104 protein-coding genes (2 of these 104 only partly in view) are annotated in these 115343 nt (G+C 36.7%); 41 read left to right on the top strand and 63 right to left on the bottom strand.

The window, feature by feature from the left end; all coding sequences use genetic code 11:
- The 4 genes from ACB104_RS08815 to ACB104_RS08800 all read right to left on the bottom strand — a co-directional run.
- On the bottom strand, positions 1 to 1527 hold the 5' portion of the coding sequence (locus tag ACB104_RS08815) for an alpha/beta hydrolase-fold protein (protein WP_370477987.1). Its footprint begins 204 nt before the window's first position; the window shows 1527 of its 1731 coding nt (coding positions 1-1527); its start codon is at positions 1525 to 1527; its stop codon lies off the left edge, out of view.
- A 71-nt stretch (positions 1528 to 1598) separates the two neighbouring features.
- Entirely contained in the window at positions 1599 to 2483 is an 885-nt protein-coding gene (gene folD / locus ACB104_RS08810) for a bifunctional methylenetetrahydrofolate dehydrogenase/methenyltetrahydrofolate cyclohydrolase FolD (RefSeq protein ID WP_370477985.1), read from the bottom strand.
- A gap of 59 nt (positions 2484 to 2542) precedes the next feature.
- Positions 2543 to 3871 carry a signal recognition particle protein gene (gene ffh / locus ACB104_RS08805; protein WP_370477983.1) on the bottom strand — a complete coding sequence of 443 codons (1329 nt, stop codon included), beginning with the start codon at positions 3869 to 3871 and terminating at the stop codon, positions 2543 to 2545.
- Between the two features lie 172 nt (positions 3872 to 4043).
- Positions 4044 to 5795, bottom strand: coding sequence for a hypothetical protein (locus ACB104_RS08800; protein WP_370477982.1), 1752 nt, complete (start codon positions 5793 to 5795; stop codon positions 4044 to 4046).
- Positions 5796 to 5909: 114 nt separating this feature from the next.
- Between ACB104_RS08800 and ACB104_RS08795 the strand changes: the two genes are divergently transcribed.
- The 4 genes from ACB104_RS08795 to ACB104_RS08780 all read left to right on the top strand — a co-directional run bounded on the left by ACB104_RS08795 (position 5910) and on the right by ACB104_RS08780 (position 10567).
- Entirely contained in the window at positions 5910 to 6425 is a 516-nt protein-coding gene (locus ACB104_RS08795) for an RNA polymerase sigma factor (RefSeq protein ID WP_370477980.1), read from the top strand.
- A 3-nt stretch (positions 6426 to 6428) separates the two neighbouring features.
- Positions 6429 to 7223 (top strand): cation efflux transmembrane domain-containing protein, encoded by a 795-nt coding sequence (locus ACB104_RS08790; protein WP_370477978.1) that lies wholly within the window; start codon positions 6429 to 6431, stop codon positions 7221 to 7223.
- Positions 7224 to 7308: 85 nt separating this feature from the next.
- Positions 7309 to 8220 carry a FecR family protein gene (locus ACB104_RS08785; RefSeq protein WP_370477977.1) on the top strand — a complete coding sequence of 304 codons (912 nt, stop codon included), beginning with the start codon at positions 7309 to 7311 and terminating at the stop codon, positions 8218 to 8220.
- Between the two features lie 37 nt (positions 8221 to 8257).
- Positions 8258 to 10567: a TonB-dependent receptor plug domain-containing protein gene (locus ACB104_RS08780; RefSeq protein WP_370477975.1), complete on the top strand. Its 2310-nt coding sequence runs from the start codon at positions 8258 to 8260 to the stop codon at positions 10565 to 10567.
- A gap of 44 nt (positions 10568 to 10611) precedes the next feature.
- On the opposite strand, the gene argS is transcribed toward ACB104_RS08780, so the two are convergent.
- Entirely contained in the window at positions 10612 to 12402 is a 1791-nt protein-coding gene (gene argS / locus ACB104_RS08775; protein ID WP_370477973.1) for an arginine--tRNA ligase, read from the bottom strand.
- Positions 12403 to 12940: 538 nt separating this feature from the next.
- Between argS and ACB104_RS08770 the strand changes: the two genes are divergently transcribed.
- Positions 12941 to 15013, top strand: a complete 2073-nt coding sequence (locus ACB104_RS08770) for a tetratricopeptide repeat-containing sensor histidine kinase (protein WP_370477972.1) — start codon at positions 12941 to 12943, stop codon at positions 15011 to 15013.
- A 6-nt stretch (positions 15014 to 15019) separates the two neighbouring features.
- Here ACB104_RS08770 and ctlX read toward each other — a convergent pair whose 3' ends face one another.
- The gene (ctlX, locus tag ACB104_RS08765) at positions 15020 to 15955 is read right to left on the bottom strand and encodes a citrulline utilization hydrolase CtlX (RefSeq protein WP_370477970.1); all 936 of its coding nucleotides are present in this window, start codon (positions 15953 to 15955) and stop codon (positions 15020 to 15022) included.
- Positions 15956 to 16088: 133 nt separating this feature from the next.
- On the opposite strand from ctlX, the gene ACB104_RS08760 reads away from it, so the two are divergent.
- Positions 16089 to 17039, top strand: a complete 951-nt coding sequence (locus ACB104_RS08760) for an NmrA/HSCARG family protein (protein WP_370477968.1) — start codon at positions 16089 to 16091, stop codon at positions 17037 to 17039.
- Positions 17040 to 17063: 24 nt separating this feature from the next.
- Here ACB104_RS08760 and ACB104_RS08755 read toward each other — a convergent pair whose 3' ends face one another.
- The 36 genes from ACB104_RS08755 to rpsL form a co-directional block, all read right to left on the bottom strand.
- On the bottom strand, positions 17064 to 17978 hold the full coding sequence (locus ACB104_RS08755; RefSeq protein ID WP_370477967.1) for a dimethylarginine dimethylaminohydrolase family protein: 915 nt from the start codon (positions 17976 to 17978) through the stop codon (positions 17064 to 17066).
- Between the two features lie 67 nt (positions 17979 to 18045).
- Complete coding sequence (locus ACB104_RS08750; protein ID WP_370477965.1) at positions 18046 to 19335, bottom strand: citrate synthase; 1290 nt, start codon at positions 19333 to 19335, stop codon at positions 18046 to 18048.
- A gap of 172 nt (positions 19336 to 19507) precedes the next feature.
- On the bottom strand, positions 19508 to 20800 hold the full coding sequence (eno, locus tag ACB104_RS08745) for a phosphopyruvate hydratase (protein WP_370477963.1): 1293 nt from the start codon (positions 20798 to 20800) through the stop codon (positions 19508 to 19510).
- Positions 20801 to 20933: 133 nt separating this feature from the next.
- Positions 20934 to 22064: a glutamine-hydrolyzing carbamoyl-phosphate synthase small subunit gene (gene carA / locus ACB104_RS08740; RefSeq protein WP_370477962.1), complete on the bottom strand. Its 1131-nt coding sequence runs from the start codon at positions 22062 to 22064 to the stop codon at positions 20934 to 20936.
- Between the two features lie 84 nt (positions 22065 to 22148).
- Entirely contained in the window at positions 22149 to 22619 is a 471-nt protein-coding gene (rplQ, locus tag ACB104_RS08735) for a 50S ribosomal protein L17 (RefSeq protein ID WP_370477960.1), read from the bottom strand.
- 73 nt (positions 22620 to 22692) lie between these two features.
- On the bottom strand, positions 22693 to 23685 hold the full coding sequence (locus ACB104_RS08730; protein ID WP_370477958.1) for a DNA-directed RNA polymerase subunit alpha: 993 nt from the start codon (positions 23683 to 23685) through the stop codon (positions 22693 to 22695).
- A 99-nt stretch (positions 23686 to 23784) separates the two neighbouring features.
- Positions 23785 to 24390 (bottom strand): 30S ribosomal protein S4, encoded by a 606-nt coding sequence (rpsD, locus tag ACB104_RS08725; RefSeq protein WP_370477957.1) that lies wholly within the window; start codon positions 24388 to 24390, stop codon positions 23785 to 23787.
- Positions 24391 to 24562: 172 nt separating this feature from the next.
- A complete protein-coding gene (rpsK, locus tag ACB104_RS08720) occupies positions 24563 to 24946 on the bottom strand; it encodes a 30S ribosomal protein S11 (RefSeq protein ID WP_370477955.1) in 384 nt (127 codons plus the stop codon).
- A gap of 106 nt (positions 24947 to 25052) precedes the next feature.
- The gene (gene rpsM / locus ACB104_RS08715) at positions 25053 to 25427 is read right to left on the bottom strand and encodes a 30S ribosomal protein S13 (RefSeq protein WP_370477953.1); all 375 of its coding nucleotides are present in this window, start codon (positions 25425 to 25427) and stop codon (positions 25053 to 25055) included.
- A 2-nt stretch (positions 25428 to 25429) separates the two neighbouring features.
- Positions 25430 to 25546, bottom strand: coding sequence for a type B 50S ribosomal protein L36 (ykgO, locus tag ACB104_RS08710; protein WP_013305171.1), 117 nt, complete (start codon positions 25544 to 25546; stop codon positions 25430 to 25432).
- Positions 25547 to 25551: 5 nt separating this feature from the next.
- Positions 25552 to 25767 carry a translation initiation factor IF-1 gene (gene infA / locus ACB104_RS08705; protein WP_007094967.1) on the bottom strand — a complete coding sequence of 72 codons (216 nt, stop codon included), beginning with the start codon at positions 25765 to 25767 and terminating at the stop codon, positions 25552 to 25554.
- Positions 25768 to 25778: 11 nt separating this feature from the next.
- A complete protein-coding gene (gene secY / locus ACB104_RS08700) occupies positions 25779 to 27131 on the bottom strand; it encodes a preprotein translocase subunit SecY (protein WP_370477951.1) in 1353 nt (450 codons plus the stop codon).
- A 15-nt stretch (positions 27132 to 27146) separates the two neighbouring features.
- Positions 27147 to 27599 (bottom strand): 50S ribosomal protein L15, encoded by a 453-nt coding sequence (rplO, locus tag ACB104_RS08695; protein WP_370477949.1) that lies wholly within the window; start codon positions 27597 to 27599, stop codon positions 27147 to 27149.
- Between the two features lie 16 nt (positions 27600 to 27615).
- Complete coding sequence (rpmD, locus tag ACB104_RS08690) at positions 27616 to 27795, bottom strand: 50S ribosomal protein L30 (protein WP_370477948.1); 180 nt, start codon at positions 27793 to 27795, stop codon at positions 27616 to 27618.
- Positions 27796 to 27806: 11 nt separating this feature from the next.
- Entirely contained in the window at positions 27807 to 28331 is a 525-nt protein-coding gene (rpsE, locus tag ACB104_RS08685; protein WP_370477946.1) for a 30S ribosomal protein S5, read from the bottom strand.
- 6 nt (positions 28332 to 28337) lie between these two features.
- Positions 28338 to 28694: a 50S ribosomal protein L18 gene (gene rplR, locus ACB104_RS08680; RefSeq protein WP_370477945.1), complete on the bottom strand. Its 357-nt coding sequence runs from the start codon at positions 28692 to 28694 to the stop codon at positions 28338 to 28340.
- 10 nt (positions 28695 to 28704) lie between these two features.
- Positions 28705 to 29247 carry a 50S ribosomal protein L6 gene (gene rplF, locus ACB104_RS08675; RefSeq protein WP_370477943.1) on the bottom strand — a complete coding sequence of 181 codons (543 nt, stop codon included), beginning with the start codon at positions 29245 to 29247 and terminating at the stop codon, positions 28705 to 28707.
- A gap of 18 nt (positions 29248 to 29265) precedes the next feature.
- Complete coding sequence (gene rpsH, locus ACB104_RS08670; RefSeq protein ID WP_370477941.1) at positions 29266 to 29664, bottom strand: 30S ribosomal protein S8; 399 nt, start codon at positions 29662 to 29664, stop codon at positions 29266 to 29268.
- Positions 29665 to 29733: 69 nt separating this feature from the next.
- Positions 29734 to 30003 (bottom strand): 30S ribosomal protein S14, encoded by a 270-nt coding sequence (gene rpsN, locus ACB104_RS08665; RefSeq protein ID WP_370477940.1) that lies wholly within the window; start codon positions 30001 to 30003, stop codon positions 29734 to 29736.
- 3 nt (positions 30004 to 30006) lie between these two features.
- A complete protein-coding gene (gene rplE / locus ACB104_RS08660; RefSeq protein WP_370477938.1) occupies positions 30007 to 30558 on the bottom strand; it encodes a 50S ribosomal protein L5 in 552 nt (183 codons plus the stop codon).
- Positions 30559 to 30560: 2 nt separating this feature from the next.
- Positions 30561 to 30872: a 50S ribosomal protein L24 gene (gene rplX, locus ACB104_RS08655; RefSeq protein ID WP_370477937.1), complete on the bottom strand. Its 312-nt coding sequence runs from the start codon at positions 30870 to 30872 to the stop codon at positions 30561 to 30563.
- A gap of 15 nt (positions 30873 to 30887) precedes the next feature.
- Positions 30888 to 31256: a 50S ribosomal protein L14 gene (gene rplN, locus ACB104_RS08650; protein ID WP_027138502.1), complete on the bottom strand. Its 369-nt coding sequence runs from the start codon at positions 31254 to 31256 to the stop codon at positions 30888 to 30890.
- Between the two features lie 2 nt (positions 31257 to 31258).
- Positions 31259 to 31516 carry a 30S ribosomal protein S17 gene (rpsQ, locus tag ACB104_RS08645; protein WP_042245209.1) on the bottom strand — a complete coding sequence of 86 codons (258 nt, stop codon included), beginning with the start codon at positions 31514 to 31516 and terminating at the stop codon, positions 31259 to 31261.
- A 12-nt stretch (positions 31517 to 31528) separates the two neighbouring features.
- Entirely contained in the window at positions 31529 to 31720 is a 192-nt protein-coding gene (rpmC, locus tag ACB104_RS08640; protein ID WP_370477935.1) for a 50S ribosomal protein L29, read from the bottom strand.
- A gap of 13 nt (positions 31721 to 31733) precedes the next feature.
- Complete coding sequence (rplP, locus tag ACB104_RS08635; RefSeq protein WP_370477933.1) at positions 31734 to 32153, bottom strand: 50S ribosomal protein L16; 420 nt, start codon at positions 32151 to 32153, stop codon at positions 31734 to 31736.
- Between the two features lie 21 nt (positions 32154 to 32174).
- Complete coding sequence (rpsC, locus tag ACB104_RS08630; RefSeq protein ID WP_370477932.1) at positions 32175 to 32891, bottom strand: 30S ribosomal protein S3; 717 nt, start codon at positions 32889 to 32891, stop codon at positions 32175 to 32177.
- A gap of 7 nt (positions 32892 to 32898) precedes the next feature.
- Positions 32899 to 33306, bottom strand: coding sequence for a 50S ribosomal protein L22 (gene rplV / locus ACB104_RS08625; RefSeq protein WP_370477930.1), 408 nt, complete (start codon positions 33304 to 33306; stop codon positions 32899 to 32901).
- 6 nt (positions 33307 to 33312) lie between these two features.
- Entirely contained in the window at positions 33313 to 33591 is a 279-nt protein-coding gene (rpsS, locus tag ACB104_RS08620) for a 30S ribosomal protein S19 (RefSeq protein ID WP_027880209.1), read from the bottom strand.
- Between the two features lie 3 nt (positions 33592 to 33594).
- Positions 33595 to 34422: a 50S ribosomal protein L2 gene (gene rplB / locus ACB104_RS08615; RefSeq protein ID WP_370477928.1), complete on the bottom strand. Its 828-nt coding sequence runs from the start codon at positions 34420 to 34422 to the stop codon at positions 33595 to 33597.
- 10 nt (positions 34423 to 34432) lie between these two features.
- Complete coding sequence (gene rplW / locus ACB104_RS08610; protein ID WP_370477926.1) at positions 34433 to 34723, bottom strand: 50S ribosomal protein L23; 291 nt, start codon at positions 34721 to 34723, stop codon at positions 34433 to 34435.
- Between the two features lie 7 nt (positions 34724 to 34730).
- Positions 34731 to 35360, bottom strand: a complete 630-nt coding sequence (gene rplD / locus ACB104_RS08605; RefSeq protein ID WP_370477924.1) for a 50S ribosomal protein L4 — start codon at positions 35358 to 35360, stop codon at positions 34731 to 34733.
- Positions 35360 to 35977, bottom strand: coding sequence for a 50S ribosomal protein L3 (rplC, locus tag ACB104_RS08600; RefSeq protein WP_370477922.1), 618 nt, complete (start codon positions 35975 to 35977; stop codon positions 35360 to 35362). Before rplC ends, rplD begins: the two co-directional genes overlap by 1 nt.
- 137 nt (positions 35978 to 36114) lie before the next feature.
- Complete coding sequence (rpsJ, locus tag ACB104_RS08595; protein WP_019386266.1) at positions 36115 to 36420, bottom strand: 30S ribosomal protein S10; 306 nt, start codon at positions 36418 to 36420, stop codon at positions 36115 to 36117.
- Between the two features lie 11 nt (positions 36421 to 36431).
- Positions 36432 to 38558 (bottom strand): elongation factor G, encoded by a 2127-nt coding sequence (fusA, locus tag ACB104_RS08590; RefSeq protein ID WP_370477920.1) that lies wholly within the window; start codon positions 38556 to 38558, stop codon positions 36432 to 36434.
- Between the two features lie 6 nt (positions 38559 to 38564).
- Positions 38565 to 39041: a 30S ribosomal protein S7 gene (gene rpsG / locus ACB104_RS08585; RefSeq protein WP_370477918.1), complete on the bottom strand. Its 477-nt coding sequence runs from the start codon at positions 39039 to 39041 to the stop codon at positions 38565 to 38567.
- 21 nt (positions 39042 to 39062) lie between these two features.
- Positions 39063 to 39437: a 30S ribosomal protein S12 gene (gene rpsL / locus ACB104_RS08580; protein WP_053975748.1), complete on the bottom strand. Its 375-nt coding sequence runs from the start codon at positions 39435 to 39437 to the stop codon at positions 39063 to 39065.
- 260 nt (positions 39438 to 39697) lie between these two features.
- Between rpsL and ACB104_RS08575 the strand changes: the two genes are divergently transcribed.
- The 6 genes from ACB104_RS08575 (at position 39698) to rlmB (ending at position 49152) form a co-directional block, all read left to right on the top strand.
- Entirely contained in the window at positions 39698 to 41308 is a 1611-nt protein-coding gene (locus tag ACB104_RS08575; protein ID WP_370477916.1) for a POTRA domain-containing protein, read from the top strand.
- A gap of 287 nt (positions 41309 to 41595) precedes the next feature.
- Positions 41596 to 44727, top strand: a complete 3132-nt coding sequence (locus tag ACB104_RS08570) for a SusC/RagA family TonB-linked outer membrane protein (RefSeq protein WP_370477914.1) — start codon at positions 41596 to 41598, stop codon at positions 44725 to 44727.
- A gap of 11 nt (positions 44728 to 44738) precedes the next feature.
- On the top strand, positions 44739 to 46460 hold the full coding sequence (locus ACB104_RS08565; RefSeq protein WP_370477912.1) for a SusD/RagB family nutrient-binding outer membrane lipoprotein: 1722 nt from the start codon (positions 44739 to 44741) through the stop codon (positions 46458 to 46460).
- Positions 46461 to 46472: 12 nt separating this feature from the next.
- Positions 46473 to 47414, top strand: coding sequence for a hypothetical protein (locus tag ACB104_RS08560; protein WP_370477910.1), 942 nt, complete (start codon positions 46473 to 46475; stop codon positions 47412 to 47414).
- Between the two features lie 24 nt (positions 47415 to 47438).
- Positions 47439 to 48350: a hypothetical protein gene (locus ACB104_RS08555; RefSeq protein ID WP_370477908.1), complete on the top strand. Its 912-nt coding sequence runs from the start codon at positions 47439 to 47441 to the stop codon at positions 48348 to 48350.
- Positions 48351 to 48414: 64 nt separating this feature from the next.
- The gene (rlmB, locus tag ACB104_RS08550; RefSeq protein WP_370477906.1) at positions 48415 to 49152 is read left to right on the top strand and encodes a 23S rRNA (guanosine(2251)-2'-O)-methyltransferase RlmB; all 738 of its coding nucleotides are present in this window, start codon (positions 48415 to 48417) and stop codon (positions 49150 to 49152) included.
- Positions 49153 to 49157: 5 nt separating this feature from the next.
- Here the strand turns inward: rlmB and ACB104_RS08545 are convergent, their stop codons facing one another.
- Entirely contained in the window at positions 49158 to 49895 is a 738-nt protein-coding gene (locus tag ACB104_RS08545) for a rhomboid family intramembrane serine protease (protein WP_370477904.1), read from the bottom strand.
- A 152-nt stretch (positions 49896 to 50047) separates the two neighbouring features.
- Between ACB104_RS08545 and ACB104_RS08540 the strand changes: the two genes are divergently transcribed.
- The 3 genes from ACB104_RS08540 (at position 50048) to ACB104_RS08530 (ending at position 52933) form a co-directional block, all read left to right on the top strand.
- A complete protein-coding gene (locus ACB104_RS08540; RefSeq protein ID WP_370477902.1) occupies positions 50048 to 51331 on the top strand; it encodes a replication-associated recombination protein A in 1284 nt (427 codons plus the stop codon).
- Between the two features lie 227 nt (positions 51332 to 51558).
- Positions 51559 to 52080, top strand: a complete 522-nt coding sequence (locus tag ACB104_RS08535; protein ID WP_370477901.1) for a DUF4136 domain-containing protein — start codon at positions 51559 to 51561, stop codon at positions 52078 to 52080.
- Positions 52081 to 52207: 127 nt separating this feature from the next.
- A complete protein-coding gene (locus ACB104_RS08530) occupies positions 52208 to 52933 on the top strand; it encodes an SDR family oxidoreductase (RefSeq protein WP_370477899.1) in 726 nt (241 codons plus the stop codon).
- Here ACB104_RS08530 and ACB104_RS08525 read toward each other — a convergent pair whose 3' ends face one another.
- The 3 genes from ACB104_RS08525 to ACB104_RS08515 form a co-directional block, all read right to left on the bottom strand.
- The gene (locus tag ACB104_RS08525) at positions 52934 to 54322 is read right to left on the bottom strand and encodes a M64 family metallopeptidase (protein WP_370477897.1); all 1389 of its coding nucleotides are present in this window, start codon (positions 54320 to 54322) and stop codon (positions 52934 to 52936) included.
- 2 nt (positions 54323 to 54324) lie between these two features.
- A complete protein-coding gene (locus ACB104_RS08520; protein ID WP_370477895.1) occupies positions 54325 to 54849 on the bottom strand; it encodes a hypothetical protein in 525 nt (174 codons plus the stop codon).
- Positions 54850 to 54919: 70 nt separating this feature from the next.
- Entirely contained in the window at positions 54920 to 61003 is a 6084-nt protein-coding gene (locus ACB104_RS08515; RefSeq protein WP_370477893.1) for an alpha-2-macroglobulin family protein, read from the bottom strand.
- A gap of 191 nt (positions 61004 to 61194) precedes the next feature.
- On the opposite strand from ACB104_RS08515, the gene ACB104_RS08510 reads away from it, so the two are divergent.
- Positions 61195 to 61929 carry a tetratricopeptide repeat protein gene (locus ACB104_RS08510; protein WP_370477891.1) on the top strand — a complete coding sequence of 245 codons (735 nt, stop codon included), beginning with the start codon at positions 61195 to 61197 and terminating at the stop codon, positions 61927 to 61929.
- A gap of 70 nt (positions 61930 to 61999) precedes the next feature.
- Positions 62000 to 63355 carry a UDP-N-acetylmuramate--L-alanine ligase gene (locus ACB104_RS08505; RefSeq protein WP_370477890.1) on the top strand — a complete coding sequence of 452 codons (1356 nt, stop codon included), beginning with the start codon at positions 62000 to 62002 and terminating at the stop codon, positions 63353 to 63355.
- Between the two features lie 73 nt (positions 63356 to 63428).
- On the opposite strand, the gene ACB104_RS08500 is transcribed toward ACB104_RS08505, so the two are convergent.
- Positions 63429 to 64316 carry a dienelactone hydrolase family protein gene (locus tag ACB104_RS08500; RefSeq protein ID WP_370477888.1) on the bottom strand — a complete coding sequence of 296 codons (888 nt, stop codon included), beginning with the start codon at positions 64314 to 64316 and terminating at the stop codon, positions 63429 to 63431.
- A 50-nt stretch (positions 64317 to 64366) separates the two neighbouring features.
- On the opposite strand from ACB104_RS08500, the gene radC reads away from it, so the two are divergent.
- The 4 genes from radC (at position 64367) to ACB104_RS08480 (ending at position 68093) form a co-directional block, all read left to right on the top strand.
- Positions 64367 to 65065 carry a RadC family protein gene (radC, locus tag ACB104_RS08495; RefSeq protein WP_370477887.1) on the top strand — a complete coding sequence of 233 codons (699 nt, stop codon included), beginning with the start codon at positions 64367 to 64369 and terminating at the stop codon, positions 65063 to 65065.
- Between the two features lie 115 nt (positions 65066 to 65180).
- Positions 65181 to 66482, top strand: coding sequence for a polysaccharide deacetylase family protein (locus ACB104_RS08490; RefSeq protein ID WP_370477885.1), 1302 nt, complete (start codon positions 65181 to 65183; stop codon positions 66480 to 66482).
- On the top strand, positions 66472 to 67161 hold the full coding sequence (locus ACB104_RS08485) for a YjjG family noncanonical pyrimidine nucleotidase (protein WP_370477884.1): 690 nt from the start codon (positions 66472 to 66474) through the stop codon (positions 67159 to 67161). The genes ACB104_RS08490 and ACB104_RS08485 overlap by 11 nt, the downstream gene beginning before the upstream one ends.
- Positions 67162 to 67304: 143 nt before the next feature.
- Positions 67305 to 68093: a hypothetical protein gene (locus ACB104_RS08480; RefSeq protein WP_370477882.1), complete on the top strand. Its 789-nt coding sequence runs from the start codon at positions 67305 to 67307 to the stop codon at positions 68091 to 68093.
- A gap of 128 nt (positions 68094 to 68221) precedes the next feature.
- Here ACB104_RS08480 and obgE read toward each other — a convergent pair whose 3' ends face one another.
- Both obgE and ACB104_RS08470 read right to left on the bottom strand, forming a co-directional pair.
- Positions 68222 to 69220: a GTPase ObgE gene (gene obgE, locus ACB104_RS08475; protein ID WP_370477880.1), complete on the bottom strand. Its 999-nt coding sequence runs from the start codon at positions 69218 to 69220 to the stop codon at positions 68222 to 68224.
- A 74-nt stretch (positions 69221 to 69294) separates the two neighbouring features.
- Positions 69295 to 70404: an adenylate kinase gene (locus tag ACB104_RS08470; RefSeq protein WP_370477879.1), complete on the bottom strand. Its 1110-nt coding sequence runs from the start codon at positions 70402 to 70404 to the stop codon at positions 69295 to 69297.
- A 140-nt stretch (positions 70405 to 70544) separates the two neighbouring features.
- Between ACB104_RS08470 and ACB104_RS08465 the strand changes: the two genes are divergently transcribed.
- The 3 genes from ACB104_RS08465 to ACB104_RS08455 all read left to right on the top strand — a co-directional run bounded on the left by ACB104_RS08465 (position 70545) and on the right by ACB104_RS08455 (position 74380).
- Positions 70545 to 71699 carry a 5-(carboxyamino)imidazole ribonucleotide synthase gene (locus ACB104_RS08465; RefSeq protein WP_370477877.1) on the top strand — a complete coding sequence of 385 codons (1155 nt, stop codon included), beginning with the start codon at positions 70545 to 70547 and terminating at the stop codon, positions 71697 to 71699.
- 2 nt (positions 71700 to 71701) lie between these two features.
- Complete coding sequence (gene purE, locus ACB104_RS08460; protein ID WP_370477875.1) at positions 71702 to 72184, top strand: 5-(carboxyamino)imidazole ribonucleotide mutase; 483 nt, start codon at positions 71702 to 71704, stop codon at positions 72182 to 72184.
- Positions 72185 to 72331: 147 nt separating this feature from the next.
- The gene (locus ACB104_RS08455; RefSeq protein ID WP_370477874.1) at positions 72332 to 74380 is read left to right on the top strand and encodes a M3 family metallopeptidase; all 2049 of its coding nucleotides are present in this window, start codon (positions 72332 to 72334) and stop codon (positions 74378 to 74380) included.
- Positions 74381 to 74406: 26 nt separating this feature from the next.
- Here ACB104_RS08455 and ACB104_RS08450 read toward each other — a convergent pair whose 3' ends face one another.
- Positions 74407 to 75339 (bottom strand): aldo/keto reductase, encoded by a 933-nt coding sequence (locus tag ACB104_RS08450; protein ID WP_370477872.1) that lies wholly within the window; start codon positions 75337 to 75339, stop codon positions 74407 to 74409.
- Positions 75340 to 75508: 169 nt separating this feature from the next.
- Between ACB104_RS08450 and ACB104_RS08445 the strand changes: the two genes are divergently transcribed.
- On the top strand, positions 75509 to 76063 hold the full coding sequence (locus tag ACB104_RS08445; RefSeq protein WP_370477871.1) for a sigma-70 family RNA polymerase sigma factor: 555 nt from the start codon (positions 75509 to 75511) through the stop codon (positions 76061 to 76063).
- Between the two features lie 2 nt (positions 76064 to 76065).
- The gene (locus ACB104_RS08440) at positions 76066 to 76329 is read left to right on the top strand and encodes a hypothetical protein (RefSeq protein WP_370477869.1); all 264 of its coding nucleotides are present in this window, start codon (positions 76066 to 76068) and stop codon (positions 76327 to 76329) included.
- Here the strand turns inward: ACB104_RS08440 and ACB104_RS08435 are convergent.
- Positions 76326 to 76883, bottom strand: a complete 558-nt coding sequence (locus ACB104_RS08435; RefSeq protein WP_370477868.1) for a UbiA prenyltransferase family protein — start codon at positions 76881 to 76883, stop codon at positions 76326 to 76328. The two genes, ACB104_RS08440 and ACB104_RS08435, sit on opposite strands and share 4 nt — an antisense overlap.
- Before the next feature lie 400 nt (positions 76884 to 77283).
- On the opposite strand from ACB104_RS08435, the gene gcvP reads away from it, so the two are divergent.
- From gcvP to ACB104_RS08375, 12 genes are all read left to right on the top strand, one after another.
- Positions 77284 to 80133 (top strand): aminomethyl-transferring glycine dehydrogenase, encoded by a 2850-nt coding sequence (gcvP, locus tag ACB104_RS08430; protein WP_370477866.1) that lies wholly within the window; start codon positions 77284 to 77286, stop codon positions 80131 to 80133.
- A gap of 99 nt (positions 80134 to 80232) precedes the next feature.
- A complete protein-coding gene (locus ACB104_RS08425) occupies positions 80233 to 81291 on the top strand; it encodes a 3-oxoacyl-ACP synthase III family protein (protein WP_370477865.1) in 1059 nt (352 codons plus the stop codon).
- 8 nt (positions 81292 to 81299) lie between these two features.
- Positions 81300 to 81818, top strand: a complete 519-nt coding sequence (locus ACB104_RS08420) for a class I SAM-dependent methyltransferase (RefSeq protein WP_370477864.1) — start codon at positions 81300 to 81302, stop codon at positions 81816 to 81818.
- A gap of 71 nt (positions 81819 to 81889) precedes the next feature.
- Entirely contained in the window at positions 81890 to 83071 is a 1182-nt protein-coding gene (locus tag ACB104_RS08415; protein WP_370477863.1) for a glycosyltransferase, read from the top strand.
- A gap of 128 nt (positions 83072 to 83199) precedes the next feature.
- Complete coding sequence (locus tag ACB104_RS08410) at positions 83200 to 83787, top strand: acyltransferase (RefSeq protein WP_370477862.1); 588 nt, start codon at positions 83200 to 83202, stop codon at positions 83785 to 83787.
- The gene (locus ACB104_RS08405) at positions 83784 to 84752 is read left to right on the top strand and encodes a Gfo/Idh/MocA family oxidoreductase (RefSeq protein ID WP_370477860.1); all 969 of its coding nucleotides are present in this window, start codon (positions 83784 to 83786) and stop codon (positions 84750 to 84752) included. Before ACB104_RS08410 ends, ACB104_RS08405 begins: the two co-directional genes overlap by 4 nt.
- A gap of 45 nt (positions 84753 to 84797) precedes the next feature.
- The gene (locus tag ACB104_RS08400) at positions 84798 to 85880 is read left to right on the top strand and encodes a hypothetical protein (protein WP_370477859.1); all 1083 of its coding nucleotides are present in this window, start codon (positions 84798 to 84800) and stop codon (positions 85878 to 85880) included.
- A gap of 244 nt (positions 85881 to 86124) precedes the next feature.
- Positions 86125 to 88332, top strand: coding sequence for a rhamnogalacturonan lyase family protein (locus ACB104_RS08395; protein ID WP_370477858.1), 2208 nt, complete (start codon positions 86125 to 86127; stop codon positions 88330 to 88332).
- 30 nt (positions 88333 to 88362) lie between these two features.
- Entirely contained in the window at positions 88363 to 90708 is a 2346-nt protein-coding gene (locus tag ACB104_RS08390) for an alpha-L-rhamnosidase-related protein (RefSeq protein WP_370477856.1), read from the top strand.
- Positions 90709 to 90790: 82 nt separating this feature from the next.
- The gene (locus ACB104_RS08385; protein ID WP_370477855.1) at positions 90791 to 92407 is read left to right on the top strand and encodes an alpha-L-fucosidase; all 1617 of its coding nucleotides are present in this window, start codon (positions 90791 to 90793) and stop codon (positions 92405 to 92407) included.
- A 178-nt stretch (positions 92408 to 92585) separates the two neighbouring features.
- Positions 92586 to 95393 carry a LamG-like jellyroll fold domain-containing protein gene (locus ACB104_RS08380; protein WP_370477853.1) on the top strand — a complete coding sequence of 936 codons (2808 nt, stop codon included), beginning with the start codon at positions 92586 to 92588 and terminating at the stop codon, positions 95391 to 95393.
- A gap of 44 nt (positions 95394 to 95437) precedes the next feature.
- Positions 95438 to 98731 carry a DUF6055 domain-containing protein gene (locus ACB104_RS08375; RefSeq protein ID WP_370477851.1) on the top strand — a complete coding sequence of 1098 codons (3294 nt, stop codon included), beginning with the start codon at positions 95438 to 95440 and terminating at the stop codon, positions 98729 to 98731.
- Positions 98732 to 98962: 231 nt separating this feature from the next.
- Here ACB104_RS08375 and ACB104_RS08370 read toward each other — a convergent pair whose 3' ends face one another.
- Positions 98963 to 101422 (bottom strand): T9SS type A sorting domain-containing protein, encoded by a 2460-nt coding sequence (locus tag ACB104_RS08370; protein WP_370477850.1) that lies wholly within the window; start codon positions 101420 to 101422, stop codon positions 98963 to 98965.
- 396 nt (positions 101423 to 101818) lie between these two features.
- A complete protein-coding gene (pafA, locus tag ACB104_RS08365) occupies positions 101819 to 103492 on the bottom strand; it encodes an alkaline phosphatase PafA (RefSeq protein WP_370477849.1) in 1674 nt (557 codons plus the stop codon).
- A 106-nt stretch (positions 103493 to 103598) separates the two neighbouring features.
- Here pafA and ACB104_RS08360 point away from each other — a divergent pair, with 106 nt between their 5' ends.
- The gene (locus tag ACB104_RS08360; RefSeq protein ID WP_370477848.1) at positions 103599 to 104336 is read left to right on the top strand and encodes an MlaE family ABC transporter permease; all 738 of its coding nucleotides are present in this window, start codon (positions 103599 to 103601) and stop codon (positions 104334 to 104336) included.
- Positions 104336 to 105103: an ABC transporter ATP-binding protein gene (locus ACB104_RS08355; protein ID WP_370477846.1), complete on the top strand. Its 768-nt coding sequence runs from the start codon at positions 104336 to 104338 to the stop codon at positions 105101 to 105103. Before ACB104_RS08360 ends, ACB104_RS08355 begins: the two co-directional genes overlap by 1 nt.
- Here the strand turns inward: ACB104_RS08355 and ACB104_RS08350 are convergent, their stop codons facing one another.
- The 5 genes from ACB104_RS08350 to ACB104_RS08330 form a co-directional block, all read right to left on the bottom strand.
- A complete protein-coding gene (locus tag ACB104_RS08350) occupies positions 105104 to 105844 on the bottom strand; it encodes a hypothetical protein (RefSeq protein WP_370477844.1) in 741 nt (246 codons plus the stop codon).
- Between the two features lie 163 nt (positions 105845 to 106007).
- The gene (locus tag ACB104_RS08345) at positions 106008 to 106763 is read right to left on the bottom strand and encodes a DUF6090 family protein (RefSeq protein ID WP_370477842.1); all 756 of its coding nucleotides are present in this window, start codon (positions 106761 to 106763) and stop codon (positions 106008 to 106010) included.
- A 3-nt stretch (positions 106764 to 106766) separates the two neighbouring features.
- Entirely contained in the window at positions 106767 to 108236 is a 1470-nt protein-coding gene (locus ACB104_RS08340) for a DUF389 domain-containing protein (protein WP_370477840.1), read from the bottom strand.
- A 2-nt stretch (positions 108237 to 108238) separates the two neighbouring features.
- Positions 108239 to 109318: a mannose-1-phosphate guanylyltransferase gene (locus tag ACB104_RS08335; RefSeq protein ID WP_370477838.1), complete on the bottom strand. Its 1080-nt coding sequence runs from the start codon at positions 109316 to 109318 to the stop codon at positions 108239 to 108241.
- Positions 109311 to 109919, bottom strand: coding sequence for a SprT-like domain-containing protein (locus tag ACB104_RS08330; RefSeq protein ID WP_370477836.1), 609 nt, complete (start codon positions 109917 to 109919; stop codon positions 109311 to 109313). Before ACB104_RS08330 ends, ACB104_RS08335 begins: the two co-directional genes overlap by 8 nt.
- A gap of 91 nt (positions 109920 to 110010) precedes the next feature.
- Between ACB104_RS08330 and ACB104_RS08325 the strand changes: the two genes are divergently transcribed.
- Positions 110011 to 110649 (top strand): YdeI/OmpD-associated family protein, encoded by a 639-nt coding sequence (locus tag ACB104_RS08325; RefSeq protein WP_370477834.1) that lies wholly within the window; start codon positions 110011 to 110013, stop codon positions 110647 to 110649.
- A 10-nt stretch (positions 110650 to 110659) separates the two neighbouring features.
- Here ACB104_RS08325 and ACB104_RS08320 read toward each other — a convergent pair whose 3' ends face one another.
- The 5 genes from ACB104_RS08320 to cdd all read right to left on the bottom strand — a co-directional run.
- Entirely contained in the window at positions 110660 to 111343 is a 684-nt protein-coding gene (locus ACB104_RS08320; RefSeq protein ID WP_370477832.1) for an SDR family NAD(P)-dependent oxidoreductase, read from the bottom strand.
- A complete protein-coding gene (locus ACB104_RS08315) occupies positions 111336 to 112286 on the bottom strand; it encodes a M28 family metallopeptidase (protein ID WP_370477831.1) in 951 nt (316 codons plus the stop codon). The genes ACB104_RS08320 and ACB104_RS08315 overlap by 8 nt, the downstream gene beginning before the upstream one ends.
- Positions 112287 to 112370: 84 nt before the next feature.
- Positions 112371 to 114014 carry a pyruvate dehydrogenase complex dihydrolipoamide acetyltransferase gene (locus ACB104_RS08310; protein ID WP_370477829.1) on the bottom strand — a complete coding sequence of 548 codons (1644 nt, stop codon included), beginning with the start codon at positions 114012 to 114014 and terminating at the stop codon, positions 112371 to 112373.
- A 3-nt stretch (positions 114015 to 114017) separates the two neighbouring features.
- On the bottom strand, positions 114018 to 115016 hold the full coding sequence (pdhA, locus tag ACB104_RS08305; RefSeq protein WP_370477827.1) for a pyruvate dehydrogenase (acetyl-transferring) E1 component subunit alpha: 999 nt from the start codon (positions 115014 to 115016) through the stop codon (positions 114018 to 114020).
- 199 nt (positions 115017 to 115215) lie between these two features.
- Positions 115216 to 115343, bottom strand: partial view of a cytidine deaminase gene (cdd, locus tag ACB104_RS08300; RefSeq protein WP_370477825.1) — the 3' portion only. It continues 355 nt past the right edge of the window; only the last 128 of its 483 coding nucleotides appear in the window; its start codon lies off the right edge, out of view — the gene reads right to left on this strand; its stop codon occupies positions 115216 to 115218.

Here is a 115343-nt window from a genome sequence, read left to right as displayed (position 1 = left end):
ATCTTCCATGAGATACACGGCATTATTTAAATAGTAATTATCCATATCTCCACAATAGATATGAATTTTACCTTTTAATTTATCTCCCAATTTAGACCAATCACGTTCTAAGATATATCTTAAATCATGATTGTCTTTCCAATATTGCGCAACTTCATGGTCTATTTCACCAGACATTTTATCCCAAATTCTTTTAGGGTAACCGTCTTCTCCCTGTGGTGAATAGGTAGCTTCCCAAATATCGTATTGTCCACCAGACCTAGATTTATCTCCCAACACCAATTCCATGTGATTATAGTCTTTAACGGTTGCTGATACTTTGCCTAAATAATCTCTATGCCCTGGAACTTCCATAGTCTTGTGTTTACTTTTAGCATAATAGGCATTTTCATCTTCATAGATGTTTGTTAAGCAATAAGCCCTAAAATCTATAGGGTCTGGGCAAGCTGCAAAACAGCCATTGTACTCGTCTGGATATTTAACCTGAACTGCCAAAGCTTCCCAACCGCCTGTTGAGCCTCCGTACAAAAAGCGCGACCACCCTTGGCCCTGACCTCTAAACATCTTTTCAATATAAGGGATGAGTTCATAGGTGATGGCGTCACCAAAAGGCCCTTGACTAGCCGAGTTCACCGCATAGGAATCATCATAATAAGGTGTAGGGTGCTGTATTTCAATAATCAAAAACCTTGGGAAATTAGGTTCATTCCATCTCTTATAAAAATCATAGGCCTCTTGTTGTTGAATCTTATTATAACCATTAACATGGAATCTTTCAGAATAGTCAGGCTCTAAATTTTTATCCGGGGGAACGGTTCTAAACCCTCCAAAATCTGATGGAAAATGACCATGAAAAATCATTAACGGATATTTAGCCTCAGGATGCTCATTAAAGCCTTTTGGTAAAAGAACATGAGCACCTAAATACATATCACGCCCCCAAAACTTTGAAAGCAGTTCAGATTTTATCTTTATATGCTTTATCCAATCCGTATCCTCAGGTTCTTCTATTTTGGGAATAACTTTATTTAAAACAATATCAAAAGATTGATTTTCAGTATCTAAAACCGTTATTTTAACTGGTTCACTGTATAAATTTTCTGGAGAAATATTCCATTTCTGTCCTTCGCCATTATCCATAGGCAACTTTACTTGTTGACCAGTGGACAAATTAAACGTTTCATATTTATTCAACACAGCTTGAACATAATACTCTCCTGGCTTTAATTGAGATAATTGTTTGTAGGGAAAACCAAATACTGAATCATCAAAATTATAGGAATGATTTCCATTCCATTCCTCAACATTCAACCCAAAAATTGGTTGCGCGTTTAATCCTTCGCTTACCTGAAAACGGGGTTCTGAAGCATCATTGTCAGCAATAATTAACAGCAGCCTACCATCGTATTTTTGACTTGATAAACTGTCTGATAAGCTAACATTGAATGTGAGTTTGGATTTAGTATCGGACTTACAACTAAAAAAAGAGAAACTTACAATTAACAGTATACATTTTAAAGATTTCATAGGAACAGAAATTTTTAAAAAGATAGTTAATTATAATAGATAAAAAAACTATTCTAAAAAAAGAAATAACCCTAGTCTCGATGGCTTTTGCGTTCTCTGGCCAAGAGTGTGTTTTTTAGGAGCATAGCAATCGTCATTGGTCCAACACCACCCGGTACCGGCGTAATGTAACTTGCTTTTTTGCTAACGCTTTCAAATTCCACATCTCCTGCCAATCGGTATCCATTCTTTTTGGTTTGGTCTGGTACTCGGGTAATGCCCACGTCGATAATAACGACGTCCTCTTTCACCATATCTCCTGTTAAGAATTCAGAAATCCCAATGGCAGCAACAATTATATCGGCTTCTTTGGTAATTTCCTTTAGATTTTTTGAACGACTGTGTACAACAGTGACCGTGGCATCACCTGCCTTACGCTTTTGACTCATTAAAATACTAATAGGGCGACCAACAATATGGCTCCTGCCCATAACGACAACATTTTTACCAGAAGTCTCAACCTGATAACGCTCCAACAATTCAAGAATTCCAAAGGGTGTAGCAGGCAAAAAAGTTGGCAAATCCAAAGCCATTCTTCCAACATTCACAGGGTGAAAACCGTCTACATCCTTATCTGGATCTACAGCCATTAGCACCTTTTGCTCATCAATTTGTTCGGGCAAAGGCAATTGAACTATAAAACCATCAATATTGTCATTGGTATTTAACTCATTAATTTTATCGAGTAATTCTTCTTCAGAAGTATATTCTGGTAATTCTATAAGTGTAGAATTAAAGCCAATACGCTCACATGCCTTTACCTTAGCGCTCACATAAGTCATACTTGCGCCGTCAGATCCCACTAAAATTGCAGCCAGATGAGGCACTTTTTCACCTTTGGAAACCATTGCCTTTACATGTTCTGCAATTTCCTCTTTAATGTCGTTACTTACTTTTTTTCCGTCTAGAATGGTCATGTATTGTAGATTTTAGAACTTGGTATTAGCCTATGGAAATAAACTTATAATTATTAAAATTAGCGCATGTTTTTCATCATTTGCATCATCTTTTTACCCCCACCGCCTTGCATCATCTTCATCATTTTGCTCATTTGGTTAAATTGCTTTAAAAGCTGGTTCACCTCTTGTACTGAAGTACCTGAACCTTTACCTATTCGCTTTTTTCTACTACCATTAATTATTGAAGGGTTAGAGCGTTCTTCTGGAGTCATGGAATGAATGATGGCCTCAATACCTTTAAAAGCATCATCATCAATATCAACATCTTTTAGCATTTTTCCAGCACCGGGAATCATACCCATAAGGTCTTTCATATTCCCCATTTTTTTGATTTGCTGGATTTGCTTTAAGAAATCGTCAAACCCAAATTGGTTCTTGGCAATTTTCTTTTGAAGTTTTCTAGCTTCCTGCTCATCAAACTGTTCTTGGGCACGTTCAACCAAAGATACCACATCACCCATGCCCAAAATACGATCGGCCATACGTGATGGATAGAACACATCAATAGCTTCCATCTTCTCGCCCGTACCAATAAATTTGATGGGTTTATTAACAACAGATTTAATGGAAATGGCCGCACCACCTCGCGTATCACCATCTAATTTGGTCAGGATAACCCCATTAAAATTCAAGATATCGTTGAAAGCTTTTGCTGTATTAACTGCATCTTGACCCGTCATGGAATCAACAACAAACAAGGTTTCTTGAGGCTGGATAGCTTTGTGGATATTTGATATTTCGGTCATCATTGCCTCATCAACAGCCAATCGACCAGCGGTATCTATTATTACAACATTAAATCCGTTAGCTTTTGCATGGGCAATGGCCGCTTGCGAAATAGCAACGGGATCATTATTCCCTTTATCGCTAAATACCTCAACACCAATTTGATCTCCAACAACATGTAACTGATCTATCGCAGCAGGACGATATACATCGCACGCCACTAGTAATGGTTTTTTAGTCTTTTTATTTTTTAGATAATTAGCAAGCTTACCAGAAAATGTTGTTTTACCAGAACCCTGTAAACCTGACATTAAAATAACACTCGGGTTGCCCGACAGGTTTATACCTTCGGCATCACCACCCATAAGTTCAGTTAACTCGTCTTTAACGATTTTAACCATTAACTGCCCAGGCTGAAGTGTGGTCAATACATTTTGACCCAATGCCTTTTCTTTAACCTTATTGGTAAAATCCTTAGCAATTTTAAAGTTAACATCGGCATCAAGTAATGCGCGACGTACTTCTTTTAAGGTTTCGGCAACGTTTACTTCCGTAATGCTTCCATGCCCTTTTAAAACGTGTAAGGCCTTATCTAATTTATCGCTTAAATTATTGAACATAATTCTTCTTCATTTTAAGAGTTGCAAATTTAATGATTTGAAGCGTATTATGGCAAGAAACATAACACAATGTGCATATAAAAAAAGCTGCCAAATTTTGACAGCCTTTATAAAAGGACACTTAACTAATTAGCCTAACCAACCGAATGAGGCAAGTACCCTTTTTAACTAATTAAACTTTCTTTTCCAACACCAAAATTCTTTCTATCTCGCCACTGGCGTTTAAATCTTTTAATTCAATTCTGTTTGGCAAAATCTCCTTTATTTTCCATCTGTGGTTTAACTGATTGAATGGTTCATTGTCACCAAAATATAATCCTAGGTTTAAGCCTTCTTTTCTGTAAGACAACCAAGCACCACCAAAAGTACCATTATTAGGATCGGTAACTACTACTCTACCTGATATTCTAAAATCTAAAGTGTACATGAAGAAAGGCTCTGGGTTGTTATTACCGGCAACATGATATGCAGCAACTTCCCACAATCCGTTTGTTAATACATCATCAATGTAGTTTAAATCACCATCACCGTCTGGGCAATGTCTTTCAAGTATCATTTGATTGTTTAGATTTTCCAATTTAATCAAATCTTCTTGCAAGAAAGTGATTAACCACTCGAGTTGTAAATTAGGCCTTCCGTCCAAAGTGATTTGCAAAATGAACCCAATGTTTCTTATACCTATTTCATAAGTACCTTCAACTAACTCGCCGTTTACTCTAAGTTTTACAACATTGTTTGCATAGAATTTTAATGGCGTACCAATGTAGTCTGATACATTATCAACACCGTCAACATTTAGGCGAGCTACACGCCACATACATGCTTGCAAGAAGTTTTCGATACGTTCTTTTGTAATATCAATAACCACATCACAATTTTTCTTCATGATGATTCTGTTACCACCTTCTTCATAAAGTTTGATTTTTCCATACTCAATGTCGTAAACAATCCACTCTAGAGTAAAGTCCGCCAGATTTTCAAACTCCATTTTTAATAAAGCTCCTCTATCAGTAACACGTGTGCTCCAAGTACCTGTTAAAATATCACCACCTCTGGCGCGCATAACAACCACACCATCTTCTTTAAAGTTTAGGGCATACTCTTTAAATTCAGCGGTATTGTCTTGGTTATCTCTTTGGTATTCCCAGACAACCCATGGACATAGTTTTAAATATTCATCTAAACGCTCTTTAGTGAAATCATCATCTCCATAATCATTATCATCATCTTCATCACAGGCATCTTTGGCTTCTCTAATGGTTGCGGCCAATTCTTGGTTACTATGAACTTCTACCGTTGTTCCATCAGCATATTCAAGGGTGATGGGGAAATTAATACTTGCAATAACTTCTGCATTTTTTACACGTTTGATGAAACGGTACAACTGTCTGTCGTTTTCTATTTGAACAACATCAATAATTTGAAACTCCTTATTGAATACCGAAAATGAAATAGGGTACTGAAAATCGATACATTCAATATCATCATCTGGTTCATTTTCACCTCTACACTCTTTAATTAATTCATCTAGGGCAGCACGATTTTCGATAACAATTTCCTCGTGATTGGATAAAATAATGGTAATAGGGAACACGATATCACATCGATCTACATCATCGTCAAATTCTTTGAAAATAGCTTCAATAACGTGAAAATCTTCTGTAGAGTTGATAATAATTTCAAGTCCGTTCACAATAACGGTAACCGGCAGTTCAACAGATAGACAACTGGCACCGTCAATGATATTGTCGGCAGATCCGTCCATTATAGAAGTGGAGAACATTAAGGTAGTCAATTCAGAATCGGGGGCTAGGCCTTCACTTTCGTCAACAGGAGTAATATCTACTTCTTCCTGTTGACAAGAAGTGAACAATAAAAGGGCAAAAAAAGGTATTAATAATAACGTTTTAATGTTAGTTTTCATGGTAAATGATTTTGGGTTAAACATAGCTTTTTTATTATAAAACAGGATAACTTTAAAAATTCCTACCCTGTATTTGCATTTTTTTTATTTTAGTGGCACCAACTACCAATAACCATGGGGAAACAGCTGCATGAAAATATTTGTGAAGAACATTTATTTTCTTCCATATTCAATAAATATTCAAAAGACTTACACAATTTCCTTTACTATAAGTTCGGCGATTTACTTAACCCAAAAGATAAAGTGCAGGAAGCTTTCATTAAACTCTGGGAAAACTGTGCAAAAATAACACCCAATAAAGCCAAGAGTTTTGTGTTTACCACGGCCAATAATTTAATGCTCAACGAAGCTGCCCACCAAAAAGTGGTTTTAAAGCATCAGAAAACCAAACCAAAAATGAGCACCAACGAAAGCCCCGAATTTTTAATGCAGCAAGCTGAATATAATGACAAACTGCAAAAAGCATTGAGCAATTTAACCGAAGCCCAACGCGAAGCTTTTATGATGAACCGCGTTGAAGGTAAACGCTTTAAAGAAATAGCAGAACTTTTGGATATTTCTACCAAAGCCGTGGAAAAACGTATTTATGGTGCTTTGGAAAAATTAAGGCAGGACATTAAGGAACTATAAAAAGTGGAAAAAACATTGTTTGAAATCACCAAAATGGATTGTCCTTCGGAGGAGAACTTAATCCGGATGAAATTGCAGGGAGTTTCAGGTATTAAAAATATGCTATTTGATATTCCCAACAGAAAATTGACCATTTATCATACTGGTGGGATTGAACAAATTGAAAAATTATTGGGTGAGCTTAAATTAGGTGATAAAAAAATAAAGACAGAACAAACCGAAGAAATCAATTTTGCTGAAAACTCAAATCAAAGAAAACTACTTTGGACCGTTTTAGGCATTAATTTTCTGTTTTTTGTTTTAGAAATGGTTACCGGAATTTTCTCCAAATCCATGGGGTTAGTTGCCGATAGTCTAGATATGTTGGCCGATTCTTTTGTTTATGGACTTAGTCTTTTGGCAGTCGGCAGAACCCTATCAAGAAAAAAACAAATAGCAAAACTTGCAGGATATTTTCAAATAACCTTAGCTGTTATCGGCTTTTTGGAGGTTTTGAGGCGGTTTATTGGAACAGAAAAACTCCCAAACTTTTCTACCATGATTATCGTTTCCATTTTTGCCCTGTTAGCAAATGGTATTTGCCTTTATCTATTGCAAAAATCCAAGAGTAAAAAAGAAGCACATATGAAAGCCAGCATGATTTTCACTTCAAACGATATTATAATAAATTTAGGTGTTATTTGCGCTGGGCTTTTAGTTAATTGGCTCAATTCCAACAAACCTGATTTAATTATTGGAACCATTGTATTTGTTTTGGTCATTCAAGGGGCTATGCGCATTTTAAAACTCGGGAAATAACCCCTAAATCTTGCCTCAATTTTTTAAAGGGCAAAAAATTTTTTAAAGGTAGGGTAGGAAAAAATAAAACTTAACTGTTATATAGTTGAATAAGCAAATGATGAATAGAGAAGAACTCATATCGAAATGGTTGGACAACAACCTAAATGATCAAGAACTTAAGGCTTTTAAAAACCTTGAGGATTATGATGATTTAGTGAAGTTAGATACTAGTTTGCAGGCTTTTAAAGTAGATAATTACGATACTTCTAAAGAACTGGAAAACGTATTATCTTTTATTAAAAGCAAAAAACAAACCAAAACACATTGGTTTAAACCACTCATGCGCGTGGCCGCTATTTTGGCCATTTGTTTTGGTTTGTACTATTACACCACAACTTTAGATACGACCATTTCTACCGAATATGCTCAAAAAACAACCATAGAATTACCTGATGCATCTAGTGTTTCCCTCAATGCTAAATCCATTTTGGTGTATAATAAAAAGGACTGGAAACATGACCGTGAAGTTGAACTTCAAGGAGAAGCCTTTTTTAATGTTGCCAAAGGATCATCATTTAAGGTAAACACAACATCTGGAACCGTTACGGTTTACGGAACTCAATTTAATGTGAAACATCGGGACAATTATTTTGAGGTTATTTGCTACGAAGGACTTGTTGGGGTAACCTACAATTCTCAAGAAACAAAATTAAAACCTGGAGACAGTTTTTTAATTATTGATGGGAAAACAATTGCTAAAGAAAAAGAGCACCTCACCATGCCTTCGTGGTTAAATAACGCCAGTACATTTAAAAGCTTACCTTACAAAGTTGTTATTGCCGAATTTGAAAGACAATACAATGTTGATATTACTTTATTGGGCATAGATTCCACCCAATTGTTCACAGGTAGTTTTACACACGACGATATTGATGTTGCTTTAAAATCAATTACCTTACCTTTACATGTAACCTATAGTAAAACCAACAATACTATCACATTAAAGCGTGAATAGAAGCTATATTCTTTCTATTATTTTTTCCTTAATTTTTTTGAATGTTGCCACGTTAAAGGCCCAGACCATTCAGGAAGAAAAGCAACCGCTTATTGCCATTTTAAAAGTGCTTTCAAAGCGATTTGACGTAAGCTTTTCTTATGTTGATGAAACCATAGAAGGCAAAGAAGCGCTCATGCCACCTTTAGGTTTTTCTTTGGAAGAAGCTTTGGAATTCCTTAAAATTGAAACCGAACTGGACTTTGAAATTTTGGACAATAGGTTCATCGCCATTAAAACACAAAAAGAAAGCCAATCAAATTTTATAAGGCAAAAACTTAAAGAGGTGGTTGTAACCAATTACCTTACAACAGGTATCACAAAATTAAATGATGGGTCGCTTACCATAAAACCACAAACTTTTGGAATTCTACCGGGTTTGATTGAACCTGATGTTCTGCAAACTATACAAGCTATTCCAGGCGTTTTAAGTGCCGATGAAACGGTTTCGAACATTAATGTTCGCGGTGGTACGCATGACCAAAACCTATTGCTTTGGGACGGCATAAAAATGTACCAATCCGGACACTTTTTCGGGCTCATTTCTGCCTTTAACCCCTACATTACCAGACGCATAAACGTTTATAAAAATGGCACTCGGGCGAAGTACGGTGACGGTATTTCGAGTATTATCGACATGCAATTACCCGATAATATTGACCAAGAATTTGACACCGGAATAGGTTTCAACTTAATTAATGGTGATGGTTTTACTAAAATTCCGCTGACAAATAAAACCGAGCTGCAACTATCTACACGACGTTCCATTACTGATTGGATAAACACGGCAACATACGACCAATATTTTAAGCGCATTTTTCAGGATTCAGACTTTAATGCAGCAAAACAAAGCGACGATTTTATTTCGCAAAACGAATCGTTTTATTTTTATGATATCACGGCCAAATTCCTCTATGATATTTCTAAAAAAGACCATCTTCGCTTTCATTTTTTAAATGTGAACAACAATTTGAACTATGATGAACAATCTACGATAAATGACCAAAGCGAGGCTTTAAATAGCAAATTAGTGCAGAACAATTTAGCTTTAGGACTGACCTATACTAGAGATTGGAACGACAAACTCTCAACCACATCGCAAATTTATGTGTCCAACTACGACTTGGATGCCACAAATTTCGATATTCTAAACAATCAACGCCTCATCCAAGAAAATGAGGTATATGATGGCTCGGCGAAACTGGACATTAACTACACTGCCAATCAAAATTTCACTTTAAATAGCGGTTATCAATTTACCGAGGTTGGCATTAGTAATCTAGAAGACGTTAACAACCCCAACTTTAGAAGCTATGTAAAGGAAGTTTTAAGAACACACGCCATTTATGCAGAAAGTCAATTTTTATCAGATAATGCAAAAACACGGCTAAACTTGGGTGGCCGTTTAAACTACATCAGCAAATTCAATATGATTTTGGCCGAACCCAGATTGAGTTTTAGTCAACGTTTTTTAAGCAATTTTAGATTTGAAGTTTTGGGTGAATTTAAAAGTCAGACTACATCGCAAATTATAGATTTGCAAAATGACTTTTTGGGTATTGAGAAACGTAGATGGGTGCTCTCAAACAACAATACCGAGGTTATTCTTAATGGCAACCAAACTATTTACCCCATTCCAGTGATAAAGAGCAAACAACTTTCAACGGGGATTCATTTCAACAAAAACAAATTATTGGTTAGTGCCGAAACCTACATTAAAAAAGTTGACGGCATAACCACCCGAAGTCAGGGTTTCCAAAACCAATTTCAGTTTGTAAACGCCATTGGCAGATACGAAATTAAAGGTGTTGATGTGCTTCTGAACAATCAATTTAGTGATATTATTAGTAGCTGGATTTCCTACTCCTATAGCACGAACAATTACAAATTTGATAATTTGAACAATGGTGAAGCCTTCCCCAACAACGTTGATATTACACACGCCATAACCTTTGCTGGAACATACACCAATAACAACATCAAACTTGCCATGGGGCTAAACTGGCACTCCGGAAAACCAAATACAGATCCCAGTATTGATGATGACCCAAATGATGACGTTATTACCTATGCCAGCCCAAATAGCACCAATTTAGATGATTACTTGCGTGCAGACTGTTCGGCCACTTATAGCTTTAATCTTTCCGATACTGCCCATGCCACTATTGGTACATCCGTTTGGAATGTGCTCAATAAAAGGAACATCATCAACACCTACTACACACTTGATAACGAAAATATGGTGAATAAGGTTGAAAATGAGTCCTTGGGTATTACACCTAATGTTTGTTTTAGGGTGAGGTTTTAGTTTTTGCTGTTGACTTTGTGAGAAAAAAACGAACTTCCCAAACCCTACATCCGTTCGGGCACTTTAATACCCAAAAGCCCAAAACAGTTTTTAATGGTGTTCGCTACAGTTTTTGAAAGCTGTACCCTAAATATTTTTTCTGTTTCGGAATCTGCTCCTAAAATAGACACATTTTGGTAGAAAGAATTGAATTCCTTAACCAAATCATAGACATAATTAGCAATTAATGCGGGACTATGGTTTTCGGCCGCATTTTGAACCACTTCTGGGAACAATTGTATTTGTTTTACAAGTTCTTTTTCTTTTGGGTGTAATTCAATAGACCCTTCAACTGCGCGATGGGCGACAGCTATATTTAATTCAGATTTTCTTAAAATAGATTGTATCCGCGCGTAGGTATATTGTATAAAAGGCCCTGTGTTTCCTTGAAAATCAATGGATTCTTTTGGGTCGAACAAAATGCGCTTTTTAGGATCTACTTTTAAGATGTAATATTTTAACGCACCCAAACCTATGATTTTGTAAAGTTCCTGTTTTTCCTCTTCAGAATAGCCATCCAATTTCCCTAATTCTTCTGAAATTTCTTCTGCCGTTTTGGCCATGTCTTCAATTAAATCGTCGGCATCAACCACCGTTCCTTCACGGCTTTTCATTTTTCCACTGGGTAAATCCACCATACCATAACTTAAATGATATAAGTTTTTAGCCCAATCAAAACCTAGTTTCTTCAAAATTAAAAACAACACCTGAAAATGGTAATCCTGTTCGTTACCAACGGTGTAAACCATACCGCCAACATCTGGAAAATCCTTTACTCGTTGTATAGCCGTACCAATATCTTGAGTCATATAAACTGCTGTACCATCGGCACGTTGCACTATTTTTTCATCAAGACCATCCTCAGTTAAATCACACCAAACCGAACCATCTTCTCTTTTGTAAAACACACCTGTTTTTAAACCTTCGGCAACAAATTCCTTTCCCAACAAATAGGTATTACTTTCGTAGTACAACGTATCAAAATCAACACCTAAATTTTTGTAAGTTTCATTAAAGCCATCATACACCCAACCATTCATTTTTCCCCAAAGGGCAACTGTTTCTTTATCGCCAGCTTCCCATTTGCGAAGCATGTCTTGGGCTTCCAATAAAATTGGAGCATTTTTTTTAGCTTCTTCCTCAGAACGTCCTACAGATTGCAAACTTTGGATTTCCTTTTTATATTCTTGGTCGAACTTTATATAATAATTCCCAACCAATTTATCACCTTTTAAACCAGTACTTTCAGGTGTTTCACCATTCCCGTAAAGTTTCCAAGCTAACATACTTTTACAAATATGGATGCCACGGTCATTTATGATTTGGGTTTTATATACTTTTTTACCTGAAGCCTTTAAAATTTCGGCAACGCTATAGCCCAACAAATTGTTGCGAATATGCCCTAAATGCAAAGGTTTGTTGGTATTTGGTGAAGAATACTCCACCATTATGGCCTTTTCATTGGCACTTGGCTGAACAAATCCAAATGTTTTATTATCCTTAATGCCATTGAAAAAATTGAGGTAATATGAATCGCTTATCTCAATGTTTAAAAACCCTTTTACCACATTAAATGCCTTAACATCCTGGGCATTTTCTACCAAATAGTTACCAATGGTTTCGCCAATCTGAACTGGGTTTCCTTTTATAAAACGCAGCATGGGAAAAACAACAACTGTAATATCACCTGCAAATTCTTTTCTGGTAGCCTGAAATTCCACAGATTCCAATATAACATTGAAACTTGATTTTACAGCTTGTTTCACAAAATCTGATAAGGTTTCTTGAAGGCCCATTCTACTCGTTTTATTAAGTGTGCAAAGATAGAATTTTTAGATCAAGTTTTTAATGGATTTCTTGTCGATATTTTTTAGAAGTTTATCACAATAAAACCATTTAATTGGGTTAGAATTGTACCATTTAAATCATCCTTTTTTTAACTGATTTAAGAATAAAGACTTTCTGGGTTTGAAAATTTAAAAATTTTTTAAATGACACATTTTCAATTAGTTACAAACCAACAAGAAACGACAAAAGAAAAAGTGTGCATTTCGTCGGCAAATGCTGCATTTTTTCCTGATTTTTGATTTTCATCTATTCGTCGATTTTTGTCTTTTTTTGTTGTCGTTTCAACTAATTTATTGGTATTAAAACGCAGAAATTAGATTATAAAATCACTTTTTTCAACTTTTGTATGGTAATGCTATTAGTCCAATCTAGGTTGGATAAAATTAACTAATAAAAATTATAGCATAATAAAGCTTTCTTATTTTCCCTCAAATTTAAGATACCTTGAAAGCATGGCTTTGTTACCGCTGTGATTTAACTTATTATATGAGGAGAATAATTACTTTCTTGATGGTACTATATTTATCTCTTGGTTTCGCACAAACCAATGATATAGACAGTTTGGCTATTAAGCTAGCTTTTCAAAATCAAGACTCCTTAAAAGTAGATACTTCCCTAAACCTTATAAAATCGTTATATAACATAAATGATTACGACCGTGCCTTGAAGTACGTTATTGAAAGTGAAAAATTATCTCATACCCTAAATTACATGGAAGGCATTGCAGAAATTACCTATTACAAATCACTTATTTATGCCCATAAAGGAGATTACATAAATGCGATTAGTGGGTACAATAAATCTAAAGACCTTTTCAGTAAATTACAAGATACGCTGGGTGTTGCAAAAGTAAACAACAGCATTGGGTTGATTGAAATAGAACGTGGCAACTATACTAAAGGTTTACAGTTTTCTCTTTTGGCCATAAATGAATTGGAAAAAAGAGACCTTAACAAAGAGCTTAATCTGGCGTATAGTAACTTGGCAAAAGCTTACTACAACATCAATGCTTTCGACAAAGCCACTGAGTTCTACCTTAAAGCATTAGAAAAGCAAATACTTTTAAAAGACACCAAGGGTATAAACGAATCTAACTTAAAATTAGCCGAACTGTATTCGAATAGAAAAGAACACCGAAAAGCCATTGATTATTATCAAAAAGTTTTAAATGGCAATGCGGCTACAAATGATTCGGTACTAGGACTAGTTTTACCAAAATTAGGTGGCGAGTACTTGAAGTTCAACGATTATGGCAATGCCACCAAATACCTCATACAAGGCTACAATGTTAACAGAAAAACCAACGATAAATTAGGTATGCTGTTAACATTAAACAATTTAGGCGATTTGAACATTAGGCAAGACCGCTTAGGTACTGCTGAAAAGCAACTCATGGAAGCAGGAGAAATAGCCAAAAATCTAAATAATAAAAACGAATTGTTAAAGCATTATAAATTGCTTAAAACACTTGATTCTACAAGAAGACAATTTGACCAAGCTTTTATTTGGCAGCGGGAATACTATGAGCTAAGTAACGAATTGAAGAGTGAAAAGACTAATTTTAATAACAACATTGCAGAACTAGAAGGCTTTAATTTTGGCTCAATTGCGACAGAACCTGACGCAGTTGGTACAACAAACAACAATCAACAAGAGTTAGCCGAAACATCAAAATCTGATGGAAGGTTAGGCAAATATAAATTAATATTCTATGGACTATTGGCGGCATTAGCCATTGTTTCAACCTTTTTAATCTTAATATACTTAAAGCGTAACAGCAATATTAAGTACATGCAAGAACTTGAAGAGAAGAATATTAAAATTGAACTGCAGAACGAAGCCTTTTTAGAACAAACCAAACACCTTGAAAACGTAAATAACGTAAAAGATAAGCTCTTCTCCATTGTATCACACGATTTAAAAGATTCACTATCCTCAATAAATGGCTTTATAGATTTACTAAGGGATGGCTCCATATCAAGAGAGGAATTTGACAATTTGATTCCTGAATTGAGTGAAAATGCAAATAACGCCTCTCTTCTTCTTTTCAATTTATTAAATTGGTCTAAGTCGCAAATGCAATCCTTAGAGCCCAAACCAAGTTTGTTTGACATTCAAGAAGTATTTGAGGATAAGGTAAAACTTATTGAGCCCCGAATGGAAAATAAGGGCATCAATCTGGTAGATCATTCTTTACGCGATTTTGCCTATGCTGACAGAAGTATGTTTGAAATCGTTATTCAAAATCTATTGGCCAATGCCTTAAAATTCTGTAAACGAGGCGATACCATTACCATTTCAAACCATATAAGCAATGGCAGCTGCATTGTAAGTGTTGCCGATACTGGAGTTGGTATTTCTAAGCAAAATATGGAAAAGCTGTTCAAAAACAGCTCGTTCACCACTATGGGTACCGATAACGAAAAAGGCACAGGCTTAGGTTTATCCATTTGTAAGGAGCTTATTGAACTCAATAATGGCAGAATTTGGGTGGAAAGCACCCAAGGGGTAGGAAGTACTTTTTACGTACAGTTACCAAAATCAAGGCCTTCAGAATAGAATATATTAGCTTTTTGGCAAAAAAACTTCGGCCATCATACATCGGGCACTCCCTCCTCCGCAAGCTTCAATCGTATCCAAAGAACTAGAAAGTATTTTATTATGCTTTTCTAAGTTTTGTATTTGGGTTTTGGTCAAACTATCGAAAGCCGCTTGGCTCATAACCAAATAACGTTCATTATTAGAACCCTTTACTTGAAGCATATTACCGGCAAATTGTTTCACCTGATCTTCTGTAATATCTATAATTTCCTTATCACTTTCCTTTAAGTGTTTAATCACATTTTTGCGTTCCTTTTTACCATCAATGGAAGACAAACAAATAACTGCAAAAGTTTCCGCCACGCACATCATTACATTGGTATGGTAAATAGGTTTTCGCTTTCCATTTATCGTTTGATATGCAGTAAATATGACCGGCATATATTCAAAATCTTCACAAAACTCAATAAACAAATCCTCATCTGCCCTTGGTGAAAGCGCACAATAAGCTATACTGTTCACCCGGTCTAAAACAACGCTTCCAGTTCCCTCTAAAAAAACATGCTCGTCTTCAGCGCTTGTATAGTCAATAATGTTTCTTATTTGAAAACCTTTTTCCTCAAGGATGTCCAAAATATCCTCTCGACGTTCCAACCGCCTATTTTCCGCAAACATGGGGTAAAGCCCAACATCACCATTTTCATGAAACGATACCCAGTTATTTGGAAAAATGGCATCGGGCGTATCAGTCTCAACCTTATCTTTCACCACAATTACATCTACCTCAACACCACGAAGTTTTTCCACATAGGCATCAAACTCATTTTGGGCCCTAACATTAACGGTTTCAGGCAATATGCCGTCCAACACCTTTTGGTAATAATTATTTACGGCAGTTTGTTCGTTCATCCTAAAATTTTCTGGACGCACCATTAAAATGGTATTTGTGGTTTGTTGCATAAATTGTTAATTATAATACAAAAATAAAGCTATTTACAGTGATAAATTCAATGTAGTTAATTCTTTTTAATCATATAAAAACTTGACTTTATAAGAATATTTAGCGAAATTAGTAGAATAACCCTTTAATAAAATGAAAAACCAAAAAATAATTACCGTATTTGGTGCCACTGGTGCCCAGGGAGGAGGACTTGTTAGAGCCATATTGAACGATAAAGATGGTGAATTCAAAGTGAGAGCCGTGACTCGAAATGCCCAATCGGATAAAGCCAAAGCATTGGAGGAACTTGGGGCAGAAATAATAACTGCTGACATTGATGATGTTATAAGTATTAAGAATGCCCTAAAGGATGCATACGGAGCCTATTTTGTAACATTTTTTTGGGAACATTTTTCTGCTGAAAAAGAATACCAAGAGGTAAAGAATTTTGTTGCTGCAGCAAAAGACTCCAACTTGCAACATATGATTTGGTCAACTTTAGAAGATACCAGAAATTGGGTTCCGTTGGATGATAACCGTATGCCTACATTGCAAGGAAAATACAAAGTGCCTCATTTTGACGAAAAAGGCAATGCCGAAAAACTATTTAAGGAAGCCGGTTTACCAACTACATTTTTAAGAACTTCATTTTACTGGGATAATTTTATACACTTTGGCATGGGACCCCAAAAAGCCGGAGATGGCAATTACTACATTACTTTTCCTATGGATGACAAAAAATTGCCCGGTATGGCTGCCGAAGATATAGGAAAATGCGCTTACGGTATTTTTAAAAATGGTCCGAAAGAAGCTGGTAAAACCATAGGCATTGCTGGGGAAAAATTGAGTGGCCAAGAAATGGCTGATAAATTTTCAAAAGTTTTAGGCGTTCAGGTAATGTACAACAATGTTGAACCAGAAGTATACCGTAATTTTGGATTTCCAGGCGCTGATGACTTAGGGAATATGTTTCAGTTTAAAAGGGATTTTAATGATGATTTCTGTAACATACGCAGTATTGAAAAATCATTATCCTTAAATCCGGAACTTCAGGATTTTGATAAATGGCTTTCTTTGAATAAATCAAAACTCGCTTTGAATTAATTCGGTGCTTATTACTTTAAAACTTTAATCCCTAACCAAAGGCATAGTTGTGCAGCGCAACAAGCCTTCTTGTTTTCCAATTTCTGCATAAGGCACTTCTTCAACCGTAAAGCCTTGTTGGCGCAACCACGTGTTCAATCGCTTAAAGTTTCGTTCAGAAATAACAACATCTTCTGAAATAGAAAAGATGTTGCTATACATCTCATACATTTCATCTTTGGTGATTTCAAAAATATTCTCTTTGCCAAAGAAATTAACCAACCAATCATATTCGCGTTCTACCAAAAATCCATTTTTGTGGATGATTGCCTTCCCTTTTCCAATCGGTTGAAAACAACAATCTAAATGCAGCGCATTTTCTTTAGGATTGGTATTGGATTTTCGCAGTTCAAAAGATTTCACCATCTTATTAGGAAACAACTCCTGAATGGCTATTACGGCATCCAAATTAGTACGAGCCGTAATATAATTTGAGTAATCTTCTCCTGAATAAGTGCCGATAAAAATGTAATCATCCCAAGGTATAACATCGCCGCCCTCAACATGGCATTCTTCAGGAAGCAGGATTCTGTTTTTTCTGTCTATTTGGTTCCAAACATATCTAATGGCCTCAACCTCCTTTTCACGATCGGGCAAAATATTGGCACGAATAATTTTATCCTCTATTACAAAAGCAATGTCCCGCGAAAAAATTTGATTACAATCCTTAATGACTTTTGGCCTAAACACCTCTACCCCATATTTTTTAAAAACAGCAGCAACTGCATCCATTTCCTTTATCATATCCGCCTCTTTTGGATATGTACCAGCTAAAACGTGCTCGATACTTTTAGGATCGTAACAGTCTTCTACTTTTGGAATTGGACCATTGCTTTCGGCAGTTCCCAAAATAACCGTTCGCAATCGTGACGTTTCGTTTTTTACATTCAGTTGTAACATGTTGTAAATATAAAAAAGCTCCGCAAGTTTTACTTACAGAGCTTTTCATTTTTATTCAGTTAAGATTTTACCTTTCTTCTATTGGCACAAACTTTCTTTCGGTTGCGCCAATGTAAATTTGTCTTGGTCTTCCAATTGGCTCTTTACGCAAGCGCATTTCTCGCCATTGCGCTATCCAGCCAGGTAAACGGCCTAAAGCGAACATTACTGTAAACATATCTGTTGGAATGCCCATTGCTCGGTAGATGATTCCAGAGTAAAAATCTACATTAGGGTATAGTTTTCTATCAACAAAATATTGATCTTCCAACGCCTCTTTTTCAAGACCTTTGGCAATACCCAAAATAGGATCTTCAACTCCTAAATCGCCCAATACCTCATCTGCTGCCTTTTTAATGATTCTAGCCCGAGGATCGAAATTTTTATAAACACGGTGCCCGAAGCCCATTAATCGAAAAGCATCATTCTTATCCTTTGCTTTGGCCATATACTTTTTGGTATCTCCGTCATCGGCTTTTATGGCTTCAAGCATTTCCAAAACCGCTTGGTTGGCTCCACCATGAAGTGGCCCCCAAAGTGCAGAAATACCTGCAGATATGGAAGCAAATAACCCCACATGTGACGATCCTGCTATACGAACGGTAGAGGTTGAACAGTTTTGTTCGTGATCGGCGTGAAGAATTAAAAGCTTATCCAATGCATTAACTAAAATACTGCTTTGCTCATATTCCCCATTTGGTTTTTTAAACATCATTTTTAAGATGTTCTCTACATAACCAATTTTGTCATCACCGTAATTTAATGGCAATCCTGTTTTTTTTCTGAATGTCCAAGCTACTAAAACCGGGAATTTACCCAATAACCTTACAACAGATTTATACATATCCTCTTCAGACTCTACGTTTACTGAAGAAGGATTAAATGCAGTTAATGCACTGGTTAAAGACGAAATAACGCCCATGGGATGAGCCGCTTTTGGGAACGCATCAACAATTTTCTTAACATCTTCATCTACTACAGCCTCGGCTTTAATATCGCTATAGAACTTATCGCTTTGTGCCTTAGTTGGCAATTCACCAAAAATCAAAAGATATGCTACTTCCAGAAAATCCGCTTTTTCGGCCAATTCTTCAATGGAATATCCTCGATATCTTAAAATACCTCTTTCTCCATCTAAAAATGTAATGGCACTTTCACATGAACCCGTGTTTTTGTAACCAGGATCTAATGTGATTACACCGCCTGAATCACTTCTAAGTTTGGTAATATCAATTGCAACTTCATTTTCTGTACCCTTTACTAAAGGAAATTCGTGTTTTTTACCGTCAATTTCGATAGTAGCTGTATTATTTGCCATTATTTTTTAGTCGTTTAATTTGATTTAAGAAGAACGCTAAATTACGAAATATCCCCCTATTTTTTAAGGAATATTTCGATTGATTTAATCGATTACCATATTATTAAATTTCACATTAAAAAAAAAGCGATTATTAAAAAATAACCGCCTTTTGTATAAATTTTCAAAGGAATTACTTAACCTTAAAAGCTTTTTCCTTTGGGAAATATGCCACATCTCCCAATTCTTCTTCAATTCTAAGTAATTGGTTGTATTTTGCCATACGGTCACTACGTGAAGCAGAACCTGTTTTTATTTGTCCACAATTTAATGCTACGGCCAAATCAGCAATAGTATTATCTTCTGTTTCTCCAGAACGGTGAGACATTACCGAAGTATATCCAGCGTTTTTAGCCATATTTACTGCAGCAATGGTTTCAGTTAAAGAACCTATTTGGTTTACTTTAACAAGAATAGAGTTAGCAATACCTTTTTCAATACCTTTTGATAAACGCTCAACGTTAGTTACGAACAAATCATCTCCAACCAATTGTACTGTATCCCCTATTTTTTCAGTTAATAATTTCCAACCATCCCAGTCATTTTCATCCATACCATCTTCTATTGAAATAATAGGGTATTTAGCAACCAATTCTGCCAAGTAATCCGCTTGTTCAGCTGAAGTTCTTACTTTTCCTTTATCACCTTCAAACTCAGTATAATCGTATTTACCATTTTTGTAGAATTCTGCTGAAGCACAATCCAAGGCAATCATTACGTCATCACCGAATGTATAACCAGCTTTTTCTACGGCTAATTTTATGGAATCCAATGCATCTTCTGTTCCTCCTGCTAAATTTGGCGCAAAACCACCTTCATCACCTACAGCCGTACTTAAACCTCTATCGTGCAATACTTTTTTAAGGTTATGGAAAATTTCAGTTCCCATTTGCATAGCGTGTGTAAAGTTTTTAGCTTTTACAGGCATTATCATGAATTCTTGAAATGCAATCGGGGCATCACTATGAGAACCACCATTTATGATGTTCATCATTGGTACAGGAAGCGTGTTAGCTGAAACACCTCCTACATAACGATATAAAGGCATGTTTAATTCATTAGCTGCCGCCTTGGCCACCGCTAAAGACACTCCTAAAATAGCATTAGCACCCAATTTTGATTTATTTGGCGTACCATCTAAATCAATCATTATCTTATCTATTAGGTTTTGTTCAAATACTGAAACACCCAATAATTCTTCAGCAATTACGGTATTTACATTATCAACTGCTTTAAGAACGCCTTTCCCCATATAAGTTTTTCCACCGTCGCGTAATTCAACAGCTTCATGCTCTCCTGTTGACGCTCCAGACGGTACTGCAGCCCTACCTAAAATATTGTTTTCTGTTACTACATCTACTTCAACTGTAGGGTTCCCTCTTGAATCTAAAATTTGTCTTGCGTGAACGTTTATAATTGCACTCATAATTAGTTAGTTTTTATACTTTTTGTTAATTCAAATTTACGGTTAAATCTTGTTTTATTTTAGATGTTTTTTAAGAATTTAACCAAATTACATCTATAACGTTTTAGTAAACATTAGACTTAAATGCAGATGTCTACACTTGAGTTTTTGCGGCCTTTTTACTCTTTTTTATGTTCTCAATAAATTGATCGAATAAATAAGATGAATCATGCGGCCCCGGGCTGGCTTCTGGGTGATATTGCACCGAAAACACATTTTTGTTTTTCATGGCCAAACCAGCAACCGTGTTGTCGTTTAAGTGTACATGCGTCACTTCTAAATCTGGATTGGATTCGGCGGACTCAAGATCTACCGCAAATCCATGATTTTGTGAAGTTATTTCACCTTTCCCGGTTTTTAAATTCTTTACAGGGTGATTAATTCCCCTGTGCCCATTATACATCTTGTAAGTACTGGCGCCATTGGCCAATGCAATGACTTGATGCCCCAAACAGATCCCGAATAAAGGCAAATCTCTTTTTATAATTTCCTTTGCTAAGTCCTGCGCATCAACCAAAGGTTCAGGATCTCCAGGTCCATTGGATAAAAAATAACCATCAGGATTAAAAGCTTCCAAATCTTCAAATTTAGCGTTATATGGAAACACTTTTATATATGCATCTCTTTTAGCAATGTTCCTAAGAATATTCTTTTTTATTCCAATGTCCAAAGCAGCAACTTTGTAGGTTGCATTTTCATCACCAAAATAATAAGGTTCTTTAGTTGAAACTTTTGATGCCAGCTCTAAACCTTCCATATTTGGTACTTCGGATAATTGTTTTTTTAACCCTTCAACATTATCAACTTCGGTAGATATTACGGCATTCATAGCACCATGATCTCTAATATAACTTACCAAGGCTCTGGTATCAACATCTGATATTGCTAAAAGATTGTTTTTATCTAGAAAATTTTCCAATGAATCATCTGCAGCCGCTCTTGAGTAGTCATAGCTAAAATTTTTAACCACGAGACCAGCAATTTTAACTGAATCTGATTCTACTTCATCTGCATTTGTTCCATAATTACCAATATGTGCATTGGTGGCCACCATTATCTGACCGAAATAAGATGGGTCAGTGAAAATTTCTTGATAGCCTGTCATTCCCGTATTAAAACATACCTCTCCAAATGAAGTTCCTTGCTTGTTACCTACTGCTTTACCGTAAAAAATTGTTCCATCAGCTAGTAAAATGATGGCTTTTTGTCTTTTTTGATATTTCATAAATTCGAAAAGTTTTACAAAATTGCATAAAAAAAAGGATAAACTAAAATAGTTTATCCTTTATATTTAAATGCTTATTAACATTTATTCTTCTTCGTTTGATGCTTGAGTTTCAACTGGAGCAGCAGCCGGTTTAGAACCACCTCTTCTACTTCTTCTAGTTGTTTTCTTCTTAGCTTTTCCTGCATTGTAAATTTCGTTGTAATCTACAAGCTCTATCATGGCCATATCAGCGTTATCACCCAAACGATTGCCTAGTTTGATGATTCTGGTGTAACCACCTGGTCTGTCACCAACTTTTGTAGCAACTTCTCTAAACAATTCGGTTACTGCATCTTTTTGTCTTAGTCTTGACATTACAATACGTCTGTTATGCGTCGTATCCTCTTTAGACTTTGTAATCATTGGCTCTACAAATAACTTTAAAGCTTTTGCTTTAGCTAATGTTGTGTTGATACGTTTGTGCTCAATTAATGAACATGCCATATTAGCCAACATTGACTTTCTATGCGCTGTTTTTCTACCTAAATGGTTTACTTTTTTTCCGTGTCTCATGACCTTTGTTTTAAACTTCTATCTTGCTACTGCACTCTTTATGAGGAGCAAATTATAGAAGAGTTAGAAATAATTAATCTTTATCTAATTTATATTTGCTTAAATCCATTCCGAAATTTAAACCTTTAACATTTACAAGCTCCTCAAGCTCTGTTAAAGACTTTTTACCAAAGTTTCTGAATTTCATTAAATCATTTTTATTAAAGGATACTAAGTCGCCCAAAGTATCAACTTCTGCAGCTTTCAAACAGTTAAGTGCACGTACTGATAAATCCATATCGATTAACTTAGTTTTAAGCAACTGACGCATATGAAGTGATTCTTCATCATAAGTTTCAGTTTGTGCAATTTCATCAGCTTCTAATGTTATACGCTCATCTGAGAATAACATGAAGTGGTGAATTAATGTTTTAGCGGCTTCAGTTAAAGCGTCTTGAGGTGTAATGGAACCGTCTGTGATGATTTCAAAAACTAATTTTTCGTAATCAGTTTTTTGTTCAACACGATAGTTTTCGATACTGTACTTAACGTTTTTTATTGGGGTGTAAATTGAATCTGTAAAGATCGTACCTATTGGGGCAGAAGCTTTTTTGTTCTCTTCTGCTGGCACATAACCTCTACCTTTTTCAATTGTAATTTCCATGTTAAGGCTTACTTTTGGATCTAAGTTACAGATAACTAATTCTGTATTCAATACTTGAAATCCTGAAATAAACTTTTGGAAATCTCCAGCTGTAATACGTTCTTGACCAGAAATTGAAATTGAAATTGATTCGTTATCAATATCTTCAATCTGTCTTTTAAAACGAATTTGTTTTAAGTTTAAGATGATTTCAGTTACATCCTCTACTACTCCAGCAATTGCTGAAAATTCATGATCAACACCTTCAATTCTAACCGATGTAATAGCGAATCCTTCTAAAGATGATAATAAAACTCTTCTTAATGCATTACCTACTGTTAGTCCGTAACCAGGTTCTAAAGGTCTGAATTCGAATTTACCTTCGAAATCAGTAGAATCAATCATGATTACTTTGTCAGGCTTTTGAAAATTAAATACTGCCATAATTTTTTTCTTCGTTTTAATTGTTACTTAGTTGCGCGGTTTATAAGTTTGAAGAAGCACGAATAAACCCTTTGGCTAAATACCAATGTTGTTAATTTATTATTTAGAGTATAATTCGACGATGAATTGCTCGTTAATGTTTTCAGGGATTTGGATTCTCGCTGGTACAGAAACATAAGTTCCTTGTTTGGTAGCATCGTTCCAAGTAATCCACTCATAAACGTGGCTTGAGTTTGAAAGTGATTTTTCAATAGCTTCAAGCGATTTTGATTTTTCTCTTACAGCAACAACATCACCAGCTTTTAATTGGTAAGATGGAATGTTTACTAATTCCCCATTTACTGTAATGTGTCTGTGTGATACTAATTGTCTTGCACCGCTTCTTGAAGGAGCAATACCCATTCTGAATACTACGTTATCTAAACGAGATTCACAAAGTTGTAAAAGCACTTCACCAGTAATACCTTGTGCTGCTCTAGCTTTTTTGAATAAGTTTCTGAATTGACGTTCTAAAATACCGTAAGTATATTTAGCTTTTTGCTTTTCCTGCAATTGGATTGCGTACTCAGACTTTTTACCACGTCTTCTGTTGTTTCCGTGTTGCCCAGGAGGGTAATTTCTTTTTTCGAATGACTTATCGTCTCCGAAGATAGCTTCGCCAAATTTACGCGCTATTTTAGTTTTAGGACCAGTATATCTTGCCATTTTAAATTTGTTTTTGAGAGTGATTATGAATTAAGGTCTTAATCTTATCCTTCGATAATCGTTAATCTCCCTGTGATACTTGTTAATTATTTTTTCGGTGTGCAAATGTACGTATAAAAAATGAATATCAACTGCAAAAAACAGTTGATATTCATTCTATTATGTACATCTTTTAAACGCGACGTCTTTTTGGAGGACGACAACCATTATGCGGTAGTGGAGTAACGTCTATAATTTCTGTTACTTCAATACCTGCATTATGGATTGAGCGGATAGCAGATTCTCTTCCGTTTCCTGGTCCTTTAACATAAACCTTTACCTTTTTCAAACCAGCTTCTTGAGCCACAGCAGCAGCATCTTCAGCAGCTAATTGAGCAGCATAAGGTGTGTTTTTCTTAGAACCTCTAAATCCCATTTTACCAGCTGAGGACCATGCAACTACATCTCCTTTTTTGTTGGTAAGTGAAATAATAATGTTGTTGAAAGATGCTGTAATGTGTGCTTCACCTACAGAATCAACAATAACTTTACGTTTTTTTGTGCTTGTTTTTGCCATATTTTCTAGTGCTTAGTTATTAGTGATAGTCGCTAGAATCCTAAACCGTAATTTCAAACAGATTCTTTCCAACGTCTAAAGACTAAAGACTAAATATTTCTAATTATTACTTAGTTGCTTTTTTCTTGTTAGCAACTGTTTTTCTTCTACCTTTTCTGGTTCTAGAGTTGTTTTTGGTACGTTGTCCTCTTAATGGAAGACCAGCTCTATGACGGATACCTCTGTAACACCCAATGTCCATTAAACGTTTAATGTTCAATTGTGTTTCAGAACGCAACTCACCTTCAATAGTGTAAGTTCCGACGGCCTCACGAATATTACTAATTTGGTCATCAGTCCAATCTTGAACTTTTGTACCTTCGTCAACTTTAGCAGTAGCTAAAATTTCCTGTGCTCTACTTTTACCTACCCCATAGATATAGGTTAAAGCAATAACTCCTCTTTTGTTTTTCGGTATGTCTACACCTGCAATTCTTGCCATAATTACCCTTGTCTTTGTTTAAATCTAGGATTCTTTTTGTTAATTACGTAAAGTCTTCCTTTTCTACGCACAATTTTACAATCTGCGCTTCTTTTTTTAACTGATGCTCTTACTTTCATGAGTCTTAGTATCTATAAGTTATTCGAGCCTTAGTTAAATCGTAAGGACTCATTTCTAATTTTACTTTATCTCCTGGTAACAATTTGATGTAGTGCATACGCATTTTACCAGAAATATGTGCCGTCACAATGTGACCATTTTCTAATTCCACACGGAACATAGCATTTGACAATGCTTCTATAATTGTTCCGTCTTGTTCTATTGCTGCTTGTTTTGCCATAGTATATAATATTAAGCTACTGCTTTTCTATTTTTACCAGTCTTCATCAAACCATCATAGTGCCTGTTCAACAAATAAGAATTTATTTGTTGCATCGTGTCAATTGCAACTCCAACCATAATCAATAGCGAGGTTCCACCAAAGAATAAAGCCCATCCTTGTTGCACACCCATAAGCTTCACAATAAATGCTGGGAACACAGCAATAAGTGCCAAGAATATAGATCCAGGTAAGGTTATTTGGGACATTATTTTATCTAAATACTCAGATGTTTCAGAACCTGGACGGATGCCAGGAATAAAACCTCCACTACGTTTTAAATCGTCTGCCATTTTATTGGTAGGTACCGTAATTGCCGTATAAAAATAAGTAAACACTATGATTAACAAAGCAAATGTAATGTTATAAACCAATCCAAAAATATCTGAATAATTGGTTTGCAACCATGTTCCAAATGCTGTTTCTTTTAGCAAGTTACTACCTATTAAACCTGGCACAAACATAATAGCCTGAGCGAATATAATCGGCATCACACCAGAGGCATTAAGCTTTAATGGAATGTATTGTCTTGAACCAGCCATGGCACTTTTTTCATAACCACCACTAGCTGTTCTTCTAGCATATTGTACAGCTATTTTTCTCACGGCCATTACCAACATAATTGAAGCAAGGATGATAACAAACCAGATTACCAATTCAATTAAAATCATCATCAAGCCACCATTGCCACCGCCTTCAAGTCTAGTTGCAGCATTTTGTAAAAATGTTTGAGGTAACGTAGCGATAATACCAACCATAATCAATAAGGAAATACCATTACCAATACCTTTATCAGTAATTTTTTCTCCCAACCACATCGCGAAGATACATCCTGTTACCAAAATAGTAACTGAAGAGAAATAGAATAAAGGACCAGTGCCTAACAAGAAAGCACTTTGAGGAATACCAAGAGCTGGCAAACTGGCTAAGTAGCCTGGAGCTTGCAATAAACAGATAGCAATGGTCAACCAACGCGTAATCTGATTAATTTTCTTTTGCCCGCTAGCACCTTCTTTTTGCAACTTTTGCAAGTAAGGAATGGCAATACCCATTAATTGTACCACAATAGAAGCAGAAATGTATGGCATGATACCTAAGGCAAAAACCGAAGCATTGGCAAATGCACCACCAGTAAAGGCGTTAAGCAAACCTAATAAACCACTGTCGGTTTTATCAGCCAAACCACTTAACTGAGCTGCATCAACACCTGGCAACACCACTTGGGCACCAAAACGATAAACCAATAACAGACTCAAAGTAACTATGATTCTGTTTCTTAGTTCCTCAATTTTCCAAACATTCTTTATTGATTCTATAAATTTCATACTTATAAACAAGTCTTATATAGTTACAGCTTCTCCGCCAGCAGCTTCAATTGCCGCTTTTGCTGAAGCAGTAAACTTATTAGCAGATACTTTTAATTTCGCCTTTAATTCACCTCTACCTAAAATTTTAACTAGGTCGTTTTTGCCAACCAAACGGTTTGCAAACAAGGTTTCCAAATCAACTGTATCTGTTATCTTTTTGTCATCAACCAATTGCTGTAAGGTATCTAAATTAATGCCTTGGTAAGCAACACGGTTAATATTTGTAAAACCAAATTTAGGAACACGTCTTTGAAGTGGCATTTGCCCACCTTCAAATCCTACTTTCTTAGAGTATCCTGAACGAGATTTAGCTCCTTTGTGTCCACGAGTTGCTGTGCCACCTTTTCCAGAACCTTGTCCTCTACCTACTCTTTTCCCTTGGCTTTTTACTGAACCTTCTGCAGGTTGTAAATTACTTAAATCCATTTTCAGTTTTATATTTTTAAGCTTCCTCAACAGAAACTAAATGTGAAACTTTAGCAACCATACCAAGAATATTTGGTGTAGCTTCGTGCTCTTTTACTTGACCAATCTTGTTAAGACCAAGAGCTTCTAAAGTTCTTTTTTGTCTTTGTGTGCGATTGATTGCGCTTTTAACTTTTGTTACTTTAATCTTTGCCATTTCTGTCTGTATTAAGCGTTAAAAACTTTTTCAAGTGAAATACCTCTGTCTCTAGCAATGGTATTAGCATCTCTTAACTGCAATAAGGCATCGAAAGTAGCTTTTACCACGTTGTGTGGGTTTGAGGACCCTTGAGATTTTGATAATACATCGTGTACACCAACGGCCTCTAATACTGTTCTTACAGCACCACCGGCAATTACACCTGTACCTTCAGCAGCAGGAATAATGTTTACTCTTGCTCCGCCATATTTTCCTTTTTGCTCGTGAGGTAATGTTTTTCCTTTTAAAGGAATGCGAACAAGGTTTTTCTTAGCATCTTCAACGGCCTTTGCAATTGCACTTGCAACGTCTTTAGATTTTCCTAAACCTTGGCCAACAACACCAGCTTCATCACCAACTACAACAATTGCTGAAAAACCAAATGCTCTACCACCTTTAGTTACTTTAGTAACCCTTTGTACACCAACTAAACGATCTTTAAGATCTAATCCACCTGGTTTTACTAACTCTGCACTTTTATATTTTTGAAACATAATATCTTAGAATTTTAGTCCGCCTTCTCTAGCTCCTTCGGCTAATTGTTTAACTCTTCCATGGTACAAATACCCGCCTCTATCAAAAGAAACTGTATCTACACCAGCTTTTAAAGCCTTTTCAGCAAGTGATTTACCTACTAATTTAGCCACTTCAGCCTTAGTTGCTTTTGCAGAACTAATGTCTTTATCTCTTGAAGATGCAGCACTGATTGTGTTACCAGTTACGTCATCTACCAACTGAGCATAAATTTCTTTGTTACTTCTATAAACAGCTAATCTTGGTCTTGCCCCTGTACCAGAAACAACCTTACGGATTCTGTTTTTTATTCTTAGTCTTCTTTCGTTCTTTGTCAATGCCATAACTTAATTATTAAGCTGATTTACCTGCTTTTCTTCTTATCACTTCACCAACAAACTTGATTCCTTTTCCTTTGTAAGGCTCAGGTCTTCTAAAACCACGAATCTTCGCTGCTACTTGACCAACTAATTGTTTATCATGAGAAGTTAATTTAACTATTGGGTTTTTACCTTTTTCAGTTACCGTTTCAACTTTAACTTCTGGAGCTAAATCTAAAATGATGTTGTGCGAAAAACCTAATGCTAAATCTAATTTTTGCCCTTGGTTAGATGCTCTATAACCTACACCTACCAATTCTAGTTCTTTGGTCCATCCTTTTGAAACCCCTTTAATCATATTGTTCAACAAGGCTCTGTATAAACCGTGTTTTGCTTTTTGATCTTTAGTGTCAGATGAACGTGTTACTAACACATTGCTTTCTTCTACTTTTATTTCAACAGTATCAAACTCTTGTGTTAGCTCGCCTAATTTTCCTTTTACAGTTACTACGCTGTCTTTAACATCAACTGTTACACCTTCTGGAATGGCTACTGGATTATTTCCTATTCTTGACATTTCTTTGGGTATTAAAAATTAGTATACGTAACATAAAACCTCACCACCTACATTATCTCTTTTGGCTTGTTTGCCTGTCATAACTCCATGAGAAGTTGAAACAATGGCAATACCAAGACCGTTAAGAATTCTAGGTAAATCTTTAGCACTGGCATACTTACGTAAACCTGGCGTACTGATTCTTTGAAGTTTCTTAATTACTGGTTCTTTCGTTTCTTTGTTGTACTTAAGCGCAATTTTTATAGTGCCTTGCACAGTGGAATCATCAAATTTGTAACTTAAAATATATCCTTGCTCGAATAATATTTTAGTGATGTCCTTTTTTAAATTAGATGCTGGAATCTCCACCACTCTGTGGTTGGCACGTACCGCGTTTCTAATTCTTGTCAAAAAATCCGCAATTGGATCTGAATACATAATGAATTGATTTTGTGGTTTTGGTTTTCGACCCTACGCCGAACCTTAAACCTGATTATTTAAATAATATTACCAACTTGCTTTTTTAACGCCAGGGATAAGACCTTGGTTGGCCATTTCTCTGAACATAACACGAGAAATACCAAACGTACGCATGTAACCTTTTGGTCTTCCTGTTAACTTACATCTATTATGCATACGAATAGGAGATGCGTTTTTAGGCAGCTTTTGCAGTGCATCGTAATCTCCAGCTTCTTTCAAAGCTTTACGTTTTGCAGCATACTTGGCTACTGTTTTAGCTCTTTTTACCTCACGGGCTTTCATTGATTCTTTAGCCATATCTTAGTTCTTTTGAAAAGGTAATCCTAATTCGGTTAATAATGATTTTGCTTCTTTATCAGTTTCAGCAGAAGTTACAAATGTAATATCCATACCAGAAATCCTGTTCACTTTATCAATGTTGATTTCTGGGAATATAATTTGCTCGGTAATTCCTAAATTGTAATTACCTCTTCCATCAAATCCTGTTGCTTTAATTCCGTTAAAATCTCTAACACGTGGAAGTGCTGAAGTAACCAAACGATCTAAAAACTCATACATTCTTTCTCCACGTAAAGTTACTTTAGCGCCGATTGGCATACCTTTACGTAATTTAAAAGATGCAACGTCTTTTTTAGAAATTGTTGCTACGGCCTTTTGTCCAGATATAGCAGTTAACTCTTCTACAGCGTAGTCAATTAACTTTTTGTCTGCAACTGCAGCACCAACACCTTTAGATATTACTATCTTTTCAAGTTTAGGCACTTGCATTACATTTTTATATCCAAATTCGTCTGTAAGAGCTGCAATTACTCTGCTTTTGTACTCTTGTTTAAGTCTAGGTGAATATGCCATAACTAAATTACTTCATTAGATTTTATTGAAAATCTTACTTTTTTATCGCCTTCCATTCTATAACCAACTCTAGTTGTTTCTCCTTTTGCAGTTAACAACGACAAGTTAGAAATATGAATAGCAGCTTCTTTCTCTACGATTCCTCCTTGAGGGTTTTGCGCACTTGGTTTAGTGTGTTTTTTAACCAAGTTAACACCTTCAACGATTGCTTTGTTCTTGTCTATTAATACCTTTTGCACTTTACCTTCTGCCCCTTTGTGGTCTCCAGCAATTACTTTTACGGTATCTCCAGTTTTTATTTTAAGCTTTCCCATCTTAATATTTTTGTATTAAAGCACTTCTGGTGCTAATGATACAATCTTCATGAATTGTTTGTCACGAAGTTCTCTTGCAACTGGACCAAATACACGCGTTCCTCTCATTTCACCCGCTGGGTTCAACAATACGCATGCGTTATCGTCAAATCTTATATAAGATCCGTCTGGTCGTCGCACTTCCTTTACAGTACGTACTACTACTGCAGTAGAAACAGCACCTTTTTTAATGTTGCCATTAGGAGTTGCATCTTTAACTGAAACAACTATTTTGTCTCCTACAGAAGCATATCTTCTTTTAGTACCACCTAGAACACGTATTGTTAATACTTCTTTTGCTCCAGTGTTGTCTGCTACTTTAAGTCTTGATTCTTGTTGTACCATGATTACTTCGCTCTTTCAATTATTTCAACTAATCTCCAACATTTAGATTTACTCATAGGACGAGTTTCCATAATCCTTACAGTATCTCCTTCGTTGCAGTCATTTTTTTCGTCGTGCGCAACATATTTCTTAGTTTTTAACACGAACTTACCATACATAGGGTGCTTTACTTTTTTAACTTCAGAAACCACAATAGATTTCTGCATTTTGTTGCTAGTAACAACACCTATACGTTCTTTTCTTAAATTTCTTGTTTCCATATTTAAGCAGAATTATTGTGAATCTCTTTTAGTTAATTCAGTCGCAATTCTAGCTACGGTACGTCTTATGGTACGTAATTGAATTGGATTTTCTAAAGGAGATATTGCATGAGCCAATTTCAGGTCTGAATAACTCTTTTTAGTTTCACTAAGCTTCTCTTGTAACTCAGCTACCGATAATTCTTTAATTTCTGATTGTTTCATAATATCAAATAAATTATGCTTCGTAATCTCTAGCGATTAAAAACTTAGTTTTTACTGGTAGTTTTTGTGCTGCCAAACGCAATGCCTCTTTAGCAATGTCTAATGGCACACCTCCTACTTCAAAAAGTACTCTTCCTGGTTTAACAACTGCTACCCAAAGTTCTACGGCACCTTTACCTTTACCCATACGTACTTCAAGAGGCTTTTTTGTGATAGGCTTATCTGGAAATATTTTAATCCAAAGTTGACCTTCCCTTTTCATGTAACGTGTGGCGGCAATACGAGCTGCTTCAATTTGTCTTGATGTGATAAACACAGAATCTAACGCTTTTATTCCAAAAGTTCCACTTGATAGTTGATGCCCTCTTCCGGCATTACCCTTCATGCGTCCTTTTTGCTGCTTACGAAATTTTGTTCTTTTAGGCTGTAACATTTTTCTTTACTTTATAAAAAATTACTTTCTACGACGTGGTGCTTTTGTTCCACGTCCGGCTCCACCTTTTCCTTGCTTTTTGGATAAACCAACAAGCGGAGAAAGCTCTCTTTTACCGTATACTTCACCTTTCATGATCCATACTTTAACACCCAATCTACCATAAGTAGTGTGTGCCTCAACTAAAGCATAGTCAATATCGGCTCTAAAGGTTGATAAAGGAATACGTCCTTCTTTATAGTGCTCGTTACGTGCCATCTCGGCTCCATTTAAACGACCACTGATTTGAACTTTAATTCCTTCAGCATTCATACGCATTGTAGCAGCAATAGCCATTTTGATTGCACGACGGTAAGAGATACGATTCTCTATTTGACGTGCAATACTTGATGCTACTAAAAATGCATCCAGTTCAGGTCTTTTAATTTCAAAGATATTTATCTGAACTTCTTTTCCAGTAATCTTTTTAAGCTCTTCTTTTAACTTGTCTACCTCTTGACCACCTTTACCAATAATGATACCTGGGCGAGCCGTAGTGATAGTAACGGTTACAAGTTTTAAAGTACGCTCAATGATTACTCTACTTACACTAGCTTTAGAAAGACGTGCGTGAACGTATTTTCTAATCTTATCGTCTTCGGCAAGTTTATCGCCATAATCGTCTCCTCCGTACCAGTTAGATTCCCATCCTCTGATAATTCCTAAGCGATTTCCGATTGGATTTGTTTTTTGTCCCATACTCTTATTAAGCTTGTGTGTTATTGTTTGCTCCAACCACTAATGTTACATGGTTTGAACGTTTTCTAATTCTGTGTGCACGACCTTGAGGTGCTGGACGCAATCTCTTTAACATAGATCCACCATCAACTCTAATCTCCTTTACAAATAATTCTGCAGATTCAACATCGGCATCTTCATTCTTTGCTTGCCAGTTAGCGATAGCTGATAACAACAACTTCTCTAAACGGCTAGATGCTTCTTTTTGGTTGAACTTTAAGATATTAAGTGCATTCTGCACCTTTTCACCTCTTACTAAATCGGCTACTAAGCGCATTTTTCTTGGTGACGTAGGACAATTATTAAGTTTTGCAAAAGCAACTTCTTTCTTTGCCTCCTTAATAGCGTCTGCCATTTGTTTTTTACGACTTCCCATAGCTTACTACTTTTTACCTTTATTTTTAGCACCTGCATGCCCACGGAATGAACGTGTTGGTGAAAATTCTCCTAATTTATGACCCACCATGTTCTCAGTTACATAAACTGGTACAAATTGACGGCCATTGTGTACTGCTATGGTTTGTCCAACAAAATCTGGAGTAATCATACTTGCACGAGACCAAGTTTTGATAACCGTTTTCTTGTTAGCTTCAACATTTGCAGCCACTTTTTTCTCTAATTTATAATGAACGTAAGGTCCTTTTTTTAATGATCTTGCCATGTCTTATTTCTTTCTACGTTCTACAATATATTTGTTACTTGCTTTTGTTTTAGAACGTGTTCTATAACCTTTAGCTGGTATACCGTTTCTAGATCTTGGGTGTCCTCCTGAAGCACGACCTTCACCACCACCCATTGGGTGATCGATTGGGTTCATAACTACTGGTCTAGTTCTTGGACGTCTGCCCAACCATCTTGTTCTACCTGCTTTACCACTAACTTGTAATTGGTGATCTGAGTTTGATACCACACCAATAGTTGCCATACAAGTGGTTAACACCAAACGTGTTTCGCCTGAAGGCAATTTAATAGTGGCAAACTTACCATCTCTTGCCATTAACTGAGCAAAAGCACCAGCACTACGTGCCATAACAGCACCTTGTCCTGGACGTAACTCAACACAAGAAATAATGGTCCCTAATGGAATTTCACCTAAAGGCATAGCATTTCCAATTTCTGGAGCAATACCTTCTTTACCAGATACTACATTTTGCCCAACTTGCAATCCGTTTTGAGCAACAATATATCTCTTTTCACCATCTTGATAATTCAACAAAGCGATAAAAGCCGTTCTGTTTGGATCGTACTCAATCGTTTTAACTTCAGCAGGAATTCCTGCTTTGTCTCTTTTAAAATCGATAATACGATACTTCTTTTTATGACCACCACCAATGTAGCGCATGGTCATTTTTCCTTGACTGTTTCTACCACCAGACTTTTTGTTCGGAGCTAATAAACTTTTCTCCGGCTTATCAGTAGTTATGGCGTCAAATCCATTTACTACTCTAAAACGCTGTCCTGGTGTGATTGGTTTTAATTTTCTTACTGACATTGTTGTCTAATTACATGTTACTGTATAAATCAATCATTTCACCTTCCGCCAGTTGTACAATCGCTTTTTTAACAGCGTTTGTTTTACCATGTTGAATACCTGTTTTTGTGTAACGGGTTCTTCTATCTGGACGGACATTTATAGTACGAACTTTTTCAACAGAAACACCATAAGCAGCCTCAACCGCTTTTTTGATTTCTATCTTATTCGCCTTTGTATCAACCGCGAAAGTATAGCAGTTTCTTAACTCGCTATCTGCAGTCGCTTTTTCTGTGATTATAGGTTTAATTAAGATACTCATCTGTTTCTTATTTACTTAAGTTTGATTCAATTCCTTCTAAAGCTCCTTCTAAAAGCACTACTTGATTAGCATTCATGATTTTATAAGTGCTTAATTCTGAAGTAGTTATAACCTCCGAGCCTTTTAAATTGCGCGATGACAAATATACGTTATTATTTGACCCACCCAACACAAACAGAGATTTTTTGTTTTCAAGCTCTAAAGCCTTTAAAACTGCGGTAAAGTTCTTTGTTTTTGGCGCATCAAAATTAAAGTCTTCTAAAACTGTAATTGACTGTTCACCAGCTTTGATACTTAATGCAGATTTACGTGCTAAACGCTTAAGGTTTTTGTTAAGTTTGAAGCTGTAATTTCTTGGTCTTGGACCAAACATACGTCCACCACCTTTAAATACCCCAGACTTAATACTACCAGCTCTAGCGGTACCAGTTCCTTTTTGCTTTTTAATCTTACGAGTGCTTCCAGCAATCTCAGCTCTTTCTTTAGATTTGTGAGTTCCTTGACGCTGATTGGCCAAATATTGCTTAACATCTAAATACACAGCGTGATTATTAGGCTCAATAGCAAACACATCTTTAGAAAGGTCTGCCTTTCTACCTGTGTCTTTTCCGTTTATATCTAAAACTGCTACTTTCATTACTTTCTAATAATTACATAAGAATTTTTGTGTCCAGGCACACAACCTTTAACAACAAGTAAGTTCTTTTCAGCAACTACTTTCAAAACTCTTAAATTTTCAACTTTAACCTTTTCTCCACCTGTTCTTCCGGCCATTTTCATGCCTTTAAACACTCTTGCAGGATAAGAAGCCGCACCAATAGAACCAGGTGCTCTTAAACGGTTGTGCTGACCGTGGGTAGCTTGACCTACACCACCAAAACCATGACGTTTTACAACACCTTGGAAACCTTTTCCTTTTGAAGTTCCGGAAATGTCAACAAACTCTCCTTCAATAAAATGTTCAACAGTGATTGCATCACCTAATTTGTACTCCTCCTCAAAACCTTTGAATTCAACAACTTTGCGTTTTACAGAAGTACCCGCTTTTTTGGCATGACCTAAGTCTGCTTTTGTAGCGCTTTTTTCTGTCGCGTCATCGAAACCAAGTTGAACAGCTTCGTAGCCATCAACTTCTTTAGTTCTGACTTGGGTAACGATACATGGTCCAGCTTCGATTACTGTACAAGGAATGTTTTTCCCGTTTTCATCAAAGATGCTGGTCATACCGATTTTTTTTCCAATTAACCCAGACATAATTATTAATTTAATTTATTACTTATTTAAAAAATTTCAGGGACAAAATACCTTTCGTCCCTGAAATGTATTTTTCCGTTTTTCCCGCGACCGCATCGGTGGGACATGTTAAATTCGGCTTTTAACCGAAATTGAAATTATACTTTAATCTCTACTTCAACACCACTTGGTAATTCAAGCTTCATTAACGCATCAATGGTTTTTGATGACGAAGAGTAAATATCAAGTAAACGCTTGTAAGAGCTTAATTGAAATTGTTCTCTTGATTTCTTGTTAACGTGAGGTGAACGTAAAACAGTGAAAATTTTCTTGTTCGTTGGTAACGGAATTGGTCCTGTTACAACGGCACCTGTACTCTTTACTGTTTTTACAATCTTATCAGCAGATTTATCCACCAAGTTGTGATCGTAAGATTTTAATTTTATTCTGATTTTTTGACTCATTTTCTTAGATTTTAAGCTTCAACACCTTTAGCTGCCTTAATCACTTCTTCAGATATATTTGAAGGTGTTTCAGCATAATGTGAAAATTCCATTGTTGACGTTGCACGACCTGATGATAATGTTCTTAATGTTGTTACATAACCGAACATTTCTGATAAAGGCACAGTAGCTTTTACAGTTTTTGCACCTGCTCTATCTCCCATATCGCTTACTTGACCACGACGTCTATTCAAATCTCCTACAATGTCACCCATGTTTTCTTCAGGAGTAATTACCTCAAGTTTCATAATAGGCTCCATGATTACAGCTTTTGCAGCTTTTGCAGCAGTTTTAAAACCAATTTTTGCAGCCAATTCGAATGACAATTGATCAGAATCCACATCATGGTAAGAACCGTCCGTTAATGTTACTTTCATCGCATCAACTTCATATCCTGCCAATGGACCATTAACCATAGCCATTTTAAATCCTTTTTCAATTGAAGGGATAAATTCTTTAGGAACGTTACCACCTTTAATTTCAGAAACGAATTCTAAACCTACTTTTCCTTCTTCAGCAGGCTCCAAAGTAAATACAATATCTGCAAACTTACCACGACCACCAGATTGTTTTTTGTAAACCTCTCTGTGCTCGGCACGTTGCGTAATAGCTTCTTTGTACTCTACTTGTGGTTGACCCTGGTTAACTTCAACCTTAAACTCACGTTTAAGACGGTCAACAATAATATCTAAGTGAAGCTCACCCATTCCAGAAATAATAGTCTGTCCTGAAGCTTCATCAGTTCTAACAGTAAATGTTGGATCTTCTTCAGCCAATTTACCTAAAGCCATACCTAATTTATCAACATCAGCTTTAGTTTTAGGCTCAACAGCAATACCAATTACTGGATCAGGGAAATTCATTGATTCAAGAACGATAGGGTGTTTTTCATCAGACATGGTATCACCGGTCTTGATGTCTTTAAATCCTACTGCCGCTCCAATATCTCCTGCCTCAATAAATTCAATAGCATTTTGCTTGTTTGAATGCATTTGATAAATACGAGAGATACGCTCTTTTTTACCTGAACGGTTATTTAAGATATAAGAACCCGCATCTAAACGACCAGAATAAGCACGGAAGAATGCCAAACGACCTACGAAAGGATCGGTAGCAATTTTGAATGCCAATGCAGAAAAAGGTGCATTTACATCTGGCTTACGTACTTCTTCTTTTTCAGTTTCAGGGTTAATTCCCTTTATATTGTCTCTATCTAAAGGAGAAGGCAAATAACGACATACAGCATCTAATAAAAACTGTACGCCTTTGTTTTTAAATGAAGAACCACAAATCATAGGAATGATTGCCATATCCATTACAGCAGCTCTTAGCGCAGCGTGCACTTCATCTTCTGTAATAGAATCTTCATCTTCCATGAATTTTTCTAAAAGGTTCTCATCGTAAGTTGCAACTTCTTCAATAAGTAAAGCTCTGTACTTACGAGCTTCTTCTTTTAGTTCATCTGGAATTTCAATAACATCAAAGGTTGCCCCTTGAGTTTCATCATGCCAAACAATAGCTCTGTTTTTTACTAAGTCTACAATACCTTTAAAATCTATCTCATCACCAATGTTCAAAACGATTGGCACCGCGTTAGATTTCAACATGTCTTTAACCTGCTGGCAAACTGCCATAAAGTTAGCACCTTGACGGTCCATTTTATTTACGAACCCAATACGTGGCACTTTATAATTGTCTGCAAGTCTCCAGTTAGTTTCAGATTGAGGCTCAACACCATCAACGGCACTAAACAAGAACACTAAACCATCCAATACACGTAAAGAACGGTTAACTTCAACAGTAAAATCAACGTGACCAGGAGTATCTATAATATTGAAGTGATAACCTTTGGTTTCATCGGTAGGCTGACCATTTTTTAAAGGGAACTGCCAAGTACAAGTTGTAGCAGCCGAAGTAATCGTAATACCTCTTTCCTGCTCTTGCTCCATCCAGTCCATGGTAGCGGCACCATCATGCACCTCTCCTATTTTATGAGAAACTCCTGTATAATAAAGTATTCGCTCTGTTGTTGTTGTTTTACCAGCATCAATATGGGCCGCAATACCAATATTTCTTGTGAATTTTAAATCTCTTGCCATTTTTTATTAAAATCTAAAGTGTGAGAATGCTTTATTAGCTTCCGCCATCTTGTGGGTGTCCACTCTTTTCTTAACCGCTGCTCCTTCTTCTTTAGCTGCTGCTAAAATTTCTGAAGCTAAACGCAAAGCCATAGATTTTTCATTTCTTTTACGTGAATAGCTAATAAGCCATTTCATTGCCGTAGAAACTTTTCTGTCAGGACGAATTTGCATTGGAATTTGGAATGTTGCACCACCAACACGACGGCTCCGTACTTCTACGTGAGGCATCACATTAGACAACGCGTCTTTCCAAAGTTCTAAAGCTGTTTTCTCTTCGTCAGTTTTTTTCGAGTCTACAATGTCAATAGCATCGTAGAATACCTTAAAAGCGACAGACTTCTTTCCGTCCCACATCATCATGTTAACGAAACGAGTAACCAACTGGTCGTTAAAACGTGGATCTGGTAAAAGCGGTCTCTTTTTTGCTGCTCTTTTTCTCATGTCTTCTTCTTAAAGTTTTAATTACTTTTTAGGGCGCTTAGCACCATACTTAGATCTACGTTGTGTTCTACCGTTAACACCTGCAGTGTCAAGGGCACCACGCACAATGTGGTATCTAACTCCTGGCAAATCTTTTACCCTTCCGCCTCTAACCAATACTATCGAGTGCTCTTGTAGATTGTGCCCCTCACCACCGATGTATGCGTTAACCTCGTTTCCGTTTGTTAAACGAACCCTTGCTACCTTACGCATTGCTGAGTTAGGTTTTTTAGGAGTTGTTGTATAAACACGAGTACATACACCACGTCTTTGCGGACAAGAATCTAAAGCAGCCGATTTACTCTTCTTGGTTATTTTGGCTCTTCCTTTTCTTACTAATTGCGAAATTGTTGGCATATTTATTAATATAAATTTTATAATCCTCTTATTAGAGGGCTGCAAAGGTAGAAATTAAAATGAATAATTCAAATCCTAATTAATTAATTTTCAAGTGAATTTAAAAATAATAATCTAGGGGATATTATTAGCATATATTTTCCGTTAGATTTACATCATAAAATAGACCCATTAACGTGCAAAGAGCGTCCTTTTTATACCTCATTATATATGTCCTTTTTTCTTCGAAAGGTTTTTGCCAAAATCTAACATTAAATATTTTGGGTGAAACTGAAGTTGAAACGAGGGTTGTAGATTCTTTGGGCTATTCAAAAAAACACGTTGATTTTAATTCTATTACTACTGAAGTTGAGCAGATTCAAAACACCCTTTATAAAATCGGTTATATTGAAAACAAGGTGAGTGGAATTGAAAAAATAAATGACTCAACATTTCATGCCCAAATTGCTCTAAAAACAAAATTCAGCACCATATATATATACTACAAAAATGAAGATGTTGAAAAAGCAGTTTTAAAAGCAATATCAAGCCATGTTTTTGACGAATATTTTATTCTTGAATTTCCACTGGTTGAAAACGCTTTGAATTTCATAAATTCTGAAACTTCAAAAAAAGGATTTCCTTTTTCAAGATTACAGCTATCAAATATAACGGCCAAGAACAAAACCAGATTGGAAGCCGAACTAACAATAGAATCTTCAACACAGAAAAGAAGCATCAATAATATTGTGTTAAAGGGCTATGAAAAATTCCCAAAATCGTATTTAAAATATTACTTAAAGGTCAAACCTGGTCAAACTTTTAATTTGGCTGGCATAAAAAAGAAAACCGAGCAGCTTGCAAATTTAAATTTTGCGAATGAAACAAAACCCCCAGAGGTTCTATTCTTGAAAGACTCCACCAATCTTTACCTGTACCTTGAAAAATCCAGGAGCAATACCTTTGATGGTTTTTTAGGCTTTGGCACGAACGAAGACACCAATAGGTTGGAATTTGACGGGTATCTAAACTTGAATTTGATAAACAATTTGAATTTTGGAGAATCTTTTAGGCTTTTATATAAAAGTGATGAGAATGACCAAAAAACATTTGAAGCAGATGCATCATTGCCCTATTTATTCAATTCACCCGTTGGAATCGATTTACTGTTGAGGATATTCAAAAGAGACTCTTCCTTTACAACAGTCAATCAATCTGCCAAAATCCATTACCAAATAAATGCACAACATAAAATATTTGCAGGTATCGTTGCAACAGAGTCAAACAATTTACTTTCAACTAACATAACATTGAGCATTGAAGACTATAAAACACAGTTTTTCACAACTGGATACCAATTCCAAAAGGCCCAACCCTACAATCTGCTTTTCCGTGTAAAGTCAAGAATCGATTTGGAAACTGGATTTGGAAACCGGAAAACAGAAATAAATAAAGAAAAACAATCATTGTTCAGTATTGATGCATTTAATATCTTCAATTTAAACCAAAAAAACAGCATTTTTATAAGAGCCAACGGTGCTAATTTGGTTTCTGGCAACTATTTCGAAAACGAACTGCTAAGGTTTGGAGGGATTAACTCCATAAGAGGTTTTGAAGAAAACAGCCTGTTTGCATCACTTTTTGGTATTATTAATACGGAATACCGTTTTCAACTTAACAATGCCATTTACATTCACTCCATATTTGATACGGGCTATTTTGAAAATAAAATTGCCGGTACCCAACAAAAACTTTTTGGATATGGTTTTGGTTTTGGAATCTTGACAAAAGCTGGACTTTTTAAATTAAATTATGCTAACGGCAAAAACGAGGATTCTGAGTTTAAACTGTCAAATTCTAAAGTTCATATCAGCTTGAAAGCCAGTTTTTAGAATTTATTCCATTTTTTTTTGGATGACAATCTTGTTTTTTTTGGAACCCTAAAATCGCAGTAAATTCAAGCAGGGCAAAACAATTATGCATGCATAATTAAATGATTTTCAAACAAAAGAATTCATAGTAAACTTAAAAATTCATTAAATTTTATTGTCTCATTCTTTGGTTTCATTGCAAAAAGCACAATTAATTTTTAACTTAATCAAAAATTTTAACGGGAAATTATTGTTTTATTAACTTTATTTTAGGATTTTTGGAGTTGACTAATTCAAATAATTATAAAATGAAAACAAAGTTTAGTGGAATTCTAACGCTATTACTAGCGTTTGTTGTGCAGATAACTTTTGCACAAGAAAAGACAATTTCAGGTACAGTTTCAGATGGTTCTGGACTGCCCCTTCCTGGAGCAACTGTCTTAGTTAAAGGTACTACAACAGGTACATCATCCGATTTTGATGGTAATTATGCAATTACGACTAGCCAAGGCTCAATCCTTGTGTTTAGTTTTGTTGGATACACTACTCAGGAGATTACTGTAGGCGCCTCTAACATTATTAACGTTACCTTGACGGAAGATGCGCAGGCATTGGAGGAAGTGGTTGTAACAGCCCAAGGTATTAAACGTGAAAAAAAGGCTCTTGGTTATGCCGTAACCACAATTGATTCGGACGCCATCGAAAACAAACCGGAAACTGATGTTGCCAAATTACTTACCGGTAAGGTTGCAGGTGTTCAGGTTAATACGGCCGGTGGTTTCTTAGGGCAATCTCCTAATGTTATCATCCGATCTAAAAACTCTATTACCGGCAACAACCAACCTTTATATATTATAGATGGTATCCCAATTACAGGTGACCGTACTTTTGACCTTGACCCGAATAACATTGCCTCGACCAGTGTACTTAAAGGTCTTGCGGCATCCACCTTATATGGAGAAGATGGTAGAAATGGTGTAATCTTGATTACTACGAAAACGGGTTCTTCTGCTCAGCGCGACAAAAAATTCGAAATTGAAATTATCCAAACGACTTCAATGTTGGAAGTTGCAAACCTACCAGAATACCAAAATACATATGGACAAGGGTCGGATAACAGCATTAACACTACCTTCTTCGGTACTTGGGGTGCTGCATTTAATGGGCAAATTGTTCCACACCCACTTGCTATTGATGCTTATGCGGAATCATTCCCACAATTTCAAGGAGCAACTGTTGAGTACAAAGCAGCGCCAAATAACGTAGCTGACTTTTTTAATTCAGAACTAGCGACAACAACATCTGTACTTGTCTCTAAACGTGTTGAAGATGCTTCTTTCGCATTTAATATGAGTTATGCTGATCAACAAGGTTTCGTTGAAACGAGTTCATTAAAAAGGCTGAACCTATCTTTTGGTGGAGACATGAAATTAAGCAACAAGTTTTCACTGAGTGCCAAAGCCGATTACAGTAACACAGATACTAATAGACCGGCATTGGCAACTTTCCAGTTGTTGACTTGGATTCCTAGAAACTTGGATATTCATAACTTGCCTTACCAAGATCCAAATACTGGGGCAAGCGTTTATTACAGAACAACCATTACAAACCCGATTTGGAATATTAAAAATTCAGGGTTTAGATTGGACACCGACCGTTTTATTGGTAGTGCCAACTTAAAGTATGATTTTAATGAAAAGGTTAATTTGACTTACACCTACGGTCTGGATTTGTATAACGAGCTAAACTTGAACCATGTTAATAAAGGTGGAAATGAAAGTCCGCTAGGATACATGCAAAGCTTTGATAACTATAACAGGGTACAAAACCACAGATTTATTTTAGCTTTTAATAGTATAGATCTTAATGATTCATTTTCAATGAACGGTCAATTAGGTTTTGAAACTAAAAATACAATTAGAGATGTATACGGTGTTCAAGGTACAGACCAAGTAGTTTTTGGTTTCCTTGATTTAGACAACTTCAGGGAATACAGCCCAATTACGAGGTCTTCTACTCTAGATGGTTTTGCCATTACGCCTTCAGAAAAAAATGTGATTGGACTTTTTGGTGCTATTGACTTTGCATACAAAAATTATTTATACTTGAACTTACAGGGTAGAAATGATTGGGGTTCAACGGTTGAAAAATCAAACCAATCAATATTTTATCCCAGTGTAGCTTTATCTTTCATACCATCATCTGCCTTTGAAGGTTTTGGTGGAGATTACTTGAAATTTAGAGCAAGTTACGGATCATCAGCTAGTTTCCCTCTGGCCTATTTAACCCGCCCTTCACTTAATTCGTCATCTAATGGATGGATAAATCCTTTTGACAATTCTGTCGTAGCATTTAACTCGGTAGATACGTTTTTACCTAATCCAGATTTAGGTCCTGAGTTTTTGGAGGAATTTGAGATAGGAACAGAAGGTAGGTTTTTCAACAACAGATTAACGTTTGATGTTTCTTTATACCATAAAACCATTAAAGATCAAATTTTATACTCTGATTTACCTAATTCAACAGGATTCGTTCTAACGCAAATTAATGCGGGTGATGTTGAAACTGATGGTATTGAGGTTGGCTTAACTGTTACGCCGCTTAAATCTGAAGATTTCATGTGGTCAATTAACAATAACTTCACTGCTTATGAATCTACAGTTCAAAATCTTCCAGTTGAATCAGTCTCTATCGGTTCAGCTGTGGGTACCAGTGGTGTTTTGAATACGGCCATCAATGGTGAGCCATTTGGCGTGTTCAGAGGGACCTATGCTGTGAAAGATGATGCAGGTAATTTATTGATTGACCCTACAACAGGTAAAATTATTTTTAGTCAAAATGTTGGTCTTCCTGATAAAATTATTGGTGACCCCAATGAAGATTTCAGATTTACAACCATTAATACCATTGCATATAAAAACTTAAGTTTAAGTGCACAATTAGAATATATTCACGGTGGTGATATTTATTCAAACTCTGCCTCCAACTTGATAAGACGTGGTGTAACGATCGATACTGAAGACAGGGAAGGTTCATATATCATTCCTGGTGTGTTAGGAGATCCTGCAACTGGTGAAGCTCTTACAGATGGAAATGGTGACGCAATACCAAATAATATACAAATTGGAGCAAATGATTTATATTTCATAAACTTGCAAGATGTTGATGAAACTGTAGTTTATGATGCTTCTGTGGTACGTTTAAGAGATATTTCCCTTAGTTACAAAATGTCTGAAAAGTTTTTAGAAAAGACGCCATTTGGATCAATATCGTTTACGCTTTCAGGTAACAACTTGTGGTATTCTACACCTAACTTACCAAAAGGATTGAATCTTGACCCAGAAGTACTGCTTACTGGACAAGGCAACACATTTGGAGTTGACTTCCAAAATGCACCGTCTTACAAGCAATACTCGTTTAGCGTCAAATTAACTTTTTAAAAAAATACGCAATGAAAACATATAAAAGAATAACAACATCTTGTGTTTTACTGGGTTTAATGGTAATGACGCTATTTAACTCTTGTGAAACCTTAAACTTAGAATTACAAGAGGATCCCAACGAACTTGGGGAGGGCTCAGCGAACCCGAGTTATGTACTAAACTCGATTCAAGGTACATTTGGATTTCAACATTTTGGATTGGCTGCCATTGCAGAACCATTGGTTAGGCATAATCATTTGTTCGGAACTTACGCCAATAGTGCAGGAACCAGTACCATGAACCAGGCTTGGCAACAAACCTATGCCATAACTACTAATTTAAATTTCCTTCAGCCTATAGCTGAGGAGCGAGGTTTACCACAACATTTGGGGGTAGGTCAGGTTATTGAGGCTTTTGCTTACGTTACTTTAGTGGATTTTATTGGTACGGCTGCTTACAGTGAAGCTGTAAACTCCGAATATCCAAATCCAAAATTGGATGATGGTGTTGACATTTATACTGCCATGTATGACCAATTGGACGAGGCTATTGCGAATTTGAGTAAAGAAAACTCAATCGCCCTTGAGGATATTTATTACAATGGAGATGCCAGTAAATGGATTAAATTGGCGAACACATTAAAATTAAGAATGTACGTTCAAAGTAAATTAGTAGCCACACCAGCGATGGTAGCTAGCTTAAACGCCATAGTTGCCAGTGGTAATTTTATTTCTGACCCTGCAGATGACTTTCAAGTACTTTTTGGAACAAATGAAACCAATCCAGATAACAGACATCCGTATTTTCAAAATCAGTATGCTCAAGGTACTAACGCAGGTAACGTGTTTCAAAGCAATGATTTTATGAATCTATTGTTGAATACTAAATCTGCTCCGGATCCAAGAACACCTTATTACTTCTACAGACAAGATTTAAATGATCCTCCGGCTGAAGATTATGACCATTGTACCGCTTCATTTTGGTATTGCTACTTAGGTGGTGGTTATGACGGTAGAGACCATGGTGATGACGAAGGTATTGAAAACGATGGTGAGCAGCGTGTTGCCTACGGTATTTATCCGGGTGGTGGTGCTTATGATAGTGCCGGTACACAAGCTGAGGAAACTGCTTTTGCCAATTCAACATTTGTTTATGACCCAAGTGCCTCTGGAACGGAAGATGAGCAAAGAGCCGCTCATGTAAAAAATCATTTAAGCACCGTTAACCCAAGTACAAGAAACAGTTCCAATAATGGAGGTGCTGGTGTAGGACCATTTGTTACAGCTAGTTTTGTTCATTTCCTCTTGGCTGAAGCTGCTTTACCAGCTCCACAGGGTATGGGCGCTAGCGGAAACAGTGCCACATTACTTCAAAAAGGGATGGAACTATCGTTCGAAAAAGTAGAAGATGTGAGTGGCATACCAATGGTAGAAAGCGAAGTAACAAGTTATATCAACGAAGTTATGGCTGAATTTAATGCAGCGGATAATGAAGGTAAGCTTGAAATTATTGCCAGAGAATTTTATATCGCATGTTTCGGTAATAGTATTGAAGCCTATAACTTGTATAGAAGAACAGGGTATCCAACCCTTCAGCCTCATGTGTTGAGTAGTGGAGGTGCATTCCCAAGAAGCTTCTTCTTGCCTTCTTCAGAGCTTAATACGAATCAAAATCTAGATCCTGATACAGATCAGAAAAAGCTAACCGACCAAGTATTTTGGGATACAAATCCAGCTGGTTTTATAGATTAAAAAAAAATAATTATGAAAAAACTGAAATATATATTAGCCTATTTTGTACTTGGAGCGGTAAGTTTCACATGTACAGACCAAAGCACGTTTAGAAATCCCTCTCACCATGAATTGGAGCGGGGAGCATATGTTAGATTTGTTACAGCGCCTCCTACTGACTATAAGCCAGAGGAAGTGCAAGATATTTCAATCAGTGCACAAGTTTATGATCCCAACGGCAACGTTGCCCAGTACGATTTATCGGTAATTGTTACCGTTGCCAGTACTGGTGAAACATATAGAGCCGATGACTTCTTAACAATTACCTCTTTTCCTAATACACTTAGCATGACAAGTCAAACTATTGCTGATGCAATAGGCGTTGATAAGTCAATTTTTGGAGCAGGAGACTTTTTCCAATTTATTGGTGTAGCTACACGAAATGACGGTGTTAAATTCTACGGTGTTGAGCCATCTTTCGATGAAGACAATGGCACTGTAGGCATTGGAAATACAGAAGGTAACTTGTTAAACGCTGTGGCTTACAAAGATGCCATGACATTTAATTTTATTATTGCTTGTCCAATAGATGACACCCTTTATACGGGTAAATACATGTTAACCCACCCTGTAGGTACATGTTGCGGTGGCGCTATTTTCTTAGATCAAGAAGTTGAATTAACAGGCATTTCTGTTTATCAAAGAACTTTTGAAGCCATTTACCTTGAGCAATTTGCTATTGGAAATGGACCGATGACCTTTACTATTAATTTCATTTGTGGAACAGTTACTAGTGCCGATAATACAGGTACCGGATTACAGTGTGCCAATGGAATTACTTTTAATGGCTCTGATAATCCTGGCGGTTATAGTGAAACTGACGATTCCGTATTGGTAGTTAAATTCCAGGAAGCCTGTCAAGATTGTGGTTGTCCACCAGATGAGGAAACCGAGATTATTTTAACTAAAGTATAGAAAACGAATTTAAAAACTTAATCGATGAAAAAATTAATATATATAACATTTTCTATATTAACTATCGGGCTTTTCTCTTGTAGTGAGGACGATAGTTATTCAATAGCCTATGTAGACACCGAAGTTAAGACACCATTAACTGGAACATTAACTTTTGCTACTTCTTCAGCTTTTGGTAACACCAATGTTGATTACACAATTAATATACCCCAATCTTTTGAGGTTGCATCAGTGGTCGAACTAACACTTACATCAACATATGAAGTGCTAAAAGTTAATACCAATATTGAAAAAGTATATGATACTATACCGGCAGGTGCGACAACCAAAATGGGCAGTTTTGTAATGCCAAGCTTTGACGCTGAAGCTCCATTTTATGGTCTGTCTAGTTTCCTAACTGTTGAAATAAGTGGAATAGCCTTGGTACAACCCCCTAAAGAAGACGAGGACGGTAAGCCAATTGAACCTTATGTACCAGTTGACGATCCTTATACCATGACATCTGAAGCAACAGATGTAACTCTATTGGAATATCATGACCCATACATGGCGCCAAACCCTAAAACCTTAATGATAAGCTTAGATTGGGAAGGCCCATATGGTGGAGGTGAAAATGATATAGACCTTTACGTCCTTGATGCCGCTTTTACAACTCTATACGAGTCATCCGAATCTGGATCTCGTTTTGAAGGTGATTTTTTCAACAATCCTGCTAATGAAAATCATCCTGACGGAGATTATGTTATAGAAATTGGCGTTTGGACTGCTGTTAGTGATGCACCAATAGCTTACAGATTGGTACTGACACATCCTGATGGCACAAGAGATATTTTCGAAGGTACTGTAGATCCAGCTGTTGGTTATGTCGACCCAGTTGGCTTTACTAAAACTACCGATGGTAGTGGAAACGTAACTTATGTAACCACCGCCCTTTAAAATATTTTAATTGTTTAAAAAAAACCACCTCCAATTCGAGGTGGTTTTTTTATACCTTTAACCCATGGAAAACCAAACGCAAATATTCGGTATAAGAGCCATAATTGAGGCCATTAATGCTGGTGAAACCATTGATAAAGTGTTTCTTCAAAAAGGCTTAAGTGGAGATTTGTTTAGTGAATTGGAATCTCTAGTCAACAAGAAATCAATCAACAAATCTTATGTGCCCGTAGAAAAGCTCAATAGGCTAACCAACAAAAACCATCAAGGTGCTGTGGCCCAAATATCGCCAGTAGAGTTCCATGATATGGAAACTTTGGTTTTAAACGTAATTGAATCTGGTAAAGACCCCTTGTTTTTACTCTTGGATCAACTTAGTGATGTCAGGAATTTTGGGGCAATCATCAGAACTGCCGAATGTACAGGTGTTGATGGCATAATCATTCAAAAGAAAGGTGGCGCTCCTGTAAATGGTGATACCATTAAAACAAGTGCGGGTGCCGTTTTTAAAGTACCTATTTGCAAGGTAGATCATATAAAAGACGCCGTATTTTACATGCAAGCTTCAGGAATAAAAGTCATAGCCGCAACTGAAAAAACCAATGAAACGCTTTATGACGTTTCATTTACTGAACCGTGTGCCATTATTATGGGTTCTGAAAGTAGAGGCATCAACCCCTCAATTTTGAAAGTTGTGGATGCCAAGGCTAAATTACCTCTGTTAGGAACCATTGAATCTTTAAATGTTTCGGTCGCTTGTGGCGCATTTTTATATGAAGCTGTTAGGCAACGACTTTCCTAGACTTTTCAGGTTTTTGGATTTTCAAACTTGTCCTGTTTATAGATATAATTTATAGTTGGCTCGTCTTCTATTTCTGTCTCTATATTTTCAATAAAATTACCATCTTTATCAAAATGTTTTAAAAACGGGTCATCATCTTCGTTATAGTTTTCCTGTTCCCAAACATATTTTTTTGGCTTAGCAACTTGCTTTCTAAAAATTAAAGCAAACAGGAACCCAGTAATTAAACCCGCTGTATGACCTTCCCATGAAATACCTTCTTCAATGGGCAAGGTATACCAAATCATGCTTCCATAAAGAAAAACGACCAACAGGGACAAGGCAATGAGCCTAAAATGTTTTGCAAAAACCCCTTTAAAAAATGTAAAACTTATTAAAACATAAATGAGTCCACTTATCCCGATATGATATGAAGGCCGACCAATGCACCATGTTAAAAAACCAGATAGCAAAATACCATAAACCATGACTTTCCATGCTATAGCCCTATAGAAATAAAATAACGCTACTGATAACACAAATAATGGTACGGTGTTATGATAAATATGCTTAATGCTACCATGTATAAAAGGGCTTAGCACAACCCCCCTCAACCCTTTTAACGTTTGTGGATAGATGCCATACTTGCTAAAGTTATATCCAAAACGCACCTCAAACCAAAATACCAACCAAATGAGTAGCACTAAAGATATAGGGTAGGCTACTACCCCTGTTGAAAATTTAAAATGTGATTGGGTTTTCATTGAGGTCAATATAGCAAATAATTGACCAACTTTGTTTTTGATGCTAAAATGTCAGATTCATCACTTTACAAAAACTTTACTTTTTAATGTTGATGGAATTTAGTTCAAAATAAGATTCCTTTTTACAAAGGAATTGTTTTAATTTTACGCATATGAATGTAAATGAGCCCTTAGCAGAACGATTACGCCCAAAAACCTTGGCCGAATATGTGAGCCAAACACACTTAGTGGGTGAAGGTGGCGCCCTTTCGCAGCATATTAAACAAGGGTTGATTCCATCAATGATTTTTTGGGGGCCTCCTGGAACGGGAAAAACCACACTTGCCAACATTATTGCCACAGAATCTGGCAGGCCTTTTTACACATTGAGTGCCATAAATTCTGGTGTTAAAGATGTTCGGGATGTTATTGAAAAAGCCAAGCAAAGTGGCGGGCTGTTTACTACCAAAAACCCAATTTTATTTATAGATGAAATTCATCGATTCAGCAAATCGCAGCAAGACTCTCTGCTACAAGCCGTCGAAAAGGGCTGGATTACACTTATAGGTGCAACTACCGAAAACCCCAGTTTTGAGGTTATCTCTGCGCTACTATCACGTTGCCAAGTATATATTTTGAATCCTTTTGATAAAACTGATTTAGAAACGCTTTTAAACCGCGCCATTGAACAAGATGAGCTACTTTCAAAAAAGGATATTAAATTAAAGGAAACGAATGCCCTTTTAAAACTGTCGGGTGGTGATGCCCGAAAATTGCTCAATATTTTTGAACTTATTGTCAACTCTTTCAATACAGATTCTGTTACCATTACAGATGAAATTGTGCTGAAAAAAGTACAGAACAATACCGTACGTTACGACAAAACTGGCGAGCAACATTATGATATTATTTCGGCGTTTATAAAGTCCATTCGCGGTAGTGACCCCAATGCCGCCATTTATTGGCTCGCTCGTATGATTGAAGGCGGAGAAGACGTTAAGTTTATCGCCCGCAGAATGCTTATTGCAGCCAGCGAAGATATCGGCAATGCCAACCCCACGGCCTTGGTCATTGCTAACAACACATTTCAAGCTGTAAACACCATTGGTTATCCCGAATCTAGAATTATTTTAAGCCAATGCGCCACCTATTTGGCTTGCTCTCCTAAAAGTAACGCGGCCTATATGGCCATAGGCAACGCCCAAAAATTGGTTAAAGATACCGGAGATTTAAGTGTCCCTTTGGAAATACGAAACGCTCCAACAAAACTTATGAAAGAATTGGGGTATGGCGACAATTACAAATATGCCCATAACTACGAAAACAATTTTGCCGACCAAGAGTTTTTGCCAGACGAAATAAAAAACACGAAACTTTACGACCCTGGAAACAATGCCAGAGAAAATGTGCACCGTGAGTTTTTAAAACAACGTTGGAAAGATAAATACAACTACTAATCTTTTGAGCATTAGCTCAAGGGTCGGGCTTTATTCGTTGATTTCTATTTTGAATTATTGAACTCATTAATAGAAATATTTCACTACTCGCCCCCTCCTACGGCGGGGAGCTTAAACAATTAGCCTGCGGTGAACGCAGTCGAACCGTTCAATCCCTAATGCAATTAGCAACTTAAATAAAAGGTGTTGGAATAATTTTTGATTACATTTATCTAAAATCGAAACCCATGAAACCTTTAAAATTTACCCTTCTGGTTTTTGTTATTGTATCGTGCGCCCCTATTCGGGTAAGTTATGATTATGATTATACCGTCAATTTCAATGGTTATAAAACCTATCAGTATTATGGCGGTATGGAAACAGGACTTAGCGAACTGGACACCAAACGATTTTTAGATGCGATTGATGCACTAATGGCATTAAAAGGTTTTGAAATTTCTGAAAACCCAGATTTTTTTATTGACATAAAAAGCGCAACATATCAAGAACCCTATAGGCAAACTGTAGGTGTAGGTTTAGGTGGTACGGGTAGAAATGTTGGTGGGGGCATTTCCATTGGGCTTCCTATTGGGCAAGCCGACGTAAACCGACAAATCACCATCGATTTTGTTGATGAAAACAAAAAACAACTATTTTGGCAAGCCGTGGCTGAATCAAGTTATTCCCCAAATGCCACCCCAGAAAAACGTGAGGAACATTTAAATGAAATTGCAGAGAAAATGCTGTCGAATTATCCACCAAAACAATAAACCTTCAAATTTTATAAATATCCTAACATTTAAAATACGGTAATCGTAATTACATTTTGTAGTTTTACTCGATAATCGAGCCTTAATTATATATGTTTGGTTCGATATGATTTCAAAAAAGCAAATTATGGATAGTTTAAAAAACAAAGTTGCTTTAATTACTGGCGGTTCTAAAGGAATTGGTTACGGAATAGCGCAATCATTATTGAATGAAGGTATAAATGTTGCTGTTACAAGCAGAAATAAATCTTCGGCTGATGAAGCAGCAAAAACATTAAATTCAAACAATTTTACAGACGCTAAAGCTATAGGCATTGAAGCAGATGTTCGCAATTTTGAAAGCCAAAAAAAAGCGGTTGAAACCGTTTTAAAACATTTCAATCAATTGGATATTGTAATTGCGAATGCCGGCTTAGGTCACTTTGCCTCTATTGAAGATTTGTCCATAGAGCAATGGCAGCAAACCATTGATACCAATTTAACGGGCGCTTTTTATTCCATAAAGTCAAGTGTAGATGCGTTAAAAAAATCGAAAGGCTACTACATTACCATTTCAAGTTTGGCTGGTACTAATTTCTTCGCCAAGGGTTCAGCTTATAACGCCAGTAAATTTGGCTTAACAGGATTTACCCAAGCTGTCATGCTTGATTTAAGAAACCATGGCGTAAAAGTAAGCACGATTATGCCGGGGTCGGTATCAACATATTTTAACAACAATACACCAGATGCCGACGATGCTTGGAAAATCCAAATTGAGGATATTGGCGAGTTGGTGGTTGATTTGATTAAAATGAACCCAAGAACATTACCAAGCAAGATTGAAGTTCGACCAAGTGTGCCACCTAAAAAGTAATTAGCGTTTTACCAATTTCTTGTTGGCTATAAGTATTTTACCTGAATAGAAATTGGCTATATAAATACCCTGATTTAAGTTACTAATATCCAATTGATAGCTTTCAAGGTTTGATATTTTTACTGATTTCACCATTCTTCCCTCCAAGCTAACCAATTCAATATTCAGGTTTGAATCGGCTTTACCTTCATGCATAAAATTTACTGTTGTGCTTGCCGGATTAGGAAACATTGAAATGCTGTAGCTATCAATTTTACTTTCTATGTCCTCAACACCCAAAGTGGTATAGTTGATTGTCCATGTTACCAGAGATACATGAAAATTATTATGGTTATCTACACGTTGAAATGATGTATTGTCGTGTATAACTGCGGTTAAAGTATTCTCCCCTTCCATTAGATTCGTTTCCAAAAGAGACACGCCATCAACATTGTTGGCAAAATTAGAGCCATTTAAAGTCCATACGCTTTCCAAAGTGTTTGGTATTGGCTTGATCAAGTTTAGCATGAAATCCAACGGAAAACTTGATGGATTTTCAACAGTATTGTTATTTGGTGTATAATTATCTATTGGGGATATTAATTCGTGTATTTTCTCGACAATGCCTTCTTTACATACTGAGCAGAAGGTTTTATCTATTTTTTCCATGATACAATTCTGATGCGGTTTATACCAGTCTTTGGGCACATTATTATCAAAATATTGGTAAATGCCAACACCATTATCATATAGCCAGTTTTTCCAGCGTACCAAATTAGGGTCTGTTTCTTGAGTCATATTAATAGCTTCGGCACCTAGGACATCTCCAGGGTAATATTCGTCTTTTAAGTTGAATAACGAATGTCCCATCTCATGAACAATAACATTTGCGCCCCAATAACCAGAATAAGCCATAGGGAATACCCCACCACTACCACCATATTCGTTAGAGTTAACCAAAATTAGAGCTAGGTCGTAAGTAGGAAAGTTATCGGCCAAAACGTTGAGTATCTTTGCTTCGGTGTTGTTGGCACTATTGCCGTCAATTTCGTAGTAAAGTAAATAGGGGCTACCAAAAGCTTCATAGGTTGCATTAAAAAAAGTATCAACGTAAGTTGATGTAGAAGGACGATCTGCGCCACTTTCGTTTGATGGTACTTTTAGCGCATAAACATTGAAATAATTGGAATATTCTGAAAATGGAGACATTGTAAACATGCTATTTGTGAAATTTGTAGCATCTGTAATAAATTTTGCTAATTCTGATGATTGATAGCCTTCGCTTAAAATAACCAAATTGATTCGGTTATCTTGGTCTCCCGAAATCTCAATGTTATCAATTTCAAAAATCTGGGAAAGCGTTACTTGGATATTAAAAAGTAGAGTTAATATGAAAAGTAGGTGTTTCATGTTTAATCTAATTCAGTTTTGGCAAGTGTTTTGCTTTGCTTCAAGCTGTCAACAATTTCACTAATTACAATATACTTTGCTTTGGTATTTAATTGCAATCTTAAAGAAAGGGTTACGTTTTCTAAGTCGATTTGTTTTCTTTCAAAGATAAGCGAATCATTTACAAATTCAACTATTTTCGACAAAGGGTTCTTTATGGTAACCACTTGAAGTTCCTTTGATTGTTTATCCAATTGGATACATTTTAAATCGCCTATTTCACCGGAATTTATATAATTTGAAGATGCCTTTTTTAATTTCCCGTCTGTAATGGTTTTATTGAGTAGCAGAGCCTGCTTATGCCCGTCATCGCTTTTTGAAATGGTATAGTTCAAAAAAATGATTTTTGGATTTGCCTCAGTTTGGGCATCTGCTTGCGGAATACTCCTTTTTGAGCCACAGGAAGCTACGTCCAATAGGACAAACATCAAAAGCAATACCTGTGCAAAGCTTTTATAAAAAATATTTGGGGACTCTATTTTTTTCAAACTTCAAATTTAAACTGATACAAGGTAATGATTTCTTTACTTCAAAATCAATTTGAAGAAAACCCTTCGGTTAATTACCAACCAAAATCCTGCTACCTTCGCTATGGCTACTAAATTCAGGAGCATACATACTTTGTATGGTAGTAACACCATTGCTCATATTACCCACATTGTTAACGCGTAAATCGTACTCAAAAACATAAATGCCTTTTGGTAAATAATCAAAAAAGAAATTGGTTGAGGCATCCTTTGTGCTTTCATAATAACCTAAACCATCCTGCCATTTGTATTGGGACAAAACGTTTATCGGTTCGAATCCTGAAGCGCGCATGTCTTTCATATGGATGAACTCCATATTTCTATCACTTCGTAATTCTATATGCACTCTTACCAAATCACCCACTTTTAATTTTGTACTTGAAGTTATTTCAGTGATTTCCTCTCCTTTATCGGTGTTTGTTTTCAAAAACAATTTTTTCTTCAGTTTTAATGGTGTTTGTGCTAAAGTAACATTATCCAAGTCTTCAAAATATTGCCAATATAAACTTCCCCAAGCAATACCTTTTCCTTTTTTTGAAATTTGAACTTCTGCCATTTCAGGTTTAATTTCTGAAGTATTCCAAGAAATTTTATAATAACCCGTTCCAGCTTCCACTTTTACATTCTCAAGTTTAGAAGGATCCATTTTTTGTCCCCCCAAAACCACATCAACCATATCTGTAACGCTTAACCAATCACTACCCTGAAGCAACAACGCGTAAACGGCTTCTGTGGTGGCTTTGGTGGTTTTCCAACGGTTGGTTTGCTTATTTTTAAGCAACCATATTTTAAGGTTATCGATGGTTTCGAGATTCTTCGTTTCGCTCTGAATGACAAATCCAACTTCTGAAAACGCTTCAATCAACACCGCTTGTGTTTCAATTGGGGCTTGATACCAAAACCACGAATTGGTGTTGGCTTTCCAGTACATGCCCAATTCATCTGAGGTTATGCTGGTTTCCTTCAAGGAATTCATGATTTTTGAAGCCGTTTTTGAATCGTTATTTCTGTGCGAAACCAAAGCCATCAATCCTTTGGCATATAATGGACGACTTAACCAATATTTCTGAATTTGGGTTTGATAATAAGCTGTAATATCCTCAACTTTTTTGTTCTTTTCAATCTCTGTGAAAAAGCTACGCATGTACAAATAGTGCAATTGGGTGTAACTTAAATGGTCTTTATTTAAATCTATTTTAGCGTCATATTTTCTGATATCTTCATATTCTTTAATGAATTCTGAGTCGAGGTAGTTTATTGCTTTTTCAATCATTTCTGACCCTTCAATATTGCCCAAGTCAACACCAAGTTTTGACAAATGTCCGAAACCTACAATGATGTGTTGTGTAATGAATCTGTTTTCATAACCGCCATTAAACCAAGGCCATGCTCCAGATGGCATTTGGTTGTTTTGCAGTTTTTGGATGGCCGATTGCAACTCGTTGTTCATTTTATTTAAATCGAACAAGAGCGCAATACGTTTTTTCCGCTCAGTTTCGCTTTGTGCATCACGAAGCCATGGCGTTTCTTGAATCAGGATGGATTTCAATTCCTCATTTTTTTCAAGATTGCTCATCAGCACATCTTGGGATGCCCACTGATTGAAAACCTCTTGAATGTTAGGATTGCTGTTTGCAATATGGCTTGCCAGGGCATTGGCATAGTAGCGACTAAAGGTTTGCTCGTTGCAATCATAAGGGTATTCCATAAGATAAGGCAACGCCTGAACCGCGTACCAAGCAGGATTGGAAGTCATTTCCAGGGTTAACTTATGATGTTTTAAAGTAGTTGAATTACTGGTTTTCAACTTATCCAAAGAGAATGTCCGCGTTTCGTTGGAACGCACCCACATAGGAAGTGTTTCAGTGACCAACATACGATTACTCAAAACGGGAAGTGTGTTTTGCTCGCCGTCGCTAAAGGATTCCGATTTGGCCAATATTTTGTATTGAATAGCACCTACATTATCGGGAATGTTTAAATTCCAAGAAACTTGGGTATTGCTCTTAGCATCAACCAAAAAGGAAGCCTTCTCTGGCTCCCCGGAAGGGTAAGAACTGAGCAAGTTTGCGGTGATGTCATTACCGGAAATGGCATCAGTTAATATGAGTTTGGCTTGGCCTGAAAGCGGTTTTTCCGTTAGGTTTGAAATTTTAGCACTTATTGTAATATTGTCACCTTCACGTAAAAAACGCGGTGCATTTGGTATTACCATGAGTTCCTTTTGGGTAACTGCGGTTAGGGTTTGTGTTATACTTGCTAAGGTTTTGGTGTGCGCCAATAACTGCAATTTCCACTGGGTTAATGCTTCGGGTGTTGTAAAACTGAAACTTACATTTCCAATTTCATCGGTTTGTAACTTTGGAAAGAAAAAGGCCGTTTCTTGAAGGTTTTTGCGAATTTGTATGTTGTCAAAGTTTGTTTTTCCTTCCTTATTTTCAGAAATCGATTTTGATTCTTCCACCATTTTTGGAGCAGAACCAACCATGACTACCTCTTCCAAAGCACTGTCATTTAATTTTGCAAATGCCACAGGTCCCTCTGCTTCAACAGAATCTTCAACCTTTTGCACACCTGCCAATTTACTACTTAAACCCCGAATCAGCATACTGTTTGTATATCCCAAACTGAACCCAAACCAATTCAATTGATCATATTGTTGCTGTGGATAGCTAACACGCATTTTGTTATTGTAAACCCTAAAATTACGTGTGCCAAAACTTTTGTTGGATTGACTATATGTACGGGCATAATATAACTGCTGTTGCAACGGATTGAAATTCCACGCATGCGGTTTAAATTGGTCCAAAGAGGCATCATACATGCTTGCCAACAGTTCGGCACTTACTCTTTCACCTTGTGGCCCTTTGATTTTGAAACTCCAAGTTTCGTCAGTTCCCGGTTGTAATTTATCTCGAAACGTTAACGTTTCAATATCTAAATCGGTTTTCGGGTAAGGCACTGAAATAGCCAGAGAACCCGATTGAAAACTATTAAAAACGGCAAAGGTGTAATGCACCGCAAACCCACCTAAATCATTTTTATCAACAGGAATGGTTATGGTTTTTTTGCTGTTTTGCAGCTTGATGATTTCTGTTTTTATAATTTTTCCACCCTTTTCAACAGACACAGTAACCGATACATTTTCAGCAGCTGAACCTAGTGTGATTTTAGCAACATCTCCAATTTGATAGGTTTCTTTGTCTGTGCTGTTACTGAATAATTGATTGTCGGCCAAAGTATCATCATCGTTACTAAAAAGCGTGGTTTTGGTTTGGTCTTTCACCAATTGCCCAAATTTGTCTTTACTTTCTAAAGCAATCAGATATTGCCCCGATTTCCACTTTTTAATTTTACCGAGTTTTACTTCCTTGGCTGTTTTGGTATTGAAATTTTCCTCAAAAACCAAATCACCTTTTTCCCAGTTTTCAGCAAGATGTTCGTCGGTATATGATTCATATGGAAAAAGGTTTTTAAAGGTTCCCTTTGGAATTTCTTGATAGTCTGGTGCTGGCCATGGACGCTGCCTCAAGGTAGTTTTTGGAGCTATTAATTTATAGATTTTAATAAGCCCTTTAGCAGGCACAAACTCCCCGTTTAAATTTTCGGACGTAATTTTTATGGCATGGTCTTTTTGGGTTTTGTCCAACTGTGCATCAACATCCATTTTAGCCACCAAGGCATGATAACCAATATTTACCGTAGTTGTGGCACTTCGGGTTTCACCGTTTAAATCGGTAACATCTGCTGTGATTTCGTAATTGAAAACAGGCAAATTGCTTTTATCGACACTCTGGTCTGGTAATGCTGAAAAGGTTATTTCAAATTCCCCTTTTTCATTCGTCATACTTTCACCATGAGTTATTTCCTGAGGTTCACTATTAAACCAAGGCCGATGCCAAAAATACCATCTTGGGTATTGCACTTTTCGGTGTACGCGATACACCACTTTGGCATTTGTAATGTTGCTTCCTGCATAAGCCAAAGCATTACCTTTTACGGTAACGAGATCGTTTACCTTGTAAGTTTCAGTTACGGGTTTAAACTTGGTTTCAAACTTCGGACGTTTGTATTCTTCAACCGAAAAATACTGACTCCCATTCAAATCCTTTTTATCGGCATCGAGTTCAATATGATATTGCCCTGTTAAGCCACTATTAGGCAAAATAAATTCACCTGAAACCGAGCCAAATTCATTGGTTACCAGTTCAAGTTCCTTAACTTCTTCACCATTCACATTAAAAAGTGTGGCAGAAACTTTTTCCGAAACCAGAACTTCAGATTCATTTTCTTTTGATTTTACAACTATAGACTTAAAATAAACGGTTTGCCCAGGTCTGTAAATGCTTCTATCGGTAAAAACAAAAGCCCTATAATTAGTATTTTCTTCCCTTTCCCTATAATGCCGATTGATGTAATAATCACCAAAGTGAGCCAAATCGTTTCCGTTAGTAACCTTTGCCGTAATGTTGCGATAACGGTCGTCTGATTTTTCTATTTTAATTTGCCCATTGGCGTCTGGTGTATGGGTTTGTTTTCTTGTTTTATTATTATTTTCAGAAAATGACAATTCAACTTTTGCATTAGGAACGGGAGCACCATAATTTCGATTTATAATTTGAAATATTTTATGATTTGGCGTTTCTGTTTCTACCAAAGCTAAATTGGTCACTTGAATATTGGCGAAACCAAATACATTTTCGTCATCTTTCCCCGTTGCAAAAATGAGATATCTGCCATTGTCCAGTTTAGGTACTAACACCTCGGTAGTGTGCATTTGGTAGTCACCTTCATTTTTTAAATGGCTATTCCAAGATTGCCTAACATCTAGCTTTTTAATGAATTTTAGTTGGTCTTCCTTTCTATAAATTTTGCTGAACTTTTCGAATTCATTTTCCGAAATTCTGTAGATTTTAAATTGAAGCGCATTCAAATTTTTGTAACGCACCAATACTTTTGCATGCGATTGTATGGGCAAAAAGTCTTCTGCCGTAATTTGAAACGTGGTATATTCAATTTGCGATTTTAGGATTTCACATTTTTGGGCACCTGTGCTTTTTGGAAATTCTGAAATCACACGCTCACAAATCTCCAAAGCCTCCTTCGCTTTCCATCGGTTGTCTTCTGATATCTTGGGCTGGTAATTTTGGCTTTGTTGAAAATAAACCGCAGCAATTTCAAAATCGAACAAGCCTGAAACTTCATGCAATTTAAAACGGCTGCTTTCAGTTTTAAGAGCGTCTAAAAACAAGGTTTGTTTATTGCTTAATGTAGCTTGATGATTGACAAATTTTAAGCGTTCAATATCTACATCGGCCAATGCCAAAGGTTCATTGTCCTTTAAATGAAACTGAATCAAATCTTGATAGATTTTTAGAGCATTTAGTTGTAATGAAGCGGAATCCTTCGACGCAATTTTCAACTCTGAAAATGATTTGGGATCACCCAAATAATCCGGATTATCAATTTCAAATTTATATGCGGGTTTGGTAATTTGGGTTTCGCTTGTTTTGTAAAAACTTAAAGCTTGGTGATTCAAAAAATCAAACAAGGTTGGCCTGAACTTTTTAGAGCCTTTTAATTCATACAACAAAACGCTATATTTATTCAATTTTTCCTGCTGGAGCATCAACCCGCTTTGCAGAGAATTTTGAAAATGCAAATGAATTTCATCAAAAAGTGTCTGTAAATCCCAAGTTCTAAAATCGCTGGAGTCTACTTTTTCATAAGTTTTTGTGCGGTTATAAAACTGCCATCTGTTTTGGTTGAAATATTGCCAATACAGATTCGCCAAAGCGCTTTCCAAAATATTCTTTATTGGAAAATCTTGGATTTCAATTTCATTTTTAAAATCATTGATAATCTTCAATTGCGCATCTTCTTCCAAAACCAACGCATACTTGCTTTTATAAAATATAGTTTTAATAATCTGGTTTTCATTGTTCGTTTTGCGGGCTTGTTTTTCAATAGACTCAACAATTTTTAAGGCCGATTGTGGTAAACCATCGGCTTCCAATTTTTCAACCTTAGCCCATAAATCTTGAAAATCATTGGTTTGAGCCTGTGAGAAATTGGCAAAAAATAATATCATAAGTATGGGAAGTATATGTTTCATGTATTCTGTTTTTAAAACCATTAAAAATGTCAACTATAATGATTTACTTTAATTGACGTTTTAACTCTAAAATAGTTTCAAAAGCCATACCAAAGAAATGGCAAATGCGTAAAACATCCGTTTTGATGAGTGAAGTTAGCCATTTTTTTAGTCAGTTATAAAGGTTAACTTTGCCTTTCGAAATAAAAAACATGAAAAAGTTTATCATCCTACTTTTATTTCCTGTATTAGCATTTGGACAAACCAATTTTGACCAAGTTGAATTGCTTTTTCAAAAAAAGCAGTTTACCGAGGCTGAAGAACAAACCGTTCAAATTTTAAAATCTGAGCCCCAAAATATAAAAGCCATTGAGTTGTTGGGCGATGCCTACGGACACCAAAAAAAATGGGATGAAGCGCTAGTTCAGTATAAAAAATTAGTGGAACTTGACCCTGAAAATGCCAATTACCATTATAAATATGGTGGTGTTTTGGGCATGAACGCACTCGAAAACAAATTCAAGGCCATTGGACTTATTGGCGATGTGAAAACATCATTTTTAAAGGCGGCAGAATTGGACAAAAACCATATTGATGCACGTTGGGCTTTGGTTGAACTATATATGCAGTTACCTGGCATTTTTGGAGGAAGTAAAAATAAAGCCTTGGAATTCGCCCAAGAACTGGAAGCACTTTCAAAAGTTGATGGCTATCTGGCCAAGGGCTATATTTATGAATATGATAAAGACCCTGAACTCGCCGAAAAATATTATAAAAAGGCTATAATTGAAGGTGGCTCATTAGTTTGTTACGATAAGCTCACCAAATTTTATGTGGCACAAAATGAATCTGAAAAAGCCATTGCAAATCTTCAGGACGCCTATAACAAGCATCGACAAGAAGACTTATTACTTCAAATAGAACACATCAAAGAAAACCAGCGGTAGAAATTTAAAGACAATCCATGGTACTTTAAAAACGTGCAATCCTTATATTTACAGCTCACAATATCAATTCATGAACGTACATTTTATAGCCATTGGCGGTGCTGCAATGCACAATCTGGCCTTGGCATTACATAACAAAGGGTACAAGGTTACCGGAAGCGACGACACCATTTTTGAACCTTCAAAATCACGATTGGAAGCCAAAGGGCTGTTGCCCGAAACCTTTGGTTGGTTTCCTGAAAAAATTACCACAAATTTGGATGCCATAGTTTTGGGCATGCATGCCAAAGCCGATAACCCTGAGCTTTTAAAAGCACAGGAATTGGGACTTAAAATTTACAGTTACCCCGAGTTTTTATACGAACAATCTAAAAAAAAAACCCGAGTGGTTATTGGAGGCAGTCACGGAAAAACTACCATTACATCGATGATTTTGCATGTGATGCATTACCATGACCGCGATGTAGATTATATGGTCGGCGCCCAATTGGAAGGTTTTGATGTGATGGTAAAACTTACCGAACACAACGATTTTATGGTTTTGGAAGGTGATGAATATTTAAGTTCGCCAATTGACAGACGTCCGAAATTCCATTTATACAAACCCAATATTGCCTTATTGAGCGGCATTGCTTGGGACCATATTAACGTGTTTCCAACTTATGATAATTATGTGGAGCAGTTCCGTATTTTTGTAGATAGCATTGTAAGCGGTGGAAGCATCAACTATAACGAAGAAGACCCCGAAGTAAAACGCGTGGTAGTGGCCAGCGAAAACACGATTAGAAAGATAGCTTACCGAACGCCAGAATATTCAGTTGAAAATGGACAAACCCTTTTGGAAACCCCTGAAGGATCTTTACCGATTGAAGTTTTTGGAAAGCACAACCTCAACAATTTGGCAGGTGCCAAATGGATTTGCCAGCATATGGGCATTGATGAAGACGACTTTTACGAGGCCATCGCTACCTTTAAAGGCGCCAGCAAACGTTTGGAGAAAATAGCCGAAAGTAAAAAAAGTGTGGCCTACAAAGATTTTGCCCACTCACCCAGTAAAGTGGAGGCCACTACAAAAGCCGTTAAAGAACAATACAGCAACCGCACGTTGATAGCCTGTTTGGAACTACATACCTACAGCAGTTTAAATGCCGAGTTTTTAAAAGAATATAAAGGCGCTTTGGATGCTGCCGATGTTTCCGTGGTATTCTACTCGCCACACGCCGTTGAAATAAAAAAACTGGAGAAAGTGACCCATGAGCAAATTGCCGATGCCTTTAAGCGCAACGATTTAATCATCTATACCAACCCAGAAGATTTCAAAAACTTTTTGTTTTCACAGAATTTTGATGATAAAGCATTGCTTTTAATGAGTTCTGGAAATTATGGTGGGCTGGATTTTGATGCTGTTAAAGGGTTGATTGGGTAGGTTAGTTTAACTTGGTAGCATATGTTGGATAAATACATTAATTGATTTTTTAGAAAAAAGTTTTAAAATAAATCTACTTCAACTTCTCCTTAAAAAAAGCCATGGTTCGTTCCCAAGCCAAAGTTGCCGCTTTTTCGTCATAGCGTGGCGTGGTGTTGTTATGAAAACCATGGTTTACATCAGGATAAAAATGGGCGGTATATTCCACATTATTAGCCTTTAAAGCGGTCTCATAATCTGGCCAACCGGCATTTACACGGGTATCTAGCTCTGCAAATTGCAACATCAAAGGTGCTTTTATTTTAGCCGTTTCTTCAGTATTTGGCTGCCCTCCATAAAACGGCACAGCTGCACCCAGTGTTGGTATTCTAACCGCCATCATATTCGAGATCCAACCACCAAAGCAAAAGCCAACCACACCAATTTTTCCATTGCAATCTTTATGGTTGCTTAAATAATCATAGGCGGCTATAAAATCTTCGAGCATTTCATTTCTATCACGCTGGCGTTGCATCGCCCGTCCATCATCATCGTTTCCTGGGTAACCACCCGATGGCGACAAGGCATCGGGTGCCAAGGTGATAAATCCTTCTAAGGCTGCGCGTCTGCCCACATCTTCAATGTAGGGGTTTAAGCCTCTATTTTCGTGCACCACCACAATGCCCGGTAACTTTCCTTTAAATTCATCAGGTTTTGACAACAGGCCTTTTATGGTGCCACCACCTTTGGGCGATTCATATTCAATGTATTCAGATTTTAAACGTTCGTCATTGGGTTTCACCATGGCCGTATTGATGTAATCGGGCGATATAAAACTCAATAAAGAAGATACCGTAACACCACCAACGGCATATATAGATAGTTTTTCCACAAATTGCCGTCTGTCAATCTTATTGTGTGCATAATAATCGTAAAGGTCAAATACCTCTTGGCTAATATCTTCTTTTTTTAATGGCTTCATAGGATTAATTTTTTATTGCTCCTGTAAGTTACAATATTTATCTTTAGTGCATGACAGAAAAACAAGCGTCCTTTTCCATAAAAAACTGGAGTCAGGACGATCAACCTCGCGAAAAATTGCTTTATAAGGGCAAAACGGCATTAAGTGATGCCGAACTGGTAGCCATTTTAATTGGTTCGGGCAACAAAAATGAAAGTGCCGTGGCCCTTTGCAAACGTATTTTGGCAAGTGTAGATAATAATTTGAGTGCCTTGGGGCGACTTTCTATAAAGCAACTTATGGAATTTAATGGAATTGGTGAAGCCAAAGCCATCACCATTGCCGCGGCTTTAGAATTGGGCAGAAGACGACGCAGCGAAGAAGCCCTAGAGCGAAAAAAGATAACTTCAAGCACATCGGTTTTTGAATTGATGCAACCAATTATTGGTGAACTGGAACACGAGGAATTCTGGATTATTTATTTGAACAATTCCAATAAGGTCATCCAAAAAAATCAATTGAGTAAAGGTGGCATAACGGGCACTTTGGTTGATGTTAGGTTGGTGCTTAAAAATGCCTTGGAAGTTGGTGCCGTTGGGCTCATACTGGCACATAACCATCCCTCGGGGACTTTGAACCCAAGCGCGGCCGACAAGCAAATTACCGAAAAACTAAAATCGGCATCGGAGAGTTTAGATATAAAAATTCTGGACCATCTCATTATAACAGAAAAAGCATACTTTAGTTTTGCAGATGAAGGCATTTTGTAATTTTAAAGAATAGATGTTAAAAAATCAAAATATCAAATTCCAAAAACGGGACTAATTATTGTGAACTCAAAAACTGAAAACTGCCAACTGAGACTGAAAACTGCTTACTGAATATATGCTATTAGTTTATACCCATAAAATATCGCCACGTTTAAAATATGTCTTTAAACATATTTGCAAAAGGATATTGGGTATTGAGGTTAGTTTTACCACTCAAATTGAGGAATTTATTGCGCACGATAGTTTAAAGATGTCCTACACCACAAAACAGCTTGGCAATGAGTTTTTTGTGAAAAGTCACGACATTTTGTTTGAACAGGGTTTGAGCGATTTAGATATCCACATACACCGTTGGGAAAACACAAAATGTTTCTTTCACACTGGTGAAAAAAGCGCCATTCCTTTTGATATTTTTTCGGCTTCCTTTTACTTATTATCTCGTTATGAGGAATATTTGCCCCATTTAAAAGATGATTACGGCCGCTTTACAGCCAAAGAAAGTTTGGCTTACAAAGAAGGTTTTTTGCATCAGCCCGTGGTAGATATTTGGGCCTACAAATTTAAGGCTGCCTTGCAAAAGCAATTTCCAAAATTTGAATTTCCCGTTAAGTCATATCGTGTTGTCCCCATAATTGACGTACCGAGTGCCTACAAGTATAAATTAAAGGGCATTATGCGCTCTCTTGGTGGTATTATAAAAGATGTCTTCAGGCTCCGCCTTAAAGGTTTATACACTCGGCTTTTAGTATTGTTTGGTTTTATTCACGACCCATATGACACTTTTAAATACATCATTAACCGGCAGAAAAACTCGAGTTCCAAATTCCTATTTTTCTTTTTAATAGGTGATTATACAACCTACGACAAAGGCATCAACCCCAACAAGAAGAAATTTGTATCTCTAATGAAACATGTGGGCGATTATTGTAATGTTGGATTAAAAGCTTCCTATTTTGCCATTGAGGATATGTCCATCTTAAAAAAGGAAAAATTAAGGATGGAGGAAATTATGAACACCAATTTAATCGCAACCCGGCAATCGTTTTCAAAACTAAATTTACCTGAGTCCTACAGAAACCTCATCGCGCTTGAGATTAAGGAAGATTACGCGATGGGTTATGTAGACCATATTGGTTTTAGGGCGGGTTCGTGCACGCCATTTTTGTTTTATGATTTGGACTATGAAGTGCAAACACCATTAAAAATAGTTCCTTATCATGTTATGGACTATGCGCTTTTGAAACAACACTCGCAGCTTGACAAGAAGAAGGTATTAACCGAAATTATGGATGAAATCAAGCAAGTAAATGGCCTGTTTGTACCCATATTCCATAATTATACGTTTAGCGACCACGATAGATGGAAAGGCTTTAAAGAATTATTTAACATCATAATAGATTCGCCAAATGAAGATTAGCGGTATTACAGATGTTTTTTTTGATTTGGACCATACGCTGTGGGATTTCGACAAAAATTCTGCGTTGACTTTTCAAAGGATTTTTCAAATAAATAATATCGATTTGGATGTTGATGTATTCTTGGAACATTACGTGCCCATTAACCTAAAATATTGGAAACTGTATAGAGAGGAACGCATTGAAAAAAGTGCCCTCAGGTTTGCCAGATTAAATGAAACATTCCAAACTGTTGGCTATTTGGTTAAGGACGAATTGATTTATAAACTTTCCGAAGATTACATCACCCATTTAACCACATTTAACCACCTATTTGAAAACACCTTCGAGATTTTAGACTACCTAAGCATTAACTACCGTTTGCACATCATTACTAATGGGTTTGATGAGGTACAAAGCAAAAAATTGAACCAATCGAACATTCATAAATATTTTAAAACAGTAACCAATTCCGAAATGGTTGGGGTAAAAAAACCAAACCCTAAAATATTTAACTATGCGCTTCAACAAGCCAATACTGTTGCAGAAAATAGCATTATGGTAGGCGATAGTTACGAAGCCGATATTTTGGGCGCACAAAATATTGGTATGGATGTTGTGTTTTTTGATTTGGGGCAAACAATGCTCAACAACGGCATTAAAAAAATAGATAACTTGATACAATTAAAAAACTATTTGTAAGTTTTATAATTTAACCATTTACCAACACTCAAAACCGTATATTTACATTCACATTTTAAATTAATTTATTAAAAATGAACACCAAATTTTTCACATTATTAGTCTCTTTTTTTATAACAATATCGATTTTTTCCCAAAATTCTTTGAACGATTACAAGTATATTATTGTTCCAAAAAAATATGATTTCCTAAAGGAAAAAGACCAATACCAATTAAACTCATTAACCCAATTTTTATTTAATAAATACGGGTTTGAAGCTTACATGGAAGGTGAAGATTACCCACAAGATTTGAGCATGAACCGTTGTTCGGCGCTAACCACAGACCTTTTAAAAGACTCTGGTTTGTTTAAAACCAAGCTCACCATAGAACTCAAAGATTGTAACGGTAATACGGTTTTCACTTCAAAAATAGGAGAAAGCAGAGAGAAGGAATATGCAACGGCTTATAATTTAGCCTTAAGGGATGCTTTTGAATCGGTTAAAGCACAAAATTACAAGTACGAACCTAAAGATAAAATGGTATCGAAAACCACTCCTATCGCTTCTTCAAATAAAGAAACGGCTGCCGAAATTGAAAAATTAAAAAAAGAAATCAAAACCTTAAAAGAGGAAAAACAGACTGATGTTGTTGAAATCAAAAAAGAAGTTGCTGAAACAAAACCTGTAGTTAAAGAGCAAGTTGTTCCTGTTAACGATGACAGAATTAACACAGATGAACCAACAGTTTTATATGCACAAAAAATTGAAAATGGTTATCAATTAGTGGACATGACACCAAAAGTGGTTTATAAAATCAAAAAAACAGGACAGGAAAACTTGTTTTTGGTTGAAGGCGAAAACGCCATTATTTATAAAAAAGGCGACGCTTGGTTTTATGAATTCAACACCGATGGAGGCGTTATGCAAAAAGAGCTGAATATAAAATTTTAAGCTAATTAGTTCTTTATCTTACAAAAGTATATAACTGGACAGATTCTTTCACTATCGCTCAGAATGACGTAGGTAATCTTAAAAAAGTACTTGTCATTGCGAGGAGGCACGACGTGGCAATCTCAAAATTAATCATTCAGCATTTTCCAAAGGGTATCCTTTAATTCGGTAATGCCCTTTTGCGCTACAGATGAAATAAACAAATAAGGAATGGGCAGTTCTTTGTCCAATTCCTTTTTAAGCTCAGACTTTAGTTCATCATCAAGCATATCACTTTTTGATATGGCAATTAAGCGCTCTTTGTCCAGCATTTCTGGGTTGTAACGACGAAGTTCATCCAGCAAAATATCGTACTGCTTTTTAATGTCTTTGGCATCAGCCGGAATTAAAAATAACAGCACCGAATTGCGCTCAATGTGGCGCAAAAAGTAATGCCCGAGCCCCTTCCCTTCGGCAGCACCTTCAATAATTCCGGGAATATCTGCCATGACGAAGGTTTGAAAATCACGGTATTTCACAATACCTAAATTAGGCTTTAGAGTGGTGAATTCGTAATCGGCAATTTTTGGTTTAGCAGACGTAATCACCGACAACAATGTTGATTTTCCTACATTTGGAAAGCCCACCAACCCCACATCGGCAAGTACCTTAAGTTCCATGGTAACGAACTTTTCTTCCATGGGCAAACCAGGTTGCGCATATCGTGGCGTTTGGTTTGTTGCCGTTTTAAAATGCCAGTTTCCCAATCCGCCTTTGCCACCTTCGGCAAGTATTTTTTCTTCACCGTCTTTGGTTATTTCAAAAATTATGTTGTTAGTTTCGGTATCCCGAACTACAGTTCCTAATGGCACATCTATATAAACGTCTTCGCCATCAGCTCCAAAACTCCTACCACTACTACCGTGTTCGCCATGGCCAGCACGAATGTGCTTTTTAAATTTTAAATGCAGAAGCGTCCAAAGATTTTCCTTCCCGCGCACAATAACATGACCGCCACGACCACCATCACCACCATCAGGGCCACCTTTGGCAACATATTTTTCACGATGTAAATGTGCAGAACCTTTACCTCCGTTTCCGGATGCCACATACATTTTTACGTAGTCAACAAAATTTCCCTCGGTCATTTTCTGTGTTTATTTGTTTTTTGTGAGTTGTTTAGTTGAGTTTTTCTAAACAACTAAACGAATAAACTTTTTAACTAAAGTGCATCAATAACGCCACTCAAGCGCTTGGTAATATCTTCAATGGAACCAACACCGTCAACACCAAAATATTTGTTTTGCGCAGAGTAGTATTCTTTTAAAATGGCAGTTTTATCGTAATATTCCTTGATTCTATTTCTAATGATAGACTCATCAGCATCATCTGCCCTGCCACTGGTTTGTCCTCTTTTCAGCAAGCGCTCCACTAAAATTTCATCATCAACCTCTAAAGCAACCATGGCATTTATTTGCGAATCTTTACTGTCCATAAGTTTATCTAAAGCTTCGGCCTGTGCATTGGTACGCGGAAAGCCATCAAAAATAAAACCTTTGGCATCGGTATTTTTTTCAACCTCAGCATTCAACATGTCTATAGTTACTTGATCCGGAACCAACTCGCCTTTGTCCATATAAGATTTTGCTAACATGCCTAGCGCGGTTTCGTTTTTAATGTTGTATCTAAAAACGTCGCCTGTTGAAATGTGCACTAAATTATACTTCTCTTTTAAAAATTCTGCTTGTGTTCCTTTACCTGCTCCTGGAGGACCAAATAGTACTAAGTTTGTCATGTGTTGTGTTTGTTTAATTTGATATACTTCTGGTAAATTTCTTCCCAATCCATCGTAATCAAGCCCATAGCCTACTATGAATTTATCGGGAATTTCAATACCAACATAATGTAGTTTAAAGTCTTTTTTGTACGCCTCTGGTTTGTAAAAAAGTGTTGCAATTTTTAATGACTTTACCTTCTCGTTTTTAAAAATGCGGTGCACTTCGGCCAAGGTTTTTCCAGAATCAATAATATCCTCTAAAATAATAACAGTGCGCCCAGTTAAATCTTGGGTTAGGCCAATTAAACGCTGAATGTCTTCAGACGATTTCAAACCTTCATAAGACGCCAATTTAATAAAAGTAACCTCGCACGTGTTAGGGTACTTTTTTACAAAATCGCTAGTTAACATAAACGACCCATTCAAAATGCCCACAAATACTGGGATTTCATCACCCACATCTTTGGCTATTTCGGTTGCCATGCGCTGCAAAGCCTCATCAATCTGCTTTGCCGAAATAAATGGCTTAAAATATTTATCGTGTAGCTTTATCACGGTTACTATTTTTTGAAAGTTGCAAAGATAATCAATAGAATCTCGATTATCTCATTTTTGATTTATGATTTGGGAACTAATTTAAGATTTAAGTGTATTTTTGCGAAACATTTATGCGATTTTAGTTAATTTTTGTTCAAATGAATTATTTTTCCTCAAATTTTAAACTTGGTATTCTTGGCGGTGGCCAACTGGGTAAAATGTTACTTTACAACACCAGAAAATTTGATATTTATACTTGTGTTTTAGAGGCCGCTGAAGATGCACCGTGTAAAATTGCCTGCGATGAATTTCATTTGGGCAATTTGTTGGATTATGATGCCGTTTATAATTTTGGAAAACAGGTTGATGTTTTGACGATTGAAATTGAAAATGTAAATGTTGATGCCTTAGAAGACCTTGAAAAGGAAGGCGTAAATGTATACCCATCTTCTAAAACATTACAAACCATTCAAAACAAAGCGAAACAAAAGCTGTTTTATGTGGACCACAATTTGCCCACAGCACCCTTTTCACGTTTTGCGTATTTATCTGAAATTGAAGATGCCATAAATAACGGAGGCCTAAATTTTCCTTTTGTTTGGAAAGCTGCCCAGTTTGGTTACGATGGAAATGGTGTAAAAGTGGTTAGAGAACTTTCAGATTTGGAAGGATTGCCAAAAGGTGAATGCATTGCTGAAACCTTGGTGCCATTTAAAAACGAGCTTGCCGTTATTGTGGCCCGAAATGTATCTGGCGAAACCAAAACCTATCCAGTGGTAGAAATGGAATTCCACCCTGAAGCCAACCAAGTGGAATATGTTATTTGCCCGGCAAGAATAGATGATACTGTAGCAAAAAAAGCTCAGGAGGTGGCTTTAAATACTTCTAAAGCATTTAACCATGTTGGACTTTTGGCTGTTGAAATGTTCCAGACCAAAGATGACCAAATCTTAATCAATGAAGTAGCACCAAGACCACACAACTCTGGTCACCAAAGTATTGAGGCAAGTTACACATCACAATTTGAGCAACACATCAGAGCCATTTTAAACTTGCCATTGGGTAGAACCGATAGTAAAGTTGGCGGTGTTATGGTAAATTTGGTAGGAGCTGAAGGTTACAAAGGCAATGTAGTTTACCAAAACATTGAAACCATTATGCACATGGATGGTGTTACCCCACATATTTATGGAAAAAAACAAACAAGGCCTTTCCGAAAAATGGGACATGTAACCATTGTTAATGAGGATTTAAATGAAGCCAGAAAAATTGCCGAACAGGTAAAGAGCACAATAAAAGTTATAAGTGAATAATTATGAGTAAAGTAGGAGTTATTATGGGAAGCAAAAGTGATCTTCCTGTTATGCAAGATGCCATAGACGTCTTAAAAGGTTTTGATATTGAGGTTGAAGTCGATATAGTTTCGGCACATCGTACACCAGAAAAATTGTTCGATTATGGTAAAAATGCCCACACCCGAGGCTTTTCAGTTATTGTTGCTGGTGCTGGCGGTGCCGCTCATTTACCTGGCATGATTGCATCTCTTTCTCCACTACCTGTAATCGGAGTTCCTGTAAAAAGCAGTAATTCTATTGATGGCTGGGACTCTGTTTTATCCATTTTGCAAATGCCCGGTGGGGTTCCTGTAGCCACTGTTGCGCTTAATGGTGCAAAAAACGCTGGAATTTTGGCAGCGCAAATTATTGGTGCAAGCGATAAATGTGTACTCGATAAAATTGTAGCTTACAAAGAAGGCCTCAAAATTAAAGTTCACGAATCTGCAAAGGATTTGAAATAAAAAAGCCCCGAATAAAATTCAGGGCTTTCCAGCTATTAACAAATAAATCTCACGAGTTAGTCACTCTTCTTATTGTCGCGGGCAAAAATAGAAAAAATTTATTATGCACGCACAGCAAACACAATATTTAACACATTATTTGAAAAAATGATAAAAAAATCGCTGATTACTCCATTTAAAACCAAATATAATACGCCTCCGTTCACAAAAATTGAAAACGATGATTTTCTTCCTACTTTTAAAGAAGCCATCAAAATGGCCAAAGAAGAGATTGATGCCATCGTTAACAACCCAGAGCCTCCTTCATTTGAAAACACCATTGAGGCTATAGATTTTTCTGGCGAACAATTGGATAGAATATCAAGCATTTTTTTCAATTTAAATTCTGCCGAAACCAACGAAACAATTCAAAAAATCGCCCAAGAGGTCTCGCCTTTGCTATCAGAATTTAGTAACGACATCACTTTAAATGAAGATTTATTCAAACGTGTTAAATCTGTTTACAACTCAAAAGACACTCTAAATTTAAATACCGAACAAGAAACACTGCTCGACAAAAAGTATAAAAGTTTTTCAAGAAACGGGGCTAATTTACTAGAGGATAAAAAGAAAGAGCTCAGGGAAATCGATAAAAAATTAAGCCAGCTTAAATTGAAATTCGGTGAAAACGTTTTGGCCGAAACCAACAAATTTGAAATGCTGATAACAGATGATGCCGATTTAGCTGGACTTCCTGAAGGCGCCATTGAAGCAGCAAAACAATTGGCCGAAAGTAAAGACAAAGAAGGTTGGCTATTCACGTTGGACTACCCTAGCTATATTCCATTTATGACTTACGCTGATAATCGCGAATTGCGAAAAAAACTCGCTTTGGCTGCAGGGGCAAAAAGTTTTAAGGGTGATGCATTGGACAACCAGAACATCGTACTCGACATTGTAAACTTAAGACACCAACGCGCCCAAATGTTAGGTTATAAAACGCATGCCCATTTTGTTCTTGAAGAGCGTATGGCAGAGACACCTGAAAAGGTTCAATCATTTTTGGATGAACTTTTGGAAAAAGCTAAGCCAGCCGCAGAACGTGAATTTAAGAACCTTGAAAACTTCGCAAATGATTTGGAAGGCATAGACCATCTTGAAAAATGGGATGGAGCTTATTATTCTGAAAAACTAAAGCAAAAACTGTTCAACCTTGATGACGAATTACTGAAACCGTATTTCAAATTGGAAAATGTTATCAAGGGTTCGTTTGTGATTGCCAATAAATTATTCGACTTGAATTTTGAGGAAATCAATGACATTGACAAATATCATGAAGATGTTTTAACTTATAAAGTAACCGATAGTAAAGGTAATTTGGTTTCCATTTTTTATGCCGATTTTTTTCCAAGACCTGGCAAACGTAATGGTGCTTGGATGACGTCTTACAAACCACAATACATAAAAAATGGTGAAAATAGCAGACCGCAAGTTTCCATAGTTTGCAATTTTACGAAACCCACCAAAAGCAAACCGTCACTATTGACGTTTAACGAAGTAACCACTTTGTTCCATGAATTTGGTCATGCATTGCACGGTATGTTAGCCAACACCACATACCCAAGTTTATCGGGAACTAGTGTTTATTGGGATTTCGTTGAGTTGCCCAGCCAAGTGATGGAAAACTGGTGTTATGAAAAGGAAGCCCTTGAATTATTTGCCACGCATTATGAAACAGGCGAGGTAATCCCCATGGACTTGATTGAAAAAATAAAAGAATCGGCTACCTTCCACGAAGGCATGCAGACTCTAAGACAAATTAGTTTTGGATTGTTGGACATGAGCTGGCACGCTGGCGAGTCGCCTGAAAAAATAAAGAATGTAAAAGCCCACGAACTCAAAGCCTTTGAGAACACCAAATTATATCCCGACGTTGCCGAAAATTGTATGAGCACATCCTTTTCCCATATTTTTCAAGGTGGTTATTCATCGGGTTATTATAGTTATAAATGGGCAGAAGTTTTGGATGCCGATGCCTTCGAATATTTTAAAGAGGAAGGCATATTTAACAAAACTGTTGCCAATAAATTCAAGAACAACGTACTGTCTCAAGGTGGAATTGACAACCCAATGACGCTTTACAAACGTTTCCGAGGAAAAGAACCAGAACCAGAAGCTCTGTTGAAGCGCGCGGGATTGATTGAGTTAAACAAATAAGGCAACAAAGCAGTAAATTCAAACACTTATAACTTTTTTAGATAAGACACCATTAATTCTCTCGCACGTTCATCTGGCATGCGACCAAACCCGGCAATCATGTTATCGATTATATGATGTGGTTTTGAAGTTCCAGGAATAACACAGGTAACCAATTCGTTGGACAATATAAACTTAAGAAAGTATTGTCCCCAACTTGTTATATTGAAGTCTTTTGCCCATACAGGCAAAGGTTTTCCTTTTACCATTCGAAACAAATTGCCACCTTCAAACGGTCGGTTAATTAAAACGGCGGTTTTGTGTTTTTGTATAACTTCGAATAATGATTTTTCGGCATGCCTAGATAGTATCGAATAATTGAATTGCACAAAATCTGGACTTTCGGATTTTATTACTTCCTCTAAATCCGAATGGGCAGCATCAGTATAGTGTGTAATTCCCCAGTACTTGATCTTCCCTTGTTCTTTCCAAGACTTTAAGGCTTTTACATGGGTTTTCCAATCCACTAGATTATGGATTTGCATTAAATCAATTCGCTGCCGCTTTAAAAGTTTTAAGGAATTTTCCATTTGGTTAATTCCAGCATCCCTGCCCGCCGTCCAGACTTTGGTAGCGTAAAAAAAGCTTTTTGCGAAATCTGCATTAAAAGTTAAATCTCCAACAACGGCTTCTGAACTTCCATACATGGGTGAAGAATCAATAACTCGCCCACCGTAATTGTTCATTTTTGACAAAACTTCTATGAGCACTTTGCGTTCAGAAACTGAATTGCCCACATCAAAAGTTTGCCAAGTCCCTAAACCAACAACGGGCAGTAGTTGATTACTTGACGGTATTGGGCGTTCTAGAATTTCTTCATTGGCTATAAATGAAAAAAGTATAGGGTATGCCATCAAACCTAGGCCAGATAAACCATAGATTTTCAAGACATCTCTTCTATTGTAATTTTCAGGAATCAAACTTAATGATTTTAAAAAACGGGATTTTCTTTCTTAAATTTAATCAAAATAATTGGTAGATAGATTTTAGGGAGTAATCATCAACATGCATTCAAGCTATACAACTATTTGAATAGCTGAAAAATCCATTTATTTATCCTATTTTTGAGAAAAGAAAAATTGCACGTTAATGCCAAGCCATGAGATAAATCCAAATAATTGGGTTGACCTTTATTCTGACTATCTTTTCAATTACACCATTTCGCGGGTTAGCGACAGGGTAATTGCGCAAGATTTGGTTCAGGATACATTTTTGGCAGGTTTAAAATCAATGAAATATTTTAAAGGAGAGGCCAGTGAACGCACTTGGCTCATCTCTATTTTAAAACGAAAAATCATTGATTATTATCGAAAAATAAATTCGAACAAAGGAAAGGCAGAAGTCAGGATGACCTATAATTCAGATGATGAATCTGATGGCGATTGGCTGCAAGAACGTGTGGCAGACCCCTTTGACAAAACTGCCGAAGACCAATTGGAAAACGTGGAACTTGGGGAAGCCATTTATAATTGCTTAGAAAAATTACCACAAAAACAAGCCGAGGTTTTTAAAATGAAAACTATACTTGGCCATGAAACCGAAACAATTTGTAATGAACTAAATATTACAGCGTCTAACCTTTGGGTAATAATTCACAGAGCGCGCACTGCTCTTGCTGACTGCCTAAAAGAAAACTGGTTTTAATTATGAGTGCAAAATTTAAGGTGTTTCTTCCTTGCGAAAAGGCAAACCACGTTTGTGATAAAACACAGTATAAAGAAGCCTCTATTTGGGAAAAAATAAAACTAAACGTCCATTTAGTTTATTGCAGGGCTTGCAGAGAATATACGAAAAAAAACACGAAATTAACCAAATCGGTTAAAACTTCAAAAATAGAATGCTTAGATAAAAACTGTAAAGAGGCCATGAAAAAAGAGGTTGATAAAGCCATAAAAGAACAAACAGCCTAAAAAAAAAATAAAAGCAAAAACCCAAGCCATAAAATAGGCAAAGCTTCCACCCAAAAAGAACTATAATATTTCCCCTGTTCCATTTTTGAAAAATGCACAAACAGTCCTGTAACTATACAAATTACGACTAATGGGATGATTAACCTAACGGAAGTTTCACCTTTAAAAAATTCCGAAAGGATAACAAAAACCAACAACAAAATGCCTAATAGTTTTGTACGTTTAACACCAATTTTTTGAGGTACGGTGGCGAGTTTTAAACTGTCATATCTTAAATCCCTAATTTCAAATGGCAACATTAATACAATTACCAAAGCAAAGCGCTGTATGCTTGTTATCAGCACATCCGTATTTATGGGATAGTCATTTTCTACTAAGGGCAATAGCACGGTCGCACCACTCCACGTCAATGCTATTAAATAAATTTTAAGTCCGCTAACTGTTCTTAAGCTCGACTTACTTTCAACATTCCAATCTTTAGGAAGAAATGGAATAGCATAAAAAAATGTGATAATACTAAAACCAAAGGCACTCAACAGTGTTTTTGTCTGCATTTTAAAGGCATAATAACACATTAATAGAAAGCAGAAAAAGGAGAAAATCTGAATATATTTTAACCAATTTGTTAGGCTTCTATGATGAAATTTAACCAACCCAAAAAACTTAACAAAATTATATCCGGTAATGGACGAAAAGAACAGAAATAGCAATGTGTCTTTATCAACAGAAATGTCAAATTCCAAAAAAGTAATGCAAGCCAAGGAAACAACGGCAAAAGCCACATGAATACTACTGTTGATATAAAAATTAAAAAGCTGGTTCAGTACCTTCATGGAACAAAAGTAATCAAAGTGTTGATAAAGCCTTTAAACCGTTAAAAACTTATCTCTCCACTTGATTACGAGCATCAAATATTGTGTATTTTTGCACTTTGTATTTTAAATCGACTTTTGAATGAACACAAACGCTTTTGCACTGCGTCATTTAGGCCCTAGAGAAGATGACCAAAAACTTATGTTAAACATACTGGGATTGGATAGTTTAGACCAATTAATCTATGAAACCATCCCAGACGACATTCGATTAAAAAATGGCTTGAATCTTGACGAACCCATGACCGAACATGAATATTTATTGCACATTCATGAATTGTCAAAAAGGAACAAAGCGTATAAAACATATATTGGCTTGGGTTACCACCCCACCATAATGCCTGCCGTAATTCAGCGTAATATTCTTGAAAGCCCAGGTTGGTATACGGCGTATACACCATACCAAGCTGAAATTGCCCAAGGCAGATTGGAAGCGCTTTTAAATTTCCAAACCATGGTCATCGATTTAACTGGTATGGAAATTGCCAACGCTTCTTTGCTTGACGAAGGCACAGCAGCCGCTGAAGCCATGAGTTTACTTTTTGCCGTTCGGGAGCGCGATCAGAAAAAGAAAAACATCAATAAGTTTTTTGTTTCCGAAAACATTTTACCCCAAACACTATCAGTTCTTGAAACAAGAGCAAACCCAATTGGCATCGAATTGGTAGTTGGCAAACAGGATGAATTTGATTTTTCTAATGAATTCTTCGGAGCCATTTTACAATATCCAGGCAAAGATGGACAAATCACTGATATTAAATCGTTCATTCATCAAGCCAACAACACCCAAATAAAAGTTGCTGTTGCTGCCGATATTTTAAGTTTGGTAAAGCTTGAAGCGCCCGGTAAATTTGGGGCTGATGTTGTGGTAGGTACCACACAGCGGTTTGGCATTCCTATGGGTTACGGCGGTCCCCATGCCGCTTATTTTGCAACTAAAGAAGCTTACAAACGCGATTTGCCTGGGCGCATTATTGGAGTCACCAAAGACTCGAATGGCAACCGTGCTCTGCGTATGGCACTTCAAACACGAGAACAGCATATAAAACGAGATAAAGCCACCTCAAACATCTGTACGGCTCAGGTGCTTTTAGCCGTTATGGCCAGCATGTATGCCGTTTACCATGGCCCAAAAGGCTTGAAGTTTATTGCCAATCGAGTACATAACAAGGCTGCAACCCTAGCTGGTGCATTGGGAAAATTAGGCTACAAACAAATCAATACTTCTTACTTTGACACCCTTCAAATAAAAACCAAAGCAAAAAAAATAAAGAAAGTTGCAACCGAGAAAAAGGTAAATTTATGTTACCCTGATAAGGAAACTGTAACCATTTCAGTAAATGAAACAACCTCAATAAGAGATCTTAATTATTTGATTTCTGTTTTTGCCGAAGCTGCAAAAACAGAAACCATTATCATTTCTGAAATTGCTGAAGCTGACCAAATTGAAGCATCCTCAAAACGCTCAACGGAGTTTTTAACCGAACCAGTGTTCAACACTTATCATTCTGAAACAGAGTTGATGCGCTACATTAAATCTTTAGAGCGTAAAGATTTAGCTTTGAACCACTCCATGATTTCATTGGGTTCTTGCACCATGAAATTGAACGCGGCTTCAGAAATGTTGCCTTTAAGTATTTACAAATGGGCCAACATTCATCCTTTTGCTCCATTGAAACAAGCTAAGGGGTATCAAATAGTTTTAAAAGAACTAGAAGACCAGCTTACCGAAATTACTGGTTTTGCAGCCACGTCATTGCAACCAAATTCAGGTGCCCAAGGGGAGTTTGCCGGACTTATGGTAATCAAAGCCTATCATGAATCACGTGGAGACCACCATAGAAATATTTGTTTAATTCCGTCGTCGGCACACGGTACAAATCCCGCCAGTGCCGTTATGGCTGGCATGAAGGTAATTGTAACCAAATCAACCGACGAAGGCAATATTGATGTTGACGATTTACGTGAAAAAGCAGAATTGCATAAAGATAATTTATCGGCTTTAATGGTAACCTATCCGTCCACGCACGGTGTTTACGAATCGGCTATAAAAGAAATCACAAAAATCATCCATGATAATGGTGGACAAGTTTACATGGATGGCGCCAACATGAATGCGCAAGTTGGTTTGACCAATCCAGGAAATATTGGTGCCGATGTGTGCCACCTTAACCTGCACAAAACTTTTGCCATTCCTCATGGCGGCGGTGGTCCGGGTGTTGGCCCTATTTGTGTTGCCAAACAACTCGTTCCTTTTTTACCCGGAAATCCTGTTTTAAAAACTGGAGGCGAAAAAGCCATTACCGCAATTTCTGCAGCGCCTTTTGGTTCAGCTTTGGCCTGTTTGATTTCCTATGGATATATAAAAATGTTAGGCGCTGAAGGTTTAACAGAATCTACCAAAGTAGCCATTTTAAATGCCAATTATATCAAGCACCGATTGGAAGGAAGCTATAACACTCTTTACTCTGGTGAACGAGGCAGAGCTGCTCACGAAATGATTGTAGATTGTCGTCCGTTTAAAGCCAATGGCATAGAAGTGACCGATATTGCCAAACGATTGATGGATTACGGATTCCACGCACCAACAGTTTCTTTCCCCGTAGCCGGAACGCTCATGATTGAACCCACTGAAAGTGAAAGCAAAGCTGAACTGGACCGTTTTTGTGATGCCATGATTTCAATTAAAAAAGAAATCGATAATTCTTCAAAAGAAGACGCGAACAATGTACTAAAAAATGCACCGCATACTTTAGCCATGGTAACCGCCAACGATTGGCATTTCCCATATTCGCGAGAAGAAGCAGCCTTTCCTTTAGAATATATTAAGGATAATAAATTTTGGCCAAGCGTTCGACGTGTTGATGACGCTTATGGCGACAGGAATTTAATTTGCTCGTGCACACCTATAGAGGCTTATGCCGAGGCATAAAATGATAGTTGAACATCGTAAATTCTAACAGTATCAAATTGGCATTTTGTAAAAAGCAACTATCTTGCCCATACTAAAATATTTAAGGCAAATTGATTTATGAATATTAAGATTACGGGTACTGGCAGCTACATTCCCAGTACTGTTGAGAAGAACACGGCTTTTCATAACCATGTTTTTTTAAATACTGATGGTTCAGAAATAAACTCACCCAACGAAGTTATTGTTGAAAAATTTAAAGAGATTACCGGTATAGCTGAACGTCGTTATGCTAAGAATCATTTAAACTCATCAGACCTCGGTTTTTTTGCTGCTGAAAAAGCCATTGAAGATGCCAAAATAGACCCCGAAACCATAGATTATATCATTGTCGCACACAATTTTGGCGATGTAAAATACAACACCATACAAAGTGATATGTTGCCTTCGTTGGCATCAAGGATTAAGCATAGTTTGCGCATTAAAAACCCCAAATGTGTGGCTTATGATATTTTGTTTGGGTGTCCAGGCTGGGTGGAAGGTGTTATACAAGCCAAAGCCTTTATAAAAGCGGGCATGGCAAAACGCTGTTTGGTGATTGGCACTGAAACTCTATCGCGTGTAACCGATAAGCATGACAGAGACGCCATGATTTTTTCCGATGGTGCAGGTGCCACAATAGTTGAAGGCACTAAAGAAGAAGGAGGCATATTGGCACATAAAACGGCTAGCTTTACCTATGACGAGGCTTATTATTTGTTCTTCGGAAAATCCAATAATCCTCAATTGAACAAAGATACCCGTTACATTAAAATGGACGGGCGAAAAATTTACGAGTTCGCTCTTACACAAGTTCCTCAAGCCATGAAAACCTGTTTGGATAATAGCGGTTTTGGAATAAAAGACGTTAAAAAGATTTTCATACATCAAGCCAATGAAAAAATGGATGAAGCCATTTTGAAACGTTTTTATCGTCTTTATAAAACTGAGATTCCCGAAAACATTATGCCCATGAGCATTCAAAAATTAGGGAATAGTTCTGTGGCCACCGTGCCAACTTTATTTGATTTGGTAAAACGCAACCAACTGGAAAACCATAGTCTGTATAAGGGCGACATTGTTATTTTTGCCAGTGTTGGCGCAGGCATGCATATTAATGCTATAGTATATCAATTTTAGTAAAAACAATGTACGATAGAACTTATAAAAAGCGTTTTAAATACACTTTAGAATTTTTGAAAGAACACGTTTCCAACAAAGAAACCATTTTAGACCTAGGAGTTGAAAATCATTTTTCAGACATCATGAAACAAAATGGTTTTAAGGTTGAAAACACCAAAGGCGAAGACTTGGATATTGACACTTCGACTATTGAACATTCTAAAGCAGAAATTGTTACAGCTTTTGAAATTTTTGAACATTTACTTTCTCCATTTACCGTTTTAAAATCCATAAAATCGGACAAATTGGTCGCCAGTATCCCATTAAGGTTATGGTTTTCTTCAGCTTACAAAAGCAAAACGGACATGTTAGACAGACATTATCATGAATTTGAAGACTGGCAATTTGACTGGCTTTTGGAAAAAACCGGATGGAAGATTATTGATAGAAAAAAATGGACTAATCCGACCCGAAAAATTGGTTTTCGTCCTATTTTAAGATGGTTTACACCAAGATATTACATTGTATATGCAGAACGGATTTAAGCTTTGAGCATCTTTTCCTCTTTTTAATCAATAAAACCCATTCTCGCAATAATGATTTCTAAAAGTTTTATATGAATATTGGAATAGTAGTCGATAACGAATTTGACAACGACCACAGGGTGCAAAAAGAAATACGTTTGTTATTAAAGGAGGGCCACTCTATTTTTGTTTTGTGTTTCGATTTTAACAACGATTATAAAACCTATAACAACATAAAAGTTACAAGAATTAAAATCTTTAAAAAATTTAAAGATCTTCTTGTCCTTCTTCATACAAACTTTAGTTTTTATGAACTTTTATGGCAAAAAAACATTACCAATTTTATAGATAAAAATAAGATAGAAGCGCTTCATGTTCATGACCTCTACATGGCAAGAGCTAGCAAAAAGGGTATTAATAAAAGTCTTTATAGTATCCCCTTAACCTTGGATCTTCATGAAAATTATCCGGCTGCTATAAACTCTTATTTATGGGCTACAAAGGGATGGCGAAAATATGTTGTTCAACCCAAAAAATGGTATGCCAAAGAAGAGGAATATTTGAAATATGCCGACAATCTTGTAGTCTTAAGTGATTCTTTTAAAGAAAGCTTGAAAGAGCGAATGCCTGCGTTAAAAAACACACCAATATATGTGCACCCAAATATGCCCGACTTTGAGAGCTTTCAGGGTTTTGAAAAAAATGATTTTCCAGTGGAATTTGAACCTCCATCCCCTACCTTATTCTACTTTGGTGTAGTTGCTAAACGTCGTGGTATAATTGAACTTTTACCATGGATTATTGATATTCTAGAAAGTGGGAAACAATTCCATACGCTTATAATAGGCCCTGTTGACAAGGCAGACAGAACTCGTTTTCAGTTGCTCTTAAATCACACCATATTAAAGAACAACATCACTTATATTCCTTGGTCTGATGTTAAATATCTTCCATCCTACCTTAAAAAAATATCTATTGGGTTAGCCCCTTTTGAAGTAAATCCACAGCATGATTCTGGCGTTGCCAATAAATTGTTTCAATATATGTATGGCGAAATTCCCATATTGGCCACCAAAAGCAAAGCGCAAAAAGACCTTATTGAAAGTGCTGAATGTGGTTTGCTATATAAAACCCAAAACGATTTTAACGAGCAACTTTCAAAATTACTGGACAACCAAAAACTTAGAAGTCAATTGGGAGCAAATGGCAAAAAGAAATTATTGGAACTCTACAACAATAATGTAGACAGGCAATTTTTAAAGATATACAGATAAATAACTCCGTTGCTTTCAAAATTAAAAAAGTTGTCTTCCAACAGAGAAACTCACCCACAACTTTTACAAAAGTTCCGTACTTTTAGGGTTTGTAACCAAAAATCATATTATTTAAAAATCATTTTAACTTGAGCAATAAAACAAAGTATTTTGCACATCCAACTGCTGTCATAGAGGAATCATCCATAATTGGTGAAGACACTAAAATTTGGCATTTTTCACATATCATGAAAGATTCCATAGTTGGAAACCAATGTAATATTGGCCAAAATGTGGTCATTTCTCCCAAAGTTATTATTGGTAATGGTGTAAAAATTCAAAATAATGTTTCTGTTTACACTGGAGTTATTTGCGAAGACGATGTATTTCTGGGCCCTTCAATGGTATTCACCAACGTCATTAACCCAAGAAGTTTTATAGTTCGGAAAGAAGAATTTATGGAAACCTATGTAGAAAAAGGCGCAACAATAGGAGCTAATGCAACTATTGTCTGTGGGAACAGAATTGGGGCTTATGCCATGATTGGGGCAGGTTCGGTCATCACCAAAGACGTTGCACCCTATGCACTCGTTATTGGAAACCCCGGTAAGCAAATAGGTTGGGTAAGCAAAAATGGGCATAGACTTTTTTTTGAAAACAACGATGTAGCCGCTTGCCCAGAAAGTGGAGAAAAATATCAACTGAATAATTCTACAATTACCCCCATAGGAATATGAAAAAGTTTGCTTTAATGGGAGTTGCAGGTTTTGTAGCTCCAAGACATATACAGGCAATTAAGGAAACCAATAATGAACTTGTTGCAGCTTTCGACCCAAATGACAGTGTTGGCATTATAGATTCATATTTCCCAAAAACTCATTTTTTTACTGAGTTTGAGCGTTTCGATAGGCATCTGGAAAAACTAAGACTTGAAAAAGATGATCCTGTTGACTTCGTTTCAATTTGTACACCAAATTATTTGCACGATGCCCATATTAGGTTTGCCCTAAGAAATAATGCCGATGCCATCTGCGAAAAACCATTGGTTTTGAATCCATGGAACGCAGAGAAGTTAATGGTTATGGAACAGCAATCTTCGAATAAAATAAATACAATTTTGCAATTACGTTTACATCCTTCAATAGTTGCCTTAAAAGAAAAGATTGCCAACCAATCCAATGAAAAAATTCATGACATTGACCTGACATACATTACCTCAAGAGGTAATTGGTATTATGCCTCATGGAAAGGTTCACTGGAAAAATCTGGCGGTATTTGTTCGAACATAGGTATACATTTTTTTGATATGCTTATTTGGATTTTTGGTGATGTTGTTAAAAACACTGTTCACCTCATGGAACACGATAGAGCCTCTGGAGTCCTTCAATTGAAAAACGCCAACATTCGCTGGTTTTTGTCTATAAATGAACAGGTTTTACCCGAATCGGCTAAAAAAAATGGAAAGCGTACCTTCAGAGAAATAACCATTGATAGTGAAAAATTTGAATTTAGTGAAGGTTTTACAGACTTACACACATTATCTTACAAAAACATACTTTCTGGAAATGGATTCGATGTTTCCGAAACCTTGAAATCATTAGAACTGGCATATAACTTAAGACATGCAAAACCAGAAGCATTAACTGGAGATTTTCACCCTATGGCCAAACTTCCGATTACAAACCACCCATTTTTTAAGTAGCTTATTTGAATCATGAAGAAGGCAAATTTTAAAAAATTTTTTTTATTGTATCTATTATTTTCTCTCTCTTCCTTAACTGTATTAGCCCATAAAGAAAAGATATACAGTTTGGAAGGCACTATAGGCAATAGGGAAATAATAATGGAAATTGTAGATATTGATGGATATTATAATGGCAGATATTCATTTCGTGATGAAAAAAAATCTAATTATCTTGAGGTAGAATACGATTCCATTACATTCACCTTCAATTTGTTGCGATACAATTTAGACACAAAAAATAGAGAATTACTTGAGCAAATTGTTATTACCGAAGATTCGTTGAATAATTGGTCTGGAGAACAACGAACCCCAGATGGTAAGGTTCGTGAAGTTTTTCTGCGCCCAATAAAAGTTATTGAATCTGAACCTCATGCGTTAAAGAGCGATATAAAAAAGAGTTTAACGCCATACAACTACAGCTTGCTAAGAGATATAACATATGAATCAACATCAACCCAGAAATTTAAAAAGGGTATAAAAATAGAATGGCTTACCGAAACAAGGTCTAAAATTAAATTGTTCCGTTTTGTTAAGGGGTTTCCTGATACAACGATGGTTAAAATAAATTACTACCTCGAAAAGGTCTTTATAAAAGATATACTTAACGCTTATAACTATCAACATTACGAAACAGAAATACATATCAGCCTTGTTACCCCTAGCATATTGAGCATGGTAGAGGCAGTAACAAGTAATATTAGCAATACCAGAGAAACATCTAATGTCATGTATCTAACCCTGGATTTAAAAACACTTAATAAATTAAATATTGAAGATTTAATTTGGCTGGGAGAAGGAGAAACGCCCCGTAACGGATCTAAAGAATATTTTATCTACCGACGTGAGGTTTTTGCCAGAGAAATAGGAAATTATTTAAACGGCACCTATTCAAAAGAAATAAATAATTCAAAGTGTTCTTATTCAAATGAAAAAATGTTCCGTTTTCCCGAATTTTATCTCACCAAAAAAGGAATGGTTCTTATGTTGAATGATTATAAGCTTAGCGAAAAATGCAAAAAACAGACTTGGGCAGTTCTACGCTACAAAGATTTCCCTGAAAAATGGAGTCCTAAATATTTTAATTAAAAATAAAAGAACAATCTCCTTTTCATTTTATGCAAAAATTACTCCAAATAAATTAAGGCTAATACAAGATAAAATCGCGGTTCCTTCAACTTAATTTATTTTTTTTCTATATTTATGAATACGTCAATTTTAGTGCTTTAAAACATATAATTTATTCAGGTAAGTACAGGATAGCTTTCCTTCAATTAAATTATAATTTTGTCTTCTTTGACGCTAGTATTATTATAACCCTAAAGGCTGATTTATGAAAACGAAACTTACCATGAAAAACAACCTATTTGTTCATCAAATGATGGTTAAAAAACTATTTAAAAATAAGTTATTTGTTAGCTTGTCTTTAATCGGTATTATGATGCTTTGGAGTTTTTCGCTTTATGGGCAGCGTTACATGGAAAACCTTGGAAGAGGAGTAATTGCCATGGAAACTGGTGCAAGTTCAGCACTTATAAGTTGGCGAATTACCGGCGTTGAATACGCCCAGAATGCTACCTACAACGTATACAGAGGGTCATCAAAAATTGCTTCTAACCTAAGCGTTTCAAATTATACTGACACACAAGCATTCTTTCCCGGTCAATATAGTGTGGCTGCTGTTATTAATGGCATAGAGCAGGAACGTTCCTCAGGTGTAGATCGCTTGCAAGAAGAATTTTTCACTATTCCCGTTAGAGAGCTAAATGGTGGTTATACCACACATGAATTAAATGATGCCTCAATTGGCGATCTGGATGGAGACGGCGAATACGAAATTGTTATAAAAAGACTTGTTTCAGGTCCTGAATCTCCCACCTGGTCATACAACCACTATCTTGAAGCCTATGAACTTGATGGCACATTTATGTGGGCCATAGATTTGGGCCCCAATTTGATACACAAGGTAGAGGTAAACTTTTTGGTATACGATTTTGATAATGATGGAAAAGCAGAGATTGCTACCAGAACTTCAGATGGTATGATTGACGGTGTAGGCAATAATATTGGCGATAGAGATGAAGACGGGTTTATAGATTATCGTGCTTCAGCGGCTCAAAATGGCCCTTTTTGGTTTAGAACCTACGGTCCAGATTATATATCAATATTTGATGGCGAAACTGGTGCTGAAATCGCATGGGATTTTTACATCAGTCTTACCCCAATAGCACAATGGGGGCTGCCGGGCCAAAATAATTCTCAACTTGGCCACAGAGCAACTAAATGCATGTGGGCCGTTGCCTATTTGGATGGTGTAAATCCAAGTTTTGTAATTGGTAGAGGAATTTATGAACGCATAAAACTTGAAGCATGGAATTTCAGAAATGGCACTTTAACACGAGAGTGGGCCTGGGATAGCGACCCAAATGGTGTAGCCACTGCTTATCACGGATCAGGCAACCATAATCTTGCTGCCGGTGATGTTGATGGCGACGGCAGGGACGAGATAACTTATGGGGCCATGTGTATTGATGAGTATGGCAATGGTCTTTACACCACTGGTTTTGGTCATGGCGATGCCGCTCATTTAGCAGATATTAATCCTGATAGTCCTGGTTTGGAATATTTTAGCTGTCAAGAACATGCTGGCGGATCAATCCCTGGTATATCTATTAGAAATGCCGCTACTGGTTCAGTACAATGGGCAAATTGGTCAAGTGGTGATATTGGAAGATGCATGGCTGCTGATATAGACCCAAACTACTATGGCATGGAAGTATGGGGTTGGGATGGTTCTGGTCTACGTAGCTGTACCGGAGCCTTAATTTCAACAACATATCCAACAACAGCTGGAAATGGATATACCATGAATTTTGGCATTTGGTGGGATGGTGATGTGCAACGTGAATTACTCGACAAAACGGTAATAACCAAATGGAATGGAACCGGAACTGACAGGGTGGCCACATTGTATAATATAGCACCAATTTCCGATAATAATGGATCTAAATCCAATCCTTGCCTTATGGCTGATATTTTGGGCGATTGGAGAGAAGAAGCTATTTTTAGACGTACAGACAACACAGGTTTGGTTGTTTTTGTTACGCCTTTCACTACTAATCAAAGAATGTACACGTTAATGCATGATCCCAACTACAGGTCCGCTATTGCATGGCAGATGAATTCATACAACCAGCCTCCAAATCTTGGCTTTTATTTTGGTGGCGGAATGGATACACCGCCAGCCCCTAATATTCAATTGGTAGATGGGACACTTTCAGTTGAAGATATAAGTTTTGAAAATAGTATTTCTGTATGGCCAATACCTACCAAAAATGTATTATATATAAGCTCATCATTGAATAATCTTTCTGAAATTTCAATTAGTGATGTAAACGGCAGATTGATAAAGCATGAAACCCTGAAAAATACAAACAAATCAGAAATAAATGTATCAAATATCCCATCAGGAATATACTTCTTAAAACTTTCAAATGATTTGGAACAAACTACAGTAAGAAAAGTTGTAATAGACAACTAATCTTCATAAAAGCTAGTGCTAAAACTAAAATTGAAGATATTTAAACACACTTTATTATTCCTATTAGGGTCATTTTCTTTACTCGCACAAGAAATTAATGAGGTTAAAACTTCAGATAATCTTATTGATTGGAAAGCCAATTGGATTTGGCAAGACGTTGATGGCCCCAAAGACACTTGGATGTGTTTTAGGAAAACAGTTAATTTAACCTCAAAACTATCCAAAGCAATTGCGAGGATTTCTACCGATTCAAAATACTGGCTATGGATAAATGGTGAACTGGTTGTTTTTGAAGGCCAGCTTAAAAGAGACCGATTAGATGAGACCTATTATGATGAATTGAATTTAGCGCCTTATTTAAGAACTGGTAAAAACACAATTGCCGTATTGGTATGGTTTTGGGGGCGAGAGGGATTTTCACATCACGATAGTGGTAAAGGTGGATTTTTATTCAATGGTAATTTTGGTGACACTCCGGTGGTATCAGACGCTACTTGGAAAACCCAAATCCATCCTGCTTATGAGCATTCAACCAATGGAGGTCAGCCTAATATGAGATTATCTGTCTGGAATGTTAGATTTAATGCCAAAAACGATTTGATTAAAGGTTGGCAGCAACCTGACTTTGATGATTCCCATTGGAGCTCTGCCATAGAAAAAGGAAGACCTAAAGTCCCCCCATGGAGTTCTTTGGTTAAACGCCCTTTTCCACAATGGAAGGACTATGGTTTAAAAGCATATTCGGACACTAAAGAAAATAGCATCTCTGATACTTTAAGAATTCTTGAAGGAATAATGCCATACAATACAAGAGTTTCTGCTTACCTCAAAATTAAGGCTCCTAAAGGTAAACTAATAAACATTCAAACGGACCAGTACGATGGCTGGTACGACTTTGGTGAAGGACCAGCAAACAGAGCTGAATACATTACAAAAGAAGGTATTCAGGAATTTGAAACCCTTGCTTGGATGAGTGGTAACTCTGTAAAATATAGCATTCCTAAAGATGTTGAAGTCATATCATTAAAATATAGAGAAATTGGCTACCCTTCTGAATTCGCAGGTGCTTTTTCTTGCGATGACCCCTTTTATGAAAAGCTCTGGAATATGGCGCGTAGAACATTGTACATAAACATGTTCGATAACTTTATGGATTGCCCGGACAGAGAACGGGCATTGTGGTGGGGTGATGTTGTAAACCAAAGTGGCGAATGTTTTTATGCGCTCGACACTACATCGCATGCCTTAATCAAGAAATCAATAAAAACTTTGGTAGCCTGGCAAAGAAAAGATTCTACGCTTTTAAGTCCAACCTCAACTTTGTGGCGTGCCGAACTGCCCCAACAAATGTTGGCCAGTATTGGCCACTATGGTTTCTGGAATTATTTTATGAATACCAATGACAGTACAACCATACGAAATGCTTACCCCTCGGTTCGTAAATATTTAGGTATTTGGAAAATGAAAGAAAACGGATTGGTGCAACACAGGACCGGTGCCTGGGACTGGGGAGATTGGGGAACCAATATTGATATTGATATCCTGGATAACACTTGGTATTACCTCGCTTTAATGGCAGCAATTCCCATGGCAAAAATGAGCGGTTTTAATGAAGACACAGCAAATTATGCCAAACGCATGAAAAGCATTGAAGATAATTTTTCAAAAGTGTTTTGGATAGAAAACGAACAACACTTCGGTTCTAAAAACCTAACAATTCCTGACGACCGTGCTAATGCTATGGCTGTTGTATCTGGCTTGGCAAAACCTGAACAATTTCCTGGGGTTAAAAATGTGTTGGAAAACCAAATATTTGCTAGTCCTTATTTGGAAAAATATGTCTTGGAAGCGCTTTGCTTGATAGGTTCAGAATCAATCGCTTTGGACAGAATGAAAGAACGATATTCTGAAATGGTTGAAGGCCCATATTCCACACTATGGGAAGTTTGGAGCGGATTAAAGGAAGGCACCATTAACCATGGCTGGAACGCACCAAATACGGTGCTCTCCCAAAATATAGCTGGCCTCTCCCCTTTACAACCCGGGTGGAGCAAATATCAAGTTTTGCCCCGAATGGGTAGGTTAACTGAGGTGAGCCAAACTGTTCAAACCGTTAAAGGAAACATTGAAGTCTCTCATAAGGTTACAGTCGATTCCTTTGTAATGAACCTCAAATCTCCAGAAAACACAAAAGCAGTAATTGGTATTCCAAACAACAAAAAAATAAAGTCAATTAGTGCCAACGGAAAAATAGTTTGGAAAAACGGTAAATACAGAAATAAAATGATTGGTATTTCGTCGAATAAAGACGACAGTAACTTTATTCAATTTGAGGTTGATTCAGGAATTTGGACATTTATGGCCGACTTCAATTGACAATTTTCTTACTTGAATTCTAACTTTTTCATTTTTATTAAACAAGCGCTTTCATAATAATATTAATTGTTATTTTTAACAAATGAAAAATTCAATCATTCTACTCGCTTCCTTTTTAGTTCTCAACTCTAGCTGCAAAAAGACGGACAAAAAAACACAAATTGCCAAGTTTGAACCCACTTGGGAATCTTTGAAACAATACGAAACCCCAGAATGGTTTAAGGATGCCAAATTTGGAATATGGGCGCATTGGGGGCCTCAGTGTCAACCAGAAGCTGGAGACTGGTACGGCAGGCACATGTATAGCCAGGGGCACTGGCAGTACAACCATCATCTTGAACACTATGGCCATCCATCTGGATTTGGCTTTAAAGATGTCATCAATGATTGGAAAGCTGAAAAATGGGACCCCGAAAAATTGGTCGCTCTATACAAACGTGCCGGTGCACGCTACTTCTTTGCCATGGGAAACCACCATGACAATCTCGATTTATGGAACAGCAAACACCAAGAATGGAATTCAGTAGCTGTGGGACCAAAGAAAGATATATTATCAGGCTGGGCAAAAGCTGCAAAAAATAACGATTTACGTTTTGGCGTCAGTATACATTCTTCACATGCTTGGCGTTGGTACGAAAGTTCGAGAATGGCTGACACAGAAGGCGAATATAAGGGAATTCCATACGATGGTAATTTGACAAAAGCCGATGGCAAAGGAAAATGGTGGGAAGGTCTTGACCCCCAAAACCTTTACGCCCAAAACCATCCATTAAGTCTTGATAGTGAAAATATTGAAAGTATTTTTGAGCAATGGGACTGGCAAAATGGAGCAACAGCTCCTTCGGAAGAATATTGCGCCAATTTTTATAACCGAACTATGGATATGATCGATCAATTCCATCCCGATTTAATCTATTTTGATGATACGGCCTTGCCTTTATGGCCAATAAGTAATGTAGGGCTTGATTTGGCATCACATTATTACAACTCCAATATGGAAAGGAACAATGGCAATTTAGATGCCGTAATCTTTGGCAAGATCCTTACCGACGAACAAAAAGAATGTATGGTTTGGGACGTAGAGCGCGGAGCACCAAACGATATAGAGGAAAAGCATTGGCAAACTTGTACCTGCATAGGGGCATGGCATTACGATAGAGGCGTTTACGACCGAAATGAATATAAATCATCAAAAACAGTAATGCAAATGCTTGTGGATATTGTGAGCAAAAACGGGAACCTCCTCCTGAATATTCCGGTTAGAGGTGATGGGTCGATTGATGAATTGGAATTAAACATTGTTGATGGTATTACAAAATGGATGGACATAAACAGCGAGGGCATTTATGCAACAAGACCATGGCATATATATGGTGAAGGACCAAAAGCAGAAAGTTCGAACCCAATAAAGGACCAAGGATTTAATGAAGGCAAAGGAGCACCATACACCGCAAAGGATGTACGCTTTACTAAAAAAGGAAATGCACTATATGCATTCGTCATGGAAAATCCCAAAGAAAAAGAAGAGATAACTATCAAATCCCTGGCTACCGAAAGTCCTTACTATCAAACTGACTTTAAGAAAGTAGAACTTCTTGGTGGCTCAATTGAAGATTTCAGCTTTACACAAGAAGGGTTAAAGGTAAAACTCCTCGATAATCAAGATTTAGCTGCACCCTTTGTTTTAAAGATTCATTAAATATAAATATTCGCATAACGAATTTATTTTACTAGACAATAGTGGTATTTGAACGATTCTTACCCCTGTTAAGGTCATTTTCAGTCCTTTTTTAAGTATCTTATTTATTACTTTTACTTGGTTAAACAAGTGTGTTTTATACACTTTTACAACTAAACTGAATTTCAAAAAATAAGGCATGAAAAAGGTTACCCTATTCTCAACCATTTTATCTCTATTTCTTACGCTAAACAATCTGGCCCAAGAAAGCATAAGTGATCAATATTCTGCCCAACCACTTTCACCAACCGTTGTTAAATTTAACCCCTTAAATGCAGGTGCATCAAATCCCATGCTATGGGGAGCAGATGCAGGTGGCTGGACCAATCCTGTGATTTGGGAAAAAAGTAAGCGTTACATGGGAGCTGAAAATATAAAAATCACCAGAATACCTGCTATGGCTGATGGTCAATTGGATGGAGAGACTCAGCTAAGACAAAATCAGAAAGATTGGATTAAAGCGCGAATAGATGACGTTGCCGTTTCAGGTGAACTGTTACAAGTTATGCTCAACCCCGGTGGCGGTGATGCTGGTGACGCTTGGTATCGAGCTGATTATTCCAGATATGCCTTGTTAATGAAATTAGCCAAGGATTACATTGAAAGCTTTGGGCATACCGTTGTGTCCATTACAGGCCATAACGAGCCAGACCCTGGCTATGCCCCTGCAACCATGCAAATGAACAATAATCTTTTCAGTGCCTGTATCAATAGTGGTTATTTTGATGTCGGTCCTGGTGAAACGCCAATGAGATATTGTGGCGGCAATACCCTTAACCCCGATTTTGCGTTTGACTGGTACAACTATAGCATTGCTTATGTTAATGAAGGCAATACCCACCAATTGGCCGGCACGTTTGATGGATATGCCAATTTTTACACCACCGTAACCAATAACGGACATTATAGAACAAATGATGAGGTTCATAACATTATGGAAGCCATTGTTGGTCATGAGTATGGGATGGATGCAGCAATATATTGGCCAGATTTTTATCATGGCTGCAATTTGGCCCGCGGGGAATTCACAAAGGCCACGTCAAATGGTGCGCGTCTGGGCTATGGCGAACACAGATTCAATTGGACCGCAGCGGCAGTATATAAAACTGGCGCTAAGATTCAAGGATTTGCAGGTGGTTCAGAACGGCAAGCAACAACCACCAATTTCAGTTACCTTTCAAAAGACATTCCTATTTTTTGCGATGGCTATGGCCCATACAAACAATTTGTTTTAACATTGCCCGGGGGGAATGGTTATGGTGTAAATCAGCCAAATTCTGAGCGCGTTATTAACATCACTTATGGCGAAGATCCTCAGCCTGCTATCAGCGGCAATTATATTTTGGTAAATCGAGAAAGCGGGCAAGTTTTAACCAGTACTAATATTTACAACGGTGGTAATGTGAATCAAAGTGCTTTTTCATCAAGTTCAACCAATCAGCAGTGGCAAGTACTTCCGTTAGCATATAATTCTTATGGGGCAGATGCTAATTATTTTCAATTAAAACCCTTTTCTAACACCAATTTTGCTTTAGACGTGAATAATGGTTCATGGAATGATAATGCCAACATTATTGTTTGGACAAATGGTAATGCAGCCAACCAGCAATGGTACTTAGAATATGCCGACAATGGATATTTTTACATAAGAAGCAAGGAAAGCACCTATTGTTTGACTGCGACTGCTGGAAACGACGTCAGACAATTTGCAAAATCTGGAGCCACCGACCAACAATGGCGTTTTGTTCCAGTTGTGGATGGTTTAAGTTTGGATTTAGAAGCTCCCGAATCCATAACCAATCTTGGAGCAACCACAAAAACTATGGCCATACAGCTTGATTGGTCGGCAAGTTCTGCTATAGATTTAGCTGGATACAGCATTTTAAGAGCACCTGCATCTGGCGGCCCTTATTATACCATTGCGAGAAACGTAACCTCAACGTCATTTTTAGACAATACTGTTAAACCTGGAACGCCGTACTATTACGCAATTATAGCAGAAGATAATTCATTGAACAAGTCTAGCTATTCCAACGAGGTTTCAGCTACTGTTTTGGGTGGTGATATGCTTGTAGCACATTATGATTTTGAAGGCAATGCTACTGATGATACTGAAAACATGTTTAATGCGTCTGTTTACAATAATGGCGCTTATGGCACTGGTCATTTGGAAACACAGTGCATTACCCTTAATGGCTCAAATCAATTTGTTCAATTGCCATTTGATGTTTCTAACCATGAAGAAATTACGGTTGCCACTTGGGTTAAATGGGATGGCACTTCCGTGGGTGATTGGCAGCGCATTTTTGATTTTGGTAATGGTGAAAACGAGTATATGATGTTAACGGCAAATAGACCTGGTGGTGGTATGCGGTTTGCGATAACCATTGGTAGCTGGCAAAACGAACAAGCCTTTAACGCCCCTTCATTGCCAACTGGTGTATGGAAGCATGTAGCCGTAACATTGGGTGCTACATCTGCTAAGCTATATGTGGATGGAAACTTGGTTGGGCAAACTAATGTAACGCTTAACCCGACCGATTTTACACCATTAAAAAACTACATCGGTGGAAGCCAATGGATAGGAGACGCCCATTTTGATGGAAGTTTTGATGATTTTAGGATTTATAACTATGAATTATCGGCCCAACAAGTCTCTGATTTATTTGCTGGAACGCTTTCAGTTGATGATGTAGTAATTCAAGATTATATGGACATCTGGCCATTACCAGCAAAAGATGTTATTAACGTAAGGCTCAATCCTACTCTTGATGCTAATAAATCTGACCTAACTGTTTTTGATTCAAATGGTAGGACATTAGTCAAAACAAATTTAACTGGTTCTGAAACCAAATTGAATGTTTTAAATTTAGCTTCTGGAATCTATATTTTAAAGTTAAGCAGTGAGTCAAAATCATTCATTAAGAAATTTGTAGTGAAGCAATAGTACTGATTCAGCAAGCATACATATAAAAGTTAATAGCACTATAAATGAACATTAAAAAAACACGCGTGATTGGTAATTTGATATTATTTAGAAAATTTAATTTTTTTATAGCCAGTTTCTTTCTAGTTGCTAATTTATTTTCACAAGACATAACCACTGGACTACAAATGCATTATTCATTCACCAATGTTGCTGGAAGTATAGTGAATGATGATTCTGGAAATGGGAATGCCGCTATCTTTAATGGTAATGCAAACATTGGAACTAGTGGTTATAAAACTGTATTGAATTTAGATGGAGTAGAAGGCAGTTATCTCGCCATAAACAATCCTGGCAATACCAACGTGATGCTGGCGTCTTTATCTGAATTTTCCATTGCCTGTTGGGTTTATGTAAATAAGAATGCTACTTGGGCGCGTATTTTCGATTTCGGTTTCAATACATCAAACTATATGTTTTTGTGCCCACAATCAGGAAGTGGGAACTTACGTTATGCCATTAGTTACAATGGCGTGGAGCAGTCTGTAGATGGAAGTAATCCTTTGCCAGAAGGAACGTGGTCTCATGTAACCATAACATACTCCGGAACTATTGCCAAGTTGTACCTTAATGGGCTTCTGGTTGGACAAAACGGGATAAGCAATTCTCCAGTTATGTTAGGTTCTGGTAATTTTACACAAAATTACATAGGTAAATCGCAGTGGCCAGACCCTTATTTGAATGGAGATATTGCTGATTTTAGAATATTTAATCGGGCGCTTACCACATCTGATATTGGGGAGCTCATTAATGAGCAGCTCAGGTCTGAATTGCAATCGGCCATAACTGAAGCTGAAGGACTTCAGAACCCTACAGTGGAATTAACAGCCGCAATTGATACGGCAATATCCATTCGTGATACAGCAACAACAGCATCCGAATTAACCCAAGGCATTGAAAATCTTAGCACATCGGTTTTTCAGTTTAAATTAGACAGGGCTTCCGTAGATAACCCACTTGACATGACGAAATATATTGTTAACCCAAGTTTTGAATCTTTATTCAACGGTTGGACCAACAACGGATTGTTTACCCAAACCAACACAGCTTTTCCAGAAAAAGTGGGCAGTGTATACGTTGAGAGATGGGTAAATTCTGGAGACCAGGTTCCCGATGTGAGCATACAACAACTATTAACAGGAATACCTAATGGTAATTATATTCTATCGGCAGGAGCCGGTAATATTCAGCAAAGCACAGCAAACCCACAAACCGGAGCATTTCTTTTTGCCGGATATCGAAATACAGCAGTAGATATTTTTGATGTCCGACAGGTTAATTTTACTGTAGTGGATAATGAGGTGCCTATCGGGTTCAAAACAGAAAATGCTACGGGCAATTGGGTTGCCTGCGATAATTTTACCTTAAAGTATATAGGACAATATAATATTGATGATTATGCCTTATATGTCAGTGATTTAATTGATGTAGCTAACGGATGGTTGAGCCAAAATGTTCAGAATTCGGCAAAAGCTGAATTAAATAATGCCATTTCAACTGCGCAGGCGGCCATTAGCGCAAATCCGCTTGTTTTAGAAGATTTAACGGATGCGTTTGAAGCACTGAAAACTGCTATTAACAATGCAGAAGTATCTCTGCAAGCTTATGCGAACCTGCAAGACGCTATAGATTATGCCAATGAAGTTTTGGTTTGGTATGTGGATAATCAGGGGAAAAAGGACGCCCTAGAGCCTGCCATTGCCACAGCCAATACAACAGTGATTAATTTTGACTTGACATTGGTTGAAATCAATAATGCCACATTAGATTTAAAGACAGTAGTTCAAAGTGTGGATAAACAAACCCATATTCCTACATGGATGATGGGTGATGTAAATAACCCAGAAAACAACTGGAGCTATACAAGAAGCAAACAGTCCAAAAACTGGATCTTATTTTGGGAACCTGGCTTTGGCAATAATTCAAATGCTACAATTGATGATTGTTTGGCCTTGGCAGAAACGTGTTTCGAATTCTATGCAAATACGCTTAAGTTTATAACCATTGGAGATTCAAAAACAGATCAATTTAAAATGATTATTCGACTAAGGTACGATTCTGGTTGGGAAGCCTCAGGATCTGGTGTTGATGACACAATTGGACTGCTTACGCTGACGCCCTGGGCTCTTTCTTCAAGAGGAGGACAAACAATTGCACATGAAGTTGGCCACTGTTTCCAATATCAGGTACATTGCGATAACAATGATTTTAATGGCTGGATGTACGGCTTTGGCGCAGGTGCTTCAGGGGGAAATTGCTGGTGGGAACAGTGTGCACAATGGCAAGCCTATAAGATTTTCCCTTTTTCTCAGTTTAACAATGAATGGTTTGGGGGTTATATGAGTAACGTGCATAAAAATATTCTGCATGAAGCTCCTCTCTATGAAAACTTTTTTATTCAAGACTATTGGTCCGATTTACACGGCATTGATATAATTGGTCGTTTATGGAATGAATCGATAAAACCAGAGGATCCCGTAGAGGCTTATAAGCGTATAACAGGAATTAATCAAAATCAGTTTAATGATGAGATGTACTATTGTGGGGCAAAATTCACGACATGGGATATTCCTGCATTAAAATCGTATGGTGCCGGTCAAGTAACAAATCGCCCTCAGCCAAAAATGAATCAAGTAGCCAATGATTATTGGATGGTTGACCCTTCTGTCTGTCCAGAAAACTATGGACATAACATTATTAAACTTAATGCCCCAGCAATAGCCACAACAGTTACCGCAAGCTTTGAAGGTTTGGTCGGGGCTAGTGGTTTTCGTAATATTAACGGAAACTATGGAGGCTGGCGATACGGGTTTGTTGCCTTAAAAACAGATGGCACCCGGGTTTATAGCGAAATAACAGAGACAAATATGACAGTTAATAATGGGATAGGCGATATTAGTTTTGAATGCCCAGCAAACACGTCCAAATTATGGTTTGTTGTTTCTGGTGCTCCAACAAGTCATTGGAGACATGCATGGGATGACAATAATACTAATGATGAACAATGGCCTTATAAAGTGAGGTTTGTTAATACAAATCGTTTGGGATTTGCTAATGTTTTATCAACCGATTCACATGTGTTTAAGAAAGACGTACGCATATATTCTGAAAATCAAATATTATATATAAAAAGCATGCCTCTCAATGCTAATCTGCAAATTTTCACGCTTACAGGAAGCAAAATTTTAAATAAGAAATTAAATGATACATCCTTTTCGACGATGTTGTCTTCAGGAATTTATATTGTAACCATTGAGGCAGACAAGGAAAGACAAAGCTTTAAAATAATTACAAGATAAAATCAAGGATTTTGTTTAAATAGGTTGAATCCCAGTATAAAGGTTATTTAGCAATTGTCGCTTTTCATTTCAAAACAAACTCCAACGGTTACCAACTTGGCTTGAAATATAGATTTACATTCATCGCTAGACTTACCGGCAAAAGCAACCCTTTTCTAAAAATCAAGATAAGACAAAGGCTCTAAACATCCTTAGAGCCTTTTATAATTCATTACATACTTTTTAAAAAACCTATTCTATTACTAAACGTTTAATTATGCTTTCACCAGTTTGAATATTCGTGACTTTCATGAAATACATACCTTTTTCATACGAACTTACATCTAATGAAATCTTTTGGCTTACTGTACTTAAGTTTTTGTTAATCAATTGTACGCTTGACAAGCTATAGATACTAATATTGATTTCATTAGCATTAAATCCTGAATAGTCAATATTAACTGAGCTTTTGGAAGGATTCGGATATAAAGCGACTTTTCCACTTGTTTCAGTTCTTACTACTGAAATTGAATTTGATAAATCAAAACAACCTTCCAAACTTGACACCATATGGTCTCCATCATCTGGAGGCACCAACCCTTCCAGTCCATCCTCATAACTCATGTGCCAAACTAAACACGTTCCAGCACCTGCTTCATCAAAATTAACATCCCAATAATTTTCAGGCAATCCAAGAATAATGGTGGCATCTTCATTGGTTACAATCCAAGCGGAATTATCACCTACATTACCTTCTAGAGTGATTTCTCCTTCGGCAATCATATCAGCTGTTCCGTCTCCAATAGTAAAACTAAAACTGTTTTCCGTTCCACCTGTAATCGTGCCTCCGTCAACTTCATTCCTTATTACTGTAATTGGATTAGATAAACTAAAGCATCCTGATAAGGTAGAAACATTATTACCAACGGCTACACCTTCCAATCCATCTTCAAAAGCTATATGCCAAATAAGGCAGGTACCATCTGAAGCCTCTTCTAAATCAAAAGGTGGACCATCGGGCAATGCTAATATTTCAGGATCAGCTGCATCGTTCGTGATTACCCAAGCCATATTATCTCCCATCAAATCTCCGCTAACATCAACATTAAAGGCATCGCTATTGCCATCTCCAGCACAAATTTCTATCTCAGTTCCGCCACCTTCAGCTATTGCAATATCTCCTGCATTTACACCATTTCTTGTAACTTCGATAGCATTAGACAAAACAAAACACCCTGATAATGCGGAAACATTATTACCAACAGCCGCACCTTCTAATCCATCTTCATAAGCTATATGCCAAATAAGGCATACACCATCTCCAGCACCTTCCAAATCAAATGGTGGCCCATCAGGTAAGGCCAATATTTCAGGGTCATCGGCATTATTGGTTATGACCCAAGCCATATTATCACCCAATAAATCACCGGTAACCTCAACATCAAAAGCATCACTAACGCCATCTCCAGCACAGATTTCGATTGCTGTACCTCCATCATTTGCTATTGCAATTACTCCAGCGTTTACACCATTTCTGGTAACTTCAATGGCATTTGACAAAACAAAACACCCTGATAATGCGGAAACATTATTACCAACAGCTGCACCTTCTAATCCATCCTCATAAGCTATATGCCAAATAAGGCATACACCATCTCCAGCACCTTCCAAATCAAATGGTGGCCCATCAGGTAAGGCCAATATTTCAGGGTCATCTGCATTATTGGTTATAACCCAACCCATATTGTCTCCTAATAAGTCGCCAGTAACCTCAACATCAAAAGCATCACTAACACCATCTCCAGCGCAAATTTCAATTTCGGTGCCACCGCCGTCAGCAATTTCAATGTTTCCTGCGTTCACACCATTTCTAATAACGGTTATTTCATTTGATAAATCATAACATCCCATTATTTCCAAAGCATTTGTTACACCAGTCAAATCTACATTTTCCGCATAGCTTAAATGCCAAATCAAACTTACTCCATCACCATCGTCTTCAAAATCAAAACTATTGCCTTCTGATGTAGCCGTTATATTATAATCGGTATCTGTAATGACCCATAAAAATTGAACACCTTGTCCTCCGTCAGCGCCTGTTGCGTTAACATTAAATAAATCGGAAATACCATCACCAGCACAAATTTCGATTTCAGTGGAGCCATCTTCCAAAGCAATATCACCACCTTCTGGTTGTTGGATTAAATTCACAGTAACATAATTTTTTGAAACATGATATTTTCCTTTTAAGTCTGTAAATAAATTTTTAACATGCTTATGCCTAAACGGTTTCACTAAAGGCTTAATTCCATTATAGGATAAATGATATACTCTTAAGGTGCCTTCTTCCTCTTCATTATTAAAGTCGAATGAGGGTTCTTCGGGTAAATACAAAATATAACCTTCTTCATCTGTTATAACCCATTGTTTGAGTCTTCCGGAAGCTCCTTCCACATGGAAATTAACAATGTCCTCGACATCGTCACCAATACAGGCATCAGCTTCTGTTGGTCCATCTTTATCATCTATGGCAACTTCACCACCATAAACCGTCGCATTTTCGTTAGCATTATCATGTCCGTTGGGATTAGCATTGGAATTTTGAGCTTTTAGGGAATTGAAGGACAAAAAACTAATTAGCGTTAAAAGTAGGAAGGGTTTAATTTTTGAAAAAATCAGATTTGGGGAGAAACATTGTACATTTTCTTTCATAACTATCTGATTTAATATTTTTGGCTACTTAAGATAAGTAAAAGGCTAGTTTTTTTAACTAAATAGTATCTTAAATGCAGATATAATCGTTATGTCGCAGATATAAGTTTTAAAGCTTTTAGAAGATTCAAATCAGTTCAAATAAGTTCTCTTCTAAGACTAAAAAAGTTATTAATTGTATCGTTAGTTTTCAATGAAATTCAATTTTCATCAAAATATGGTAAGGGATTATCCTATTTTTAGAAGAAAATAGCTTTTTAAGATATGATGTCATAGGTTAATTTACTTAACCACCTATCTTTTAGAGGACACAAGAAAATCACCGACGCTTAAATAGTCTTTCTTAATTAACAAAAACCCAAATATACTGTTCAGGAGCCTCTCTAAGCAACTATGCTATTCAAAAATGAAGCCTAACGGCTGACCAATGTTGGCATTTGGAAAACTGATTCCCAAAAGAGCAGATATGGTTGGTGAGATATCGGTAATCTCCGTTTTTTGAAGTGTTTGCCCATGCCTGATGCCTTTGCCAAAAAACAATAAGGGGACATGGGTATCGTAAGATAGCCCTGTATGGTGGTCAGTTCCTGTTCTGTTCCAGGAAGTATCATTAAAAACGGAAGGATTATAGACAAACAAAACTTCGCCCGAACGTTTTTGACTATGTCCATTAGAAAGCAAGGTTTCAATATAACCTTCGGGGGCTTCCAATTGATTAATTTCTGAGGTTACATAAACTTTATCAATCAACTCATATTCCAATAATTTTAAGGCAACTTCTTCCTTTAAATCTTCTAAATCCAGGTTATTTTCATTGATGGCTTCATGATCAAAGAATATTTGGTTATTAATTCTGCTTAAAACCAAATTGGAAACGCCATGTTTATTCAATAAAAATGAGTTCATTTCCTTGCGCATAGAACTTTCGTCAAAAAAACCTGCCGGTATTTTTTTAGATTGCAAGTATCCTGGAGCATAAGGTGCCCCATGATCGGAGGTTAAAAAAACGGTGTATTCACCAATACCTACTTTAGCATCCAAAGTTTTAAAAAGGCGTTCAAGATCCAAATCCAACCTCAAATAAGTATCTTCTATTTCTTTAGAATTCGGCCCAAAGGTATGCCCAACCTTATCTGTGCTTGAGTAACTTATGGTCAAAACATCGGTAATTTCATCTTTTCCCAATTGCTCACCGTCGATGGCTGCAATTGCAAAATCGGTTATTAAACTATTTCCATAGGGTGACTCTGCTATGACATCAAAGTTGCCATTGTTTTTTCTTAATTGCTTCAAATCATAAGAAAATGTAGAAGGCTCTTTCCCTTTAAATCCACCTTCATAAGGACTTACATCATCGCCGCTTTCAAAATATGTATCAATACTATAAAGGGTTTGCCAATCTTTAAAATAAGACTCCGTTATATCCGATTTGTTAAAATCGTCTACCCACTTTGGCAATTCTTCCATATAAAATGTACTGGTAATCCAATTTCCAACACCGTCATGCTCATAATCCAACCAATACGCCCCATTAGCTGTATGTCCTGCCGACAAAATGGCACCACGATGCTTTAGAGATATTCCGATTGTTTTTCCCCTAAATTGGGTAAACAACCTGTTTTCATCAGCAAATGTTGTGGACAGCATTCTGTGGGGCGATTTTTTTCCATCTTTACTATCCGTTCCAACTGGATTTACTGAATTGTCCTCTACACAGTTCACGTTCTTTTTTAAGTTTTTATCGAACCAATCGTTACCAATAATGCCATGGTACTTTGGCGTTGTTCCCGTGTAAATTGAAGCGTGGCCAGGCCCTGTTTTTGTCGTCACATAATTAAAATGGTTATTTTTACAGTTAAACCCCTCATTCACCAAACGTTTAAAACCACCTTCGCCATATTTGTTGTAAAATCGAGTGAGGTAATCATAACGCATTTGGTCTACCACAATGCCAACAACCAATTTCGGGGTTGATAACTGGGCTTCCGTATCTTTTGAGATTACTTGAGTTTGTGATTTACATGAAACCCCAACAACTAGCAAAAACATAGCCAATATTAATTTTTTCATTTAAGCTTTATTTTGATTCAAAAATACTGATTTAAAAACATCATAATTTAAAATTAAAGTTAAATACCACTAACTTTTTTTTACTTTAGCACAGACAAATTGATATATGACCTACCTTAATAATATAGGAGCTTATTTTTTAATGATTGCTGAAATGTTTCGTAAACCAACAAAATGGTCGGTTATGAAACAACTTATCTTAAAAGACATAGACGACTTAATTATTGGCTCCCTTGGTATTATAGCATTTATTTCATTTTTTGTTGGTGGGGTTATTACCATACAAACGGCTTTAAATATAGACAACCCTTTAATACCCAAATACCTGGTTGGTTTTGCTACCCGGCAATCTGTTATTTTGGAATTTGCACCAACCTTTACTTCTATAATTATGGCCGGTAAGGTTGGCTCGTTCATCACCTCAAGCATTGGTACCATGCGTGTTACTGAGCAAATTGATGCCTTGGAAGTTATGGGAATAAACTCCTTAAACTATTTGGTTTTTCCTAAAACCATGGCCTTAATGTTATATCCGTTTGCTATCGCCATTGGCATGTTTTTGGGTATTTTGGGCGGAATGGCAGCTTGTGTTTTTGGTGGCTATTCAACATTTGAAGATTATGTTTTAGGCATACAAACTGATTTCGATACTTTTCATGTTTTTTACTCTTTTATAAAAACATTTGTTTTTGCCATTGTGCTTGCTACCATACCTTCGTTTTATGGTTATTACATGAAAGGAGGTGCTCTTGAAGTTGGAAAAGCGAGTACTACATCTTTTGTTTGGACATCAGTTGTTATTATTTTACTGAATTATTTATTAACTGAAATGATGTTAGGCTGATGATAGAGGTTAAAGATTTACATAAATCGTTTGGTGATGCCCATATTTTAAAAGGCATTAGCACCACCTTTGAAAAAGGAAAGACCAATCTGATCATCGGGCAAAGTGGTTCTGGTAAAACCGTGTTTTTAAAATGCTTATTGGGTTTATTTGACTATGAAAAAGGAAGTATATCCTATGATGGGAAAATATTTTCACAACTATCGGAAGACCAAAAACGGAATTTACGTGCCGAAATAGGTATGGTTTTTCAAGGTAGCGCCCTTTTTGACTCTATGACCATTGAAGAAAACGTGATGTTCCCACTACAAATGTTTACCAAAATGAGCAAAAGCGAAATGCAGGATCGTGCCGATTTTGTTTTAAAGCGTGTTAATCTTGATGGCGCCCATAAAAAAATGCCAAGTGAGGCCTCGGGAGGTATGCAAAAACGTGTGGCCATTGCGCGAGCCATCGTAAATAATCCAAAATACTTGTTTTGTGATGAACCCAACTCAGGACTTGACCCTAAAACGGCCATTGTAATAGACAATTTAATTCAAGAAATTACAGATGAATACCAAATCATCACTGTAATAAACTCGCACGATATGAACTCGGTGATGGAAATAGGCGAAAAAATTGTGTTCTTAAAAAACGGGTTTAAAGAATGGGAAGGATCAAAAGAGACTATTTTTAAAACAGACAACAAAGCGGTTACCGATTTTGTATATTCTTCAGAATTATTTAAAAAGGTACGCAAAATGTACTTGGAAGAAAATCAATAATTAGCTAACTGTTTTTTTCTTGACTCCCCTAAAAACTCCACCAATACCAATGGTAATAGAGTGAATGCTACCGGTGAATCCATCATATTTTTTTTCAAAATGCGGCACATAATATGTATACCTAACTCTTATGGCCCCATAGCTATGTCGTTCTTTATTATTCTTAGTTGTTTTAATATCAAATATTGCTCCGAACGTATAAGCAGACTTATCAAACTTTACTTTATCATACAATAAATTATCTTCAAGATTAAAATCATAATTATTGGGTTCATGTGCATTTATGGAAATCAACGCCAATCCACAAAGCGGTGCTATTCTAAAAGTCTCATTGTCAATGAGAGCATAACTTAAAAACAATTCCCCACAATGAAAATTAGCTCTTAAGTCTTTATTCCAAATAATTCCATTGATAGGAATACCCTCTTTAGTTCTACTAGCACTATAAGAATAACCAAGATTAATGCCTAAAATTCTATTATATTGAATAGTAAAGTAAAGGCCATAAGTCATAAAGTTTTTAAACTTATTTTCTAAGCCCTCCGAAAGGTTGCCATAACCTAAATATAAACTTGCACCATATCCCCAATTAGACAGTTGATATTGACTGGACACCAAGCTTGTATTTTGCTCAATAGTTGTTGGTGAATCAAATATATTTGAATTTTCGCCTTTAGAACTTTGGCCTAAACAAAACAATTGATGAAAAATAATGAAACAAGTAATTATATTATTTCTCATAGACCTATTTTTTCCTCCAAATTACTCCGATATAAAATTGGGAATGTAAATTAAATTTAGTCAATTTTCAGGCACAAATCACTTAGGAATAATAATAAATTTATTGTAGTTTTTATTTACGGTTCCGCACTTTTAAAAGAACGAAAAAGTATCTAGAAGAAATTCAATAGTCAATGCCTTTATTGTGTAACTCTTCCTCAATAAATTTCGTCAAATCTTGAATATATTTTTTGGTTCGCTCTGCCCTATTATGAACCATATAATTTTCAAAATTCACACTATTTACAAGCCTTAAAAACTCACCTTCCTTTTTCATTTGCACATAGTCTTCTGGCGCAATGTAAAATGAACTTTTCCAGAGGAATTCTGGCCTAACATGGGCTGTAAAATATTTTAATAAAACAGGATGGATTTGTTCAGCTTTAAATTTAATGCGTTCCTCTTCATACTTATTGTAATAGGAATATACCGATTCGTAAAGCACTGAAATGGCCCCGCGCAAGCTATCATTAGATACGATTTCAACCCCTTTCGAAACCAAAAGTTCATAGCCACTTTTATTGGGGTCAAAATGAGGCGCCACTTTAATAATGGCAACGTCATTGCAAAAATCTTCGGTAGGTTCGCCTTTGGTTTTTAAAAATTGGATGACACTTTTGGATGCTAAATCCACACTATCCATAACACGGATATCGTCTTGAATTTCAAACAAATCATGCCCAAGATTGGAGTGGATTTCCTTTAAGATTTTTACTTCTAAGGCTCTTTCCTTCTTCTTGTCATTCCAGTTGTTTATTTGAAGTGCGATTAAAATTCCTATTACAACTAAAATGATTTCGCCAATGGCATACAAAAAATATTTGTTGACCCTATTTTCAGATAACAACTTTTGCCTGATTTTTCGAAATAACTTTAGCATCAATCAATTAACGCGCTTTACCACCAACGTATCTAAATCTAATTTTAATTTCAGCCACTTTTCAAGCTTTTCGGTATTCATTTTTCTAAAATCTTCTTTAGTTAAAGAATCTACCCATTTTACTGAAAAAACCGAAACAGTATCCATTGTGGAAAAATTTGAATTAATGACGTTGGCATAAGACAACTCTTCTACCGTTTCATAATTCACCTTTACTTCCTTAGTAAGTTCATCAAAATCAATATAATTCTTCTCCAGTTTTGAAAGCTGCCTTACTTTATTTTCCAGAAACGCTATTTTTTGGGTTTGTGATAATAAATCTAGAGAATCCCGGGTACGCAGCTCTTCCATATACCTAAAATTATCTAAATTCTTAGATTGGTTCTGGTTAATAATAAGTTTTGTGTTTTCAAGGGCACTGTACCCCTTCATATCGCTTTGCAAAAGGGCTATTGTAGACTCAGGTATTTCATCCAAACCAAACGTGTTTAACTCTATGGTCGAATTATCCTTATCAATGTATTTATAAGTGGCGTTCTTTTTTAAATACTCTGCGTGGGGCAAGGCGGCCAATTCATTTTCAACAAAATTACTGGCGTCTCTTGAAAAATTACTTTCGTTTAAAACTTGAATGAATGTCCAAACCGCTGGAACCATTACCACAATGGCTAAAATGGTAGCGAATCTTGATATGCGTCTTCGTTTGGCAGAATTGGCATATTTAAGCATCGGGAACCGCAACACTTTTAACACTATAAATGTTGCCATGGCTATAAAAATGGTGTTGATGGTAAACAGGTACATGGCTCCTAAAAAGTAATCCAATTTTCCTTTTGCCAAACCATAACCTGCCGTACACAAGGGTGGCATTAAAGCGGTTGCAATGGCTACACCAAAAATTACGGATGCAATTGTACCGCGCTTAGTTCGTGCTATTATAAGTGCCAACCCACCAAAAAACGCGATTAAAACATCACGGATATCTGGCTTAACCCTACCTAAAAGTTCTGAAGTATCTTCACTTAAAGGGAATAACCAAAAAAACAAAAAAGCCGTTATTAAACTCAAGCATATCATGGTCGCCAAGTTTATTAATGACTTTTTAAGCGTGTCAATATCATTAATGGCTATCGATAGGCCAACACCCAAAATAGGCCCCATTAACGGAGAAATTAACATGGCACCTATTACAACTGCGGTGGAGTTAGCATTCAACCCTATGGATGCCACAAAAATGGAACAAACCAAAATCCAAGCAGTTGCTCCTTTAAAAGGGATATCGCCCTTTATGGCTAGTATGGTAGCATCCCTATCGGTGTCCTCCCGAAAATCCAAGAGTTCACTTAAAAACTTTTTAACGCTGGCAAATAAACCTCGTGCTTCCTTTTTTATTTCCTCTTTAGATTGCTCAACGTTAACCTCTTTTTTAACTTCTTCATCCTCGGAAAAGTTAAACTTATTTTCTTCGCCCATAATTAGCCATATTGTTCCCCAAACTTGTCTTTAACCTTTTGGAGGGTTTTCTTTATATCTTGTTCCTTTGACTTAGGAAAGATAAGCAAAACTTCCTCTTTGTCAACAATAATATAATCTTTGATACCATCAACAACCACAATTTTATCCTTTCTGGTTCGTATCATATTGCCAGTAGCATCTTCGGCTAAAGTTCTGGCATTTACAACGGCATTTCCGTTTTCATTTTTATCCAATTTGTCATAAAGGCTACCCCAAGTTCCTAAATCATTCCAGTCGAATTCGGCCGAAATAACAAATACGTTTTTCGATTTTTCCATAATGGCATAGTCAACCGAAATGTTTTCAGCATTTGGATAGTTTTCTTTTATGAATGCATCTTCCTTATCTGTGTTATAGGCTGAAATTCCTGCTTCAAAATGTTTGTACAAAGCAGGTTGGTTACTCATAAATGCTTTAACCACACTCTTCACACTCCACATAAAAATTCCGGCATTCCACAAAAAGTTTCCACGGGCAATAAACTCTTTTGCGGTTTCATAATCTGGTTTTTCCCTGAATTGGTTTACCGATTTTATGGTTTCTGCAGAAGTTTTATCAAACTCAATGTATCCATACCCTGTATTTGGGAATGTTGGCTGAATACCAAGAGTCATTAACGCATCATTTTTTGAACAAAATTCGAACGCTTGTTTTACATTTTTGGAAAAGGTTTGCTCGTCTTCAATCCAATGGTCGCTTGGCGCTACTATCATAACAGCTTCAGGATTTTCCTTTTGGATTTTTAATGAGGCATATAAAATACATGGTGCCGTATTTCGCATGGCTGGCTCCAAAACCACCTGCTTTTGCGTTACATCAGGTAGTTGCTCCAAAACCAAATCATTGTAACGTTCATTGGTTAATATATAGATGTTCTCTTTCGGAATGAGATGAGCCAATCGGTAAAATGTTTTCTGTATTAATGTATCGCCAGTTCCAAGCATATCATGAAATTGCTTTGGAAAATCTTGTGTGCTAACCGGCCAAAATCTAGACCCTACTCCTCCTGCCATTAATATGGCGTAATAATTTTTATTCATTTTCTTCGTTTATCAATTCTACTTCCGCATTGGGGTTAAACAAATATATTTTACCTGTTTTAACCTCAACACACTCAAAACGCTTTACCCGCCTTTTTCCCATTTTAAAAATCCTTCCGTTATATAATCTAAAATGACTACCCAAAGGCACTTCAAAAACAAATGTTTTATTGCTTGGTTCATCAAATTGCTTTAAAGCTAAGGCTAACGGTGCATCGGTGTCGCTTGATGCTTTTGGGTTTCTAAAATGCTTCGCTAATAAAGGTAATAAATTATTTGGGAAAACTTCCGGGTTTAAAAAAGGCAACATCAAACGCTGAAATGTTCTTTTCCATTCCACCCCGTGGGGTTTTATAAACCGACCAAAAGTTTTATAAGATTCAAAATGCGCTATTTCATGGATAAGCGTTATTAAAAAACGATACTGATTTAGGTTCGAATTTATGGTTATTTGATGTTTTCCATTGGGCAGAAGCATGTAATCGCCATGGCGCGTTTTACGTTCCTTTTTAATTTTTATTACCAAATTATCGTGTTCCAGTAAACTTAATACCTGGGATAATGAGGTCGCTGGGATGTAATTTTGAAGTCGTTTTTGCATTACCGCTAAAATACAGGTTTTACAATAAAGACAAACTTGACTTTATGGGAAAAATTAATGAAATTCGTTTCCAATAAACACACATTACTTTATGACCCAAGGTGTAGAAGAATATTTAGCTCAAGGCTGTGGACGTTGCTCGCTTGGCGGAACACCAGATTGCAAAATGCATACTTGGATAAACGAATTGGAACTGTTAAGGCACCTAGTATTGCAATGTGGTTTAAGCGAGGAATGCAAATGGGGCATGCCTTGCTATACCTTTAATGGGAAAAATGTACTCATGGTCAGTGCGTTTAAAAGCCATTGCTCTATTAGCTTCTTTAAAGGTGTATTTTTGCATGATGCCAAAAATATTTTGGATAAGCCTGGTGAAAATTCGCAAGCTGTACGCTTGATGAAATTCACTGACAGCAAACAAATAAAAACATGGGAAGCAGACATTAAGGCCTATATTTTTGAAGCCATTGAAGTAGAAAAAGAAGGGCTAAACCTTGAATTTAAAAAGAACCCCGAACCTATACCCAAAGAATTAGTGCATAAATTTGAGGAAGACCCTACACTAAAGACAGCCTTTGAAGCGCTAACACCGGGAAGACAACGAGGTTATATTCTATATTTTTCTGCTCCCAAACAAGTCAAAACAAGAGCGACTAGAATTGAGAATTGCATACCCAAAATTTTAAACGGCGAAGGTTTGCATGATAAGTATAAAGCCGGTAAAAGATAAATAATTAAAATTAAGGCGTGGAATTTGAAACCTGTAACAATTTTCCGTTATAGTATTTGTTACCCGTTAGTGAAAAGTTAAATATATACTCGGCCATCTCTAAAGCTGTATTCGGTGCTGTATAGCCAGGAAAAGCCTCTTCGAGCATTTCAGTTTGTACCGCTCCCAATGCCAGTACATTAAATGAAATTCCTGATTCTTTGTATTCTTCTGCCAAAAGTTCCGTAAGTGTTATGACTGCTCCCTTACTTGAGCTATATGCTGCCAATCCTGGGAATTTCATACTGCCCTGTACACCGCCCATAGAACTTATAGTTACCACATGACTTCCATAAACCATAAAAGGCAAAACTGTTCGTGTGAGTTCTGCAACCCCGTAGACATTGGTTTTATAAACTTTTTCAAAGTCTTGCATGGTAATTTCTGAAAAAGGTTTGTTCACTAATTTACCGGCATTATTAATCAAAATATCTACTCGTTTCCAGTTGGTTTTTACAAAATTTTGAACTTTCAAATAAGCCTGTTCATCACTCAAGTCAAAAGAAAAGCAGGTTACGCTGTCCAAATTCAAATCTTGGATTGGTTTTTCATTCCGAGATAGCGCCAATACATTATGTCCAGCTTTTGCAAACAATTGCACCAACTCAAACCCAATGCCCCTGCTCGTTCCTGTTATGATTATGTTTTTACTCATTGTTCAATTTTATTTCTTTTGTTGGCGCGTTAATCATGCCTTCCAATGCAGGAATTATTTGATTTATGAAATTGGCCATGTGCTTATAATCCATTTTGTCTGCTTCATCATCTACATGATGGTAATAATCAAAATTAGATAAATCGCAAGATGAAATGGTTTGGCAGGGAACTTTAAAAACCTCATAAAACGGATAATTGTCCGATCGTTTGAACAATTCGTACTTCATGGCTATATCAGATTTTCCAAGAATCTTTTTCCCTACATATCCATTTAAAACATAAGCCATATTGCTGACATCATATCCGGTTAAAAATGCTGAATAATCCCTATCCTTAAGTGGCACTCCTATCATTTCAAAATTTACCATAGAATATAGGTTCGTATTTGTGGCTTTCATTCTATTTGCTAAATGCGCTGAGCCCATCAATCCCATTTCTTCAGCAGAAAACAGCGAAATAACTAAACTACGCTTATTATTTCTAGTTTTGCCAAAATATTGAGCCAATTGTAAAACTGTTGAAGTTCCAGAGGCATTATCATTAGCTCCATTAGCGATGGAATCATTATCTATGGGCTTAATAACTCCAAGATGGTCATAATGAGCACCGATAATGACCACTTCTTTCTTAAAATTGGGGTCTTTACCTTCAATAAACCCAACAATGTTATACCCGACATGCCCCATCACATTGAATGTATCTTTATACGATTTAAAATAGGACTTGATATTGTTTTGGGCAAAAATATTTTCAATATAACCTGCAGCGGTTTCAATACCAACTGAACCGGTTTTTCTCCCCAATAGTTTATCTGAAGATAAAAATTCAACAGTTTCCTTTATTTGATTAACATCAACTTGATGTTTTACCGTTTGGACTTTTTCCTTTGTTTTGCAACTAAAACCAGATATGACCAATAAAAGGACTAATATTCTTTTCACTTGTGATTATTTGTGTTTAAAGATAAAAAAACCTGTTTCAAAAATGAAACAGGCTCTATATTTAAAAAAGTATTTATATTATAATTAAACCATCATAGTCACTGGGTTTTCAATATATCCTTTCAGTGTTTGAAGGAATTGTGCTCCAGTGGCACCGTCAACCGTTCTATGGTCGCATGCCAATGTTAGTTTCATGGTGTTTCCAACAACAATTTTTCCTTCTTTAACCACTGGTTTTTCAACAATTGCCCCAACAGATAAAATAGCTGAGTTAGGTTGATTTATAATTGAAGTAAAATAATCAATACCAAACATTCCAAGGTTAGAAACGGTAAATGTACTACCCGACATTTCGTCTGGTGTTAATTTTTTATTTCTTGCTTTTCCAGCCAATTCTTTCACTTCCGCTCCAATTTGAGGTAAGCTTTGTTCATTGGCAAAACGCACTACCGGCACAACCAATCCATCTGGAACAGCTACCGCTACACCAATATGCACATGGTTATTTAAGCGCATTTTATCATCAAACCATTGTGAGTTTACTTGTGGATGTTGCTTTAAAGCCAATGCACAAGCCTTAACTACCATATCGTTGAATGATATTTTGGTATCGGGAATTGTGTTAAACTGAGTGCGGAAAGCTATAGCATTTTCCATATCAAACTCTACAGCCAAATAATAATGTGGTGCCGAAAATTTAGATTTGGTTAACGACTTAGCAATAGCCTTACGCATTTGAGAGTTTGGTACATCTTCAAAATCTTCTTGTCCCATTGGAACAAACTTACCAATTGCTGCAGCTCCTGCCGCTGGCTCGTAGTTTTCTATATCGCGTTTTACAATACGTCCGTTTTCACCAGAGCCTTGCACTTTGGTTAAATTAATTCCCTTTTCTTCAGCCAATTTCTTTGCCAAAGGCGATACAAAGACGCGTCCACTTTCTGTCACTGGCGTTGGTGCAGGTGCAGCCGTCTTTGGTTTTGAAGGACTTGCTGCAACAGGTTTTGGCGCTTCAACTTTAGCTTCAGGTTTTTTAGGAGCTTCTTCCTTTTTTGCAGGTGCAGCTGCCGAGAAATTGGCCGCAATACCAGAAACATCAGTTCCAGCAGGACCAATTATCGCCAATAGCGAATCTACTTTCGCTGATTCACCTTCCTGTAACCCTATTTCCAATAAAGTTCCTGATTGAAACGATTCAAACTCCATTGTTGCCTTATCGGTTTCTATCTCAGCTAAAATATCGCCTTCTTGAACCTTGTCTCCTACTTTCTTTAACCAAGTTGCAACAGTACCTTCTTCCATGGTGTCGCTCAAACGTGGCATAGTAACTATGATTACACCTTCTGGAAGTTCAACTTCACCAGCTGACTCAGAATCTTCTTTTGGTGTTTCAGGTGCTTCATTTGATGAAGCTGCTTCTTCTGCTTTTTCTTCTTTAGCTGGCGCAGAAGAGCTACCGCCACCGTTCAACAAATCTGAAATATCCTCACCTTCTTCACCTATTATTGCCAAAAGCTCATCTACTTTAGTGGTTTCACCTTCTTGAACACCAATATGGAGCAAGGTTCCTTCATTGAAAGATTCAAACTCCATTGTGGCCTTATCGGTTTCAATTTCGGCTAAAATATCGCCTTCTTCAACTTTATCTCCTACCTTTTTTAACCAAGCCGCAACCGTACCTTCTTCCATGGTATCGCTTAAGCGCGGCATATTTACTACTATTGCCATAGTTTATAATTTGTGTTGAATAAATGGATAATCGTCTTGTTCGTAAACCACGTCGTACATTACGTTTTTTTCTGGCCAAGGTGATTCCTCAGCAAATTTTTCACATTCTGTAACGCGATCTTTAACTCTTTTATCTATTACTTTAATATCTGCCTCTGTAGCATATTTCTTTTCAAGAATAACGTCTTTAACCTGTGTTATAGGGTCTATTTTCTTATATTCCTCAACCTCTTCCTTCGTTCTGTAATGTTGTGCATCACTCATTGAGTGCCCTCTATAACGATAGGTTTTCAATTCTAGGAATGTTGGCCCTTCACCTCTTCGCCCTCTTTGGATGGCTTCATCAAAAGCTTCTGCCACTTTAATAGGATTCATACCATCAACCGGACCACAAGGCATATTGTAACCTAAACCAAGTTTCCAGATTTCTGTATGATTTGCGGTTCTTTCAACCGATGTACCCATAGCATATCCGTTATTTTCACAAACAAATACTACAGGAAGTTTCCAAAGCATTGCCAAATTGAATGATTCATGAAGCGACCCTTGTCTCGCAGCACCATCACCGAAGCAACATAAGGTTACCGCATCACTACCATGATACTTGTCGCCAAAAGCAATACCTGCCCCTAGAGGAATTTGACCACCAACAATACCATGGCCACCAAAAAAACGGAATTCTTTTGAAAAAATATGCATCGAACCACCAAGGCCTTGAGAGGTTCCTGTTCCCTTTCCATACAATTCTGCCATAACACGTCTTGGATCCACACCCATACCTATAGGCTGAACGTGATTACGATAGGCTGTTATCATTTTATCTTTGGTCAAATCCATGGCGTGTAATGCGCCTGCCAATACCGCTTCTTGACCATTGTACAAGTGAAGAAATCCTCTTACTTTTTGTTGGATATAAACTGCAGCCAGCTTGTCTTCAAACTTTCTCCAGAATAACATGTCTTCATACCATTTGAGGTAAACCTCTTTTGTGATTTTTTGCATGGAATATTATTATTGTTTTAATAAGCGAGATACAAAAGTAAGACATTGTGCTGTATTGAAAAAACCCATATTTCATTAAAGTTAAAAAAATACAAATAATTTACTTCTGTCTAACTAAATTAAAGATTTGCCAATGAAATTAAATATCTGATATTTTTATTCAAAATTCAATCGATTACAAAAGACTGATTTGATTTAACTATAGAACCGATTTGTCAAACATAAAAGGCATTAGGTTTTCTAGGGATTTTGATTTGGCCACCGCTCCAGATTCACCCATAAAATAAATTTCGATGGGTGATTTTTGCTTGATTTCATATTCCGCAA

The organism is Tamlana flava, assembly GCF_041287255.1.
GTDB classification, from domain to species: domain Bacteria; phylum Bacteroidota; class Bacteroidia; order Flavobacteriales; family Flavobacteriaceae; genus Tamlana; species Tamlana flava.
Note: the sequence above shows the minus strand (reverse complement) of the source record. Positions and strands in the feature narration are given on the sequence as shown.

What these genes read in the sequence shown, in the direction of transcription:
- ACB104_RS08435 (WP_370477868.1), bottom strand. Translation starts at nt 76,883, where the DNA reads ATGCAGACAAAAACACTGTTGAGTGCCTTTGGTTTTAGTATTATCACA.
- ACB104_RS08500 (WP_370477888.1), bottom strand. Translation starts at nt 64,316, where the DNA reads ATGAAGCCATTAAAAAAAGAAGATATTAGCCAAGAGGTATTTGACCTT.
- ACB104_RS08755 (WP_370477967.1), bottom strand. Translation starts at nt 17,978, where the DNA reads ATGTTACAACTGAATGTAAAAAACGAAACGTCACGATTGCGAACGGTT.
- ACB104_RS08510 (WP_370477891.1), top strand. Translation starts at nt 61,195, where the DNA reads ATGAAAAAGTTTATCATCCTACTTTTATTTCCTGTATTAGCATTTGGA.
- ACB104_RS08485 (WP_370477884.1), top strand. Translation starts at nt 66,472, where the DNA reads ATGAAGATTAGCGGTATTACAGATGTTTTTTTTGATTTGGACCATACG.
- rplR (WP_370477945.1), bottom strand. Translation starts at nt 28,694, where the DNA reads ATGGCATTGACAAAGAACGAAAGAAGACTAAGAATAAAAAACAGAATC.
- rplV (WP_370477930.1), bottom strand. Translation starts at nt 33,306, where the DNA reads ATGGGAAGTCGTAAAAAACAAATGGCAGACGCTATTAAGGAGGCAAAG.
- folD (WP_370477985.1), bottom strand. Translation starts at nt 2,483, where the DNA reads ATGACCATTCTAGACGGAAAAAAAGTAAGTAACGACATTAAAGAGGAA.
- ACB104_RS08555 (WP_370477908.1), top strand. Translation starts at nt 47,439, where the DNA reads ATGAAAAAATTAATATATATAACATTTTCTATATTAACTATCGGGCTT.
- rplP (WP_370477933.1), bottom strand. Translation starts at nt 32,153, where the DNA reads ATGTTACAGCCTAAAAGAACAAAATTTCGTAAGCAGCAAAAAGGACGC.
- ctlX (WP_370477970.1), bottom strand. Translation starts at nt 15,955, where the DNA reads ATGCAACAAACCACAAATACCATTTTAATGGTGCGTCCAGAAAATTTT.
- ACB104_RS08340 (WP_370477840.1), bottom strand. Translation starts at nt 108,236, where the DNA reads ATGGGCGAAGAAAATAAGTTTAACTTTTCCGAGGATGAAGAAGTTAAA.
- purE (WP_370477875.1), top strand. Translation starts at nt 71,702, where the DNA reads ATGAGTAAAGTAGGAGTTATTATGGGAAGCAAAAGTGATCTTCCTGTT.
- obgE (WP_370477880.1), bottom strand. Translation starts at nt 69,220, where the DNA reads ATGACCGAGGGAAATTTTGTTGACTACGTAAAAATGTATGTGGCATCC.
- ACB104_RS08455 (WP_370477874.1), top strand. Translation starts at nt 72,332, where the DNA reads ATGATAAAAAAATCGCTGATTACTCCATTTAAAACCAAATATAATACG.
- ACB104_RS08760 (WP_370477968.1), top strand. Translation starts at nt 16,089, where the DNA reads ATGAAAAACCAAAAAATAATTACCGTATTTGGTGCCACTGGTGCCCAG.
- fusA (WP_370477920.1), bottom strand. Translation starts at nt 38,558, where the DNA reads ATGGCAAGAGATTTAAAATTCACAAGAAATATTGGTATTGCGGCCCAT.
- secY (WP_370477951.1), bottom strand. Translation starts at nt 27,131, where the DNA reads ATGAAATTTATAGAATCAATAAAGAATGTTTGGAAAATTGAGGAACTA.
- rpsJ (WP_019386266.1), bottom strand. Translation starts at nt 36,420, where the DNA reads ATGAGTCAAAAAATCAGAATAAAATTAAAATCTTACGATCACAACTTG.
- rpmC (WP_370477935.1), bottom strand. Translation starts at nt 31,720, where the DNA reads ATGAAACAATCAGAAATTAAAGAATTATCGGTAGCTGAGTTACAAGAG.
- rplW (WP_370477926.1), bottom strand. Translation starts at nt 34,723, where the DNA reads ATGAGTATCTTAATTAAACCTATAATCACAGAAAAAGCGACTGCAGAT.
- ACB104_RS08310 (WP_370477829.1), bottom strand. Translation starts at nt 114,014, where the DNA reads ATGGCAATAGTAGTAAATATGCCGCGCTTAAGCGATACCATGGAAGAA.
- ACB104_RS08770 (WP_370477972.1), top strand. Translation starts at nt 12,941, where the DNA reads ATGAGGAGAATAATTACTTTCTTGATGGTACTATATTTATCTCTTGGT.
- radC (WP_370477887.1), top strand. Translation starts at nt 64,367, where the DNA reads ATGACAGAAAAACAAGCGTCCTTTTCCATAAAAAACTGGAGTCAGGAC.
- rplQ (WP_370477960.1), bottom strand. Translation starts at nt 22,619, where the DNA reads ATGAGACACGGAAAAAAAGTAAACCATTTAGGTAGAAAAACAGCGCAT.
- ACB104_RS08415 (WP_370477863.1), top strand. Translation starts at nt 81,890, where the DNA reads ATGAATATTGGAATAGTAGTCGATAACGAATTTGACAACGACCACAGG.
- rpsL (WP_053975748.1), bottom strand. Translation starts at nt 39,437, where the DNA reads ATGCCAACAATTTCGCAATTAGTAAGAAAAGGAAGAGCCAAAATAACC.
- argS (WP_370477973.1), bottom strand. Translation starts at nt 12,402, where the DNA reads ATGGGCCTTCAAGAAACCTTATCAGATTTTGTGAAACAAGCTGTAAAA.
- ACB104_RS08490 (WP_370477885.1), top strand. Translation starts at nt 65,181, where the DNA reads ATGCTATTAGTTTATACCCATAAAATATCGCCACGTTTAAAATATGTC.
- rpsK (WP_370477955.1), bottom strand. Translation starts at nt 24,946, where the DNA reads ATGGCAAAAACAAGCACAAAAAAACGTAAAGTTATTGTTGATTCTGTA.
- rpsC (WP_370477932.1), bottom strand. Translation starts at nt 32,891, where the DNA reads ATGGGACAAAAAACAAATCCAATCGGAAATCGCTTAGGAATTATCAGA.
- rplB (WP_370477928.1), bottom strand. Translation starts at nt 34,422, where the DNA reads ATGTCAGTAAGAAAATTAAAACCAATCACACCAGGACAGCGTTTTAGA.
- ACB104_RS08330 (WP_370477836.1), bottom strand. Translation starts at nt 109,919, where the DNA reads ATGCAAAAACGACTTCAAAATTACATCCCAGCGACCTCATTATCCCAG.
- pafA (WP_370477849.1), bottom strand. Translation starts at nt 103,492, where the DNA reads ATGAAAAAATTAATATTGGCTATGTTTTTGCTAGTTGTTGGGGTTTCA.
- ACB104_RS08515 (WP_370477893.1), bottom strand. Translation starts at nt 61,003, where the DNA reads ATGAAACATATACTTCCCATACTTATGATATTATTTTTTGCCAATTTC.
- ACB104_RS08465 (WP_370477877.1), top strand. Translation starts at nt 70,545, where the DNA reads ATGAATTATTTTTCCTCAAATTTTAAACTTGGTATTCTTGGCGGTGGC.
- ykgO (WP_013305171.1), bottom strand. Translation starts at nt 25,546, where the DNA reads ATGAAAGTAAGAGCATCAGTTAAAAAAAGAAGCGCAGATTGTAAAATT.
- ffh (WP_370477983.1), bottom strand. Translation starts at nt 3,871, where the DNA reads ATGTTCAATAATTTAAGCGATAAATTAGATAAGGCCTTACACGTTTTA.
- ACB104_RS08800 (WP_370477982.1), bottom strand. Translation starts at nt 5,795, where the DNA reads ATGAAAACTAACATTAAAACGTTATTATTAATACCTTTTTTTGCCCTT.
- rlmB (WP_370477906.1), top strand. Translation starts at nt 48,415, where the DNA reads ATGGAAAACCAAACGCAAATATTCGGTATAAGAGCCATAATTGAGGCC.
- ACB104_RS08395 (WP_370477858.1), top strand. Translation starts at nt 86,125, where the DNA reads ATGAAAACGAAACTTACCATGAAAAACAACCTATTTGTTCATCAAATG.
- ACB104_RS08425 (WP_370477865.1), top strand. Translation starts at nt 80,233, where the DNA reads ATGAATATTAAGATTACGGGTACTGGCAGCTACATTCCCAGTACTGTT.
- ACB104_RS08335 (WP_370477838.1), bottom strand. Translation starts at nt 109,318, where the DNA reads ATGAATAAAAATTATTACGCCATATTAATGGCAGGAGGAGTAGGGTCT.
- pdhA (WP_370477827.1), bottom strand. Translation starts at nt 115,016, where the DNA reads ATGCAAAAAATCACAAAAGAGGTTTACCTCAAATGGTATGAAGACATG.
- ACB104_RS08545 (WP_370477904.1), bottom strand. Translation starts at nt 49,895, where the DNA reads ATGAAAACCCAATCACATTTTAAATTTTCAACAGGGGTAGTAGCCTAC.
- infA (WP_007094967.1), bottom strand. Translation starts at nt 25,767, where the DNA reads ATGGCAAAACAAGCAGCAATAGAACAAGACGGAACAATTATAGAAGCA.
- rpsS (WP_027880209.1), bottom strand. Translation starts at nt 33,591, where the DNA reads ATGGCAAGATCATTAAAAAAAGGACCTTACGTTCATTATAAATTAGAG.
- ACB104_RS08350 (WP_370477844.1), bottom strand. Translation starts at nt 105,844, where the DNA reads ATGAGAAATAATATAATTACTTGTTTCATTATTTTTCATCAATTGTTT.
- ACB104_RS08375 (WP_370477851.1), top strand. Translation starts at nt 95,438, where the DNA reads ATGAACATTAAAAAAACACGCGTGATTGGTAATTTGATATTATTTAGA.
- ACB104_RS08565 (WP_370477912.1), top strand. Translation starts at nt 44,739, where the DNA reads ATGAAAACATATAAAAGAATAACAACATCTTGTGTTTTACTGGGTTTA.
- rpsN (WP_370477940.1), bottom strand. Translation starts at nt 30,003, where the DNA reads ATGGCTAAAGAATCAATGAAAGCCCGTGAGGTAAAAAGAGCTAAAACA.
- ACB104_RS08535 (WP_370477901.1), top strand. Translation starts at nt 51,559, where the DNA reads ATGAAACCTTTAAAATTTACCCTTCTGGTTTTTGTTATTGTATCGTGC.
- ACB104_RS08370 (WP_370477850.1), bottom strand. Translation starts at nt 101,422, where the DNA reads ATGAAAGAAAATGTACAATGTTTCTCCCCAAATCTGATTTTTTCAAAA.
- ACB104_RS08795 (WP_370477980.1), top strand. Translation starts at nt 5,910, where the DNA reads ATGGGGAAACAGCTGCATGAAAATATTTGTGAAGAACATTTATTTTCT.
- rplN (WP_027138502.1), bottom strand. Translation starts at nt 31,256, where the DNA reads ATGGTACAACAAGAATCAAGACTTAAAGTAGCAGACAACACTGGAGCA.
- ACB104_RS08530 (WP_370477899.1), top strand. Translation starts at nt 52,208, where the DNA reads ATGGATAGTTTAAAAAACAAAGTTGCTTTAATTACTGGCGGTTCTAAA.
- rpsG (WP_370477918.1), bottom strand. Translation starts at nt 39,041, where the DNA reads ATGAGAAAAAGAGCAGCAAAAAAGAGACCGCTTTTACCAGATCCACGT.
- ACB104_RS08345 (WP_370477842.1), bottom strand. Translation starts at nt 106,763, where the DNA reads ATGCTAAAGTTATTTCGAAAAATCAGGCAAAAGTTGTTATCTGAAAAT.
- rplX (WP_370477937.1), bottom strand. Translation starts at nt 30,872, where the DNA reads ATGGGAAAGCTTAAAATAAAAACTGGAGATACCGTAAAAGTAATTGCT.
- carA (WP_370477962.1), bottom strand. Translation starts at nt 22,064, where the DNA reads ATGAAATATCAAAAAAGACAAAAAGCCATCATTTTACTAGCTGATGGA.
- rplD (WP_370477924.1), bottom strand. Translation starts at nt 35,360, where the DNA reads ATGAAAGTAGCAGTTTTAGATATAAACGGAAAAGACACAGGTAGAAAG.
- ACB104_RS08525 (WP_370477897.1), bottom strand. Translation starts at nt 54,322, where the DNA reads ATGAAACACCTACTTTTCATATTAACTCTACTTTTTAATATCCAAGTA.
- ACB104_RS08505 (WP_370477890.1), top strand. Translation starts at nt 62,000, where the DNA reads ATGAACGTACATTTTATAGCCATTGGCGGTGCTGCAATGCACAATCTG.
- eno (WP_370477963.1), bottom strand. Translation starts at nt 20,800, where the DNA reads ATGAGTGCAATTATAAACGTTCACGCAAGACAAATTTTAGATTCAAGA.
- ACB104_RS08440 (WP_370477869.1), top strand. Translation starts at nt 76,066, where the DNA reads ATGAGTGCAAAATTTAAGGTGTTTCTTCCTTGCGAAAAGGCAAACCAC.
- rpsM (WP_370477953.1), bottom strand. Translation starts at nt 25,427, where the DNA reads ATGGCAAGAATTGCAGGTGTAGACATACCGAAAAACAAAAGAGGAGTT.
- rpsQ (WP_042245209.1), bottom strand. Translation starts at nt 31,516, where the DNA reads ATGGAAACAAGAAATTTAAGAAAAGAACGTATAGGTGTTGTTACTAGC.
- rpsH (WP_370477941.1), bottom strand. Translation starts at nt 29,664, where the DNA reads ATGTATTCAGATCCAATTGCGGATTTTTTGACAAGAATTAGAAACGCG.
- rpsD (WP_370477957.1), bottom strand. Translation starts at nt 24,390, where the DNA reads ATGGCAAGATATACTGGTCCTAAAACTAAAATAGCGCGTAAATTTGGC.
- gcvP (WP_370477866.1), top strand. Translation starts at nt 77,284, where the DNA reads ATGAACACAAACGCTTTTGCACTGCGTCATTTAGGCCCTAGAGAAGAT.
- ACB104_RS08320 (WP_370477832.1), bottom strand. Translation starts at nt 111,343, where the DNA reads ATGAGTAAAAACATAATCATAACAGGAACGAGCAGGGGCATTGGGTTT.
- ACB104_RS08380 (WP_370477853.1), top strand. Translation starts at nt 92,586, where the DNA reads ATGAAAAAGGTTACCCTATTCTCAACCATTTTATCTCTATTTCTTACG.
- ACB104_RS08325 (WP_370477834.1), top strand. Translation starts at nt 110,011, where the DNA reads ATGACCCAAGGTGTAGAAGAATATTTAGCTCAAGGCTGTGGACGTTGC.
- ACB104_RS08385 (WP_370477855.1), top strand. Translation starts at nt 90,791, where the DNA reads ATGAAAAATTCAATCATTCTACTCGCTTCCTTTTTAGTTCTCAACTCT.
- ACB104_RS08540 (WP_370477902.1), top strand. Translation starts at nt 50,048, where the DNA reads ATGAATGTAAATGAGCCCTTAGCAGAACGATTACGCCCAAAAACCTTG.
- ACB104_RS08360 (WP_370477848.1), top strand. Translation starts at nt 103,599, where the DNA reads ATGACCTACCTTAATAATATAGGAGCTTATTTTTTAATGATTGCTGAA.
- ACB104_RS08445 (WP_370477871.1), top strand. Translation starts at nt 75,509, where the DNA reads ATGCCAAGCCATGAGATAAATCCAAATAATTGGGTTGACCTTTATTCT.
- ACB104_RS08405 (WP_370477860.1), top strand. Translation starts at nt 83,784, where the DNA reads ATGAAAAAGTTTGCTTTAATGGGAGTTGCAGGTTTTGTAGCTCCAAGA.
- rpmD (WP_370477948.1), bottom strand. Translation starts at nt 27,795, where the DNA reads ATGGCAAAGATTAAAGTAACAAAAGTTAAAAGCGCAATCAATCGCACA.
- rplF (WP_370477943.1), bottom strand. Translation starts at nt 29,247, where the DNA reads ATGTCAAGAATAGGAAATAATCCAGTAGCCATTCCAGAAGGTGTAACA.
- ACB104_RS08730 (WP_370477958.1), bottom strand. Translation starts at nt 23,685, where the DNA reads ATGGCAGTATTTAATTTTCAAAAGCCTGACAAAGTAATCATGATTGAT.
- rplE (WP_370477938.1), bottom strand. Translation starts at nt 30,558, where the DNA reads ATGGCATATTCACCTAGACTTAAACAAGAGTACAAAAGCAGAGTAATT.
- rplC (WP_370477922.1), bottom strand. Translation starts at nt 35,977, where the DNA reads ATGTCTGGGTTAATTGGAAAAAAAATCGGTATGACCAGCATCTTTGAT.
- rplO (WP_370477949.1), bottom strand. Translation starts at nt 27,599, where the DNA reads ATGGATTTAAGTAATTTACAACCTGCAGAAGGTTCAGTAAAAAGCCAA.
- ACB104_RS08570 (WP_370477914.1), top strand. Translation starts at nt 41,596, where the DNA reads ATGAAAACAAAGTTTAGTGGAATTCTAACGCTATTACTAGCGTTTGTT.
- ACB104_RS08420 (WP_370477864.1), top strand. Translation starts at nt 81,300, where the DNA reads ATGTACGATAGAACTTATAAAAAGCGTTTTAAATACACTTTAGAATTT.
- ACB104_RS08750 (WP_370477965.1), bottom strand. Translation starts at nt 19,335, where the DNA reads ATGGCAAATAATACAGCTACTATCGAAATTGACGGTAAAAAACACGAA.
- ACB104_RS08355 (WP_370477846.1), top strand. Translation starts at nt 104,336, where the DNA reads ATGATAGAGGTTAAAGATTTACATAAATCGTTTGGTGATGCCCATATT.
- rpsE (WP_370477946.1), bottom strand. Translation starts at nt 28,331, where the DNA reads ATGTTTCAAAAATATAAAAGTGCAGAGTTAGTAAAACCAGGTGGATTA.
- ACB104_RS08560 (WP_370477910.1), top strand. Translation starts at nt 46,473, where the DNA reads ATGAAAAAACTGAAATATATATTAGCCTATTTTGTACTTGGAGCGGTA.